Annotated in this window: 91 protein-coding genes and 3 pseudogenes; 46 read left to right on the top strand and 48 right to left on the bottom strand. The window is 42.3% G+C overall.

The window, feature by feature from the left end:
- Positions 1–90, top strand: a pseudogene (locus FTT76_RS14435) (IS5/IS1182 family transposase); the annotation flags it as partial.
- Between the two features lie 32 nt (positions 91–122).
- Here the strand turns inward: FTT76_RS14435 and FTT76_RS14430 are convergent.
- Positions 123–650: a hypothetical protein gene (locus FTT76_RS14430; protein ID WP_180051166.1), complete on the bottom strand. Its 528-nt coding sequence runs from the start codon at positions 648–650 to the stop codon at positions 123–125.
- 383 nt (positions 651–1,033) lie between these two features.
- On the opposite strand from FTT76_RS14430, the gene FTT76_RS14425 reads away from it, so the two are divergent.
- Both FTT76_RS14425 and FTT76_RS14420 read left to right on the top strand, forming a co-directional pair.
- The gene (locus FTT76_RS14425) at positions 1,034–1,429 is read left to right on the top strand and encodes a tautomerase family protein (protein WP_180051169.1); all 396 of its coding nucleotides are present in this window, start codon (positions 1,034–1,036) and stop codon (positions 1,427–1,429) included.
- Positions 1,430–1,919: 490 nt separating this feature from the next.
- A complete protein-coding gene (locus FTT76_RS14420) occupies positions 1,920–3,209 on the top strand; it encodes a glutamate carboxypeptidase (protein WP_180190601.1) in 1,290 nt (429 codons plus the stop codon).
- A 326-nt stretch (positions 3,210–3,535) separates the two neighbouring features.
- Here FTT76_RS14420 and FTT76_RS14415 read toward each other — a convergent pair whose 3' ends face one another.
- The 5 genes from FTT76_RS14415 to ribF all read right to left on the bottom strand — a co-directional run bounded on the left by FTT76_RS14415 (position 3,536) and on the right by ribF (position 9,142).
- Positions 3,536–4,078, bottom strand: a complete 543-nt coding sequence (locus FTT76_RS14415) for an NADPH-dependent FMN reductase (protein WP_180051195.1) — start codon at positions 4,076–4,078, stop codon at positions 3,536–3,538.
- Between the two features lie 145 nt (positions 4,079–4,223).
- Positions 4,224–4,706 (bottom strand): peptidylprolyl isomerase, encoded by a 483-nt coding sequence (locus FTT76_RS14410; protein WP_078190656.1) that lies wholly within the window; start codon positions 4,704–4,706, stop codon positions 4,224–4,226.
- The gene (gene lspA, locus FTT76_RS14405; RefSeq protein ID WP_078190655.1) at positions 4,699–5,238 is read right to left on the bottom strand and encodes a signal peptidase II; all 540 of its coding nucleotides are present in this window, start codon (positions 5,236–5,238) and stop codon (positions 4,699–4,701) included. Before lspA ends, FTT76_RS14410 begins: the two co-directional genes overlap by 8 nt.
- Positions 5,231–8,077, bottom strand: a complete 2,847-nt coding sequence (gene ileS / locus FTT76_RS14400; protein ID WP_180190600.1) for an isoleucine--tRNA ligase — start codon at positions 8,075–8,077, stop codon at positions 5,231–5,233. The genes lspA and ileS overlap by 8 nt, the downstream gene beginning before the upstream one ends.
- A gap of 63 nt (positions 8,078–8,140) precedes the next feature.
- On the bottom strand, positions 8,141–9,142 hold the full coding sequence (gene ribF, locus FTT76_RS14395) for a riboflavin biosynthesis protein RibF (protein ID WP_168379800.1): 1,002 nt from the start codon (positions 9,140–9,142) through the stop codon (positions 8,141–8,143).
- A 208-nt stretch (positions 9,143–9,350) separates the two neighbouring features.
- On the opposite strand from ribF, the pseudogene FTT76_RS14390 reads away from it, so the two are divergent.
- The 3 genes and pseudogenes from FTT76_RS14390 to FTT76_RS14380 all read left to right on the top strand — a co-directional run bounded on the left by FTT76_RS14390 (position 9,351) and on the right by FTT76_RS14380 (position 12,510).
- Positions 9,351–10,490, top strand: a pseudogene (locus FTT76_RS14390) (TDT family transporter).
- Between the two features lie 259 nt (positions 10,491–10,749).
- Positions 10,750–11,826: an aromatic ring-hydroxylating dioxygenase subunit alpha gene (locus FTT76_RS14385; protein WP_180088646.1), complete on the top strand. Its 1,077-nt coding sequence runs from the start codon at positions 10,750–10,752 to the stop codon at positions 11,824–11,826.
- Between the two features lie 117 nt (positions 11,827–11,943).
- Positions 11,944–12,510: a 5'-nucleosidase gene (locus FTT76_RS14380; protein ID WP_180088648.1), complete on the top strand. Its 567-nt coding sequence runs from the start codon at positions 11,944–11,946 to the stop codon at positions 12,508–12,510.
- Positions 12,511–12,579: 69 nt separating this feature from the next.
- On the opposite strand, the gene FTT76_RS14375 is transcribed toward FTT76_RS14380, so the two are convergent.
- The 14 genes from FTT76_RS14375 to ubiG all read right to left on the bottom strand — a co-directional run bounded on the left by FTT76_RS14375 (position 12,580) and on the right by ubiG (position 24,733).
- Positions 12,580–13,200 (bottom strand): TetR family transcriptional regulator C-terminal domain-containing protein, encoded by a 621-nt coding sequence (locus FTT76_RS14375; protein ID WP_180088650.1) that lies wholly within the window; start codon positions 13,198–13,200, stop codon positions 12,580–12,582.
- Between the two features lie 346 nt (positions 13,201–13,546).
- The gene (locus tag FTT76_RS14370) at positions 13,547–14,353 is read right to left on the bottom strand and encodes an ABC transporter ATP-binding protein (RefSeq protein ID WP_078190648.1); all 807 of its coding nucleotides are present in this window, start codon (positions 14,351–14,353) and stop codon (positions 13,547–13,549) included.
- Positions 14,354–14,363: 10 nt separating this feature from the next.
- Positions 14,364–15,179, bottom strand: coding sequence for an aliphatic sulfonate ABC transporter permease SsuC (ssuC, locus tag FTT76_RS14365; RefSeq protein WP_078190647.1), 816 nt, complete (start codon positions 15,177–15,179; stop codon positions 14,364–14,366).
- Complete coding sequence (ssuD, locus tag FTT76_RS14360) at positions 15,179–16,354, bottom strand: FMNH2-dependent alkanesulfonate monooxygenase (protein WP_180054143.1); 1,176 nt, start codon at positions 16,352–16,354, stop codon at positions 15,179–15,181. The genes ssuC and ssuD overlap by 1 nt, the downstream gene beginning before the upstream one ends.
- Positions 16,355–16,387: 33 nt before the next feature.
- A complete protein-coding gene (locus FTT76_RS14355; RefSeq protein ID WP_180190599.1) occupies positions 16,388–17,377 on the bottom strand; it encodes an aliphatic sulfonate ABC transporter substrate-binding protein in 990 nt (329 codons plus the stop codon).
- Between the two features lie 26 nt (positions 17,378–17,403).
- The gene (locus FTT76_RS14350) at positions 17,404–18,366 is read right to left on the bottom strand and encodes a sulfonate ABC transporter substrate-binding protein (RefSeq protein WP_168379805.1); all 963 of its coding nucleotides are present in this window, start codon (positions 18,364–18,366) and stop codon (positions 17,404–17,406) included.
- 338 nt (positions 18,367–18,704) lie between these two features.
- On the bottom strand, positions 18,705–20,057 hold the full coding sequence (gene argA, locus FTT76_RS14345) for an amino-acid N-acetyltransferase (protein WP_180190598.1): 1,353 nt from the start codon (positions 20,055–20,057) through the stop codon (positions 18,705–18,707).
- A gap of 131 nt (positions 20,058–20,188) precedes the next feature.
- Positions 20,189–20,599: an RcnB family protein gene (locus FTT76_RS14340; RefSeq protein ID WP_168379728.1), complete on the bottom strand. Its 411-nt coding sequence runs from the start codon at positions 20,597–20,599 to the stop codon at positions 20,189–20,191.
- Between the two features lie 241 nt (positions 20,600–20,840).
- Positions 20,841–21,251, bottom strand: coding sequence for an RcnB family protein (locus tag FTT76_RS14335; RefSeq protein ID WP_078193274.1), 411 nt, complete (start codon positions 21,249–21,251; stop codon positions 20,841–20,843).
- Between the two features lie 311 nt (positions 21,252–21,562).
- Positions 21,563–21,718 (bottom strand): hypothetical protein, encoded by a 156-nt coding sequence (locus tag FTT76_RS14330; RefSeq protein WP_180073336.1) that lies wholly within the window; start codon positions 21,716–21,718, stop codon positions 21,563–21,565.
- Between the two features lie 232 nt (positions 21,719–21,950).
- Positions 21,951–22,370 carry a hypothetical protein gene (locus FTT76_RS14325; RefSeq protein WP_111885093.1) on the bottom strand — a complete coding sequence of 140 codons (420 nt, stop codon included), beginning with the start codon at positions 22,368–22,370 and terminating at the stop codon, positions 21,951–21,953.
- A gap of 168 nt (positions 22,371–22,538) precedes the next feature.
- Complete coding sequence (locus FTT76_RS14320; protein ID WP_180022987.1) at positions 22,539–23,288, bottom strand: YciK family oxidoreductase; 750 nt, start codon at positions 23,286–23,288, stop codon at positions 22,539–22,541.
- Positions 23,289–23,324: 36 nt separating this feature from the next.
- Positions 23,325–24,023, bottom strand: a complete 699-nt coding sequence (locus FTT76_RS14315) for an HAD family hydrolase (protein ID WP_180190597.1) — start codon at positions 24,021–24,023, stop codon at positions 23,325–23,327.
- Positions 24,023–24,733 (bottom strand): bifunctional 2-polyprenyl-6-hydroxyphenol methylase/3-demethylubiquinol 3-O-methyltransferase UbiG, encoded by a 711-nt coding sequence (gene ubiG, locus FTT76_RS14310; RefSeq protein ID WP_180190596.1) that lies wholly within the window; start codon positions 24,731–24,733, stop codon positions 24,023–24,025. The genes FTT76_RS14315 and ubiG overlap by 1 nt, the downstream gene beginning before the upstream one ends.
- Before the next feature lie 182 nt (positions 24,734–24,915).
- Here ubiG and FTT76_RS14305 point away from each other — a divergent pair, with 182 nt between their 5' ends.
- Positions 24,916–25,533 carry a thiol:disulfide interchange protein DsbA/DsbL gene (locus FTT76_RS14305; protein ID WP_078190636.1) on the top strand — a complete coding sequence of 206 codons (618 nt, stop codon included), beginning with the start codon at positions 24,916–24,918 and terminating at the stop codon, positions 25,531–25,533.
- Positions 25,534–25,591: 58 nt separating this feature from the next.
- On the opposite strand, the gene FTT76_RS14300 is transcribed toward FTT76_RS14305, so the two are convergent.
- Positions 25,592–26,269 carry a TetR family transcriptional regulator gene (locus FTT76_RS14300; RefSeq protein WP_180190595.1) on the bottom strand — a complete coding sequence of 226 codons (678 nt, stop codon included), beginning with the start codon at positions 26,267–26,269 and terminating at the stop codon, positions 25,592–25,594.
- 176 nt (positions 26,270–26,445) lie between these two features.
- Here FTT76_RS14300 and rph point away from each other — a divergent pair, with 176 nt between their 5' ends.
- Entirely contained in the window at positions 26,446–27,162 is a 717-nt protein-coding gene (gene rph / locus FTT76_RS14295) for a ribonuclease PH (protein ID WP_078190634.1), read from the top strand.
- Between the two features lie 465 nt (positions 27,163–27,627).
- Here the strand turns inward: rph and nadC are convergent, their stop codons facing one another.
- Positions 27,628–28,473, bottom strand: coding sequence for a carboxylating nicotinate-nucleotide diphosphorylase (gene nadC / locus FTT76_RS14290; protein ID WP_180190594.1), 846 nt, complete (start codon positions 28,471–28,473; stop codon positions 27,628–27,630).
- 199 nt (positions 28,474–28,672) lie between these two features.
- On the opposite strand from nadC, the gene ampD reads away from it, so the two are divergent.
- Both ampD and murJ read left to right on the top strand, forming a co-directional pair.
- Positions 28,673–29,245, top strand: coding sequence for a 1,6-anhydro-N-acetylmuramyl-L-alanine amidase AmpD (ampD, locus tag FTT76_RS14285; protein ID WP_078190631.1), 573 nt, complete (start codon positions 28,673–28,675; stop codon positions 29,243–29,245).
- Positions 29,246–29,331: 86 nt separating this feature from the next.
- Positions 29,332–30,873, top strand: coding sequence for a murein biosynthesis integral membrane protein MurJ (gene murJ / locus FTT76_RS14280; RefSeq protein WP_111885102.1), 1,542 nt, complete (start codon positions 29,332–29,334; stop codon positions 30,871–30,873).
- A gap of 170 nt (positions 30,874–31,043) precedes the next feature.
- On the opposite strand, the gene FTT76_RS14275 is transcribed toward murJ, so the two are convergent.
- Positions 31,044–31,202 (bottom strand): DUF1328 domain-containing protein, encoded by a 159-nt coding sequence (locus FTT76_RS14275; RefSeq protein ID WP_005006601.1) that lies wholly within the window; start codon positions 31,200–31,202, stop codon positions 31,044–31,046.
- 167 nt (positions 31,203–31,369) lie between these two features.
- Here FTT76_RS14275 and FTT76_RS14270 point away from each other — a divergent pair, with 167 nt between their 5' ends.
- A complete protein-coding gene (locus FTT76_RS14270) occupies positions 31,370–31,822 on the top strand; it encodes a YcgN family cysteine cluster protein (RefSeq protein WP_180049789.1) in 453 nt (150 codons plus the stop codon).
- A gap of 27 nt (positions 31,823–31,849) precedes the next feature.
- On the opposite strand, the gene FTT76_RS14265 is transcribed toward FTT76_RS14270, so the two are convergent.
- Positions 31,850–32,326 (bottom strand): DUF523 domain-containing protein, encoded by a 477-nt coding sequence (locus FTT76_RS14265; RefSeq protein WP_078193265.1) that lies wholly within the window; start codon positions 32,324–32,326, stop codon positions 31,850–31,852.
- A 20-nt stretch (positions 32,327–32,346) separates the two neighbouring features.
- Complete coding sequence (locus FTT76_RS14260; protein ID WP_180190593.1) at positions 32,347–34,143, bottom strand: EAL domain-containing protein; 1,797 nt, start codon at positions 34,141–34,143, stop codon at positions 32,347–32,349.
- A 252-nt stretch (positions 34,144–34,395) separates the two neighbouring features.
- Between FTT76_RS14260 and FTT76_RS14255 the strand changes: the two genes are divergently transcribed.
- The gene (locus FTT76_RS14255) at positions 34,396–35,667 is read left to right on the top strand and encodes a replication-associated recombination protein A (RefSeq protein WP_180190592.1); all 1,272 of its coding nucleotides are present in this window, start codon (positions 34,396–34,398) and stop codon (positions 35,665–35,667) included.
- A 335-nt stretch (positions 35,668–36,002) separates the two neighbouring features.
- Here FTT76_RS14255 and purC read toward each other — a convergent pair whose 3' ends face one another.
- From purC to dapA, 3 genes are read right to left on the bottom strand one after another with little or no spacing between them, the layout of a single operon-like run.
- Positions 36,003–36,722: a phosphoribosylaminoimidazolesuccinocarboxamide synthase gene (gene purC / locus FTT76_RS14250; RefSeq protein WP_180041565.1), complete on the bottom strand. Its 720-nt coding sequence runs from the start codon at positions 36,720–36,722 to the stop codon at positions 36,003–36,005.
- Positions 36,723–36,758: 36 nt separating this feature from the next.
- On the bottom strand, positions 36,759–37,364 hold the full coding sequence (locus FTT76_RS14245) for a lipoprotein-34 precursor (NlpB) (protein ID WP_078193263.1): 606 nt from the start codon (positions 37,362–37,364) through the stop codon (positions 36,759–36,761).
- 15 nt (positions 37,365–37,379) lie between these two features.
- The gene (gene dapA / locus FTT76_RS14240; protein WP_078193262.1) at positions 37,380–38,279 is read right to left on the bottom strand and encodes a 4-hydroxy-tetrahydrodipicolinate synthase; all 900 of its coding nucleotides are present in this window, start codon (positions 38,277–38,279) and stop codon (positions 37,380–37,382) included.
- A 723-nt stretch (positions 38,280–39,002) separates the two neighbouring features.
- Here dapA and mhpT point away from each other — a divergent pair.
- The 5 genes from mhpT (at position 39,003) to ppk1 (ending at position 44,781) form a co-directional block, all read left to right on the top strand.
- Positions 39,003–40,214 carry a 3-(3-hydroxy-phenyl)propionate transporter MhpT gene (gene mhpT / locus FTT76_RS14235; RefSeq protein WP_180004342.1) on the top strand — a complete coding sequence of 404 codons (1,212 nt, stop codon included), beginning with the start codon at positions 39,003–39,005 and terminating at the stop codon, positions 40,212–40,214.
- A 151-nt stretch (positions 40,215–40,365) separates the two neighbouring features.
- Positions 40,366–40,755: a hypothetical protein gene (locus FTT76_RS14230; RefSeq protein ID WP_180049689.1), complete on the top strand. Its 390-nt coding sequence runs from the start codon at positions 40,366–40,368 to the stop codon at positions 40,753–40,755.
- Between the two features lie 70 nt (positions 40,756–40,825).
- Positions 40,826–41,476: a bifunctional nicotinamidase/pyrazinamidase gene (gene pncA / locus FTT76_RS14225; protein WP_168379715.1), complete on the top strand. Its 651-nt coding sequence runs from the start codon at positions 40,826–40,828 to the stop codon at positions 41,474–41,476.
- Between the two features lie 73 nt (positions 41,477–41,549).
- Positions 41,550–42,518, top strand: coding sequence for a bile acid:sodium symporter family protein (locus FTT76_RS14220; RefSeq protein WP_180049691.1), 969 nt, complete (start codon positions 41,550–41,552; stop codon positions 42,516–42,518).
- 199 nt (positions 42,519–42,717) lie between these two features.
- The gene (ppk1, locus tag FTT76_RS14215; protein ID WP_180049693.1) at positions 42,718–44,781 is read left to right on the top strand and encodes a polyphosphate kinase 1; all 2,064 of its coding nucleotides are present in this window, start codon (positions 42,718–42,720) and stop codon (positions 44,779–44,781) included.
- A gap of 50 nt (positions 44,782–44,831) precedes the next feature.
- On the opposite strand, the gene FTT76_RS14210 is transcribed toward ppk1, so the two are convergent.
- The gene (locus tag FTT76_RS14210) at positions 44,832–46,088 is read right to left on the bottom strand and encodes a hypothetical protein (protein WP_180190604.1); all 1,257 of its coding nucleotides are present in this window, start codon (positions 46,086–46,088) and stop codon (positions 44,832–44,834) included.
- A 77-nt stretch (positions 46,089–46,165) separates the two neighbouring features.
- Here FTT76_RS14210 and serB point away from each other — a divergent pair, with 77 nt between their 5' ends.
- The 3 genes from serB (at position 46,166) to FTT76_RS14195 (ending at position 48,769) form a co-directional block, all read left to right on the top strand.
- Entirely contained in the window at positions 46,166–47,386 is a 1,221-nt protein-coding gene (serB, locus tag FTT76_RS14205; RefSeq protein ID WP_078193257.1) for a phosphoserine phosphatase SerB, read from the top strand.
- Positions 47,387–47,800: 414 nt separating this feature from the next.
- Entirely contained in the window at positions 47,801–48,133 is a 333-nt protein-coding gene (aciT, locus tag FTT76_RS14200) for an AciT family ciprofloxacin tolerance protein (protein ID WP_078190616.1), read from the top strand.
- 156 nt (positions 48,134–48,289) lie between these two features.
- Positions 48,290–48,769 carry an SCP2 sterol-binding domain-containing protein gene (locus FTT76_RS14195; protein ID WP_180049695.1) on the top strand — a complete coding sequence of 160 codons (480 nt, stop codon included), beginning with the start codon at positions 48,290–48,292 and terminating at the stop codon, positions 48,767–48,769.
- Between the two features lie 81 nt (positions 48,770–48,850).
- On the opposite strand, the gene dtd is transcribed toward FTT76_RS14195, so the two are convergent.
- Complete coding sequence (dtd, locus tag FTT76_RS14190; RefSeq protein ID WP_180036027.1) at positions 48,851–49,291, bottom strand: D-aminoacyl-tRNA deacylase; 441 nt, start codon at positions 49,289–49,291, stop codon at positions 48,851–48,853.
- A 229-nt stretch (positions 49,292–49,520) separates the two neighbouring features.
- On the opposite strand from dtd, the gene FTT76_RS14185 reads away from it, so the two are divergent.
- From FTT76_RS14185 to asd, 5 genes are all read left to right on the top strand, one after another.
- Positions 49,521–51,038: a catalase gene (locus FTT76_RS14185; RefSeq protein ID WP_180190591.1), complete on the top strand. Its 1,518-nt coding sequence runs from the start codon at positions 49,521–49,523 to the stop codon at positions 51,036–51,038.
- Positions 51,039–51,219: 181 nt separating this feature from the next.
- On the top strand, positions 51,220–51,720 hold the full coding sequence (locus tag FTT76_RS14180) for an ankyrin repeat domain-containing protein (protein ID WP_180004350.1): 501 nt from the start codon (positions 51,220–51,222) through the stop codon (positions 51,718–51,720).
- Positions 51,721–51,866: 146 nt separating this feature from the next.
- Complete coding sequence (gene pncB, locus FTT76_RS14175) at positions 51,867–53,075, top strand: nicotinate phosphoribosyltransferase (protein ID WP_180004352.1); 1,209 nt, start codon at positions 51,867–51,869, stop codon at positions 53,073–53,075.
- Between the two features lie 153 nt (positions 53,076–53,228).
- Positions 53,229–54,077, top strand: a complete 849-nt coding sequence (locus FTT76_RS14170) for a sulfurtransferase (protein ID WP_180004391.1) — start codon at positions 53,229–53,231, stop codon at positions 54,075–54,077.
- On the top strand, positions 54,074–54,925 hold the full coding sequence (gene asd / locus FTT76_RS14165) for an archaetidylserine decarboxylase (protein ID WP_180004355.1): 852 nt from the start codon (positions 54,074–54,076) through the stop codon (positions 54,923–54,925). The genes FTT76_RS14170 and asd overlap by 4 nt, the downstream gene beginning before the upstream one ends.
- 134 nt (positions 54,926–55,059) lie before the next feature.
- Here the strand turns inward: asd and FTT76_RS14160 are convergent, their stop codons facing one another.
- On the bottom strand, positions 55,060–55,659 hold the full coding sequence (locus FTT76_RS14160; RefSeq protein WP_180190590.1) for an SPOR domain-containing protein: 600 nt from the start codon (positions 55,657–55,659) through the stop codon (positions 55,060–55,062).
- A 302-nt stretch (positions 55,660–55,961) separates the two neighbouring features.
- A complete protein-coding gene (argS, locus tag FTT76_RS14155) occupies positions 55,962–57,752 on the bottom strand; it encodes an arginine--tRNA ligase (RefSeq protein ID WP_180025874.1) in 1,791 nt (596 codons plus the stop codon).
- A 177-nt stretch (positions 57,753–57,929) separates the two neighbouring features.
- Here argS and FTT76_RS14150 point away from each other — a divergent pair, with 177 nt between their 5' ends.
- A complete protein-coding gene (locus FTT76_RS14150) occupies positions 57,930–58,217 on the top strand; it encodes a DUF2798 domain-containing protein (protein ID WP_372491143.1) in 288 nt (95 codons plus the stop codon).
- A 59-nt stretch (positions 58,218–58,276) separates the two neighbouring features.
- Here the strand turns inward: FTT76_RS14150 and FTT76_RS14145 are convergent, their stop codons facing one another.
- The 4 genes from FTT76_RS14145 to FTT76_RS14130 all read right to left on the bottom strand — a co-directional run bounded on the left by FTT76_RS14145 (position 58,277) and on the right by FTT76_RS14130 (position 61,470).
- The gene (locus FTT76_RS14145; RefSeq protein ID WP_180127460.1) at positions 58,277–58,870 is read right to left on the bottom strand and encodes a hypothetical protein; all 594 of its coding nucleotides are present in this window, start codon (positions 58,868–58,870) and stop codon (positions 58,277–58,279) included.
- A 106-nt stretch (positions 58,871–58,976) separates the two neighbouring features.
- Complete coding sequence (locus FTT76_RS14140) at positions 58,977–60,287, bottom strand: DUF445 domain-containing protein (RefSeq protein WP_180190589.1); 1,311 nt, start codon at positions 60,285–60,287, stop codon at positions 58,977–58,979.
- A gap of 26 nt (positions 60,288–60,313) precedes the next feature.
- Positions 60,314–60,871: a hypothetical protein gene (locus tag FTT76_RS14135; RefSeq protein WP_180041416.1), complete on the bottom strand. Its 558-nt coding sequence runs from the start codon at positions 60,869–60,871 to the stop codon at positions 60,314–60,316.
- 59 nt (positions 60,872–60,930) lie between these two features.
- Positions 60,931–61,470 carry a DUF924 family protein gene (locus tag FTT76_RS14130; RefSeq protein ID WP_180190588.1) on the bottom strand — a complete coding sequence of 180 codons (540 nt, stop codon included), beginning with the start codon at positions 61,468–61,470 and terminating at the stop codon, positions 60,931–60,933.
- 210 nt (positions 61,471–61,680) lie between these two features.
- On the opposite strand from FTT76_RS14130, the gene gshA reads away from it, so the two are divergent.
- On the top strand, positions 61,681–63,258 hold the full coding sequence (gene gshA, locus FTT76_RS14125; protein WP_168379700.1) for a glutamate--cysteine ligase: 1,578 nt from the start codon (positions 61,681–61,683) through the stop codon (positions 63,256–63,258).
- A gap of 21 nt (positions 63,259–63,279) precedes the next feature.
- Complete coding sequence (locus tag FTT76_RS14120; protein WP_078190602.1) at positions 63,280–63,807, top strand: disulfide bond formation protein B; 528 nt, start codon at positions 63,280–63,282, stop codon at positions 63,805–63,807.
- Positions 63,808–63,876: 69 nt separating this feature from the next.
- On the opposite strand, the gene FTT76_RS14115 is transcribed toward FTT76_RS14120, so the two are convergent.
- The gene (locus FTT76_RS14115; RefSeq protein ID WP_180025879.1) at positions 63,877–65,208 is read right to left on the bottom strand and encodes an alpha/beta hydrolase; all 1,332 of its coding nucleotides are present in this window, start codon (positions 65,206–65,208) and stop codon (positions 63,877–63,879) included.
- Between the two features lie 243 nt (positions 65,209–65,451).
- On the opposite strand from FTT76_RS14115, the gene FTT76_RS14110 reads away from it, so the two are divergent.
- The 7 genes from FTT76_RS14110 (at position 65,452) to urtE (ending at position 74,115) form a co-directional block, all read left to right on the top strand.
- Positions 65,452–66,051 carry a YqiA/YcfP family alpha/beta fold hydrolase gene (locus FTT76_RS14110; RefSeq protein WP_180190603.1) on the top strand — a complete coding sequence of 200 codons (600 nt, stop codon included), beginning with the start codon at positions 65,452–65,454 and terminating at the stop codon, positions 66,049–66,051.
- A 187-nt stretch (positions 66,052–66,238) separates the two neighbouring features.
- Positions 66,239–68,119 (top strand): DNA topoisomerase IV subunit B, encoded by a 1,881-nt coding sequence (parE, locus tag FTT76_RS14105; protein WP_180190587.1) that lies wholly within the window; start codon positions 66,239–66,241, stop codon positions 68,117–68,119.
- A gap of 374 nt (positions 68,120–68,493) precedes the next feature.
- Positions 68,494–69,780 carry an urea ABC transporter substrate-binding protein gene (urtA, locus tag FTT76_RS14100; protein ID WP_180004371.1) on the top strand — a complete coding sequence of 429 codons (1,287 nt, stop codon included), beginning with the start codon at positions 68,494–68,496 and terminating at the stop codon, positions 69,778–69,780.
- A 95-nt stretch (positions 69,781–69,875) separates the two neighbouring features.
- Complete coding sequence (gene urtB / locus FTT76_RS14095) at positions 69,876–71,510, top strand: urea ABC transporter permease subunit UrtB (protein ID WP_180066484.1); 1,635 nt, start codon at positions 69,876–69,878, stop codon at positions 71,508–71,510.
- A gap of 4 nt (positions 71,511–71,514) precedes the next feature.
- Positions 71,515–72,588, top strand: coding sequence for an urea ABC transporter permease subunit UrtC (gene urtC / locus FTT76_RS14090; RefSeq protein ID WP_180190586.1), 1,074 nt, complete (start codon positions 71,515–71,517; stop codon positions 72,586–72,588).
- Complete coding sequence (gene urtD / locus FTT76_RS14085) at positions 72,585–73,406, top strand: urea ABC transporter ATP-binding protein UrtD (RefSeq protein WP_068532837.1); 822 nt, start codon at positions 72,585–72,587, stop codon at positions 73,404–73,406. The genes urtC and urtD overlap by 4 nt, the downstream gene beginning before the upstream one ends.
- Positions 73,407–73,416: 10 nt before the next feature.
- The gene (urtE, locus tag FTT76_RS14080) at positions 73,417–74,115 is read left to right on the top strand and encodes an urea ABC transporter ATP-binding subunit UrtE (protein ID WP_068532840.1); all 699 of its coding nucleotides are present in this window, start codon (positions 73,417–73,419) and stop codon (positions 74,113–74,115) included.
- A gap of 101 nt (positions 74,116–74,216) precedes the next feature.
- On the opposite strand, the gene FTT76_RS14075 is transcribed toward urtE, so the two are convergent.
- Positions 74,217–74,918: a phospholipase D family protein gene (locus FTT76_RS14075; protein WP_180022327.1), complete on the bottom strand. Its 702-nt coding sequence runs from the start codon at positions 74,916–74,918 to the stop codon at positions 74,217–74,219.
- 279 nt (positions 74,919–75,197) lie between these two features.
- On the opposite strand from FTT76_RS14075, the gene FTT76_RS14070 reads away from it, so the two are divergent.
- Positions 75,198–75,680, top strand: coding sequence for a DUF1877 family protein (locus tag FTT76_RS14070; RefSeq protein WP_168379686.1), 483 nt, complete (start codon positions 75,198–75,200; stop codon positions 75,678–75,680).
- A 17-nt stretch (positions 75,681–75,697) separates the two neighbouring features.
- Here the strand turns inward: FTT76_RS14070 and FTT76_RS14065 are convergent, their stop codons facing one another.
- Positions 75,698–76,198 carry a GNAT family N-acetyltransferase gene (locus tag FTT76_RS14065; protein WP_180022328.1) on the bottom strand — a complete coding sequence of 167 codons (501 nt, stop codon included), beginning with the start codon at positions 76,196–76,198 and terminating at the stop codon, positions 75,698–75,700.
- A gap of 101 nt (positions 76,199–76,299) precedes the next feature.
- On the bottom strand, positions 76,300–77,061 hold the full coding sequence (locus tag FTT76_RS14060; protein WP_168379688.1) for an outer membrane protein OmpK: 762 nt from the start codon (positions 77,059–77,061) through the stop codon (positions 76,300–76,302).
- A 496-nt stretch (positions 77,062–77,557) separates the two neighbouring features.
- Between FTT76_RS14060 and FTT76_RS14055 the strand changes: the two genes are divergently transcribed.
- The 5 genes from FTT76_RS14055 to FTT76_RS14035 all read left to right on the top strand — a co-directional run bounded on the left by FTT76_RS14055 (position 77,558) and on the right by FTT76_RS14035 (position 81,902).
- The gene (locus FTT76_RS14055) at positions 77,558–77,923 is read left to right on the top strand and encodes an HPF/RaiA family ribosome-associated protein (protein WP_078190593.1); all 366 of its coding nucleotides are present in this window, start codon (positions 77,558–77,560) and stop codon (positions 77,921–77,923) included.
- A 129-nt stretch (positions 77,924–78,052) separates the two neighbouring features.
- Positions 78,053–78,595 (top strand): ankyrin repeat domain-containing protein, encoded by a 543-nt coding sequence (locus FTT76_RS14050; protein WP_078190592.1) that lies wholly within the window; start codon positions 78,053–78,055, stop codon positions 78,593–78,595.
- Positions 78,596–78,609: 14 nt separating this feature from the next.
- A complete protein-coding gene (locus FTT76_RS14045) occupies positions 78,610–79,380 on the top strand; it encodes a transporter (RefSeq protein WP_180059749.1) in 771 nt (256 codons plus the stop codon).
- 54 nt (positions 79,381–79,434) lie between these two features.
- On the top strand, positions 79,435–81,231 hold the full coding sequence (gene dsbD / locus FTT76_RS14040; RefSeq protein ID WP_180190585.1) for a protein-disulfide reductase DsbD: 1,797 nt from the start codon (positions 79,435–79,437) through the stop codon (positions 81,229–81,231).
- Positions 81,232–81,233: 2 nt separating this feature from the next.
- A complete protein-coding gene (locus FTT76_RS14035; RefSeq protein ID WP_180190584.1) occupies positions 81,234–81,902 on the top strand; it encodes a glutathione S-transferase family protein in 669 nt (222 codons plus the stop codon).
- Positions 81,903–81,936: 34 nt separating this feature from the next.
- Here the strand turns inward: FTT76_RS14035 and FTT76_RS14030 are convergent, their stop codons facing one another.
- Positions 81,937–83,103 carry a GGDEF domain-containing protein gene (locus FTT76_RS14030; RefSeq protein WP_257222616.1) on the bottom strand — a complete coding sequence of 389 codons (1,167 nt, stop codon included), beginning with the start codon at positions 83,101–83,103 and terminating at the stop codon, positions 81,937–81,939.
- 281 nt (positions 83,104–83,384) lie between these two features.
- On the opposite strand from FTT76_RS14030, the gene FTT76_RS14025 reads away from it, so the two are divergent.
- Positions 83,385–83,954, top strand: a complete 570-nt coding sequence (locus FTT76_RS14025; protein WP_078190588.1) for an FMN-dependent NADH-azoreductase — start codon at positions 83,385–83,387, stop codon at positions 83,952–83,954.
- A 100-nt stretch (positions 83,955–84,054) separates the two neighbouring features.
- Here the strand turns inward: FTT76_RS14025 and FTT76_RS14020 are convergent, their stop codons facing one another.
- Positions 84,055–84,966, bottom strand: coding sequence for an alpha/beta hydrolase (locus tag FTT76_RS14020; protein WP_078193228.1), 912 nt, complete (start codon positions 84,964–84,966; stop codon positions 84,055–84,057).
- Between the two features lie 155 nt (positions 84,967–85,121).
- Here FTT76_RS14020 and FTT76_RS14015 point away from each other — a divergent pair, with 155 nt between their 5' ends.
- Positions 85,122–85,559, top strand: a complete 438-nt coding sequence (locus FTT76_RS14015; RefSeq protein ID WP_078193227.1) for a DUF2147 domain-containing protein — start codon at positions 85,122–85,124, stop codon at positions 85,557–85,559.
- Positions 85,560–85,663: 104 nt separating this feature from the next.
- On the opposite strand, the gene FTT76_RS14010 is transcribed toward FTT76_RS14015, so the two are convergent.
- Entirely contained in the window at positions 85,664–86,011 is a 348-nt protein-coding gene (locus tag FTT76_RS14010; protein WP_180190583.1) for a Spx/MgsR family RNA polymerase-binding regulatory protein, read from the bottom strand.
- A 622-nt stretch (positions 86,012–86,633) separates the two neighbouring features.
- The gene (locus FTT76_RS14005; protein ID WP_180049727.1) at positions 86,634–87,452 is read right to left on the bottom strand and encodes an exodeoxyribonuclease III; all 819 of its coding nucleotides are present in this window, start codon (positions 87,450–87,452) and stop codon (positions 86,634–86,636) included.
- 40 nt (positions 87,453–87,492) lie between these two features.
- Here FTT76_RS14005 and pyrE point away from each other — a divergent pair, with 40 nt between their 5' ends.
- From pyrE to FTT76_RS13990, 3 genes are all read left to right on the top strand, one after another.
- Entirely contained in the window at positions 87,493–88,143 is a 651-nt protein-coding gene (gene pyrE, locus FTT76_RS14000; protein ID WP_078190583.1) for an orotate phosphoribosyltransferase, read from the top strand.
- Positions 88,144–88,218: 75 nt separating this feature from the next.
- Positions 88,219–88,710 carry a hypothetical protein gene (locus FTT76_RS13995; RefSeq protein ID WP_180190582.1) on the top strand — a complete coding sequence of 164 codons (492 nt, stop codon included), beginning with the start codon at positions 88,219–88,221 and terminating at the stop codon, positions 88,708–88,710.
- Positions 88,711–89,004: 294 nt separating this feature from the next.
- Positions 89,005–89,811, top strand: a complete 807-nt coding sequence (locus FTT76_RS13990) for a PAAR domain-containing protein (protein ID WP_180190581.1) — start codon at positions 89,005–89,007, stop codon at positions 89,809–89,811.
- 4 nt (positions 89,812–89,815) lie between these two features.
- Here FTT76_RS13990 and FTT76_RS13985 read toward each other — a convergent pair whose 3' ends face one another.
- From FTT76_RS13985 to FTT76_RS13970, 4 genes and pseudogenes are all read right to left on the bottom strand, one after another.
- The gene (locus FTT76_RS13985) at positions 89,816–90,247 is read right to left on the bottom strand and encodes a hypothetical protein (RefSeq protein WP_180190580.1); all 432 of its coding nucleotides are present in this window, start codon (positions 90,245–90,247) and stop codon (positions 89,816–89,818) included.
- Positions 90,248–90,379: 132 nt separating this feature from the next.
- The gene (locus FTT76_RS13980) at positions 90,380–90,613 is read right to left on the bottom strand and encodes a DUF3565 domain-containing protein (RefSeq protein WP_180190579.1); all 234 of its coding nucleotides are present in this window, start codon (positions 90,611–90,613) and stop codon (positions 90,380–90,382) included.
- A 76-nt stretch (positions 90,614–90,689) separates the two neighbouring features.
- Complete coding sequence (locus FTT76_RS13975) at positions 90,690–92,126, bottom strand: hypothetical protein (RefSeq protein WP_257235109.1); 1,437 nt, start codon at positions 92,124–92,126, stop codon at positions 90,690–90,692.
- Positions 92,127–92,206: 80 nt separating this feature from the next.
- Positions 92,207–92,322: pseudogene (locus tag FTT76_RS13970) on the bottom strand (IS982 family transposase); the annotation flags it as partial.

Below are 92,322 nucleotides of genomic sequence, written 5' to 3'. Positions count from 1 at the left end.
AGAGGAATTGCCACAAGATACGATAAGCTAAAACGTAACTATCAAAGCGCTGTTGCTTTAGCTTGTATATTTATATGGTTGCCTCTTTAGCTCAATTTATCGGCTGTAAATGTCAACACACCCTAATAAACGTATTCATTAATTTTGCAGTGTTCCTCAGTTGGTAATGTGAATACCATGCCACTCACCAACGAGCTAATACGATTACTTTCAGCCTTACGTTGCTTGGTATTCACCGACAGGGCATAAATGATCATTGTGTCCCGATACATTTTTTCAGGCTCAACTTTATAGTCAATTTCCGCAGCACAAACCATTTTTCTACTAACTTCGTGTGACGCTCTACGATAGACCTCACGATCATCACTAGCCAAAGTCAGCTTTCTTCGTAATTCTTGTGCATACTGCATATATACGCTAACAAATTCAGGGTTATTCCCATATTTGAGCTTTATGTATCCCTCAATATCATCACGCACACCATTACTATTTGCATCAATCCCACCAATGTTTTTTGTTTTATCTTCATTTTTTAGGAATTTTGATGTTCTCACTTCTTTTAGTGAATTCTGAATACTTAGATTAAGAAGCGAGGAACAGGCCATCAAAAGTATACTTAAGCAACTCAGTGCAATAACCGCTTTTTTCATAGGAATCATTTTACTTTTTTCGTTTAAATTTCGTTTTAGATGCAAAGAGTGTCTGAAAATAAGAGTGTCCAATTAAAAGAAGAATCTGTGTCCAGTACGATATACTATCAAGTGTCCAATTGGGCAAGAATATGCATCCTATCGAGGGCTTTTTAGATTCATTCTAAAGATATGACTCCTGTCATACCGATCAGCGTTCCTGCTGCATGTGCATTATTTATTTTTATTGCAAGACATCCTGTCTCTGTATGTTCTTACTATAGGCGCGTTGCTGTTGAGGCCATAGGCGTAAATACTGCAAGCGCTGTAGGTAAATGCCTACAGCAGAACGTCGCTAAATCCTGCTAGTGTAGTGATCTAAATAACAACAATGAGTTTCGCGCATGCCTGCAACACAAATCGATATACGGATGCAATACAGCATAGAACAAGAACAACAGTTGATAAATGCTGTCTTTGACGCCTTACAACAGAGTTTTCAACTGCCTCGATATGACCGCAATATACGTTTGCAAGTGCATGCGCTACATCGGTTTCAGGTGCTTGATCATTTGACGCAGCCTGAGCGCTTTACACATATCACCATCGATTGTTTTGCGGGACGAACCGTGGCAACCAAGCGTAAGTTATATCAAATGCTGGTGCAAAATTTGGTGGAATTTGGCATTCCGGCCGACCATATCATCATTACCTTACGTGAAAGCCCTCTAGAAAATTGGGGGATACGAGGTGGTCAAGCCGCTTGTGATGTCGATTTAGGTTTTCAGGTCGATGTTTAGTCTGTGCAAATACATGGAATGTTGCTTTCACATCGCCTAAACGAAAAAAGCCCCGACATCCTGTCGGGGCTTTTTCGGATTCATTCTAGCGGTATAACTCCTGTCCTACCGTTAAGCTTCCTGCTCATTGTCTTATCATTGTTGTTTTATGTTCAGTGACATCCTGTCGCTGTATGACCTTAATATAAAAGTAATCCAATAACGTGAATAGTGTCTATTATCCGCATCTAATGTAAGCCAAAACGTACAACACTTAAATTTTAATTCTGACCGTTCCTTCAAGGCATTGCATAGCAGCTAGGCTCTCGAATGCTAGATCTATGTTTCCAAATCGATCTAAACCGCTTTTAAAACAGCTGGAAGCTGGTTTTGAAGTGACTAAAAGCTTTATCAGCGGTGTTACATATTTTTGCGATTAATTGGTTGAATGGTGAACTAATTTATCAGACATTAAAAATTCATAATGAAAAATATACAGGGAATAAGATCGATGCTAAGAACACTTACACAACAACGGACGACGTCAAAACTTCAGCTCGCATTAGGTTGTGCCATTGCGCTTAGTGCTTCAGCAAATTGGGCAGCATCTCCACAAGAGATTAAGAAAATTGCGGAAAGTCAAAAACACAGTTATTTAGAGACCTTGAAAACCTTGGTCAATATTGAATCTGGCAGTAAAGATATTGAGGGTTTGAATCAAATTGCCAAGGTGGTCGCAGAGCAATTAAAAGCCACAGGGGCTGAGGTGAACGTGATTCAGCCCAAAGACATCATGAAACTCGATGGTGCGCCAGATCAGACAGGGCCGATTGTAAAAGCGGTACTGAAAGGCAAAGGTAAAACGAACATTATGTTGTTGGCACATAATGATACGGTGTATCAAAAGGGCCAATTGCAAGGTCAACCGTTTCGTATAGATGGTAATAAAGCCTATGGTTTAGGTATTTTGGACGACAAGCAAGGTGTTGCTGCAGTGATTCATGTCTTGGATATGCTGAAACAGCTGAAGTACCAAGATTACGGCACCATTACGGTGTTAATTAATTCAGATGAAGAAATCAGTTCACCCGGCTCGCGCCAATTGATTATGGATACAGCTCAAAATCAGGACGTTGTCCTCTCCTTTGAAACCGGTGGTTTAGAGGGAAGTTTGATGTTAGCCACTAGTGGGATTGGTGCGGCTTATTTAGATATTAAAGGGCGGGGTTCGCATGCGGGGGTAAAACCTGAAGCAGGGGTCAATGCCTTGACAGAACTGGCTTTTCAGATTCAACAATTAGAAAATCTATCCAATCCGAAAACGGGTTTAAAGCTGAATTGGACTGTTGCGACGGCTGGAAAAACCCGAAATGTGATTCCTGACCATGCGACAGCGCAGGCAGATGCTCGTTCCTTAAAACCACAAGATTTTGCTGAGTTGGAAAAAACCTTGAAGCAAAAAGTCAAAACCAAAAAATTGGCGGAAAGTCAGGTCGAGGTCAAATTTGAAGTCCGTCGACCACCTTTAGAAGCCAGTCCACAAGCCAAAAAATTGGCCGCGACAGCCCAGCAGATTTACACAAACGAATTAAAGCTGCCGATGAAAGTTGAAACGACCGCTTGGGGTGGTGGTACTGATGCCGCTTTTGCTGGGGTTAGTTCGAGAGCCGCGATCATTGAGGGACTAGGCATGTCAGGTGATGGATTACATTCAGATAAAGCTGAATATATTTTGACAGATTCTATCGTACCGCGTTTGTACCTGGTGACGCGTTTAATTGTGGAGAGTTCTAAAAAGTAATCGTATCCGATTGGGTGAGACCCATTGAGCCATGGCCCTGAGTTCGGTTGTGGCTCATGTTAGAGCTATTCTTGTGTAGCATTTGAAATGAAAAAAGCCTCGACATCCTGTCGAGGCTTTTTTCAGATTCATTCTAGCGGTATAACTCCTGTCCTACCGTAAGCTTCCTGCTTAGTCTTATCATTGTTGTTTTATGTTCAGTGACATCCTGTCTCTGTATGTTTTAACTTTATCGTGGATGATGCATGGGGTATAGCTGCCATCTGCCGAAAATAATGTAAGCCTGAACCTACAAAAGGCGGCATTTATCACGCGAACGGCAAGAATTAAGCACTCACATATTGCAGTAATTTTTTGAAAATCGCTTTAACCGCTTTGCTATCAAATTCATTCGGTTCGAATTTATCTGCTTGATTACGCGTGAAAATGTCACGAATTTCAACCACAGCATTACTGTCAATTAAGCCCAATTGGGTTGCCACTTGGCGAATTTGATCAATCGAACGTGAACCATTGGTGCCACCATAGCTAACGTATGCTGCAGGTTTTCCGCCCCATTCTTTACCGAGGTAATCCAACGCATTTTTGAGTGCAGGGCTATAACCGTGGTTATATTCAGGGCTAATGAAAATAAATGCGTCGCCTTGCGCGATTTTATCTGCCCATACTTGTTGTTTGGGTTGGTCATAAATTCCTGTTAATGGCGGATGTGCGCCTGCAAAAATTGGCAGATCCCATTCTTTTAAATCGACAATTTCAGTTTCTACGGTACTGTAGTCATAGCTTTCGATTTCTGAAAGTAGCCAGTTGGCAATTTTAATTGCCGTACGGCCTTCGCGGACACTGCCGACAATAATATGCAGTTTCATCATATTTCCCGTCTTGTTTTAAAGTTTTGCATTAAATTAATATGAATTCGGTCCGTTGCATATACAGAAAATGTATCGAGTCGATTGATAGTTATAAAAATAGTGATAAAAAAAGCTCCCGAAGGAGCTTTTCATTTGCTGAAACTTAGATCAGTTTTACGCCTTGTTGACCGGCAGGGGTCACTTTGAAAATTTCAACTTCAAAGGTGATATTTTTACCGGCTAGAGGGTGGTTGAAATCCACTTCGGTAATGTCTTCACCTACAGTTTTGATCACCCCATACAGACTTTGTTTGGCTTTATCTTCAAACTCAATCATATGGCCTTCAACAGGACGTTGCTCAAATTTGACAGTATCAAATTTTTGTACGTTTTCCGGGTTCCATGGACCAAAAGCATCTTCAGGAGGAAGGCTCACAGTACGGCGGTCACCTGCACGTAAACCGAATAAAGCTTTCTCAAAACCCGGTAATAAGCTGCCATCACCCATGACAAGGCTGACAGGTTCAGCACGGCTACGGGTATTGTCAATTTCTACGCCATTTTCAATAGCAACAGAAAAGTGAAGGTCTACTTTAGAACCTTCTTCAATACGAGTTTCCTCGTTAGGATTGATAAAATCAGTCATTTTGCGCTTCCGCACGTTGAATTCGGTGTTTTTCTAAGAAAAACGTATCGATAAGAAGCAGAATCGTGCCTAATGTAATGGCACTGTCTGCAATATTAAATGCAGGAAAGTGGCTGTTGTTGTAATACACGTGAATGAAATCCACCACATAACCTAAAGATACGCGGTCAATTAAGTTGCCTATTGCGCCGCCTAAAATCAGGGCAATGGCAATTGGAAGGACTTTCACGTTTTTTGGCATACGCATGAGCCAAAATACAAAAATGACAGACACAAGTCCTGCGAGTGAAGTAAAGAAATAACGTTGCCATCCACCGGCATCGGACAAGAAACTAAAGGCAGCGCCATAGTTATGTAGTAATGTCCAGTTTAAAAAGGGCATGACAGGTACAGGATCTGCGTAGTTCAGATGTGTACTTGCAATCCATTTGGTCCATTGATCCAAAATAATGGCAACAATGGATAAGCCCACCCACACTAAATTGTGTGGGTAGAATTGAAAGAAGCCCTTTTTTTCTTGTGGATTAGGCATATTTTCTCTCTTCGCCTTGACCTGTAGGAAGGTTAATAATACAACGAGAACAAAGACCTGGATGTTCGTGATGTGTATTCACATCTGGCAGTACATGCCAGCAGCGTGCACATTTTTCACCGTCAGCACCAGAGACTTTGACATTTAAACCGTCAAGGTCAGAGGCTTCGCCTTGTGCTGCGTCAAATTCATTAACAATCACTTGAGAGGTGATGAGGACAAAACGCAGTTCTTCACCGAATTTGTCTAAAACAGCTTTCAGTTCAGCATTGGCCCAAAGTTCAACTTTGGCAGACAAGTTTGAACCCACAGTTTTTGCAGTACGTGCAGCTTCAATAAACTTGTTTACTGCAGATTTGACGGTGATCAAGGTTTGCCATTCAGCTTCAGTCACCAGATTCGCTGTAGAGGCTACAGGAATGTCATACCACTCCGCAGTAAATACATATTTCTCAGATTGCTCTGGAATCAACGGCCAAGCTTCTTGTGCGGTAAAGCTCAAGATAGGAGACATCCAACGGACAAAGGCCTGAACCAAGTGATACAACGCCGTTTGTGCAGAATGACGCGCTGCTGAGTCTGCTTTGGTGGTGTACTGACGGTCTTTGATGATGTCGAGGTAAAAACCACCCAAGTCATTAATACAGAAGTTGGTCAATGCGCTAGTCACGATATGGAAGTTCATATCTTCATAAGCTTGTTGAATAGTTTTTTGTACTTCCGCAGCACGTTGCAAGATGTATTGATCCAGTGCGATCAATTGATCGACAGGCAAAGCATCAGTCGATGGTTTGAAGCCATTCAAGTTAGCCAACAAGAAACGCAACGTATTACGGATACGGCGGTAACCATCTGATGCACGGCTGAAGATTTCTTTACCTGCAGTCATTTCATAACGGTAGTCTGCAGACGCAATCCAGAAACGTAGGCCATCTGCACCCATGTCTTTAATGATGTCTTGCGGAGTGATCACGTTACCGATCGACTTCGACATTTTGCGGCCTTTTTCGTCCACAACGAAGCCGTGAGTCAATAAGCCTTTGTACGGTGCGCGGTTATTAATCGCCATAGATGTTAACAATGAAGATTGGAACCAGCCACGATGTTGGTCAGAACCTTCAAGGTACAAGTCAGCAGGGTCTTGCAATTCTTCACGTTCACGAAGTACTGCAAAGTGTGTTGTTCCAGAGTCAAACCAAACGTCTAGAGTGTCACGAACCGCATTGTACTGCTCTGCATCTGCACCGATAAACTCAGATGCATCACGGTTATACCAACCGTCAATACCTTCTTGTTCAATCAGCTTCGCTACTTCTTCGATCAGCTCAGGCGTACGTGGGTGAAGTTCGTTAGTATCTTTATGCACGAAGAATGGAATCGGCACGCCCCATGTACGTTGACGTGAGATACACCAGTCTGGACGACCTTCAATCATCGATTGGATACGGTTTTTACCCCAATCCGGTACGAAGCTGATGTCATTTTCAATCGCGTTCAATGCACCTTGGCGTAAACCTTTTGCATCCATGCTGATAAACCATTGCGGTGTTGCACGGAAGATAATCGGTGTTTTATGGCGCCAGCAATGTGGGTAGCTATGTTTGATCACCACATGTGCCCAAAGTTTGCCTGCTTCGGTTAAAGCAGCAATGATTTTTGGATTGGCTTTGTAGATGTGTTCGCCTGCAAAAATTGGCGCACTCGGTAAATATACACCGTTGCCGCCGACTGGATTGTCGACTTTCAGGTTGTATTGTAGGCCAACTTTATAGTCGTCCACACCATGGCCTGGCGCGGTATGTACAGCACCTGTACCACTGCCATCAGTTACATGCTCACCTAAGATTACTGGTACTTGGCGTTCAGCAATTAACGGATGTTGTAGTACTAGGTTTTCAAGTTTTGCACCAGCAAACTCAGCAATCACTTCAACTGCATTAAAGCCATAACGCTGCGTTGCAGATTCAACCAATGATTTTGCAAGGATGAAGTTTTGCGCTGCTTTGTCTTCGCCAGTTGCTTTCACCAATTGGTATTCAAGTTCAGCGTGTAGAGCAACCGCTTGGTTGGCAGGCATAGTCCAAGGCGTAGTTGTCCAGATCACGATATCTGTAGAATCGCTAACTGTAACACCTAGGCGTGCAGATAAATCAGCTAAATCAACAACGCTAAAACCAACGTCAATCGCATCTGATTTTTTGTCTTCGTATTCCACTTCAGCTTCAGCTAAGGCAGAACCACAGTCTAAACACCAGTTGACTGGTTTAAGACCCGGCTCAATATGGCCTGCTTTGGCAATTTCACCGAGCGAACGAACGATGTCGGCTTCTTGTTTGAAGTTCATGGTGAGGTATGGGTTGTCCCAATCACCAAATACGCCCATACGCACGAAGTCTTTCTTTTGTAATTCGACTTGGGTGTAAGCATATTCACGGCAGGCTTTACGGAAAGTTGAGGCATCTACTTTCACGCCGACTTTACCGACTTTTTCTTCAACTTTCAGTTCGATTGGAAGACCGTGACAGTCCCAGCCTGGTACATACGGTGCGTCAAAACCGTCCATTACACGGCTTTTAATGATGATGTCTTTGAGGACTTTGTTTACCGCATGGCCTAAGTGAATTTGGCCATTTGCGTATGGAGGGCCATCATGAAGCACATATTTTTTCTTGCCAATACGCGATGCACGAATCTGCTGATAAATGTTGTCGGCATACCACTCTTCTAACCATTTTGCTTCACGTACTGCGAGATTTGCTTTCATCGCAAATTCAGTACCTGGGAGGTTTAGCGTGGCTTTATAATCCACTGCATTTTCAGGATTTTGCTTATCGCTCATGCAAGTTGTCTTCCAAATTTATCAGCCCGTTGACTGACGCGTTTTACAATAAATAATCGGGGTTTAAAAGGGGAAATGAGGGTGCTGACCTCGAAACTCAAGGAGCTTTTCGACGTCGTCATCAATTCCGGCTTTCAGTGCTTCAAGCGAAGGGTAGTCCTTTTCGCCATGTAAAAAGTTCAAGAACGTCACCCGCATTAACAGGCCATACAGATTAGCAGAAACATCAGGAAAATGTACTTCTAATCGCCATTCAGGATGTTCCTGTTTAATCGCGGGACGCGTACCAACATGCCCTGCACCAAACAGGGCAGAGGGTGCATAACCTGCAACCCCTAATTTGTCAGCATTTTCGTTTTTTACTTTATCTGTTAAAGATTCGGTTTCACAAATGACATCGACTGCATAAATGCCATTTAAACAAGGTTTATGACGGTTTAAACGCACATTAATGGTAGGAAAATTAATGGTGCGACCGATTTGATCGCCGTACTGCACACGACCGGTGATGCTATAAGGACGACCTAAAAGTTTTGCGGCATGGGCAAGGTCACCTGCTTGTAATGTCTGACGAACCAGTGTTGAACTGACACGTTCACCATCGACTTCGACATTTTGCAGGGCTGTGACTTGGAAGCCGTATTGGCGTAAAAATTCGCTATTGCCTTGGCGGTTTTTGCCAAAGTGATGATCTTCGCCCAAAACTAAACTTTGTGTATTGAGTTTATTTTTTAAAATATCGGCAAATTCTTCGGCGCTGAGATTACGAAAGGCATTGTCAAATTTCGCCACCACAATATAGTCGACGCCCAGTTCAGTTAAATATTCGACTTTTTCACGTAGTGAACTGATTCGAGGCGGTGCATCATAAGCTTTAAAGAATTCAAGCGGTTGTGGCTCAAAAATCATCACAGCTGTTTTTAAGTTTTGTTGCTGTGCTATGTCTTTGAGCTGGCTGACCATCGCTTGATGACCCAAATGTACACCATCAAAATTGCCAATGGTCACGGCAGTTTTGGGGAGTTCTAAGTGGGGCGCTAAAGCATTCAGACGGAGCAGCTTCATGGGCGAATCAATTGTTGAAAATGTTTGAGGGCTATATATTGCCATAATCTTCTGCGTTCGTCTTGTTGTTGTGTTTTTACTCAAGTTTTTTTATGCAGAGATGAATTCAATATCAATAAAATAAATTATAAAAATAAATATTAATCAATTTTTCTTATTTAATGGTGTGCTTAAACTATAGACATTCCATTTTGATGAGCATCATGCGATGAAAATGCCATTTTATCAACTCCAGCATAAACAAGACTTGATTCGTCATTTCACCCCAAACTGGTTTACGGTGGTGATGGGCACAGGTGTGGTGGCCCTCATTTTACCATCTATAGCGGTGGCGCCGCAGTGGATGTGGTCCTTCGGAGCAGCGCTGTGGCAGATCAGCATCGTGTTGTTCATATTGTTTAGTGGGATGTATCTCAGCCGATGGATATTGTACCCACAAGCAGATTTTCCAGCATCCAGTGATGAGTTTATTTCTTGGGGCGATCCCCATGGCACTGGCAACCCTGATCAATGGCGCATTGAAATTTGGCACCACGCTATACACAGAGTTTTTGGGCATGAGCATCATCACATGGGCTGAATATTTATGGTATGTCGATGTGTTGATGTCAATAGCGATTGCATGGTGTGTTCCATTTCTGATGTTTAGTCGTCAGCAACATGCGCTGCAAGGCATGACCGCAGTATGGTTATTGCCGATAGTGGCTTGCGAGGTGGCTGCCAGTTCAGGCGGTTTATTGTTGGCGCATTTACCTGCACAGGCTCATGCTGTCCATATTTTGCTGGGGAGTTATCTGCTTTGGGGAATCTCAGTATTTCCAGCATTTGCCATCTTAAGCATCTTGTTGCTGCGTCTAGCTTTACATCAATTGCCAAGCAAGGATATGGCGATCAGCAGTTGGTTGGCCTTAGGACCGATTGGGACAGGGGCTTTAGCGCTGTTACTTTTGGGAGAGCAAGCCCCGCGTATTTTGACAGTAGTAAATTTGGTTGATTTAGGACAGGTGTTGCTTCAAGGCGGCGTATTCGCAGCCCTTGTTCTACTTGGATTTGGTGTATGGTGGTTTGGAATCGCTATACTCATCACGCTAAAACATTTGCGAGATTTACCCTTTAATCTCGGGTGGTGGGCGATGACGTTTCCATTCGGCGTTTTTAGTTTGGCGGTCATCCATTTGGCGGAACAGACGCAATTACACGCTATTCAACAGTTCGGTACTTTTTTTGCAGTATTGCTCTGTACGCTTTGGTTATTGGTGATGCTGAAAACCATACAAGGATTTTATCGCGGTAGCTTATTTTTTCTCCGTGTTTAAAAGCGTATTGTGATGCTCAGAGCGCATCTTAAATGATGTCGGGTGAATGTAAATCCGTTGAAGAAAACTATAGCGCGTTGGCTTTGACGGATTTCAGCAAACAAATATAGAGCTTGTGCAAGCGTGTGATGCAGTTACGTTATTTTGCTATCCAAGCAAAACATTCATGTATAAAATTTGCGCGTATTTTCAAGAGATCAATTGGCTTCGAGATATAAACTTGCTTGAAGTATAGGAACTAGAGCAAGGCATATGGATTAAAACAAAAAAGATAAAAATAAGGATTGAATTATGTGTAATCAAACCAGTTTTTGGGATGATGCCAAAGGATTATTAGAAGAGTGGTACGTCGCTTGTACCTCTAAAGAACTCAAAAAAGATCAACCTTTTTCAGCCACCCTGTATGGTAAAAAAATTGTTCTGTTCCGACAAAAAGATGGAACAGCCGCTGCATTGCTCGATCAATGTGTGCATCGTGGTGTGCCTTTGTCTCAGGGTAAAATGACTGATGGCTGCGTGAGATGTCCATATCATGGTTGGTCGTATCAGGGTGATGGCCATGTGGCGCATATTCCCAGTGTCAATGGGCAGTTTTTTCCAGAAAAACCGCATCCCTTTAAACAGCGTAGTTTTGATGTGTGTGAGCAAGATGGGGTGGTATGGATTTATCTCGGTGAAAAGCCCAAACAGGAACGCCCAGAAATATTTAAATTACCGTTTTATGATCAAGCCGGCTGGGTCAGCTATTACATGGTCGGCAGTTATGATGGTGAGATGGGCGCTGTTGCACAAAATATTATGGATGTGACCCATACCATATTTGTGCATGAAGGCTGGTTTCGTTCAGAGTCGGGAAAAGCCGTGGATGCCACCATAGATGTGGGGCCGCGCAAAGTAGTCGTTGACTATCATGACCATGATGCAGATGTCGGCAGGATGCCATGGCTGACCAATCCGCATGGTGCTGAACAGGTCCACCGCGACAGTTTTATCGCGCCGAATATTACCTTGGTGGAATACCATTGGGGAGAGCCATCGGGCATGGTGTTTAATAGTCTGATTAGCCCTGTGGGGCCGTATGAGTCACGGGTTTATACCTGTGTCAGTTATAAATTTCCGATTCCAAAATTGTTGTCTAAGGCATTGATGCCGGCTGTGAATGCCTATACTTGGGTGGTCAACAAACAAGACATTAAAATTTTGTCAGCGCGAAGAGCGGGCATCGAGCATATGCCAATGACCCATTCACATAGTGTGAGAGGGGATATGGCACATATTGCCTTAGAGAAGATTTTAGATGCCTTACGTCACGACCAACAATTGGCACCATCTTTTATTGGCAAACGTCCGATGCAATTTCAAATTTGATAGCATTCAAATCTGCGTGAGGAATTTATTTTCTGAGCAATGTGATTTTTGAAGATGATTTTTTCTGCGCACGTGCAAATGTATGCTATATGAAGGCATCAATTTGAGGAGACCGCTATGCGTCAGCAAATCGCTTTAATTATGGCCCTGCCGAGTGAATCTAAAGGCTTATTTGAAGCTGCAGGCATTGAAGTGCATTACAGTGGTATTGGTAAAGTCAATGCCGCATTTAAAGCCTTTGATGTGATTCAAAAAACCGGATGTCATACTTTGCTGAATTTGGGCACTGCGGGAAGTTCACATTTTGATGCACATGCTTTGGTTGAAGTAGCTCAATTTGTACAACGGGATATGGATGTATCGCCTTTGGGTTTTGATGTGGGGGTGACGCCGATGGATACCGATCATCCTGCTGAAATTCAGCCAGAGAGCATGTTTAGCCATTTGCCTAAAGGAATTTGTGGTACAGGCGACAGCTTTGAAACTGGGCTGCCGAAAGTACCGTGTAATCTTGTCGATATGGAAGGCTACGCAATCGCTAAAGTATGTAAAAAACTGGGTATTCGCTTTGTGTCGGTAAAATATATTACCGATGGTGCGAATGACACAGCACATCTGGATTGGGAAGAAAATTTATTATTCGGCGCAAAGAAATTATTGGAATTATATCAAACAGTAAAATAAGGCGTTTAGCTAATTTCGGTCGGCGACCATAGAAAGCTATGGTCGTATGCCAATTCGACCCAACTCAATTTACTTTTCTGGGCGTGGAATTACACCGTAAAGCATCATATGAACGGTATGTTGAATAATCCGTTGTTGCATACTGCGATTACGTAAGGTTTTTCCAGTGACCATTTCCATTTGGGTAGCAAAGTCAGCATAGTTTTGCGTAATTGCCCAAATGTTCAGAATTAAAAGTTCTGGATCAATATCTTTTGAAATTTTGCCTTGCTCTTGCCAGTTGCTAATGACTTTGGCTTTGCGTTTCACTAATTTTTTTAGTGGGCCTTTTAAAATTTCAAGAATGTGTGGTGCGCCCTGAATGACTTCAAGTGCGAACAAACGTGAGGCTTTCGGTTGCGTACGAGATACTTCAATTTTCTGCAATAGATAATTGGTGATCGCTTCTTCAGGCTCAAGGTCTGCTTCCAACATTTGTAGCGGTGCAAGCCACTTTTGTAGAACCGTTGTTAAAACTTCAACATAAAGCGCTTCTTTATTTTCATAATAATAGAAAATATTCGATTTATGCATTTCTGCAATCTGTGCGATCTCATCCAAGCTGGCGCCATTGAAGCCATACAGGGAAAAGACATCCAGTGCTGCACTGAGCAACTGGTGGCGTTTCTGGGTACTCTTTTTTTGTTCCATTAGCTCTTTTAAGAAAATGAAAAGGGAATATTGAATTGTACGGCAAATCAACAGATTTGTGCACAATCATCGTTTTTAATTTTATGAATTTTGGCAGTTTATTCTGTTCAACGGTCAAATAAATACAACGAATGCCATAATATTTCAAATAATCATTTTAGGGTGAAATCTAAATAAATCATTATTTTTAGTCATGGATTTATATGATTTGTCGTAATTTTTGTGATGTATTTGTCAACAGACGATAAATCGCCCTCAATGCTATACATGGTTTTATTGTGATATTGCTTTGGAACAGAACAGGAAGTCATACGGTTTAAGTGATGATTTCCTGCACATGTATAGCTTAAGTGGCCAAGACTGCTTGTAAGACTTGTTGTTCAAGTTCAGTAAATTCAATGCCTTTTTTTCGTGGGCGGGCCAAATCGACACGAAATTCTTTGGCAATATGGCCTTTATCGAGCAAGATTATACGGTCTGCCAACTGCACGGCTTCACTTACATCATGTGTGACCAAAATTGCGGTAAAACCTTGTTCAGTCCAGAGTTTTTCAATCAAATTCTGCATATCTAAACGTGTTAAGGCATCGAGCGCACCCAGTGGTTCATCTAGCAGCAAAATGCGTGGTTTATGTGACAAAGCACGTGCCAGTGCAGTACGTTGACGTTGCCCCCCTGATAGCTGTGTTGGCCAAAGCCCCGCTTTGTCTTTTAAACCGACTTTTTCGAGGAGTGCTGTAGCATTGGCGTGTTGGTCTTTGCTTAAACCAAGTTGTACATTTTTCTCAATGCTACGCCAAGGCAGGAGGCGAGGGTCTTGGAACATCACACGAATATCATCACTTGTGATGCCTTCACGAATATGACGTGCAGACTTAAATTTAATTTCGCCATAACTCGGTTTTTCTAAGTCGGCGATGAGGCGAAGCAGGGTACTTTTACCACAGCCACTACGACCGACAATCGCCAAGAATTCACCGGGTTGAATATGCAGGTCAAGGTCCTCAAGGACTTTAACATCGCCATAAAATTTGTGTAGTTGTTCAATCAGGATCTCTGCGCCCAACACCGCATGGGGGTTGATATCCTCGACAGAAGAACGCTGAGGTTGGGTTGAGTCGTCTGCATGACGGCTTATGCTTAAATCGGTCATCAAATGCTCCTTATTTTTGGTAACCCGAGTGCCAACGGAGTAAATATTTTTCTAAGGCAACAGCCAGTACATCGGCCAATTTACCGAGTAGGGCATACAATAAAATCCCGACCAAGACGATGTCGGTTTGCAGGAATTCGCGCGCATTCATGGTCATATAACCGATGCCGGCTTGTGCTGAAATGGTTTCTGCCACAATCAATAAAACCCAAACGAGACCGAGTGAAAAACGCAGACCAACCAAAATAGACGGCATCGCCCCTGGCAGAATAATTTCTTTATACAGTTGCCAGCCACTCAAACCATAGCTTTTGCCCATTTCAATCAGTTGAGGGTCTACAGAACGAATGCCATGATAGGTGTTGATATAAATGGGAAAGAATACGCCAATAGCGACTAAAAACAGCTTGGCCGATTCATCGATCCCAAACCATAAAATCACCAAGGGAATCAGGGCAAGAGCAGGAATATTGCGGATCATTTGCAGCGTGGTATCGAGTAGGGTTGATGCTGTTTTTGATGAACCATTTAGCAGCCCTAAAAAAAGACCTAATCCACCACCGACTAAAAGCCCGACCAAAGCCCGACCCGCACTGATTTGAACATGCTTCCACAGTTCACCACTGATCAGTAAGTTCCAAAAGGCCACCACCACCGCACTTGGCGCAGGCAAAATACGACTTTCTAACAGCCCTGTAACAGAGGCAATTTGCCACACAATAATTAATGCAATAGGAAACAACCAAGGCAGCAAACGCTGCCCGAGTTGTGTTCCACGTGAAACCTTCGGTGCTTTGAAGGTTTCAACAGAAACAGTTTTGGACATTAGGCCGGCTCCTGAATCTTTTCAGCTTTTTTATTTTCATCTGGGGTGTAGTTGTTCGCGACAATCTCACCAAATGGGCCTGTTAAGTTTGGTTGAACCAATTTTTGACGTGTTTCCAATGGCAGTAGTGGGAACACCAATTCTGCAAAACGGATAGACTCTTCTAGGTGTGGGTAACCAGAGAAAATAAAGGTGCTAATCCCGAGATCGGCATATTCTTGAATACGTGCGGCTACAGTTTCAGGATCACCAACGAGTGCCGTACCTGCACCACCACGAACCAATCCAACACCGGCCCATAAGTTTGGCGATACTTCTAATTTGCTACGGTCGCCATTGTGCAGTTCAGCCATACGGCGTTGCCCTACAGAGTCCATGGTTTTGAACTTGGCTTGCGCGGCTGCAATGGTGGCATCGTCGACATATTGGATTAGCTCTTCAGCTGCTTTCCATGCCTCTTCATTGGTTTCGCGTACAATGACATGCAAACGAATGCCATAATTCAGTTCACGCCCTTTGGCTTTGGCTTTTTCACGCACCACTGCAATTTTTTCTTTTACCGCAGCAGGTGGCTCACCCCAAGTCAAATAGGTGTCAACTTGATCCGTTGCGAGTTCAACAGCAGCTTCTGACGAACCGCCAAACCATAGTGGTGGATACGGTTTTTGTACCGGTGGATAGAGTAATTTGGCATCGTCCACACTCAGACGTTCGCCATGGAAGGTATAGCTTTCACCGGTATGTGAGCGGGTTAAAATTTCACGCCAAATGGTGGTGTATTCAGCAGCAGTTTGGTAACGCGTCGTATGATCTTCATAGACACCATCACCCTTGAGTTCCTGCTCATCACCGCCTGTGACTAAGTTCAGTAAGATACGGCCGCCAGATAAACGGTCAAATGTTGCAGCCATTCGTGCAGTCAGTGCAGGCGTTGTCACCCCCGGACGTAGCGCGACTAGAAATTTTAAATTTTTAGTGGCATCAATCAAGCTTGCAGCTGTAAGCCATGGATCTTCACATGAACGACCTGTCGGAATCAGAACGCCTTCATAGCCAAGATTATCCACCGCTACTGCAATTTGCTTCATGTAGGCATGATCGACTTGGCGCGCACCTTTACTTGTTCCTAAGTAGCGACTGTCACCGTGGGTAGGGATAAACCAGAAAATTTTCATGTTCAGTTCCTTGTATTTTTGATGGCTCGGGTATCAATGTGATGAAGGTGTCCAAACTTGCTTTTGGACTTGAATGTTGTTTGGAATCAGTTGGACTTGTTTAAATAAGTCCGCAATATTTTGCTGTGCTTGAATGACCTCAGGTGTCAGCGGTCGCACAGGAGATGGTTTAGATCGGCGAGAAAAGGCTTGCGCAGCAATATTCTTTTGCAGCCCAGTGCTGTTTTGATAAATCTCTAAAGCCACATTTTGGTTCTTCACAATCCACTGATCGGAAGCATCTAGGGCCTTCAAAAATTTAGCTGGGGCATCAGGGTGTGCTTGAACGACCTTTGGATTTGCCACATAAAATGAATAGGTCTTTGGAAAATCACCAGATTGAATCAGCACTTTAGCTTGAGCATCCAACTCCGCTGCAGATAAAAACGGGTCCCAAATGGCCCATGCATCAATTGATTTTTTATCAAATGCGGCCCGTGCATCTGCTGGTGGAATCCAAATTGGTTGGATATCGCTCCAAGTCAAACCGGCTTTTTCTAAAGTTTTGGCTAATAACTCATGAGCACTCGAGCCTTTTTGTACAGCAACGCGTTTGCCACGTAATTCTTGAATGGTTTTGATTGAGCTATCCGCTGGAATCACGACAGCAAGCGACTGTTCAGGCACCACTTCATAGCCAATATAATTCAGGTCTTTATTGGCAGCTTGGGCAAAAATAGGCGGGGTGTTGCCGACATAGCCATAATCCACCGCACCGACCGCAAGGGCTTCTAACATTTGTGGGCCAGCAGGGAACTCCTTCCACTCAATGTGAGCACCGGGAAATTGTTGTTCAAAGAGCTTTTGTTCACGGGCAACCAACAAATTTAAGGCTGATTTTTGAAAACCAATAACCAAGGTTTTTACGGCTGTTTCAGTTGGTTTTTCACGATCCTGCTGTGCTGTTTCTTGTTTTTGGCACGCACTGAGTCCAAGGCCCAAAGTGGCTAAAGTCAGTATGGAAAATGTTCTTAGAATACGCATGGCATCGCCCTTATGCTGTAGTCGGCTTATTTGATAATGGCCGACTCAATATTTAATTTATTGGGAATTAATTTTTCGTTATAAAACGCATCAGCGACTTGCTGCTGCTCTTGCGCCACTTGTGTAGTAATCGGCGTCACTTGATTGCCTAAACGGGAAATTGAGGTTTTAAGCACATCTAGACCTAAGCCGGTTTTGCCTTCGAGTAACTTGGCCGCTTCGTCTTGATTTTTTGAGACCCATTGCGTGGTCAAATTCAACTCATTCACCACAGCTTGCAGCACTTTTGGATTTTCCTGAGCAAATTTACGATCGGCCAAATAGAACTGGTAGTTCTTCACCAAGTTTTCGCCATTGGCAATGGTGCGAGCATTAAGTTGATGCTCAGCAGCAGAAAGGAACGGGTCCCAAATTACCCATGCATCAACGGCACCTTTTTCAAAAGCAGCACGTGCGTCGGCAGGTGGTAAATACACGACATTGATGTCGCTAAATTTAAGCTGATTGGCTTCCAACAGCTTGAGCAACAGGTAATGCACGTTTGAGCCTTTGTTTAAGGCCACACGTTTACCTTTTAAGTCCTGAATACTGTGAATAGCCGAATCTTTTTGCACAATTAACGCTTCAGCTTTTGGAACTGCAGGTTGGTTGGCAATGTAAACTAAATCGGTTTGAGCGGCTTGAGCAAAGATAGGCGGTGCTTCACCGACTTCACCAAATGACACGCTGCCCACATTGAGCCCTTCAAGCAGCTGTGGACCCGCAGGAAATTCCACCCATTTGATATTTACACCTTGGCTTTTTAAGGCTGTTTCTAAGGTTCCGCGTTCTTTTAAAATTGGCAATAAGCCATATTTTTGGAAGCCAATATTTAAGGTGACATTTTCATCAGCCTCTTTTTTGCCACAGCCCGACATCATCATGGCACCCACAACCGCTGTAGACAGTACAAGTGTTTTTGTCCAAAGTTTTACTTTGTGAGTACGCATGTGTTGCTCCTATAAAGGTCTAAATTTGCAGAACTGTTGATTTATGAACACATAAGCTAAAGAGTTTTCTTTTTCGAAAAAAATAAGAAAACTTAAATTTAAAATCAGGAAAAAAGATAAATAAAAATCAGCAAAACTTATGAAAAATTATGATTTTAGAAAAACATATAATGTGTCAAAGTATTATTTTAAGTTATTGAAATTATTTATTTATTTGGGTTGTTTAAATGGCAGATATGGTTATTCTGTGGCTTGCAAAGTGATTTGAGGGGGATAGCCAAGGGATTAGGCATAACCTTATGCAAAATAATGCTATTCAGCGCATAAAAAAAGCCACTTTAAAGTGACTTTTTACAAACCAATGAGTTTCTTTGGTAGTTGTATAAGGCCTGACGGGCATTCGGTAAGTCATCGACACTGACTTGTTCAAAACCTTGTTCAAGGAACCAATGCGCTGTTCGTGTGGTCAAAATAAACAATTGTTCAATACCTAAATCTCGCGCTTTTTCTTCTAAATAATGCAAAATTTGGCTACCGCGATTTGATTTTCGATACCCCGGATGCACAGCCACACACGCGATTTCAGCAGAGCGTTTTTCATCCCCTGTGACAGGAATCGGGTATAACGCAGCGCAGGCCAAAATCGTACCGTCACGTTCAATCACTGCAAATTGTCCAATTTCATTTTCCAGACGTTCGCGTGAGCGATAAACCAAGATGCCTTCTTGTTCGAGAGGGCGTAAGAGATTGATTAAGCCGCCAACATCTTGAATATCGGCAGTACGCACTTCTTCATAATGCGCATCAGTGATCATGGTGCCAGAGCCGTCACGCGTGAACAATTCTTCGATCAATGCGCCATCATAGGCATAGGAAATGAGATGAACACGGTGTACGCCTTGAAGGGAAGCATCTTTGGCAACGCTTAAATGCAGGGCTATGTCGGGGTTAGAATCTTGATATTGCAAAATATGCTGATCAAGTTGATGAGGCGTAATTTCGCGTTGTAGCTGCCGATGTTCATTGTGCAAACCATGTTGTTTGCCCAAGAAAATCAACTTATCCGCTTTTAAGCTGATGGCGGTTTTGGTCGCAACTTCTTCAGCCAATAAATTAAACACTTCACCTGTCGTGGAATAACCTGTTGGCCCAAGCACCACAATATTTTGGCTCTCTAAATGACGTTGAATTGCATCGATATCGACGGAACGAACTTCACCAGACAGTTGAAAATCGATACCGTCACGAATGCCATACGGTTTTGCCGTGACCAAATTGCCTGAGACCACATCAATACGCGCGCCGTACATCGGTGAGTTGGCTAAACCCATAGACAGGAGGGCTTCAATTTGCAGACGAATGGAACCGACGGCATTCATCACCGCAGGTAAGGATTCGCGAGTGGTGATGCGACGGTGATGATGAAATGGTGTCTTGATGCCGCTGCTTTGTAAATTATGATTGATTTGCGGACGAGCACCATGCACCAAAATTAGACGAATACCAAGTGAGTGTAATAAGGCAATATCATGAATAATGTGTTGAAAATTTTCATGTTGCAGCGCTTCACCATCAAACATGATGACAAAGGTTTTGTTGCGATGCGCATTAATATAGGGTGCAGAATGACGGAACCAATGCACATACTGTAAGGTTGTGCTGGAAGATGGTTCAGTGATATTCGTTTGCATGCCTATGCCTGTTTATTCGCTTTGGTATGGATGATTCTAAACAAAAACATATGACAGCGGAAAGCAAATATAAAAAAACACCTGAACAGTGTTCAGGTGTTGGGAAAGGGACTTAAGAGATCGTCGAATGATTAGCCATTCTTAATGCGAATGATGCGATCGGTACGATCATTGACTAGCACGTAGTCACCATTGATTTTGTACCATTGTTGATAACGACCGGTGTTCGGTAAGCGGCGCGCTTCACGATCACTCACTTTGTAGCGGCTTGAATCGAAATAACGAGGAAAGCTTTGACCAACACGCCAATCGCGGCTTGGATTTACACGACGAAAGTCATTACGGTCGTAGCGATTATTGTCATAACGGTTGTTGTTATTCCAATTGCTCGGACGGTGATCTTTGTCCCAACGGTTGTCTTGATGTTGGTATGACGGATGGTAACGGCGGTCATCTTGACGATGGTCTGGTGCAGCGATTGCTGCTGTCGTTGCCATTAAAGCCGATACTGAAAGAACTAAACTCGATACGATTTTGTTCATGGGACACCTCTATACATTTCTAATCTGTTTTTCGATGATTCAAAATTAGCGAGAAAGTTCAGAGAAAGCGTGGGGGTAATATAGTTGAATTGTGAAATGTATGGAGGAAATTTGAAGGTGTGCAAATGACCTGAAAGCTAGGCAGCATCAGGCTTTTCGGTTAAATGTTGAAAAACCTCATAAAAAAACCCAGAGTTAATCTGGGCTTTAAAAAATATGGCGAAATTTAATTCAAAATGGCTTACATACCTAAAATTTTCAGAATACTGTTACTATCTGAGTTGACCAATATGTAGTCATTATTGATTTTATACCATTGCTGATTACGCGATGGTTTAGGTAAGTTATGGTCTTTATAATCGACTTTATAACCATTACCACGATAATGCTGTGGCATCACATAGCCCGTTTGCCATTTATGTTGTTGCAAACGTTTGACTCCACGTTGTTCACGCATACGGCGTCGATCTTCAAGATCGTCATCGTCCTGATAACCACGGAAATCACGATCTTTTTTCATTTGACCATATGCATTGCCGCGTGGGCCATCAAAGCCACGTTCATCGTTCTTGAAGTGAGGCGCTGCAGACGTGATGCTGCTTGCTATTAAAGCACTGAAAGAAATAGCCAAAATTGGCAAAATCTTTTTCATGTTCAACCCTCATGAGTAATTTATCTTCAATATCACTACTGTACGCATTAAATGCAGAGAAACTGTGAAGAAAGATGAATATTTCTTTAAATAAAACGAAGAGATTGCGGATATTATGCGATAAATTTGGCGCCGAGAACAATCTTTCTATTTTGAAAACGAAGGTCCGATAATGCGTTCTTTTTATCCTTGCAATTCAGCTTTGATTAAATTTGAGGTCTATTGTAAGCACGATCAAAACAGCCCATCAAGTCTTGACAGGCAAATGAGGGGAGAGATGAAAGACTGAAAATGTTGAGTAACTTCGGGTTTTAGTACCACTGCTCGTTTAGGCATTGGAGTGAATAAATTGCTTGAGCCACATATTCAGCTTGCTCGGCATCGTCCATTGCAGAGATCAAATTTTCAGTCAGTTGTAAGGTTTTAATTGAACGAATGGTTTCAATTTTGCGTTTTTGATCAGCCATTTGGGTCTCCTTGCCGTCGGTCTATGTCATGGCCAGCAGTCTATGCTTTTATACTTAATTTGAAAAACCGAATATTATTATAAAAATAATTTAAAAATACGATCAATGGCAAGTTGGGTAATGAAGCTGTCTATTGATCAAAGCTTGTTGAATTTCAAATGCTAATCTAAGGGTTTAAAAAAAGGGCATCAAATGGCCCTTTTTAGTTCTAAATGTGTCACTTGGAACTTAATTAGTATGCGTATTTCAGGTCGGTATAATCCGTTAATGATTTTTGAATATGAGCTTGAATAAATTCATTAATATCTTCAGGTGTCATTGCTGCACCTTGTTTGGTAATCACATGCTCAAACGGTGCTTGATCTTGCGCAATGATGCGATAAACAAAGTTAGTGATCACTTGAAAGCCTGCTTCTTGCTTTTGAATGCAAGTGACATAGAAATAGGCATGCTCAAAGTTTAAGTCAGTATGCGAAAAAATAAATTGTTCAAATAATTTTGCATTTTGACCGACATCTAAGCCCTTTAAATCGTCCACGATACTCGGGTCGAATTTCATGCCATATTTTGCTGAAATCGGTTGACCATCGACCAGTAGGTTAACCATGCCATCCTCAGTTGGAGTCACTGTAATATTGCTAAAGTCAGACATGTATCAATCCAATGTTTTTAAAGAATGCCCCAAGTATCGGCAAATTTGCTAAAAACTCAAGTCGACTTTCGCGTGGACACCGCGAAATCAGTCGGTTAATGATGTCTTGTAGGCATTCAATACATAAAAAAGGAAGCTCGCGCTTCCTTTTTAAATTGGGTTTTCACCCTATTCATCTTGGGCATCTATGCTGGCACCGGTTAAATGCAAGCTGTCGTCACCCATTAAATATAAATATGCAGGCATGATGCTTTCAGGCGTAGGCAAAGTTTTTGGATCTTCGTCTGGATACGCCTTTGCACGCATGGCAGTACGTGTTGCCCCTGGGTTAATGCAGTTGAAGCGAATATTCGGATGTACATTTTCTTTTGCGAATAAAGTGCTCACGGCTTCAATGGCAATTTTTGAAACCGAGTACGCGCCCCAACGTTCACGGGCTTCACGCCCCACACCTGAACTGGCAAAGACCACTGAGGCATGCTCAGATTTTTGCAGTAGGGGCATCAGCTCTTGAGTCAGTACAAAGGGCGCACGAAGGTTCACCGCCATGACATCATCCCAAACATCCACAGGATAATGTTCTAGTTCAGTTCGCTCACCCAAGATCCCTGCATTATGCAAAATGCCGTCTAGGCGACCAAATTGCTTTTCTAAGGTGTCGACCAATAGCTCATAGTCACGAGGAGAGGCACTAGACAGTTGTAGCGGTAAAATCGCCGGTTGGGGGGCACCCAATCCTTCAATTTCATCGTAAATCACTTCTAGTTTATTCAGTGTGCGTCCATGTAAAACCACGGTTGCGCCATGTAAGGCATAGCTGAGGGCAGCCGCACGCCCAATACCATCGCCCGCACCTGTAATCAGGATAATGCGATCTTTGAGCAGATCGGGGCGAGGTTGATATTCTGAATATTTCATCCGTACCTCCTCGTTTTATTGTGTTGTGTTCTATCGTTATAAAGTCGCTGTGTTTAGCGTTTTCGGTTTGATGACCAAATCATGAATGACTTCATGCAATTCAGCAACAGTCTTCACTATACAATCTGCATGCCAAGCTGTTAAGTCATCTTTGTGCTGTAAAGGTAAATAGCCATAAGCCGCAAGAATTGTGTACATCTGCGCATTACGACCGGCATCGATATCACGTGGATGATCACCGACATAGATACAGTCTTGAGCATCTAGATGAATGTGCTTGGCTGCTAAATACATCGGCTCTGGGTCTGGCTTGGTTTTACTGACATCGTCTGGGCAAACCAATACCGAGCAGCGTTCAGTTAAATTCAACGCTTTGAGCAACGCTTCACTGAGTGAACGCGGCTTATTGGTGACAATGCCCCACGGAATTTGATGTTGTTCTAACTCTGCGAGTAGTGGATACATGCCTTCAAACAGATCGGTATCAACTGCAATATCAGCACCATACAGATCTAAAAAGCGTTGACGATGTGCCAGAAAGACAGGATCTTCAACGTCTAACTCTGGATAGACCAGTTTGACCATGGCACGCGCGCCTTCAGATACCTGTACACGAATGTCGTCAGCACTGACCACCGCAATGCCTTTGTCACGGCACATGTCTTGAATAATACGAATAAAATCAGCCGCGGTATCAATCAGTGTACCGTCAAGATCAAAGAGTACAGCTTTCATTAGGCTTCTTTCACCGTATGAACCATGTAGTTCACATCCACATTCGGTGCGAGCCAATAGTGTTTGGTAATCGGGTTATAATGTAAACCTGTCATATCTTTGAGTTTTAACTCGGCTTGACGAATATCATGAGCTAATTCTGAAGGTTTAATAAACTTTGAATAATCATGAGTGCCTTTCGCCAACATGCGTAAAACATATTCCGCACCAATAATCGCAAACAAATAGGCTTTAGGATTACGGTTAATGGTCGATAAGAATACATGACCACCCGGTTTTACCAGTTTTTGACACGCTAAAATAATTGATGCTGGATCAGGTACGTGTTCGAGCATTTCCATACAGGTAACGACGTCATATTGACCTGCTTGTTCTTCTGCCAATTGCTCTACAGGCACTTGGCGATATTCAATATTTTGCACATTTTCTTGTTCGGCATGTAGGCGTGCAACATTTAATGGCGCTTCGCCCATGTCGATACCCAATACTTGCGCACCGCGACGTGCCATACTTTCAGCTAAAATACCGCCGCCACAGCCCACATCTAATACTTTCTTGCCAGTGATGCCATTTGAATGCTCATCTATCCAGTTCAAACGCAAAGGATTAATCATGTGCAAAGGGCGGAACTCAGAATGCTGATCCCACCATATGGCTGCGAAAGCTTCAAATTTGGCAATTTCTTGTGGATCAACATTCAATTGCGACATCGGTTGCACCTCAATCAAGTCTTTATATTTTAGAAAAAAGTTTATGGGAGTTAGTGTAGCGCGTCCTGAAAAAAAAGCGATAAAAGCCTTAAAAAAGTTCACAGAATGAAAACGAAATCGACAGATTTGATTTATAGTGTTGCCATAAACTAATCATAATGATTTTGAGGACGATAAGTTCAATGAAAAAATTCCTTTTAGGCACGATTACAACAGCTATTTTGGCTTTTTCCGGCAGTGCGATGGCAGCACAATTTGTCGCGGGGACTGATTACACGGTTATTCCAAAACCGATTAAAGTCGAACGTCCGGGTAAAATTGAAGTTCGTGAGTTCTTTTGGTACGGTTGCCCACATTGCTTTAAATTAGAACCACATATGCAAACGTGGTTAAAGCAATTGCCTAAAGATGTACGTTTTGTCCGTACACCTGCAGCAATGAACCCACTTTGGGAACAAGGCGCACGTGCTTACTATGCATCAGAAGCACTGGGCGTTCGTCAAAAAGCACATTTACAATTGTTCCATGACATTCATGTGGGTCAGAAAAATATCTTAGAACAAGGCGCATTTGCGAAGTTCTACACCCGTTATGGTGTTCCTGAAGCGAAATTTAACAGCACATTTAAATCATTTGCTGTGTCATCAAAAATTGCTCAAGCGAAAAACTTAGCGGCTCAATATCAATTGAGCGGCGTGCCTGCGATTACCGTCAATGGTAAATACATCGTACAAGGTGAAGATGCACGTACCGTTGAAATCGTGAAATTCCTTGTTGATAAAGAACGCAAAGCGAAATAACAGATGTCATAAAAAAGCCGCACAAGATGCGGCTTTTTTATGACAGCACATTTTGAGTTTAGGGCGATAAATTTTGTGGATCAGCGATTTGAGCCAAAGATCGATCCCAATGTAAGATGCCACGAAATAAGAGCTGAACTTGGGTCTGAGCTTGGCGGCGAAATTGTTGTAGCGCTTCATTACGCTGTGGAAGTTCAACATGTCGATGTAAGTCAATCCACTGCATTGCCCAACTCAAGGCCAATTCAAACAAAATTTGTCCCAATACTTTGAGGTCTTGTTCGGATTGAATATGTTGAGTCGCTTCAACTTGAGCCAGTGCATGGGCCAAATCGGTACTGAGAAAATTAAACTCACGAGTAATGGCTTGTCTTAAGAATGCTGAACCACCCCAACGTTCAGCAATAAGAAACATCCATGCCTCAGGAAATTGCTCAACGGCATGAAATAAATAATCCAGACTTTGTCGTGTGCGTGCATCTGGTGCTTGAAAGCATTGCTGACTCAGTTGATTGAGGACATTCCGAAGGTGCAGGGCCATTTGGTCGACTAGTTCCAAACCGAGCTCATCCATGTCCTGAAAATGGCGATAAAACGCAGCAGTAACCAAGCCGACATGACGGGAAATTTCGCGTAAGCTCAGACTGCTAAAAGAACGGCCTGTGGTACTCAATGCAAGCGCTGCATCAAGGATAGCTTTACGACTTTGTTGCTTACGTTCTTCCCGTATCGACATGCAATTCGTCCTGAATTTTGCGTGGCTTCAGTCTAACAAATTTCCTGATGTCGTACGATGGGCCTATCAAAACTTGGATGAATGGATTTTGTAAATGCACACGAATGCATCCCGAATCTGGCTGTACCTTCTGTTATAATGTGCCGCAATCAATTTTGTCAGATTAAGGACTCATTATGCGTATCGACCAACGAGCATTAGATCAATTACGTGAAGTAAAAATTACCCGTAACTACACACGTTATGCGGAAGGTTCTGTATTGGTTGAATTTGGTCATACAAAAGTTCTTTGTACTGCAAGTGTTGACAACTCAGTACCGCGTTTCCTTAAAGGAAAAGGTCAGGGTTGGGTGACTGCTGAATATGGCATGTTACCTCGTTCAACACATACACGTACTGACCGTGAAGCGGCGCGTGGTAAACAAAGCGGTCGTACTCAAGAAATTCAACGTCTGATTGGTCGTAGCTTACGTGCGATGGTCGATTTGAAAAAATTGGGTGAAAATACCATCAGCATCGACTGTGATGTGATTCAGGCAGATGGCGGTACACGTACAGCATCAATCACAGGTGCAGCAGTTGCTTTGGTCGATGCGATGAATGTCTTGCTTGAAAATAAAAAAATTAAACAAGATCCATTAAAAGGTTTAGTTGCTGCGATTTCTGTAGGGATGTATCAAGACGAAGCATTACTTGATCTTTGCTATGAAGAAGATTCAAGCTGCCAAACAGACATGAACGTAGTGATGACACAAGCTGGTGAGTTCATTGAACTTCAAGGCACAGCAGAAGACAAACCGTTTACACGTACCCAATGTAATGAAATGCTTGAATTGGCTGAAAAAGGCATTCAAGAATTGATCAAAAAACAACAAGAAGCTTTAGGCTGGTAAGTTGTTTGATTCAGTTCAAACTGAATAAAGAACGCATCATCGGATGCGTTTTTTTATGCGTTGAATATAGAAAATCCAACACGAATCGGCTATTCAGTAGCGTGTCTTTGGCTCAAATTAATAGGATCAGGATGCTTTGAAGGGCTAAAAATGAAAAATTGGATGATGTATTTTTCTTTGTTCAGCATATTGTTGATCAGTGGTTGTGATTTTTTGGGAATCAGGATCAAGAGCGTGAAGGTGGTCGTTTTTCTGAACAAAGTGAAAACTCAAAAGATCAGGACGATGATCAAGATGAGCGCGAGCCGCATGAAGACGATGCGGAGCATGAAAAGGACTCTGAACATGAAGATGAAACTGAACGAGCTAAACAACAGCAAGATGATGATTAAGTCATGCTAGAGGTTAAGCATCAAAAAGGGTGCAATAGCACCCTTTATTTATGTTTAGAGTAAGTCTAGAGCGTTAGGCATTAAAGCGCATCGATAAATCAATCGCTGTGACATCTTTGGTGAGCACACCCATCGAAATATAATCGACCCCTGTCGTTGCCACTTCACGTAAGTTTGCAATAGTGATATTGCCTGAGGCTTCAAGTTTGCAGCGACCATTCACGTGTTTAACGGCATCAATCATTTGTTGCTGACTAAAGTTATCCAACATCACAATATCCGCACCTGCTTCTAACGCTTGGTTGAGTTCATCCCAAGTTTCGACTTCAACTTCCACAGGTTTGCCCGGTGCAATCTGGTGTGCTTTGGCAATCGCTTGTTGGATGCCACCTGCTGCCATGATGTGATTTTCTTTAATTAAAAACGCATCAAATAAACCTAAGCGATGGTTTTGACCACCTCCGACAGCAACCGCATATTTTTGTGCAATACGTAGGCCTGGTAAGGTTTTACGGGTATCGAGTAGACGAGTATGCAAACCTTCAAGCTGCTGGACATAGGCAGCGGTTTTGGTCGCAACTGCAGATAAGGTTTGCACAAAATTTAAGGCTGGACGCTCAACCGTAAGTAAGCTACGCGCAGAACCTGCGAGTTTTAAAAAGGCTTCGCCTGCGGCCACACGGTCACCATCATTTTTCAACCAAGTGACTTGGACAGCGGCATCATAAGCCTGAATGAGTGCATTGACCCAAGGCTGACCCGCCAAGATCATATCTTCACGGCTGATAATCGTTGCAGTGGCTTGTTCATCTTCTGGAGTTAATAGGGCTGTAATATCGCCTTCACCAATATCTTCTTGTAGTGCGTGTTGAATATTGATTTGGATTGATTGTTCAAGCAAAGATTGCGATATGCTCATAAGAAGTTCCGTATCTTTTTTAACCCAGGAAAATGTGCGCGTTATATTAGCATTGTTCCTGAAAAATGAGCGATTTTTAACTACTTTCACAGACTTGAATTGAGATTTCAATGTGAAAGTTTTAGCATTAAAACTTTCAAGTAGGGCTCGGCGTTTTGATCTGCAGCATTGCAGGCCGGCTTAGACACAGGATTCTTTTATGTCACAAGCAACAACATTTCAGGTGCAGGATGGGCAATTGCTAGGTGCGCGTCAAATTCCATCACCGAATTTTAACCAGCGTCCTGAAGATACCGAAATTCAGCTTGTCGTCATTCATAATATTAGTTTGCCACCTTCTCAGTTTGGAGGTGGTTATATCGAACAATTTTTCCAAAATCAGTTGGATTGGTCGAAACATCCTTATTTTCAAACCATTGAAGGGATGCAAGTATCGACACATTTATTGATCCTGCGTACAGGCGAAGTCCTACAGTTCGTCAATTTTAATGATCGGGCTTGGCATGCAGGTCGCTCAACCTATTTAGCACAAAAAGAATGTAATGATTATTCGATTGGCATTGAACTCGAAGGAAGTGATGATTTACCTTTTGAGGCTGCACAATATGCCGTGCTGACCGAGGTCGTGGCGTGTTTACAACAGGCTTATCCTAAAATTCAACAACATATTGCAGGGCATTCAGATATTGCACCGGGACGTAAAACTGATCCAGGTCCATTTTTTGAGTGGAACGCTTTTCGTCAGCAGCTGCATCATTTTAAAAACAAATAAACAATACACACTGCGTTTAATAAACCAATGAAATTCCTTGACGAGTTTCATTACAATAGGCGCACTTTCAAAAGTGAGAAATACCGATGGCGCTTTGGCGTTCGACAGTCATTGTCAGTGCAATGACTATGTTGTCCCGTGTATTGGGACTGGTACGGGATATTGTCCTGTTAAATGTATTTGGTGCAGGTAAAGACTTCGATACCTTCGTGGTTGCCTTTCGTATTCCTAACTTTTTTAGGCGCTTATTCGCAGAAGGGGCATTTTCACAAGCCTTTATTCCTGTATTGACTGAATATAAAACCAGTCGAACCCATGCCGAAGTCCAGATTCTGATTAGCCGTGTTTTTGGCTGTTTAGGTCTGGTGATGACTAGTTTGACGTTCATCGCAATGGTGGCGGCACCCGCGATTATTTATATCTATGCACCGGGTTTCCATGGTGATGCAGACAAGTTTGCGTTAGCTACCGATATGTTCCGCCTAACGATTCCTTACTTACTGTTTATGTCCTTAACGGCATTTGCCAGCAGTATTTTGAATAGTTATGGCTCATTCAGTACACCTGCGTTCGCTCCAGTGTTACTTAATGTCGCGATGATTGCCGGTGCGCTATGGTTAACCCCTTATATGGCCGAGCCAATTATGGCTTTAGGTTGGTCTGTTGTCGCTGCAGGCTTCTTACAATTGGCGATTCAGATTCCAGAGCTATGGCGTAAAAAATTACTGATTCCACCGAAAGTTGACTTCAAACATGAAGGTGTTGATCGCATCATGAAGTTGATGCTGCCAGCGCTGTTTGGTGTCTCAGTGACGCAGATCAACCTACTGTTGAACACCATTTGGGCGTCTTTCATGCAAGATGGTTCAGTATCATGGCTGTATAGTGCTGAACGTATGACCGAGCTGCCTTTAGGTTTGATTGGGGTGGCCATTGGTACCGTGATTTTACCGTCATTGTCTGCACGCCATGCTGAACAGGATCAGGACAAATTCCGCCGTATGATTGATTGGGCGGCTAAAGTCATTATCTTGGTGGGTGTGCCTGCCAGTATTGCGCTGTTCATGCTTTCGACACCTATTATTCAGGCCTTATTTGAACGTGGTCAATTTAGCTTTGAAGATACACAAATGACTGCATTAGCATTGCAATGTATGAGTGCTGGCGTGATTTCATTCATGCTCATCAAAGTGTTTGCACCAGGGTTTTATGCGCAGCAAGATACAAAAACTCCAGTACGTGTAGGTTTAATGGCGGTCGCAGCCAATGCCATTCTTAACGTGGTGTTTATTGGGTTCTTTAAACTGATTGATTGGCATGCTGAGCATATGGCTTTGGCATTGGCATCATCGGGTTCCGCTTTAGTGAATGCAGGGATGCTGTATTTTTATTTACATAAGCGCAATATTTTCCGTTTTGGTGCGCATTGGAAAAAATTGGTGATTCAGTTTGCGATTGCCAATGCTGTGATGATTGCTGCACTGTGGTATGGCTTAACATGGTACAACGGTGATGTATCTGCGTGGATGCGTGTCGCGGAAGTGATCATCTTATGTGTGATTGGCATTGCTGCTTATGGGATTGCTTTAATTGCAACCGGCTTTAGACCTCGTCACTTAAAACCTTAAAGCTAAAACCTACAGCGTAATGCGTTTGACGTTGATGTAAAAAATAAGAGCCCATAGGCTCTTATTTTTTTGATTGAGACTCAAGATGATAAAAACATAGGTTTCTGATTCATGAGTCTGAGGGGAGTAATTTGTAGTTTAAAACGACATTGAATCAGTCACTCAGTCGCCTAAACTTTTCCTCGAGAGAGGAAACCAACAATTGCGAGAATGACTGCAATAACCAAAAGAATAACAGCAAAGTCTTTGGATAAGCCTGCAACACCACCAAAACCTAGCAGACTCGCAATCAATGCAATTACAGCGAAAATAATAGCCCAGCGGAACATAGTTTTATCTCCATGTGATTTTTTATTCTGTCTCATCAGTATAGGAGTCACAGAAAGCATGCTATGTATTCTTTTGTTTATTTAATGTTCAATATTCGGTAACTTAAACGAGGAATTTATGTGCGGGTTCAGTTAATATGCCTGCCACCTTCGTTGCGAGCGAGAAGATGACCGATACTCTACGCCCACATTTTTGGAAAAAGCATGCTTTGACTGAACTCACCCATTTGGAGTGGGAGTCCCTCTGTGACGGTTGCGGGCTGTGTTGTTTAATCAAGCTTGAAGATGAAGATACGCAAGAGGTGGCTTACACCAAAGTGGCATGCAAACTTTTAAATTGTGAAACCGCCAGTTGTTCCGATTATCCAAATCGCAAATCACACGTTGCAGACTGCATACAGCTGACACCAGAACAAATTCACCAATTTCATTGGCTACCGCCGAGCTGTGCTTATCGTAGAATTGCTGAAGGTAAAGATTTACCGCGTTGGCATCATCTAGTGACGGGAAGTCGTGACAGTATTTTGAAGGCACGAAAGTCTGCCGCAGGGCGTTGCATCAGTGAAGAAGACGTCAACCCTGACGATATTGAAGATTATATTGTGCGTTGGGTACGCTAAAGGACACAGATACGCTCAATTTTGGATCTAGAGTTGATCTTGTATCATAGCCAGAAAGTCTTGTTCTGACAGAACCTGAAAACCGTGCTGTTTGAGGAGTGCTGTGGTTACTCCATAGCCCTCAATTTTTGTACGCGTAAAGCTGCCGTCATAAATATAATGGCTGCCGCAAGACGGGCTGCGATCTTTCAAGACAACAACATCAACTTTGTGTAATTGGGCCAATTCTAACATTCGTTGAGCACCTGCAATAAATTCAGCACTAACGTCTGTCCCCAAAACATCTTTAACTTGAGCTGTACCATTGAGCACATCAGTGGCTTGACCATTTTGAATTTCTGCAGGAAAACGTGGACAGCTAAGGCCGCCCATCATTTCTGGGCAGGCCGTAATGACTTGGTGAGTCTGCATCAGTTGGCAAATCGCTTGTTGTGTATTCGATTTGGCATCATAACGAACGGGTTGGCCTGCCAGACAGGCACTGACTAAATACTTCAGTGTCATCGTGTCTTGCTCCACAAGTTTTAGTGACTCAAAAGTTCCATCGCATGGTCATAACTGAGCGGACGATAAAAGTAAAAACCTTGTCCAGTATGACAATTACATTCTTTTAAGGTATCGACCTGTTCCGGTTTCTCTATACCTTCGACTAATATATTCAGGGAAACACTCGCACCAATTTGTGTAATCGCTTTGACAATGGCAAGTGCTGAACAGTCGGTATGCATGCGTTCCACAAAATTACGGTCGATTTTAATACAGTCGACAGGGTAGTTACTTAGACGTGTTAATGATGAATGACCTGTACCAAAATCATCTAGAGAAATGTGTATGCCATGCTCTTTTAATAAATGGAGAGCGCGAATCACATAATTTGAGCCACGTTCTGACAGGCTTTGCTCGGTAATTTCGACCTCAATAATATCTGGTGATATACCAAACTGCTTTAAGCGATTTAGTAGTTTTTCCGCATAATCATCACGTAAAAATTCGACAGGTGCAGCATTTATTGAAATCGGTAGCGGTTGCAGTCCAAGTTCAATCCATTTTTGAATATCTTGAAAGATTTTAATTTGCATTGTTTCACTAATGCGTGAAGCCAATTCATAATCTTGAAATGCAGCAAAAATTTGAGAAGGTAATTGTAATTGTTGGTCTTTATCATACCAACGTAACAAGGCTTCAAAGCCGATAACTTGACTGTCAGAAAGACGAACTTTGGGCTGATAAAACGGAATAATTTGATTGGACTTAATCAAGCTGCGTGCAAGCGTTAATTGGCGAGTAGTATTTTCAAGGGTTTTTAACATAGTATGGTTGAACATTCGTACACCACCACGACCACTGCTTTTTAAATCATTTAGCGCAATATCAGCACATTTAAGTAAATTGGAGGTATTTTGTGCATCGCGTGGGTAGATCGCACAGCCAATACTCATACCAATATTGATACTTTGCCCATTATAGAAAATGGGCATGTCCATTTGCTGACAGGCGATGCTGGCAAAATTCTGTAATTGTTGTTGCGATTTTAAATTTGGAATAGTAATGGCAAATTCATCGCCACCTAAACGTGAAACTACAATATTTATATCAAAACATTGCTGAAAATGCTGCCCAAGGGTATGCAGTAAATGGTCTCCTGCACTATGACCTAAGGTGTCGTTAATATGCTTAAAATAATCTAGATCGATTAATAACAAACCCAGTTGTTGCTGATGTTCTCGCGCCACTTTTAATTGGCTTTTAAATACTCGACTAAACGCACGGCGGTTTAATAAACCTGTTAAATCATCTTGTTCAATGATGCGTTGAAGTTTATTTTCTGCAAGTCGCTGTATCGTAATATCACGTGATACACAGAGGATTTCTTTGACTTGGCCATATTCGTTGAATACTGGGCTGAGCATATTATCCCAATAAGCCATGGGTTCATCGGCCACTTGGCTCATGCCGACAAAGCGAGAAGTTTTTCCTTGTTTGGCTTCTGCAAAAGCATTCAGACACGCGTCGCGGACTTCTTCAGGCAATAATTTGTGCCATGACATACCAAACTCAGTTTCAGTCGGCGACACACCGAGAGCTAAGCAACCAGCGCGGTTCATATGCAGAATATGACCGTCTAGGCTTAATAATTTAATACAGTCGACACTGGCATCTAACATTTGATTACGGCTGTCGAGTTTTTCGCGTAATTCTGCACATTGGGTATGTTGTAATTGTATATTCTTGGCTTGAGGCATTTGTTGAAATGAATATATAGATAGATCAATGCCTTGTTGAACTTGAGGTATTTGCTTTTGCTTTAATGATTGCTTCATACAATCTGTCCAATTGGGTCAGGCAAGCTAAAAATGGGATATCTAGCCGATCATACTTTAATTTGATCGATAAGGGATAAGATCTCTTGTTACATTATAGTTAACATTCGCCTAAGGATTTTTACATGCAAGATACTTAAATAATGACATCAAACCAGCCTCTTAAATTGAATATCGAATAAAGCAAAGATTCTGCCAAGGCAGTGTTAGAATAGAAAAAACGTCCCCAATTGCCGGAAACGAAATAATAAGATGTCAGACAGCCAAATTCCTCTTCCTGAACGCATGCGTCCTCATGATTTATCGCAAATTATTGGACAAGATCACCTTTTGGGTGAAGATGCACCGTTACGCCAGATGATTGACCAAGGGCATTTGCCATCGATTATTTTTTGGGGACCACCGGGTGTAGGTAAAACCACGATTGCGTTGTTGTTGGCGCAGGCTGTTGACCGACCATTTATTAGTTTATCTGCGCTTAATACTGGGGTGAAAGAATTACGTGAAATCATCGCCGATGGTGGAGATTTACTGACACCTGTGGTGTTTATTGATGAAATTCATCGTTTTAATAAGTCACAACAAGATGCCTTACTGAATGCTGTCGAAAAGGGCAAAATTACCCTGATCGGTGCAACCACAGAAAATCCCTCATTTGAAGTCAACAATGCCTTATTATCGCGTTGTCAGGTCTATACCTTAAATGCTCTGGATAATGACGCAATTCAGCGCTTATTGGATCAAGCCATTCAGCAAGATTCGTTTTTAAAAGAGCGTTATATTCAAATCGAAGAATATGAAGCTTTATTTCAATTTGCCGCAGGCGACGCTCGTAAAGCATTAAATCTTTTAGATTTAATCGCCAGTACGTTTGAACCAGATTTGGAAAATATCATTAGCAATGCGGTGGTGGTCAAAGTTGCGCAGCAAAATATTGCACGCTATGACAAGTCGGGTGAACAGCATTACGATCTAGTTTCGGCTTTTATTAAGTCGATTCGAGGCAGTGATCCAGATGCCGCTTTGTATTGGATGGCTCGAATGCTCAAAGGTGGTGAAGATCCGGTCTTTATTGCCCGTCGTATGTTGATTGCGGCATCTGAAGATATTGGCAACTCAAATCCAAATGCTTTGCTGTTGGCAGGAGAATGCTTCCGATCTGTGCAGGCAATTGGTATGCCTGAGTGTCGAATCATTTTGGGGCAATGTGCAGTGTACTTGGCAACCAGTGCAAAAAGTAACAGCACCTATTTGGCCATCAACAAAGCCTTAGATTTGGCAGAAAAAACCTCGAATTTACCCGTGCCATTGCATTTGAGAAATGCGCCAACCAAATTGATGAAAGAGCAAGGCTATGGCGTGGACTATTTATATCCACATAATTATCCTGAACATTTTGTCATGCAGGACTATATGCCGCCTGAACTAAAAGGCACTAAGCTGTATGAGTCTGCACGCAATAAACGTGAAGTCGAAGGTGAGCGTTTGCAGCAACGACGTTGGATGCAACAACAGCAACAATGATTTGAATGATCATAATGGCAAGGCGCTTCGGCGCCCTTTTTTATGTCTATTTCATGCAAAAAAAAGCCCAACTCAAGGCGAGCTGGGCTGAAAAAATAGGATGTCTTTGGGGAGATACATCCTAGAGGGTAGATGGAAAATCTGGTCGGCATACACATTGGAAACTTATAGATCCTCGTGCTGCCTGGTATGTAGCTATCTTAGTGTGAACGTGGGTAAATGTGAAACAGAGGATTTTTATGGTTAACATTTGTTTTTTCGATCATGGATTAATCGAGTAATATTTCATTAAAAAACCGAGCTAAAGAGCTCGGTTTTTATAATCGATGGACGATTTAGATATCAGAAAGGTCGATACCTAAACGTGCAGCAACTTCTTCATAAGCTTCAACCACACCGCCTAAACCTTGACGGAAACGGTCTTTATCGAGTTTTTTCTTAGTGTCTTTGTCCCAGAGACGGCAGCCGTCTGGAGAGAATTCGTCACCCAGTACGATACGGTCGTGGAACAGACCAAATTCAAGTTTAAAGTCAACAAGCAGCATGTTGCCTGCATCGAATAGACCTTTAAGTACTTCGTTTACTTTATAAGTCAATTCTTTCATTTGAGCGAGTTGTTCTGCAGTCGCCCAACCTAATGCAATCGCTTGTGATTCATTCACCATTGGGTCGCCTAACGCATCGTCTTTGAAGAACAATTCGAAAGTTGGCGGAGTAAGTTCTTTACCTTCTTCAACGCCTAAACGACGGCAAAGTGAACCTGCTGCATAGTTACGAATTACGCACTCTACAGGAACCATAGTCAATTTTTTCACTAAAACTTCAGTTGGAGAAAGAAGTTTTTCGAAATGAGTTTCGATACCAGCCGCAGCCAATTTTTCCATGATAAAGGCGTTAAAACGGTTGTTCACCTTACCTTTGCGATCCAGTTGTTCAATTTTTTCACCGTTGAATGCAGAAGCATCGTCACGGAAAACTAGGATGAGGTGGTCAGAACTATCTGTTTCATAAACAGATTTCGCTTTACCAGTATAGAGCAAGGTTTGTTTTAACATGAGGGAACCTTTTTCGAGAAAAAATGCCTAGTACGACTAGGCTGGCCAATTTTGGTAAATCTGAGCTAACAGATCTGCAGCTTTTTCTTTGTCTGCAAAACTGTTATCGGCATTGAACACAGCGATGTTATTGCTTGAACCTACAGAAGAAAGTCTTAAGACATAGGTCTGCTGATCGACCTTGACGGTTACTTCGTAACGGTTTTTGCTCTGACCAACAATGGTATGGTTAAGGCTGCTGAGGGTAGCAAGTGTGTATTGCCAAATTGTAGCAGAATTTCCTTCAACTTTGATCAGTGGATTTTGATTTCCATCCACCAATAGTTGAGGGCGGCTAATATTTGTACTGTCTGTTGAGGAATCTGCGACGACATTATTTTTTTCCGCGGCTGGACGCGGAAGGGCATAGCGATTGCCACGCTTATTTTCAAGCTTTGGTGCATGCTCAATTGCTAGCGGGTCAACTGATGGAGCAGGATACAAAGGCGTTGCAGGACGAACCATTGACCCTTCAGGGTATTTCAGCGGTTCAACATCTGTGGTTTGTTTATAGTCCAGTGTGCCATTATTAAAGGCAAGTGAACTACAACCGGCTAATGTAAATACTGAAAGTGCCAGGCTAAGTCCTAAACGTAATTGCATGATGTTTGCTCTTCTTTATTTGATAACGCCCGCAGTGATGAGTGCTTCACGAAGCGGAGTACGATATTGTTCTGCAAGGGGTGTTAATGGTAAGCGAATGCCTGTTTCAATCAGGTTCATCTCATGAAGTGCCCATTTCACAGGAATTGGGTTCGATTCGCAAAATAAAATTTGATGTAAATTTGCAACAGTATTGTTTTGTTGCTCGGCTTGGACTGCGTCACCCGCCAAAGCGCTTGCACACACTTCGCTCATTTCTTTTGGCGCCACGTTCGCAGTAACCGAAATGTTGCCTTTAGCACCTAAACCCATTAACTGATAAGCCGTTGCATCATCACCTGAGTACACCACCATATCTTTGCCTTTAAGGCCTTCAATGAGTTCTTGACCACGAGGAACATCGCCAGTGGCGTCTTTAATGCCCACGATTTGTGGAATATCAGCAAGACGGATCACGGTGTCGTTGTGCATGTCTACACCGGTTCGGCCAGGTACATTGTACAAAATTTGAGGTAAATCAACAGCTTCAGCAATCGCTTTGTAGTGTTGATACAGGCCTTCTTGGGTAGGTTTGTTATAGTATGGTGTAACTAATAATGCCGCATCTGCACCTAATTCTTTGGCTTCTTTGGTGAGTTCAATTGCTTCGTGGGTTGAGTTTGCACCTGTGCCGGCAATAATTGGAATGCGTTTGTTCGCCACACGGATGATTTCTTTGATCACCTGAGTGTGTTCGGCCATGCTCAAGGTAGAAGCTTCACCTGTAGTCCCTACAGCAACAATACTATTGGTGCCTTGCTTTATATGCCACTCAACCAGCTTCTCGAGGCTCTTCCAATCTACGCTGCCATCTTCAAACATTGGGGTGACGATTGCGACAATTGAACCTTGAATGGTCTGAGCTTGCTGAGTCATTTTGAAAAGCTATCCTATTTGTCCATCCGACAAGATGAAATATTGATTTCTGGATGGTTTCGAATTTTGATTTGTAGCATGTTCATTGGGCTATACCCAAGTTGAATAATGCTTACGCAAATTATGACTGATCAAACGCATAAGAACAATATGCTTTGGTCAAAGCCATAAAATTCTTTATACAAATCAAACTTAAAACAATCAAGTGTAAAATAGCGGTTTTTTTGCAGCCTGAAAATTGTTCAGCAAGGGCTGAATCTTGAAAATGTTTTATTCAATCGAGAGGGTTGGCATGGTTGATGGGATTGATTAAATCATCAGCAAAAGGTTGATCTATGTGTATTCCGTGCTTTTTAATCAGAATTTAAGATTAAATAACAATGACTAAAGATTTAAAAACTATATCAATTCGCTCGGGTTTTATTACAAATGATTGTTAAAAACTTGGGTAATAATCTTTTTTATATCTAATAGAAATAGACATGTTTTTATGAGTGTTTAAAAAGATCGCTTGATTTGACTGTTCATTGCACGATTCATATTTTTTTATTTTAAATTTTTAATTGTTTTTACGACTTTGTGACTTAAAGCACAAAAACTATTACACCATGCACGTAATCCAATTTTGGACGAAAGGCTTCAACTTATTGGTAGTTATATCCTTTATAAGGCTCAGCGATGATGCGACTTAATTTGAACGCTGATGACAACAAGGATTCTCCAATGGAAAAGTCAGATAATAAGCATGCTATTGTCACGGTAGCAATCTGCTTCCTTATTGCCGTAATCGAAGGTCTGGATATTCAGGCTGCAGGTATTGCAGCAGCAGGGATTCGTGAATATTTCGGGCTGGATAGCTCGCAGCTAGGGGTGTTTTTTAGTGCCGGTATTTTAGGATTATTACCTGGTGCTTTGGTGGGTGGTCGGATTGCAGACCGAATGGGCCGTAAAAAAGTATTAATTTGGTCTACGGGGATGTTCGCCATCTTTACCTTATGTACGGTATGGGTAAATAGCTTCCATAGCTTACTCGCTGTACGTTTTCTTGCAGGTGCAGGTTTAGGTGCAGCAATGCCAATTTTAATTACCTTGGCATCTGAAGCGGTAACGCCACAAAATCGTGGTCGTGCAGTCGGTTTGATGTACTGTGGTATGCCTGTGGGTGCGGCAATCTTATCATTGGTCGCAATGACGGACTTCGGTGCAAACTGGAAAAATATTTTCTATTTAGGCGGTTTATTACCGATTGTTGTGATTCCATTGATGATTTGGTTCCTGCCCGAATCGCGTGAATTCTTGAAAGCCAAAGATCAAGCGGTTCAAGCGACCGCCAATGGCGAAGTGCAACAAGGTGCTTTCAAAAACCTCTTTAACACAGAAAACCGTTTACGTACTTTCTCAATTTGGGTGAGCTACTTCTTCACCTTGATGGTGGTGTACATCATGTTGAGCTGGTTACCGTCGTTGTTCACCGAACTCGGTTTCACTCGTAAAGATGGTGCAACTGCGCAGTTCTACTTCATGGTGAGTGCAACCATTGGTACGATCATTTTAGGTATGTTGACTGATCGTTGGAAGAAAGCTTATGTGATCATTTTGATGTACGGCGGTATTTTGGCAGGTCTATTTGCGCTGAATGGTGCAGGTTCATTGACTCAAATGTACATGGCGTCAGCTTTAGTCGGTGCATTCGTGATTGGTTGCCAAGGTGTATTGTATGCCTTCGGTGGTATCGTGTATCCGACACAGTTACGTGGTACGGGTGTTGGTGTAGCTTCAGCCGTTGGTCGTGTCGGTGCAATGTTAGGCCCTGCAATTGCGGGTCAGTTATTGGCAGCAGGTTTTGGTGCGGCAGGGGTGATTACCGCGGCAATTCCATGTATCGCAATCTCTGCAATATTTATGTTGTTATTGGTACGTCGTATTCCATCATAAGGAACATGCCATATCAAAAAAAGCCCGCATATTGCGGGCTTTTTTATGGCGACAATAGAAGTCGCACTAATGCTCTAAACCAATATAAATAAATGTATTTTATGTAAAAATACAGCAGAAAGAGAAAACAAAAAATCAACGTAGAGGGGCTATGTCAGCAAGAAAACTGGTCGCAATTTTTAAAGTTGATCAACGTGAATTCAGTTTGTATCTACATCAATACGAACTTATCTTGGAACTCAAACCTGTATTTCAAAGACATCGCCAACAGCCGAGACAAAATGCGTGGTTGGCCTTTGCCGATGAACCTACCCTAGAAGATGTTGCTGAAAAGATTAATGCGTTTGAGGTCATGCAGCAGACACGCAGCCATTTATTAAAATATATCTTTCAACATCAACCGCGATATTTTTATTTTCATGCTTCGACTCGGCGAAAAGCCCGTATTTACCCACGCTTTGCACAACGTTTGGTTGAGCATTTGCCCAAGTATCGGTATTGTCAGGAAGGACAGTCATTTTATTTTTATGCACAGGACTGAATACTCAGGCTTTTAAAATATGAGCGAATCAGTAGAGTCGCCGAAAATGCATGACAACGGATGGAGAGATATGCAAAAAAATACAGCGCTGATTGTGGTCGATGTACAAAATGGTTTTACCCCGGGTGGTCAGTTGGCTGTTGCCAATGCCGATCAAATTATTCCAGGGATTAATCAAGTTGGACAATACTTTGCGAATATTGTGCTGACTCAAGATTGGCATCCAGCCGACCATATTTCTTTTGCTGAAAATCATCCTGAGCATGCACCTTATGACAGCATAGAGCTGAATTATGGAACGCAAGTATTGTGGCCAACACATTGTGTACAAGGTACACAGGATGCCGAATTACATCCTGATTTAAATTTACCGACGGCGCAGCTGATTATCCGTAAAGGTTTTCATCAGCATATCGACAGCTACTCTGCTTTTATGGAAGCAGATCAGAAAACCTCAACAGGTTTGGCGGGCTATTTGCGCGAACGCGGTATTGATACAGTCTTTGTCGTTGGGATCGCCACGGATTTTTGTGTTGCATGGACGGCAATGGATGCGCGTAAGCTTGGTTTTGAAACTTTTGTGATTGCTGATTTGACCAAAGGGATCGATTTACAGGGTTCGCTTCAGCATGCATGGCAAGACATGTTGGCGAATGGGGTGAAGCGTATTTACCTGAAAGATATTGTGCAGCAGCATGCACAGGCATTATCTTTGGCATGACCCAGTGGGCTCAGTTGAGAAAAGGCACAAGGGTGTGCCTTTTTTTGTCCCTGTATTTAAATGGAAGATGCCTATGTCGGCTTTCTTAAAATTCACTCAATTTGTGCAGAAAACATTTGCGATTTGGGTGGTGCTGTTTGCAGCGCTCGCCATGTTTTTTCCCGATGTATTTATTTGGTTAAAAGCATATATCCCATGGATGCTAGGCATCATTATGTTGGGTATGGGCATGACCATGACACTGCAAGATTTTAAAAGTGTATTGCAAAGCCCTAAAGCTGTGATGATCGGGGTTTTGGCACAGTTTATTGTGATGCCGGGATTGGCTTTTTTCTTGTGTAAATTATTACAACTGCCGACAGAGATCGCGATCGGGGTCATTCTTGTCGGTTGCTGTCCGGGTGGAACGGCTTCTAATGTCATCACCTATATGGCAAAAGGCAATACCGCATTATCTGTTGCTTGTACCTCTGTTTCGACATTACTCGCACCGGTTTTAACCCCTGCGATTTTCTATTTGCTGGCAAGCCAATGGATCGAAATTAATGCGGCATCGATGTTGGTTTCAATTTTACAAGTGGTTTTATTTCCGATCATTGTGGGGTTAATGATTCGAACTGTCTTTAAGCACCGAGTGGATGCCTATATACAGGTCATGCCATTGGTTTCTGTTGTGGCAATTGTAGCGATTGTGGCAGCAATCATTGCGGGTAGTCGAACACAGATTTTGCAATCAGGTTTACTGATTCTTGGGGTAGTGGCCTTACATAATGGCTTGGGCTATCTATTGGGTTTTTGGGCCAGCCGACTGTTTAAATTGCCCTATGCAGACTGTAAAGCAGTGTCGATTGAAGTTGGGATGCAAAACTCAGGTTTGGGTGTGGCATTGGCGGCGACCCATTTTGCCGCTTCACCTCTGACCGCTGTGCCGAGTGCGATTTTTAGTTTGTGGCACAATATTTCGGGTCCCGCACTGGCAACCTATTGGGCAGCACGGACGAGTGAGCCCAAAGCATTGGAACAAGACAAGCCTGTGCAATAAACAATTCAGTAAAATAGAGGGCAATGTCCCTCTTTTTTGATGTCGAAAATAAATTTTACGATTTGATGAACAGGGCTTTAGGGAATTGCATGCTTTTTTTAATTGATTAATGCTATTTGTAACATAAGTGTCATATCCGCTGCCTAACATGCCGGCAAACACTTTAGATATAGACTGTTTCAAACAGCATTGAGAGGGTATGCCACATTTTCAGCATTCATCAGAGACCTATTATAATCGTGAATTGTCACTTTTAGATTTTAATCGGCGGGTCTTGGCTCAGGCACTCGATTCAAGTTTACCTTTACTTGAACGCTTGAATTTTCTCATCATTTTTTCACGCAATTTAGATGAATTCTTTGAAATTCGCATTGCGGGGCTAATGAAACAACGAGATTTGAATGCGATTGCACGGACGCCAGATGCCATTCCCACCGAAGTGGTCTTAGATGAACTTTCCCAAGTGATTCATGACACGGTCGCACAGCAATACCAAACCCTCAATCATGCTGTATTGCCTGCATTACAAAGTGAAGGCATTCGCTTTATTCAATTTAAAGATATTTTAGAAAAACATCGGGCGTGGATTAGCCATTATTTTAGTAAAGAAGTTCAACCTGTCTTAACGCCGATTAGCTTAGATCCATCTCATCCGTTTCCACGCTTGGTTAATAAAAGCCTCAACTTTATTGTGAGCCTAGAAGGCAAAGATGCCTTTGGTCGTGCCATTGAAATGGCGATCGTGCCTGCGCCACGTTCTTTGCCGCGTTTAATCAAAATGCCCGCTGAGGTTGAAGGCAGTTCAGAGACACAAATTTTCCTGACCGCCATTATTCAGCAACATATCAATGATTTATTTCCGGGGATGAAAGCGACAGGCTGTTATGCCTTTCGAGTGACACGCAATGCAGATTTGGTTCTGGCTGAAGATGTAGATGACTTGGCGGTGGCATTAAAAGATGAATTGTCTTCACGCCGTTTTGGTCGGGCAGTTCGCTTAGAAATTGAAGATGATTGTCCACAAAGCATTATTGATTATTTGTTAGATGAATTTGATTTGAGTGAGCAGGAGCTCTATCGCATTGAAGGCCCGATCAATTTATCACGTCTCAGTACTAGTTTTAATCGACCTGAACTGAAATATCCGGTCTATACACCGATTATTCCTAAAGTTTTTCGTAAACAAACCGCGATTTTTGATGTATTAAAAACACAAGATGTGTTGTTACATCATCCGTTTGACTCCTTTCAACCGGTCATCAACTTATTACGTGAAGCTGCAAAAGACCCTCAGGTATTAGCCATTAAGCAAACGCTCTATCGTAGTGGGCCAGATTCGGACATCGTACAAGTTTTGGCGGAGGCGGCACGCAACGGCAAGGAAGTAACCGCCGTCATCGAACTTCGGGCGCGGTTTGATGAAGAATCCAATATTACCGTGGCCAATATATTGCAAGAAGCGGGCGCTGTCGTGGTGTATGGCATTGTGGGCTATAAAACCCATGCCAAGATGATTTTGATTGTACGCCGTGAAAATAATCAGTTGTTACGCTACGCCCATTTGGGAACAGGTAATTATCACGCAGGCAATGCGCGGATGTATACCGATTATGGCCTGATGACGACGCATCCCGATATTTGCGAGGATGTGCATCGTATGTTTCAGGAACTGACCGGTATGGGCAAGATGGCGAAGCTGAAAGCTTTATTGCATGCACCATTTACCCTGCATACTGAATTATTGAAACTAATTGAACAGGAAATTGTTGCTGCACAAGCGGGAAAATACGCACGAATTATTGTGAAGGTCAATGCACTTACGGAACCGCAACTGATTGCTGCTTTGTATCGTGCATCGCAAGCAGGGGTACGTGTAGATTTAATTATCCGTTCGATTTGTTGTTTGATTCCTCAGGTCAAAGGTATGTCTGAGAATATTCATGTGAGATCTATCGTTGGGCGCTTCTTAGAGCACACTCGAGTGTATTATTTTGAGCATGCAGGCGAAAAACGATTGTACTGTGCCAGTGCCGATTGGATGGGACGTAACTTATTTTCACGGGTCGAAACCTGTTTTCCAATTTTAGAAAGCCGTTTGAAAAAACGCATTATGAAAGATGGTTTACTTAACTATTTGGACGATAATCAAAATGCATGGGAAATGCAGTCGAATGGGCAATGGGAGAAAGTCGCGGTGGAAGCAGGTGCCGAACCACATAACGCGCAAAAATATTTGATTGCACAGAAAATTTCGACTGTTTAAGACAAAAAAAATCCCGACTCAAGTCGGGATTTTTGATTGCGCTAAAACCTTTACGAGGCTTTTGACTGTTTGGATTTTAAAATTTCAGTTCTGAAGTTTTGAGCCAATTCAGCGGCATCACTGTCCATTCCATTGAGCATAAACGCATGACGCGTCAACACATTGGTCGGATTTGGCAAGCTGACCAATTGGAAATGATCTGAAATCTCTTTGAGCAAAGTTGTCGGCACATGAATGGCACTTTCTTTGGCAACCAATTGTTGGACTAAACGCTCAGCCGCTTGTACAGAAGACAATTGCATGGCTTCGACAGAGCTTGAAATCGCGCTACGGGTTTGTAAAACGAAACGTTTTTCTTCACGGTAGCGTTTATATAAAACATCTGAAAGCAATTGGAATACTGAGCTGATCATGGTGAGGCAACGCAGCGCATCTGGAGTGTCAGCGGTCATGCTGATGGTTGCACCATGTTCATCAAACTTATGTACCGTACTGATGTCAGAACTGTTCAATTTATAATGTTGAACACAGAGTTCTGTGGTTTTATTCAAGAAAATTTGGCAGAGATTAAAATACGGCACAGACACGGTTTTGTTGACGCTATCGAGAAGCTGTTTCGGATCATAAAATTGAATATTTAATGCCAAGCTGTTGCTGTCGAGAACCACTGGTTTCATGTCTTTATGCTGTTTTGCTTTGGCTTGCGCATTTTGCTGCGCTTGAGCAATCGCCACAGCGGCATTATGTTTTTCTTGTTCTAAGGCCTGCGCTAGCATTTGAATTTCATGTTTTAGACGTGATTCATTGTTGATTCGCGCTAAATATTCAGTACGACTTGGACGCGCAATAGCGCGATACGCCAACCATAACAAGCCATGTAATAATAATGAAAATAGAATCGCAGCCCATTGGGTACGTAAGATTTCACCAATACTTGGTTTAATTAAGGTGATTTCAACCGTTCCAACTTTCTTTTCGTTTTGCAGCGCATCTCGAACAAAGATTTCACCGTCACGGGTTTTGGTCAAACCGCCTGTGGCCAAAACTTGATTATTGGCATTTAAAATGCGGATGGAAGCCACGCTCGGGTTGGTTGCATAGCGGTCAGCAAGTAAGGCTAATGATACGGTATTGGCCGGCTCAAGCTCAGATAGGCTGTCTGTAACCAATTGACTGGTCATCAGTTGTCCCTGACTGGTACGGTTTTCGTTCAGTTGGTGGGTTGTTGCCAATACCAATAAAAAGGTATGCAAAGCAAAACAAACTACTAATAGGCTAGCAAATAGCCCTTGTCTAGGCGCATTCAACGTAAACTTCCAAGGCAATTCTATTCAATTTAGATTATGATTCTTACATTAGTTGTAGCTCAGACCCGAGTCAATTCATGCGAGAAATCATTCTTATATCACTTTTAGGACCTGACCAACCTAATCAATTTACACGATTAATGCAGGTTTTGTCCGCACATTCCTTACAGATTTTAGATGTCGGACAAGCAGTCATCCACAATCAGCTGACTTTAGGTATTGTTGTTTCGTCGGAAGACCAGACTGCGACAGCATTAGCCATGAAGGAGATGTTGATTTTAGCACATGATATTGGCTTAACTGTGCGCTTTAAACCAATCTCTACAACAGAATATCAACAATGGGTAAATGAGGGAGGCCGCACACGCTATATCGTTACGGCACTTGCGCCAGAATTACAGGCGTCTCATTTACAGGCAGTTACAAATATTGTGTCGAGCCAAGGCTTCAATATTGAAACTGTGACTCGTTTATCTGGCCGTCCAGAGTTAGATGGATCAAGTGAAGGTCCGCGCCGTGCCTGCGTTCAATTTGGTCTAAAAGGCCAGATGTTGGATGCCACTGCGATGCGTGCAGCATGTTTACGTCTATCTACTGAACTAGGGGTAGATGTTGCCGTTCAAGAAGACAATGCTTACCGTCGTAATCGTCGTTTGGTCTGCTTTGATATGGACTCAACGCTGATTGAGCAAGAAGTAATTGACGAATTGGCGATTGAAGCGGGTGTCGGGGCTCAAGTGGCTGAAATCACTGAACGTGCTATGCAAGGCGAGCTCGATTTCCAACAAAGTTTCCGTGCACGTGTGGCACTGCTCAAAGGTATGGATGCTTCGGTATTGCCTAAAATTGCAGAACGTCTGACTGTCACAGAAGGTGCGGAACGTCTGATTTCAACGCTTAAATCACTGGGTTATCGCACGGCTATTTTGTCAGGTGGTTTTCAGTATTTTGCCGAATATCTACAAGCAAAACTGGGTATCGATGAAGTGCATGCCAATGTACTGGACGTCCAAGATGGCGCGGTAACAGGTGAAGTGAAAGGTCATATTGTCGATGGTGCTCGCAAAGCCTTCTTGTTGACTCAAATCGCTGAAGAAATGGGGATTTCATTAGAACAAGCCATTGCTGTCGGTGATGGTGCGAATGACTTACCTATGTTGTCTTTAGCCGGCTTAGGCGTTGCTTTCCGTGCGAAACCTTTGGTTCGTCAAAATGCCAATCAAGCCATTTCAAGCGTGGGTCTAGATGGTGTTCTTTACCTGCTTGGTGTGCATGATAAAGATTTAAATCGTGCTTAAAACCATTTAAGGCACAGTCAAAAACGTAGCCAAAAGGCTGCGTTTTTTTATGCCAAGAATTCAGCTCATCCGATGAACGGTAGAAGAAAATTGTCGATAAAAACAACGATTAACAGCATTCGAAAAATTAATTTTTTTAGCCTAAAACCAGCTGTTTTTTTTGTAATGACACTCGAAACGAGATGCCATCATTGTTCTAGAATTTCTTTAAAAAGAAAAAATGTAATGACAAAATAATGTTGCGACAAGGTGTGTCGCATTAACAAAAAACGAGACTTTTTTTATGCAAAAAACTCAGCATAATGCTTGCAAGAGATTGAGATCGACCAAATCTATTTACTGAAGATACAGTAGTGAGACGGCTCAGCATCCTGTAAGACAAGAGATGTCAGCTGTCAAATGACGGAGGTTTTTATGTTAACAGCGAATTTAGCAACAATCGTTGGCCTGAGCTTGGTATCGGCGGCTGTGATTGCTGTTTTCTTCTCGCCTTATCGTCGCTGGTTAAGTTTTATGCTGGCGGGGATGCTGGTGTGGGGACTCATTGAAGTGATTCGATTTGGCACACAAACCATGTTTGAATTATCAGTGACTTATAGTTATTTAACGGCATTAATGGCCGCAATGGTGGTATTCACTTTAGTATTGTTACGTGAAGACCGCCGTGCAGAGCGTGCGATGGCAAAGCGCCAATGTATAGAGCACACGCCTGTATATGATGAAGAACAGCAATGTTCGAGCCGATAAGTGCCAGAACAAAATTTCAATGAAAATGCGCCTAAGGGCGCATTTTTTTATGAACGCATTAGTCCTATTTGAGATACAAAGCCTTACTTCTCAAAAGCCAAGTTATGGTAGGATGAAGCCAGTCAATTTTCCAACAATTACAATAGGCTTTAAGTCATGAAACTATCATCAATTCCTGTCGTAAAACTACCTTTAGTTGATGTCAGTACGGATCCACTTGATTTACTCGTGGCAGGTTTAGCGCTTCGTATGAAACAGCTTTCACGTACTAGCCCTAAATTCATTGAATTAGTTCATGAACGTCAATTTCGCATTCAAATCGGTACGGATTTGGGTGTTGCACGTCAAATTATTGTAAATAATGGACAGATTGATACTGTTTCAGGCGATGCTGAAAAAGCAGACTTTATTTTGCAATTTGCGGACAGTGAACAGGGCGTAAAAACCCTGATGAAAGGTGACCCAACTGCATTTATGACGGGTATGCAAAATGGCAGTATTAAAATGGAAGGTGATTTTGGGCTTTTGGTTTGGTTTAACCAAGTGGCGAAGTTAATTCCACCTAAACTTCCAAAACCGGTTAAAGAAAAAATCAAAATCGCACGTGCGTTTATTAAAGAAAAAACAGGTAAGTAAGATTTACGCCTTGTTCTCCTCCTTTAGCGGGAGGATTAAAAAAAAGCCCTCTTTTGAGGGCTTTTTTTAATGCTTCAGTTGTTATTCAACTTCTAAATTAAAGGTCACTGGACCGTCATTGACCAAATGCACTTTCATGTCGGCAGCAAAGATACCTGTTTGTACATGGTCATATTGGCGCTTGGTGTAATCGACCAGCTGTTCATACAGTGCTTTGGCATCGCTTGGCGGCATGGCAGGGCCAAAATCAGGGCGCAGGCCTTTTTGCGTTTGTGCCATCAGAGTAAATTGAGACACCAAGAGGATACCGCCGCCAGCTTGACTGACATTCCAGCCCATCTTGCCTTGTTCATCATCAAAAAAACGGTATTTCAAGATCTTATCGATCAGTTTTTTGCCCTTTTCTAAATCGTCAGCTTTACCAAGTCCTAAAAACACTAAAATACCGTGATTGATTTCACCCGTGATCTCACCATCGACCACCACTTTGGCTTCCAAAACACGTTGTAACAAGGCCCGCATAAATTCTTCCGAGTAGAAAATTGAACATAGGGCAGGGATTGTAGCAAAGACAGTATTTTTTCGAAGCGATGTTTAGAAAATTTTGGGCTCAAACATTTGAAAATGAAATGTATATTTTTTACAAATCTAATAATACGATTGAATTTATGAAAATAATCTGTTTTATCTATTTATTAAGTGTCAGTATCTTTGCGGGGCAGGAAAGGTATTTAACAGAGAGATTAAGACGATGTTTAAGCGTTCTTTATTGGTTGCGATGTTAGCAACAGCAACAGCGGCGACTCAAGCAGCGCCATTAACTAAAGACAATGGTGCACCAGTAGGCGATAACCAAAACTCGATTACTGCGGGTCCAAATGGTTCAGTTCTACTTCAAGACGTACAATTGGTTCAAAAATTACAACGTTTTGGTCGTGAGCGTATTCCTGAGCGTGTGGTACATGCCCGTGGTACAGGTGCGTATGGTGAATTCGTTGCAACTAAAGATTTATCTGATCTCACCATTGCTTCATTGTTCAAAGCAGGTACTAAGACTCCAGTTTTCTTACGTTTCTCGACTGTAATTCACGGTAAACATTCTCCAGAAACTCTACGTGACCCGCACGGTTTCGCGATCAAGTTCTATACGCAAGAAGGCAACTGGGATTTAGTGGGTAACCAAACTCCAGTCTTCTTCATTCGTGATGCAATTAAATTCCCTGACTTCATTCACGCAATGAAGCCAAGCCCAATCAACAACGTTCAAGACGCAAACCGCGTATTTGATTTCTTGTCTAGCCAGCCATGGGCAACCAACATGTTGACTTATGTGTATGGTAACCAAGGTGTGCCTACCAGCTACCGCGAACAAGACGGCTTTGGTGTACATGCGTACAAGCTTTATAACGACAAAGGCGAATACAAATACGTTAAATTCAACTTCCGCTCTAAACAAGGCGTGAAAGGTCTGAACGTTAAAGAAGCGATGGAGCTGCAAGGTAAAGACTTCAACCACTTGACTAACGATCTTTATAACAACATCAACGCGGGCAACTTCCCGAAATGGGATCTTTACATCCAAGTGTTAGATCCTAAAGATTTAAACAGCTTTGATTTTGACCCGCTTGACCCAACAAAAATCTGGCCTACAGATCTAGTGAAAGAAACCAAAGTGGGGACTTTAACGCTGAACCGTATGCCTAAAAACTTCTTCAATGAAACTGAACAAGTGGCATTGGCTCCAGGTAACTTAGTCCCAGGTATCGAGCCATCAGAAGACCGTCTGCTACAAGGCCGTATCTTTTCTTACTCAGATACACAAATGTACCGTTTAGGTGCGAACCACCAACAAATTCCAGTCAACCGTCCATTAGTTGCTGTAAACAAAAACAATCAAGATGGTTACATGAATGTTGGCGGTACTTCATCAAATGTGAACTACGAGCCAAGCCGTATTGAGCCAAAACCAGCGACTGCGAAAGCGCGTGCGGTTGAAACACCGCTTTCTGGCACAGTTCAGCAAAAAGGCGTGAAAGAGCAAAACTTCAAGCAGGCGGGTGAGCTTTATCGTTCATACTCTGCGAAAGAGAAAGAAAACTTAATCATAAACTTGGCTGCTGACCTTGGCAACGTGAAAGATTCAGAAACGAAACACATTATGTTGTCTTACTTCTATAAAGCAGATGCAGACTACGGTACACGTATGACTAAAGCAGTAAACGGTAATCTTGCAACTGTAAAAGCTAAAGCAGCACAACTGAAAGACTAATTTCGATCAGTCTGAAGGATTGGTAACTAGGGTCTAGAACGTTACCTCAAAAAAGTCCTATGAAGCTCCATACCTTTCCTGCACCCTAGGGGGAGTTTCATAGGCACTCCTTAAATATTCATTTTTATGAAATGAATCATTTCTAATTCAATTCTACATTCGTTTTCTGTTGGAGTTCATCATGAAAGTTATGCAGCATTTGACTTTAGCCAGTCTTCTTGCGTTTGGTTCCGCATTCGCAAACGTGGCAATCGCGGAAGATATCTCCCCCGCTAAAGCAACTGCAAGCGATCAGATGACCTCACAACAGGAATGGATCGCAATTTTCTTTGCTGCAGCCAAAACTGGCAATGAAGAAGTCATCAATGAATTTCTTAAGCACGGTTTTCCGGTCGATGTGCGCAATGCTTCGGGTTTTACACCACTGATGATGGCAACCTATTATGGTCATCAAAATATTGTGACTCGTTTGCTAGAACAAGGTGCAGACCGCTGCGCACGTGACAATAAAGGCAACACCGCATTGATGGGTGCCATGTTTAAATTAGAATGGGCGATTGCAAAGCAATTACGCCAAGTGGATTGCGATGCAAATGCCAAAAAAATGGGGCAAAAGACTGCAGAACAGTTTGCGCGTGAATTTGGTCAAGAAGAAAAATATCGACAGTTACTCAAAAAATAGTGAGCTTGATCGCGCTCAGCTTCAGCAAAAAAATTGAAAAAAGTCGATAAATCGCGGTGATTTATAAGTTATTCCACTAAATCAATCGGCTTTTTATCAATAAAGTATGCTTTAATGCAAAGAGTTGATAAAAACTGAAAGTCTTTATGTCTCCAATCATCCAATCCTTATTAGACACAGATCTGTATAAATTCACCATGCTTCAAGTGGTGTTACACAAATTTCCGCAAACCCATAGTGTGTATCACTTTCGCTGCCGTAACTTGGATGATACAGCCTATCCACTGGTCGAAATTTTGGATGATTTAAACACGCAGCTCGACATGCTATGTCAGTTGAAGTTTAAAGAAGATGAATTGCAGTATTTACGCAGTTTGCGTTTTATTAAAAGTGATTTTGTTGATTATCTTGAATTATTTCAGCTCAAACGTCGTTTTATTAAAGCCGGAATTGATGAAGAAGGTCGTTTAGATATTTGGGTAGAAGGCCCAATGGTTCAAGCGATGATGTTTGAAATCTTTGTCTTGGCGATCGTCAATGAACTGTATTTCCAACGTATTCGTACCCCAGAAACATTGGTTGAAGGTGAACGTCGTCTTCAACATAAAATTGCGCTGTTAAAACAATACGAAGCGGCACAAAATCCAAATGATCCGCCATTCTTAGTCTCTGATTTTGGGACGCGCCGTCGTTATAGCTACGAATGGCAAAAACACGTGATTGCTGAATTTTATCAAGCCGTTCCGAATATTTTCCGTGGCACCAGTAATGTCCTGATTGCCAAAGATTTGAATATTATTCCAATCGGCACCATGGCACATGAATTCTTGCAGGCGTTCCAAGCTCTTGATGTTCGATTACGTGACTTTCAAAAAGCGGCACTAGAAACTTGGGTCCAAGAATATCGCGGTGACCTAGGGATAGCTTTGACGGACGTTGTCGGTATGGATGCGTTCTTACGTGACTTCGATTTGTACTTTGCCAAACTATTTGACGGTTTACGTCATGACAGTGGCGACCCGTATGAATGGGGCGATAAAGCCTATGCACATTACAAAAAGCTTAAAGTCGATAGCAAAAGTAAAATGTTGACCTTTAGTGATGGTCTAAATATCGAAAAAGCGTGGGATTTGCATAATTACTTCAAAGACCGTTTCCAAGTTAGCTTTGGTATTGGCACCAACTTGACCAATGATATGGGACAAACTGCGCTGAATATCGTACTGAAACTGGTTGAATGTAATGGTCAATCTGTGGCAAAAATTTCAGATAGTCCGGGTAAAACCATGACGGATAATGATACTTTCTTAGCGTATCTACGTCAGGTGTTTGACATCTCTGAAGTTAGCGCTTAAACACAGCATTAGATAAAACTAAAAAAGCCGAATCAATGATTCGGCTTTTTTATATCTAAAATATTGCTAAAGGAATGCAAAAATTCAGAATAATAGTGAAAATGACTTATGCTAAGATCGAATTTAATCGCACAAAATACAACACGAACAACGATGACAGCATCTACACTGAATTTTGGTCTACTGATTGAAGCGGAAGAATTGGTTCCACATCTTGGTAATGAAAAACTACGGATCGTCGATTTGAGTCGTCGTTCGGTTTATGACCAATTGCATATTCCACATGCACTGCATGTGCAGCCGAAACTGTTAGTGCGCCAAGAAGAACAAGCGATGGGGCTTTTACCTGACCAAGCCGGTTTAGAACAGCTCATCAGCTATCTGAATATCAGTCCAGAACATCATGTAGTAGTGTATGACGATGAAGGTGGGGCATGGGCTGGTCGACTGATTTGGAACTTACATTGCCTCGGTTTTGAAAATACCAGTCTCCTCAATGGTGGCATCCATGCTTGGCTTGGGGCAGGCTTACCGACCTCGTCTGAAATTGAGCAATTTGAACCCGTGAGCCCATTGGTTGAAGTAAGTGCAGAGGCGCGTGCTCAGTATCAAACAAACTATGATGAGCTATTGGCTCGTGTGCAGCAGGAGCAAATCCAAGTATGGGACTGCCGTACCGAAGATGAATATACAGGCCTACGTTTGGCTGCGCGACGCGGCGGTCACATTCCGGGGGCACGACATTTCGAATGGAGTACTGCCCTTAACCGAGAAAATCATTTAAAATTGCATCCTTTAGAACGCACACAACAACGCTTAGAACAATTGGGATTCAATTTAAACGAACCTGTGGTGGTATATTGTCAGTCCCATCATCGGTCGGGCCTAGCTTATATACTGGGACGTTTACTCGGTTGGAATATTCAAGCTTATGATGGTGCGTGGAGCGAGTGGGGCAACCGACTCGATAGTCCTGTGATCACCGGAGAGTTGCCGTCTTGAGCCTTACATCTCAGTTAAAAAAACAAATTTTTATTCAAGCTCAGCGTGTTGTTCCACAGCACAAATTATCGCGTATCGTCGGTAAATTGGCTGCAAGTGAAAACCCTGTGGTGAAAAATGCCGTGATTACCGCATTTAAAGCGCAGTATGGCATCGACATGTCGATTGCTGAGCAAAGCAATGCCTTAAAATTTAAATCATTCAATGAATTTTTCACTCGCTCTTTAAAAGAGGGTGTGCGTGAAATTGATAGCAATGCCAATAGTGTTGTTTCACCCGCAGATGGTGCAATTTCTCAACTGGGTAAAATTGAAAATGGTGACGTATTTCAGGCCAAAGGGCAGAAGTTCACCGTTGAAAACCTGATTGCCGATCCACAATTGGCAGAGCCGTTTAAAAATGGGCAGTTTGCTACGGTTTATTTGTCACCAAAAGACTACCACCGTGTACATATGCCATTTGCAGGAACATTGACAGAAACCCTGTATGTACCGGGTGAATTGTTCTCAGTAAACCAGACCACTGCTGAAAATATTCCGGGTTTATTCGCTCGTAATGAACGCATGGTCTGCTTATTTGATACAGAAGTTGGTCGTATGGCGGTCGTACTGGTAGGCGCAATGATCGTGGCAGGTATTGAAACCGTGGCTACAGGTAAAGTTAAACCGACAGGGCGTTTGGAACTGAATCAACACGATTTATTCTTAGAAAAAGGTGCAGAATTGGGCCGTTTCTATTTAGGTTCAACAGCGGTTGTGTTGTTTGAAGAAAACAAAATGCAATGGGATGCGACCTTTAAAGCCAACTCGACTGTGGTGATGGGCGAAGCTTTAGGGCATACCATTTAATGAATTCCCTGTCCCTTTAGGAGAGGTTTTTGAGCTAAGCTGATGTATTCAAAAAAGAATCCCTTCTAACCTCCCTTTATTAAAGGAATGAATAAAAAAAAGCGCCATCAGGCGCTTTTTTTTAATTTCAAAATTTAGCGTTTTACGACAATCGAGTCGATACTGCTATGACGTAAAGTTTGCTGTGCAATCACAGCAGCTTCTTGTGAATCATAGGGGCCAGACACAACGCGATACCAAACTTTGCCGTTTTCATTACTTTGAATCACATCGGCAGATAAACCGTTCAAAATAATTTCAGCACGTCGTGCATCGGCTTGATCAGGATCATCATAACTGCGCACTTGCAGAATATAACTTGCAGCAACAGGCGCAGTTTCTGTGGTTTCTAGTCCAAGCTCTGTGGTTTCAACTGGCTTTTGTTCTGGTGCATCAACAATCACCACCGTTTCTTTATTTTCGGTTTCTGGAACAGCTTGTTCAGGAATTGGCGTCACTTGTTGCTGAGGCAATAGGTCGTAGAAACGATAGTCTGTATTGGTTTCTTCTTGGTAGTGTTCAGAGGTAATTTGACCTTTTGGCTTCACAGGTTCCCAAGGTTTCCAAAGCATGAGCGCAACTAAGAAACTCAACACGATTAAAATGATGACAAGTGTACCTAGCCATGCTGGAATCAATGGTTTTTTAGGCTTATTTGGCCGATCAGATACACCGCGCTGCGTTTTTCCAAACACGTGGAAACCTCATTTAATTTTAATTGTCACGAACCACTTTGGGGCAGCCCAAAGTAGCAAGTCTTGATTGTTATATATTACATGAGTGTCATCAGGAATTTGTTTAATTTTCACAATTTCAGCACAGCCAAGATGACACGGACATATTGCTGAATATAAACGAAATACAGGCTCATTTCGAGCCTGTATTGAAAAGGATTCTTTTTAGCACAATGCAATTGATGACGCTTAAACCCATGCGCTGTGTTTGTGCATGGGCGATGCCGATGAATTTCTATTGTGCTCGCAACATAAAGGGTTGCTTACATGCTTTCAGGCGCACTCACACCCAATAATTCAAGACCATTGCGTAAAACTTGCTGTACGTTTACAGACAGTAATAAGCGCGCTTGAGTCAGTTCTGCATCATCACCCAAGACTTTATTTTCGTTGTACCAACCATGGAACAACGCCGCTAATTCTTTCAAGTAGTTACCCACTTGGTGTGGTTCATAGCTGTTTGCTGCACGAACCACAATTTCAGGGTAAGCCGCAAGTTTAGCAAGAACTTCAGTTTCAGCTTCTAACTCAAGTTTAGCTGCAAATTGACGTGCAGCTTCAGCAGAGAATTGAACGTCTGTCGCAGCCGCTTTTTCGAGCATACGGCAGATACGTGCGTGTGCGTATTGGATGTAGTACACCGCATTGTCTTTACTTTGAGACACAGCAAGGTCTAAGTCGAAGTCAATGTGTTGTTCTGATTTACGCATGACATAGTAGAAACGAGCAGCATCGTTGCCTACTTCTTTACGTAAGTCGCGTAAAGTCACGAATTGACCTGAACGAGATGACATTTGAACCATCTCGCCGCCACGCCATAGGCTCACAAATTGAACCAAAAGCACCGTCAATTTTTTAGAATCATAGCCAAGCGCATCAATCGCTGCTTTCACACGTGCAATATAACCGTGGTGGTCTGAACCCCAAATATCAATGATATCGGTATAGCCGCGTTGTAGTTTATTTAAGTGATAAGCAATGTCGGATGCGAAGTATGTAGTTTGACCATTACGACGTTTCACAACACGGTCTTTTTCATCACCAAAATCAGTTGATTTGAACCAGATGTTGCCATCTTTTTCGTATAAGAAACCACGTTGATCGAGCATTTGTAATGCTTCATCAATTTTTTCAGTCAAGGTTGCTTCGCTGAACCATTGATTGAAAGTCACGCCAAATTCACCGAGGTCATCTTTAATGTCATCAAGAATGGCTTTCAGCGCAGCTTGATGGAACACACGGTAACCCGCAGCCAAATGGTTTTGTGAATTATGAATTAGGCCATCAATGTGTTTTTCTTTATCGCCTGAAACAACGACTTTATTGCCTTCGCTATCGAGTTCGGCAGCATATTGCACATCTTCTGGAACATCTTTGTAGATGTCGGCAACAGGGCGTACATAAGCATCGCCATCTTTGTCGATAATGCTTTGTGCGATTTCTTTAACGTAGTCGCCTTGGTATGCATTTTTAGGGAAGACCAGTTGTTGACCGGTCAATTCTAAATAACGCAAGTAAGTCGATGTCGCCAAGATATCCATTTGACGGCCAGCATCGTTGACATAGTATTCACGGTCAACTTTGGCACCTGTTGCCTCAAGGAGATTGGCAACGGTCATACCGTAAGCTGCGCCACGACCATGACCCACGTGTAGGCTAGACGTTGGGTTGGCTGAAACGAATTCCACTTGAACACGTTTTTCAGCATTGGCCTGTGTACGACCGAACTGATCTTTCTGAGCTTGAATTTGGTCTAAGACAGCAAAACGTTGGTCAGCATTTAAAAAGAAGTTAATAAAGCCAGGACCTGCAATTTCTGCTTTGCTGATATCTGCGACTTCTGGAAGATTTGCCAGAATTTTTTCGGCTAAATCACGCGGCTTCATACCTGCAGCTTTAGAGGCAATCATGGCAATGTTTGACGCAAAGTCACCGTGGCTTCGGTCTTTGGTTCGGGTCAAATTGCTAGTATTGTTCCAGTCATTTGGGAGTACACCTTCAGCTTGAAGGGATTGCACTGCATGATCGAGCGCTGCTTGTATTGCCGTATTCATAATCAGTCGAAAAATAAATGTCGCAGAAAAACGGTAAATATAGCAAATTTCAGGCTCTTTAGGTGAACCCATTTGTTGCGAATAAAAAATATTCGATAAAAGTGAAGCATTGCTTATATCGAAGTAAAACGATATAAGTGGTTTAGCGATTCAGGATCACTGCTTGAGTATATGGACATGTCACAACCCACCCCTAAAATTTTTGGCAATGTGCCGAAGTTAGCTGCACGTTGGGCGCTGATTATCGTGCCGTTTATTTTGTCCTGTCTCATGAGCGGCATTATTTCGTTTATTAATATGCTCAGAAATTTAGGTTGGTTTGAGGGGTTTCTTACCCTATGGCTGCATAATTGGATGATTTCTTGGGCAATTGCTTTTCCCATTGTGCTGATTTTATTGCCTTTTGTTCGAAAGTTTACAGGCCTGCTGGTTGATATGTCAGGGCCACAGCCACCTGCAAAATAAGCCTGCATGTAAGTCACAGTTGAGTAAAACGGTGACTTACTGCATTTCGCTTTAAATATTTATAGGCTATCGCGACAACTTACTGCTTTAGAGAGTAATTCGGCTTTGTTGTTTTGGAAGGTATAGAGTTTTGAGGAATTAAACACTTTAATGACTTTGGCCTGAGCGACAGCGGTTTTAAAGCTTTGGAACTTTTGCTGATGGGCTGTCTCAAACGGATTTCCAAAGTTTTTATTGTCGAGCAGAATTTGAATTTGCCCCACATTTGTATCATGTGCTTTTAGGATCTCTTGGCCATCCGCGTTGCTTATACTGAACGTTGGGCGCTGAGTGCTGATTTTGCAATTTAACTTGAAGCTCAAAGTGAAATTATCTGCCGATTTATTTTTGAGGGTAGATATGCCTTGTTGATCATTTTCAATATAGACCCACTGATTTTTCGGCATATTGGTCAGTAGGGTTTCTAACTGTTGTTGGGTACTTTTGCTGATATCGACTGTGCCTTTTTTATCGATTTCAGGGGCTTTTTCTTTACCGAGCATGCCCATCACTTTGTCGCTGACTGTGCTACTGGTTTTGGAAATGGTCTGGCAAGCGCTTAAGCTACTGATGATTAGAATGAATGGTAGTGTATAGATGGCAGGTAAGTGCATAGATTTTATTGTTCTATTAAATTTTCGGATCGGCAAAGTTTAACGGTTCTACGCATAAAGCTCAAACCTACGACCTATCTCCTGTGAGAAGGACTTTAGCGGGCGGCTAAAGCAGCCATTCTACACAGGCACGAATAATCCCCAGTGAAAGGCCAATAAAACCACCGACCACGACACCATTGACTCGAATCATATGCAAGTCGCCACCGACTTCGTTTTCGATCTTATCGATCATTTCACGTGAGTCCCATTCGTGTATACGTTCACTGATAAACCGAATGACTTTTTCGCTATATTGATCGGAGAGATTGATGGCAATATCACTCATTTTTTCATTCAGCAATTGGCGTACAGCGGCGTTAGAGACAATATTTTCGCCCACTTGTTGAATGGCGACACGTAGATTTTGTGCAATCCCTGAATCGGGCTTTTCTAAATCAGAACGAATGGCATCGCATAAAATCACCACTGCACCACTGATAAAATTCAACATTTGTGGACTATCGAGCATGGCATCTTTGGTACTGTTCAGGCGTTGGCTGGCAACACTCTGATTGTCCGCCAGTTGCTGCATAAGCTGCTGTGCCATGTCTTCGATTTTACGGCGCCACGGATGTTCATGGTCGGCAAGCATCGACTCGACACGACTGACCAGTGAATCAATGGTGCGCTGTTGTACATCAATACCGATCCAGCTCGCACCTTTGGCGAGCTTCCAAACCCCGAGTTCTTTAAACAACTGACGTGATAAATCACGAGTTTGTTCAGGGTGCTGTAACATCCAATCATGGGCTAAATCTAGTCCACGTTGCAGAACATCTTGATGGAAGTCATTTTCTAAAACTGCCCGTAGCATTTCACTGGCCAAATGATTGACCTGAGTATTTCGTACCCATTGCACGCTGTTATTTTGGATAAAGCGTCCAATTTGTTCCTGACCGACAAATTCGAAAATTTTCGGTACCGTTTGCTGAATGACTTGGGTCACTTGCGCATTATTGTGCGGATTGGCCAACCATTTCCCGACAGCAAGAGAGAGATCCGTCTCCGCTAAACTTTTTTCAACCACTTGTGGTGAAAGAAAATTTTCCTGAACAAAGCGGCCCATCGACTCGGCAATGCGCGCTTTATTGCGTGGAATAATTTCTGTGTGGTCACGTAAAAATTTAGGAATCGGAATACGACCAAAGGGATTGCGAAATAAAACGGTTATCGCATACCAGTCTGCCAAACCACCAACCACGCCAGCTTCTGCTGAAAGCATCAAAATATGAATGAGCCAAACATATTCGGGCAGCAATTTAGCTGCGATCATCAATGCAATCCACGCCAGCACCGCCACCACCAAAGCAATGGTGGCGAAGCGTTTACTGCGTTGCAGACTAGGTGAAACAGCAGGCTGTTCAGTTGGGTTCATCAATGATCGGGTCTCTATGGGTTGACTTATTTGGTGGTAGGCTCAGCGGCTACAGGCAAAGGATTTCCTTGGCTGTCTAAACCATATTTAGCCCCGAGTGATTGCAAAATCAAGCGAGCATCAAAGGCATCCTGAGGGGCTTTGGCACGATCTTTATAGCAAGTAATACTGTAGGAAACTTGAGTTGGATCGAGTGTGACCACCTGTGGAACGTCATAAAACGGGCCTGGCCAAAAACCAGGATGGCGACGGTAATAGCCATATGGATAAGGCATTGGGTCTGGGTAAATCACCGCTTGGCGCGGCGGTTTTTGACTCCGATTACTCGGATCATCCATGACTTTAAAATATTGAAAGCCATTGTGTAGGGTGGTTTGAGCGGCTTTAACCAAGGTGATTTCTTCGGCAGTACCATAGCTCATATTGGGTCTAGCTTGAAAGCTAATACGATAGCTTTGCGCATTTAATGGTGTCGCAGAATATTGACCGAGTTGTTCAAAGGTCAAAGGTTTTGATGGGGTTGTGGCACAGCCAGTCAAACCGAGTGCTGCGGTTATGGCTGCTGCGATAATGAGTTTGTTCATGCGCATACTCCTGTTCAGTCGGTTCATGGCAAGGGGAGATACTGGCCAAAAGCCGTCAATTAAAAGCTAGAATTGGGCTGGGTTAAAAATTCCAATTCCTCTGCTGTGGATGTTCTGCCCAATACCGCATTGCGATGAGGGTAACGTCCAAATCGATCGATAATCACTTTATGCTTTTTTTCAAATTCTAAGTTGATCGGATTGCCCAGTTGCTCAAATAATTTTAACGCGCTTTGATGGATTTTTTTCGATTCGCTATGCATAAAGGGCATATATAAAAATGAGCGCTGTTCAGGGCTTAATTGTAGATCTAAACCCTGCGCGATAGCTTCTTGTGCAAGCGCCAAAGCCAGTGCATCTTGGGCAAAAGCCAAGCCAGAGTCACGGAATAAATTTCGAGAAAATTGATCTAAAACAATAATTTCAGCCAATCGACCTTCGGCAGTCGTACGCCATTGCCACAGTTCTACTTTACTCGCCGCTTGATGGATGTCTTTAAACTTTTTTTCGATTAAAACATCAAAATTATTGCTTTTAGCGAACCAATTAGGCTGATTTTCTGGGTTAAACCAAAATTCGAGAATATCTTGATAATTCATAAGTTTTAAGCATTATTAGCATATATTTGTTTATAAAATCACAAATTTCAAATGTCATATAGAGTAAGTTTGTGATAAAAAATTGCCAAAATAAAATCACGGTTTGTCTCAAAACTATACAGTGGGTCATATGCCCACTTCAAATCGCGTTATACTGATATAAACTGATGATTTTATTTTAGTAGTTTCTTCCATTTAAGCGAGATAGCAATGAGTCAACCCGAATCGACCTCTCAAGACATTTTACCGACTTGGGTAGATTCTTCGCTGATTAAAGGAATGTTGCGCGGTATTGAGCGTGAAAGCTTACGTATGCAAAGCAACGGTTTCTTGTCTCAGGCCGACCATCCCCAAGCCTTGGGTGCGGCTTTGACTCATCCGCATATTACGACAGACTATTCTGAAGCTTTAATGGAATTTATCACGCCGCCAAAAGAAACCATTACAGAGGCGTTGAACTATCTGCAAGATATTCACGCTGTTGCACATACGCATTTAGAACATGGTGAAAAACTTTGGCCATTGTCGATGCCATGCATGTTGGATAAAGACGAAGACAGTATTCGTTTAGCGCAATATGGCAGCTCGAATATAGGACGTTTTAAAACCTTGTACCGTCGTGGTTTAGGGGTGCGCTATGGTCGCCGGATGCAGACCATTTCAGGGGTGCATTATAATTTATCCTTCCCAGATCATTTCTTTGAAGCACTGCAACAGCACGAAACTGACGATGCCCTTAAAGCATTGAGCTTACAGGATTATCGCAGTCATCGTTATTTTGGCCTGATCCGTAATTTTATTCGTTTAACGCCATTGGTGATGTTTTTGGTTGGGGCGAGCCCGTCGGTGTGTAAATGTTTTATGACTGGACGTGAACATCAGCTGTTACCGCTCTTAAAAGGCACGCTATTTTTACCCTATGCAACGGCGCTGCGTATGGGAAATTTTGGTTATCAAAATTCGGCACAAAAACAGTTAGGGATTCACTACAACGACATTCAGGCATATTTGGAAGGTTTGCAAAAAGCGGTGCATACCCCGTATGCCGCATTTAGTCATTTAGGTTTAAATGATGAACAGGGTGAACCGATTCAAATTAATGACCACGTGTTGCAAATTGAAAATGAATACTACAGTTTGGTTCGTCCGAAACAAGTGCCACAGGATGGTGAAACACCATCTGAAGCCCTGCAAAATCGTGGTGTGGGTTATGTAGAATTACGCGCAGTAGACGTCAATCCTTATAGCCCGATTGGGATCAATGAAGACACGGCAGGCTTGCTTGAAGTGGTGGCTTTATACTGTTTATTGCAAGACAGCCCAGCATTGTTAGATGCCGAACAAAATGAAATTGAGAAAAATCAGGCTGAAGTAGTAAACCGTGGCCGTGCGCCAAACGCAGTGATTTTACAGCAAGGCCAAGCGATTCCAATTGAAACATGGTGTCGTACACATGTTGCAGCGATGCAACCGTTGGCTGAATTGCTGGATGATTCTTACAATACAGATATTTACACTCAGGCAATGGCTGTGATGCAATCACGCATCGATGAAGTCGATGAAACATTGTCGGCACGTATGATTAGCGATACTTTAGAACAAGGTGGAACTTGGGGCTTTGGTAGCTTTATGGCCTTACAACATGCTGAAGTGTATGAGCAGCATGTTTTGAGCCCTGAAACTGCAGCATATTTTGCACAAGCTGCTGAGCAGTCTTTAGAAAAACAGGCTCAACTTGAGCAAGACTGCACCTTGAGTTTTGAAGAATATTTGAAAAACTTTAGATAAAAAATTTTAAGAGGATTTACCATGAAATGGAGTTTCCGCTTCGTGAGTGGTTTGTTGTTTTTAGCCAGCGTGATCGGTATGTCTTTTGCGCTGTTTTTAGAACATGTACAAGGCTTAGAACCTTGTCCATTATGCGTATTCCAACGTATTGGTTTGATTGGACTCGGCATCATTTCATTGATTGCGTTGATTCACAATCCAGCATCGAATTGGGGTAAACGCATTTACGCATTGTTGGGGACACTATCAATTCTTTGGTCTGCTGGGGTGGCTGCGCGTCATATTTGGCTGCAAAACTTACCGCCAGACAAAGTACCTAGCTGTGGCCCAGGACTGGATTATTGGGTAGAAACGCTGCCGTTAAAATCAGTCTTTGAACAAGTACTAACCGGCTCTGGTGAATGTGCCAAAGTGGATTGGACGTTCTTGGGACAATCATTACCGGTTTGGTCATTGGTGTTTTTTGCGGTCTTAACTTTGCTCAGTCTTTGGCAGTTATTGCGTAAATACCCAAGCAAACCAGTGCCACGTTTACGTGATAAATTCTAATTCAGTGATATATAAAAAAGCCCTCAGTTGAGGGCTTTTTTATACGAGTCTGCATGGGGGAAGTTTACCTTAGGTCAGGGCAATGCCTTCCATACTTTCCAAGTCCATCATAAATTCATAGATATGATCACAAGCTTTATCGTCATTGTTTGGATAGAACCAATGCACGATTTGCTCGGCCACTTGTGGATGATGCTGAATTTCGAAATGGTTCAGGCCATAAAAAATTGCTTTATGTGAATCTGGAACTTTCAGTTGATACCGTGCATTTGGATGTTCCCCCAACGCACTTTTCACACTGACCAAGTAATCTCCAATCACATGTCGCGTTTTATTGCGACGATGTTCATATTCAATGGTCCCTGCCACGAGGTAGGTATTGATATGTGATGGAATCGGGGCAGGTTTACGGTTGTCATCCATGAGCCCAATGCGGACATCATTATGTTCCCAATCGTCATCACGCACGCTGCCATAGCGCAAATCTAAAATGCCGTTACTACGAATATTCACCACGTGCCCCACGATTTTGACCAAGGGGAAACGCCCCAATTGATCTTGCAGATGAAATCCGACACGTTCAAGCACAGCACCATGATGTGGTGAGCCCAAGCAGACTAGATTTTCGACTTGATGAATCCATTGATACATATTTTGTTTGCCATAAAAAATGGCACTACGGGAGACTAAGCCCCCCATACTATGACCAATTAAGTCGATACTGGTAATACCGGGGTTGCGACGGACCAAATCCTCTAATGTATTGGCAAGGCTGCGGCCATTGGTCGAAATACGACGACCCGTGTTGTAATTTAAATACAGCATGGTGTTGTGGTCACGTTGTGACAGTAATTTTTCACCAATGCCGCCATATTTGGCTGTCGACCATGACAGATGATTCATGCAGAGCCCATGAATCAACAGGGTAATACGACCGGTTAATTCGCCTTTTTGTACCGCACCATAATGGTCGTAAACCACCATGGGTAAGGCCATCGGGTTGTGATATTTCAGTAAATAGTCGCCCAAGACCCCATTCAGCGCGCCCACTAAAAAATGTAAAGACGGCGTGAGGGGTTTGTCGTGTAAGCGTGGGAATTTTTCAATAATGCTACGCAGCGTTGGTGCAAGTAAATAATTGCCATAGTTGAAAAAGGTGTTGTAAGAAAATTCATAAATCCGTGCAATCGTCGGCTGCTTATGAAAGGCTTTCGAGCCTTGTTCGCTCATTCCAAAAATACTGATTAAAATTTCACGTTGAATGTTTTTGATCAAGTCATGCACGACATCACTAAAACGCATTGTCACGAGCTGTGCCAAACCTTCCAGTACATCTGCTTGACTGGGTGGTGTGCGATCCCATTTACAATAGGTTTCATGCAATGGTGTTAAGCTAGGCATAATGTTCCTATCCTTACATTCAATGCTATTCCTCGATTGTATTTATTACTGGAATAGTCTGAAGTTTCATTGTTTATTTTATAAAATTCTCACGAACAGCTTTTACAATACCGATAACAGACCTGTCGGTGAATGCCTTTTGTCTGACAATTTTGCTAAAAATTCAAATTTATAAAATGTGATGTAGTTAGCACTTATATGCCACTTTTAAGGCAATTTAAAGATCAATTTGGAATCAAAATGATGAATATTGTGTATTTGCATGGTTTTCAAAGTAACTCAAATTCAGTGAAAGGGCAGATATTACGGTGCTATTGCGCAGACTTAAATGGTGTGCATATGCATTTGCCAGATTTGAATATGCCACCGCTACAGGTGATGCAGCAGATGTCAGAGCTGATTGACGGTCTAGATGATGTGGTTTTAGTGGGCAGCAGCTTAGGTGGCTTTTATGCGACGCAGTTGATGGCACGCCATCACATTCCTGCGGTGCTCATCAATCCTGCGGTCTATCCATGGCAATTATTTCGTGATTTATTTGGCGAGACGGCATTGCCCTATCAGGTGACTGAAACATGGTGCTTAGATGATGCACAGCTCAATCAAATGCAGGCTTTGGCGGTATCTAAGGTTAAGAATGCAGATCAACTGTTGGTCTTGCTCCAACAAGGTGATGAAACCTTGGATTATCGAGATGCCGCTGATTTTTATAGTGCGGCTCAAGCCGGCATGGCCATGTTGATCACTGAGGTGGGTGGAACACATGGCATGGATGATTTTGCAGAAAAAATACCGATGCTCTTGCAGTTTTTGTCCGATGCTGTCAAAAATATGCCTAAATAAAATGATCCAATACAAATGCTGACATGCCAGATCTAACATACAAAAAATGGGCAGTTACGACATCATTTGACGTTTAAATTGTTTAAGAAAATGGCGGCTGATCGCAAGAGATATGCATTTTAATAAAAAAGCATATACTGTAGCGCTTGAAGAAATGTTTTAACCAAAAAGCAGGGAATTTTGCAACGTGACGCAATATACGGCTCAATCACTTGAAGTTTTATCTGGCCTAGATCCGGTACGTCGTCGTCCGGGGATGTATACAGACACTACACGACCAAACCATTTGGCGCAGGAAGTGATAGATAACGCCGTCGATGAAGCGCTTGCAGGACATGCCAATAAAATTACCGTGACAGTGTATAAAGATGGCTCATTGTCAGTTGAAGATAATGGTCGTGGGATGCCGGTTGACATCCATCCTGAGTATGGTCAAAGCGGGATTGAAATCATTCTGACCAAACTGCATGCCGGCGGTAAATTCAGCACAGACAATTATCAATTTTCAGGTGGTCTGCATGGTGTAGGGATTTCTGTCGTCAACGCATTGTCCAACCGTGTTGAGGTGGAAGTTCAACGTCATGGCAACCTGTATAAAATGGCTTTTGAACATGGCGTTCCTGTGGCACCGCTTGAGGTGTTGGAAGGTAAATGCGCTAAACGTGCAACGGGTACTACCGTGCATTTTTGGCCTGAAGCGAAATATTTTGACTCACCTAAATTTGCCTTAAAAGCGCTTAAACATAATTTAAAAGCCAAAGCAGTATTGGCAGCCGGTCTACAAATCATTTATGTCGATCAAATCAATAACGAAAAAATTGAATGGCAGTTTGAAAATGGTCTGGTTGACTATTTGATGGATGAACTGCAAGACCGTGACATCGTTCCTGCCCCTGCATTTGTGGCGACTGGTGAAGCAGAGCGTGCCAGCGCCGAGTTTGCGATTTGTTGGAATGTGGAAGGCGGTGAGTCCATTCAAGAGTCGTATGTGAACCTCATCCCGACCGCGCAGGGCGGTACCCATGTCAACGGTTTACGTTCGGGTGTGACAGATGCGATTCGTGAATTCTGTGAATTACGGAATTTATTGCCACGGAATATGAAACTGTCTGCCGAAGATGTGTGGGATGGCGTCAACTTTATTCTGTCTTTGAAATTTCAAGAGCCACAATTTTCGGGTCAGACCAAAGAACGACTTTCAAGCCGTGAAGCCTCTGGTGTGGTGTTAAATATTGCCAAAGATGCCTTTGCACTGTGGCTGAATCAAAACTCCGATATTGCCATGCAACTGGCTGAAATGGTGATTGCCAAGGCCGGTCGCCGTTTAAAAGCTGCGAAAAAAGTTGAACGTAAAAAGATCGTTTCAGGTCCAGCTTTACCAGGTAAATTGGCTGACTGTGTAGGTCATACCCTCGAAGAATCAGAACTGTTTATTGTGGAAGGGGATTCTGCAGGTGGTTCTGCCAAGCAAGCACGTGATAAGAACTTCCAAGCGATCATGCCGATCCGTGGTAAGATTTTAAATACTTGGGAAGTGTCTTCAGACGAAGTTTTGGCATCGCAAGAAGTACATGATATTGCGATTGCCATTGGCGTTGATCCGGGCAGTGACGACTTGTCAGAACTCCGTTATGGCAAGATTTGTATCTTGGCCGATGCCGACTCGGATGGTTTGCACATTGCAACTTTACTTTGCGCACTGTTCGTCAAACATTTCCATACTTTGGTTGAGGAAGGGCATCTGTTTGTGGCGATGCCACCGCTTTTCCGTATAGATGACAATAAAGATGTGCACTATGCCTTGGATGAAGATGAACTAGAAAGCATCTTAAAGAAATGTAAAACCAAAAATCCTCAAATCACTCGATTTAAAGGATTGGGCGAGATGAACGCGAGTCAGCTGCGTGAAACGACTATGGATCCCGATACACGTCGTTTAGTGCAACTGGACTTGGATGACGTACAGTTTACTTCAGGTTTACTCGACAAATTATTGGCGAAGAAGCGCTCTTCAGACCGTAAATATTGGTTGGAACAGAAGGGTAATTTGGCCGATTTAGCGGTTTAAAATTGCAACAAGGAAAAAACCACGCAAGTGGTTTTTTTTTGCTTCAAATTTAGGAAAAGCTGCATGATTTGTGTGCCAAAACACCGTGTTTTTTGAAAAACGTCGCAAAATTGTTCAATTATAGGTCAAATGTTGGATACAAGTTTGTATGCATCTTTGCGGTGATTTTACGATTTTTGAATCGACCCATAAAAAATTAAAAGCAAATTTTATGATTGTAACTATGTGAAAAATAACATTTAAAAATAAATAAAAGCACTCAATCAAAATAAAAAATAAGGCTTGGCACAGTTATTGAATTGCTCTGTTGTGATGAAAGACAACAAATGCATTTTAAAAATGTGAATTACAAGCTTAGGTTGGGAGTGTGAATAATGTTTCAACGCAATGTATTTGCTAAAAGTATTTTAGCGGCAACGATGACTGGGGCGATTGCTTTAACGGGCTGTTCAAAACCTGCAGAAGAAAAAACAGAAAGCGCTACATCAGAACCAAAAGCCGCTGCAGCAAGTGGCGATACTATTAAAGTCGGGATCTTACATTCGCTGTCAGGCACGATGGCGATCTCAGAAACTTCTCTAAAAGATACGGCCTTGATGGCGATTAATGAAATTAATGCCAATGGCGGGGTATTGGGCAAAAAACTAGAACCTGTGGTGGTGGATCCGGCATCGGACTGGCCACTATTTGCGGAAAAAACTCGTCAGTTGATTACCCAAGACAAAGTAGCCGTGATTTTTGGTTGCTGGACGTCGGTATCTCGTAAGTCGGTTTTACCCGTGGTTGAAGAATTAAATGGCTTATTGTTCTACCCTGTTCAGTATGAAGGTCAGGAACAGTCTAAAAATATTTTCTACACAGGTGCAGCACCGAATCAGCAAGCGATTCCTGCTGTTGAATATCTGATGAGTGAAGAGGGTGGTAAGGCAGAACGCTTTGTACTATTGGGCACAGACTATGTTTACCCACGCACTACCAACAAAATCTTACGTGCATTCTTGAAGTCAAAAGGCATTGCCGATGCAGACATCATGGAAGAATACACGCCATTTGGTCATAGCAACTATCAAACCATTGTGGGCAATGTGAAGAAGTTTGCGGCAGGGAAAAAGACTGCTGTGATCTCGACCATTAACGGCGATTCAAATGTGCCATTCTATCGTGAATTGGGCAACCAAGGCATCAAAGCTGCGGATATTCCAGTGATGGCGTTCTCTGTAGGTGAAGAGGAATTACGCGGTATCGACACCAAGCCGCTGGTCGGACACTTGGCATCATGGAACTACTTCATGTCAGTGAAAAATCCAGTGAATACTGAATTCACCAATAAAATGAAGCAGTATGCCGTGGAATACAAACTGCCAAATGCCGATAAATTTGTGACCAATGACCCGATGGAGGCTACCTATGTCGGCATCAATATGTGGAAACAAGCGGTAGAAAAAGCAGGAAGCACAGATGTCGATAAAGTGCGTGAAGCTATGGCCGGCCAAGAATTTAAAGCGCCATCGGGCTATACCTTGCAAATGGATGCGTCGAACCATCATTTGCATAAACCAGTCATGATTGGTCAGATCCGTGCCGATGGTCAGTTTGATGTGGTGCACAAAACCGCAAAAACCATTGCTGCAGAGCCATGGAGCCCGTACATCCCGAAATAATTCAATCCAAATGCCTACTGCCATTGTGTAGTGGGCATGTTTTGATGTGATCCCTAGATGGGGTTGTTCTATTACTCAATAGGGATGCTTATAAGATGAAAAAATTACGCAATTTCCCGATCCTTTTTCTATTCCTGAGCCAATTATTCTGTCTGCAAATCGTGCATGCAGAAACTGCAGCGAATGTCGTGCCTACGGTGCAATCTGTGCAGCAAGGTGACGCCATTCAGCAATTTGTTCGCGGTAGTTTTACCGAGCGCCGCAGTTTACTGAATCAATGGCCGGGCGATATTGAATCCTTAGATCAGTTGGCCGCATTGGTCGAAAAAGACCAGTTATATAGTGGTCAAAGCGGTCAAACCTATATTTTAGAAACTGACGAAAAATTATTGAGCTATCCTGATTTGCAAACCGTGACGGATTGGCCTGCCGATTTATCTCAAGTCACCTTGGTGAATACCCTTCGTAAAGCCTTAACGTTTGCGCAAGCGAAAGAAAAGCTGCAATCGGATGATTTAAACCAACGTTTGGATGCAATTGATATTTTAGAAAATAACTTGGCTGAGTTGGATGTTAAAAATATTAATCAATTGTATTTAAATGAAAAAAATAACAAAGTTAAAGCCCGTTTAGCGCAGCTCAAAGCACGCTTGGATTATCAAAACCCTGATGTTTTACAAAAAATACAGGCGGCCAAAGTGCTGCAAGATTCTAACCGTCCCGATGTGTTGGCGATGGTGGAACAGGAATTACAACAAGCCAACCTGCATCCTGAGTTAAAAGCCGCACTGACAGAAGCCAAGAGCAATATTAAAACTCGTATTCAGGCCAGTGAATGGACTGGACATGTCTTTTCAGGTCTCAGCACGGCCAGTATTTTACTACTGGCGGCGTTGGGCTTAGCCATTACGTATGGTCTGCTAGGCGTGATTAACATGGCGCATGGTGAACTGATCATGATCGGGGCCTATACCACTTATGTGGTGCAAAGCCTGTTTAAGAGTTATCTCAGTAGCTATGTCGATTGGTACTTGATTGCCGCGATTCCTGCTGCATTTATTGTAAGTGCTTTGATCGGCATGTTGATTGAACGTACTGTTATTCGTCCCTTGTATGGCCGTCAATTGGAAACACTATTAGCCACCTTTGGTGTGAGCTTAATTTTAATGCAAGTGGTGCGCATGGTTTTTGGTGCGCAGAACGTTGAGGTGTCGAATATTTCATGGCTGTCAGGGGGCATTGCTGTGACACCGAGTCTGATGCTGCCTTATAACCGTATTGCCATTATTGGCTTTACCGTTGCGGTACTCCTATTACTGGTTTACTTGCTGAATAAAACCCGCTTTGGTTTATTTGTTCGTGCCGTGACGCAAAACCGTCAAATGGCACAGGCCGTAGGTATCCGTTCTAGCCGCATTGACATGATGGCTTTTGGTTTAGGTTCGGGGCTTGCAGGTCTGGCAGGCTGTGCCTTAGCACAAGTCGGCAATGTCGGTCCTGACCTAGGACAAAACTATATTATCGATGCGTTCTTGGTGGTTGTGGTGGGTGGTGTTGGCCAAGTATGGGGCGCAGTACTGGCTGCATTAGGTCTAGGTGTTAGTGGCACAGTGCTGGAAATCGGCATGGGTGCAGTCTTAGCGAAAATTATTCTACTAGTTCTTGTGATTTTGTTTATTCAAAAACGTCCACAAGGTTTGTTTGCCATCAAAGGCCGTTTTGTGGAGTAAGCGCATGAAAATCACTTCGTTATTATCGGATAAACCCTATAGCGGTATGGCGATTGCCGTGTGCTTTGCCATTTTGCTGATTTTACCTTGGTTACATGTATTACCCGCCGATTCAGCACTGCATTTATCAGCGTATTGGGTCACGCTCATTGGCAAAATTATGTGTCTCGCCTTGGTGGCATTGGCCTTAGATTTGGTTTGGGGCTATGCCGGCATTTTAAGCTTAGGGCATGGTCTGTACTTTGCCTTGGGCGGCTATGCCTTCGGTATGTATCTCATGCGCGAAGCGGCAGGCGATGGCTTACCCGATTTTATGCGCTTTTTGAGTTGGACCGAGCTACCGTGGTACTGGATGGGTACTGAACATATCGTGTGGGCATTGGCTTTGGTGGTTTTAGTCCCAGGACTGATTGCCTTCATTTTTGGCTTCTTTGCCTTCCGCTCCAAAATTAAAGGCGTGTATTTTTCAATTATTACCCAAGCCATGACCTTTGCCGCTGCGCTACTATTTTTTCGCAATGAAACCGGCTTTGGCGGTAACAACGGCTTTACCGGTTTTAAAACCATCTTAGGTCTAGATATTACCTCTGCACCAATGCGCGCAACCTTGTGTTTCCTCACTGCACTGACTTTGCTGGTCTGTTTTGTCGGTTTACGCCACCTGATGAATAAACCCTATGGTCGTGTACTTGGTGCAATTCGTGACAGTGAAAACCGTTTGCAATATTTAGGTTACCGCACCTTATGGTACAAGCTCTATGCATGGGTGTTGTCAGCAGTGATCGCAGGGATTGCTGGTGCTTTGTATGTACCCCAAGTTGGCATTATTAACCCGAGTGAGATGAACCCTGTCAATTCGATTGAAATGGCGGTGTGGGTGGCTGCAGGTGGTCGCGGTACGCTGATTGGCCCGATACTGGGTGCAGGTTTAATCAATGGGGTGAAGACCTATTTCACGGTGGCTTATCCAGAGGCATGGCTATTGATTTTAGGTGCGCTGTTTATTGTGGTAACGATATTCCTGCCAAAAGGTGTGATTGGGTTATTAGAGCGGTTTAAAAAGGAGCGCAGCGAATGAATGATCAATGGGTTCAACCGCATGGCGGTCATGCTGCTGAAGGTTATGGACGACCAAAGGAGCAGGGTGCGGATTTCAGTCACGGCATTGCCTTGTATTTAGAAAAAGTCAGTGTCTGGTTTGATTCTTTCCGTGCATTAAATGATTTGTCGTTATATATCAAAGAAGGTGAGCTGCGCTGCATCATTGGTCCCAATGGTGCAGGCAAAACCACGCTGATGGATGTGATTACAGGGAAAACTCGTCCGACAGAAGGTTCGGCTTTTTTTGGGCAAACCTATGATTTGGCAAAAATGAGTACAGAGCAAATTGCAGAAGCTGGGATCGGTCGTAAGTTTCAAAAGCCTACTGTATTTGAAAATTTTACTGTGATGGAAAACCTGTTATTGGCAGCACCGAAAGATAAACGGGTGAAAAAGAGTTTCTTCAGCAAACTCGATCCAGATGCGCAAAATGCCTTGGACGAATCTTTAGCACAAATCCGCTTAGAAGAATTAATCCATAAACCGGCAGGGCTGTTGTCACATGGTCAAAAGCAGTGGTTAGAAATAGGCATGCTACTGATGCAGCGTCCAAAGTTGATTCTGCTAGATGAACCCGTAGCAGGGATGACCGATGCTGAAACAGAGCGTACCGCAGAGCTGTGTTTAGAATTGAAAAAGAACCATACCCTTATCGTGGTTGAACATGACATGAGCTTTATTGACACCATCAGTGAAAAAGTCACCGTGTTGGCGCAAGGTGCGATTTTGGCCGAGGGTACATTGGCCGAAGTCCAAGCCAATGAAGATGTCATTGAAAAATATCTTGGACGTTAAGGAGCAGACCATGTTAGAAGTCAAAGACGTCAATCAGTTTTATGGTGGCAGTCATATTTTAAGAGATGTGACATTTGCCGCTCCCGTGGGGGCGTGTTCAGTGGTGCTCGGGCGAAATGGTGTGGGTAAAACCACCTTATTAAAATGTTTAATGGGCATTTTACCGATCAAGTCAGGGCAGATCCTACTGGATGGCAAAGATATTTCTAAGCTAAGTCCAGAACAGCGTGTACGTGAAGGCTTAGCTTATGTACCGCAAGGGCGGGATATTTTCTCGACCTTGACCGTTGAAGAAAATATTTTGATTGGGATGGCAAAATTTAAAGGCGCTAAAACCCGAAAAGTGCCAGAACATCTCTATGAGATTTTCCCCGTATTGGATGAAATGAAACATCGACGAGGTGGAGATTTATCTGGAGGTCAGCAGCAGCAATTGGCGATTGCCCGTGCGCTCGCTTCCGAACCGCGGGTATTGATTTTAGATGAACCGACTGAAGGCATTCAGCCCTCGATTATTAAAGACATTGGTCGTGTGATTCGTCAGTTAGCTGATGGCGGAGAAATGGCGATTGTTTTGGTTGAACAGTTTTATGATTTTGCAGAAGAACTGGCAGATGAATATACCGTGATGGCGCGGGGGCAAGTGATTGCACAAGGTGTCGGTAGTGAAATGCCCGAAAAAGGTATTCGGGAACTGGTGGCGATTTAGGTTGTTTAATACCCTCTTTTGCTCCATATTTTGGGGCAAGAGAGGGGGTAGGTATTTTACTCACGGCTGTAATGCTTAAAGGGAGGAAATTTTTATGTGGATTAAAGTTCAATGTTTTCAGGCCAAAGAAAATAGCCACCATATTGATTGGGCTTGAATTCTCCTCCAATGAATTTACCTGAATCTGTAAGCGTATGCTTACCTTCTGCTTTTTCTTCAAGTAACCCTTTACTCACCAATAGTTCTAATAATTCAGGGGGTTTTAATTTGTGCTTTGCGGCGAGTTTTGAACTGGTTAATTTAGATTGTAAAAGTGATTCTTCTTCATTTTTTTCAATAGTAGGTTTTTCTGCTTTCACCTCATCTAAAGTAATGCGTACTTCATCACTGATGCGAATAATACGTTGGGCTTCTTCATAGGCATCTTTAAAGACTTCATCATCTTCGTATTTACGAACTAAAATCCCCATTTCATTGTTATTTACTTGGCTAAATTCATAAAGATTTAAACTTGAAATAATGCATTCACCTTCATTTAAATAGCACTTTGCATGCAAATTTTTACAAAAGCTCACGCGGACATAATCCAGTTTTTGCATCCATTTTATTTCATCTGGATGTAAGTCACTCTTACCGTAGACAATACGAATATCAATTTTCATACGGTCTTTATCTTCAAGAAGCTCCTTAATACGGTCATTTAAACGTAAATAGGGGCTGATTAAAATCAAACGCTCTTTGGCATTTTTGATTAACTCTTCAAGAAAGAAGTTAGTGCCACTGGTATTTAAGAATTTTGCCATTTATCCCCCTGATTAATTTTGATAATTTTAAATTTTAGCGCATAAAATTCATACTTTGAAATAATTCGCTTTTAAACTTTAGACATGCATTTGTTTTTTGATAGCAGGTGGTCTAATTGAATTGGCGGTAAGCATAGTAATAGTGAGTTACTTATGATTTCAGTCGGAATAGATTGGGCTATACATGAATTGAATAAGTCAGCTGATATACAAAAAATTGTATAATTATTGCTCAATAAAAGTTAATCTTAACTAAATACATAACAAGAAGATAAGAATATGGACGCGATATTATATTTGATCCCACCGAATGATTTGGAAACACTGATTTTAGAAGCAGAAACCCCTCAAGATGTCTTGGATTCACCTTTTGTACAACACTCCTTTTTTTTAGGGGAAGCGTGGCAAGAGTTGAATCCATTATTAAGCGTGAACAGTGATTCAGTTGCGGCACTGAGTTATGCCATTCAGGCAGAACATCCTTTGTCAGAGCGACGACCGGGACTGAGCCTTGCAGTGCATTACAATACTGTAGTTCGCGTTGCAGAAATCCATCAGGCATTACAACAGTTAAGCGTGGATGAAATCAAAAAACGTTATTTGGTCACGATTGCAGAAACCGCACCTGAGCAAGAGCTTAAATTGGCCGAATTAAAACTACTTTTTTTACAGTTACAAGATCTTTATCGTGATGCGGTGCGTCATAATTTATCGGTGCTGAGTGTAATTCAAGATGGTATTCGTTTGGATAAATTACCATAAACACAGCTCAACACGGGTTATAACTGAAGTTGCATCAGGACCAGATCACGCCATTCACCAAACTTTTGTCCCACTTCAGGCATATAACCTGTTTGCTTAAAGCCTAATTTTTTGTGCAGGGCAATCGAGGCGCTATTGCCGTGATCAATGCCTGCAATCATGACATGCATATTTTGGCTTTTGGCATGCTGAATTAGGTGCTCTAATAATTGCTGACCAAGACCCTGTCGAGCATAGTTTGGGTCAATATAGACAGAATGCTCAACAGTATGTCGATAGCCAGCAAAATGGCGGAAAGAACCATAGTCAGCATAACCGGCGATTTGCTGTTGATCCTGATCTTCAATCACCACAAAAGGAAAATTTTGCTTTTGGAAATCCAGCAATTTCTGTTGAAAAGAGTCAAGAGTATAAGCTTGATCATTCCATGTCGCAAAGCCGTTGAGAACTTCATGATTATAGATTGCGAGAATGGCCGCTAAGTCTTGTGGAGTTGCAGGTCGAATGAGAAAAGACATGCGCAAATTTCTGATAAAAATAAAGTCAATTTAAAAACTTAGGCATAAAAAAAGCAAGGTGATGAACCTTGCTTTTTTCTTCATCGCGTTCTGAGTCGAACTTAGAAGTGGTATTTCACCAAAGCGCTGACATCGTTTTGGTCCTGACCTTTCAGGCCATATTTGTTGTTCCAAACCGAGTGTTCAACACCTACGTAGAGCTTAGTCTTAGGAGAGATATGCTTACCTATATTCCATTTATATTGGCTTGTCCAGTTTAATTCACTAGCTTGCGCCCCTTTTTCAGCTGTTGACCAGTCAAGGAAAGCATCTACTAGAAAATCTTCAGAGCCAATTTTAAATGGCACAGCATAAGTGATCGTCATTTGATAATCATCTTTAGTACCGGCTGATTTAGAATCATTATCGGCTTTATAGAAGTTGATGTTTGCATACTGTGTATATGGAATGTCTAAAGCAAAGCCAATACCATACAAGAAGTTATTAAACTCAGAATTTTTGTCGTAGCCGGCATTATGTTCCCAAGTCGTTGCAATCAGAACGTCTTTGATCGGCCCCATAGAAAGGTCTTTACCAGAAACTTCGCCTAAGCTAAGGCGCGGTGCAAGCTCAAGGTAAGTCGATGCTTCATCATCTTTGTCCCAAGCTTGGTCAACGAAGAAGAATACATCTGAATATTTCAGTTTAGCGGCATATTCAGCTGTGATCGTTTTCTGTTCATTGTTGTCACCATCAAAAGGCACAACATAATTTTCACCATATAGGCCAGTTAAGCTGAAATCTTGCCATACGATAGGTGAAGCTTGAGTGAAAGCAGCAGCAGATGCTAATGCACATGATGCAACGATTTGTGTAAGTTTCATTAAAAAATATCTCCCCCCGAGAAGCACTGAAAGCATACAGATTATTAAGCAAAAATAAAGCCAAATTTTACTCAACGGCAAAATTGTTTTGTAATTTGAAGGGGAAATATGCCGTGAATGATCAATGACGGTAAAAGCGAGATTTTGAGTTGGAGTGGAATTGTACAAATAGAAGGTGGGCGTTGAGGAAATGCACAAAAATATGACCCAAATCAATTAAAACAATGCAAATCTACAATAAAGTCTTACTTTTTGTATGGATATTAAAAAAATATCAAAATAGCACTTGCAAAATTCTAACTTAAGACCGATATTCGAAGTATAAGGACACGGATCTGCAGACTCTAAAGTGTTCATCATTCAATGTGGAGGACGACGTTCCATACAAAGTTGAAGATGGTCATTGCTGTAACATTTACAGCAAATGTAACGTGCCAAGATAATAAGTTTTGCACAAATTTTTATAGCTAATACAGATAGATATGAGGATGATATTATGAACATTGAAATCCGTACAGATAAAAACATTATAAACAGTGATCGACTAATTACATACGTTCGTGCAGAACTTAATGAAGAATTTCAGCGCCATAGTGAACGCATTACCCACTTTTCGGTGCATTTAAGTGATGAAAATGGGGACAAGGGCGGCAGCGACGACATCAAATGTATGATTGAAGCACGTCCAGCAGGTTTGAAACCTGTCGTGGTCAACCATCGTGGTCATAATGTAGATACAGCTATTCACGGTGCAATTGATCGACTTAAACGTAGTCTTGAACATGTGTTCGAAAAGAAAGAGAACCCACGCAGTACGCAACCTGCTTTTGCTGAAGCGGATGACAGCGTAGACGACGAATAAGTCTCAAAATTTAAAAAAAGCCCTGCGGGGCTTTTTTTGTGTGTTTTGTATTTTGTTTTACATGAAATTCAAACAAACGCAGCTTTATTCGGCATAATAGATCAAAATAAATTGAAGTGAGCTTTCCAGATGTTAACAGCGCAACAACAGCTTTTTGTGCAAGCGTTAGAAGAACAAGATCTTGCACAGGTGCAACGCCTGTTGGCAGATGGTCTTAATCCAAATTTTATCGACTTTGAAAAAGGACCTGCGGTTTCTGTATGGTCTGATGGTTTGTTTAAATGGTGGGAAATGGTTTGCGAAGCGTATGAAGCAGGCCAACCCTTAACAGCAGAACAGAAAACACAACATTTAGACGTACATATGCAAATCTTGGAAGCGCTGATTCAAGCCAAAGCCAATGTGCATTTATGGGATGCTGAAGAAATTTATGGTCCATTATGGGATGCCGCGAGTGCAGCATGTGTCCCTGCGGTACAGCGTTTATTGGATGAAAAAGTGAATCCAAATATGATTGATAGCGATGGTTTAACCATTTTGTCGTCGATTAGTGAATTATTTTTTGACTGTGATTTTGACGCGGTAAATTGGTCGGAAGCATTGGAAGAAGAAAAACAAACCTTGGAGCTTTTGCGTAGCCATGGCGCAAAAATGACCAAAGAATTAGCATAATTGTGAGTAAAAACATGACTGTATTTAAAGTTTTAAGCATTGCAACATTATCCAGTTTGAGCCTGTCTGCATTTGCGGCGGATTTTTCATTTGACCGTCCGGGCGCGGGTATGGGCACAGGCATTACCCCTGTAGGTCGTTTGGCATGGGAACAAAGTTTGCCAGCAGCGAGCTATAGTGAAAGTCGTGATGAAAATGGTGAAAAAGTAAAAAGCACCACTTTAAATGCAGACATGTTATTCCGTACTGGTTTGGCAAAAGATTTGGAATTGCAATTGGGTTGGCAAGGTCCTACATGGTCTAAAACCAAAGTTGCGGGTCGCTCAGTTGAAGACGATGGTTTGGGTGATGTCAGCATTGGCCTGAAAAAAGCCATTGATTTGAATGGTGAGAAATTGTCGATGGCTATTCTTGCTGAAGCCATTATTGCAACAGGCAATGAAGGCTTTAGTGCTGAAGATGACATTTATAGTCTGACTTCCGCTGTGGCTTATGATTATAGCGATACAATTGGGACTTCAATGACCATGCGTTATGAGGTTCAAGATGGTGATTGGGCTGTGAGTGCCATTCCGGGAATGGAATATCAAATAGCAGGTAATTTATCGGGTTTCTCTGAGCTGGTTTATCGCAAAGCAGAGAGTACCGATCAGGAAGTGTCTTTGGCTTCAGGTCTGACATATGCCGTTTCGGATCGTATGCAGTTGGATGCGAGCGTCGGTCTAGAACTCACTGGCGGTCATAAAAATTATCAGTCAGGTTTGGGCGTATCTTACCTGTTCTAAAAGAACCCTAAATTTTAAAACGTATAAATACAGACTGAGGATGAATTCAGCTGAATGAAACAATGGACTTATGTTGCGGCAGCGGCTGTGCTGTCGTTCAGTATGGGCGTTTCTGCTCAGGATGCATTACTTTCAGCTGAAGATGCTTTTCCTTTCTCGGTCGTCTCCGATCGTGCAGATCAGGCGGAGCTGAGTTGGGATATTCCAGCGCATTATTATCTGTATCAGCACAAAATAGAGGTGAAGCAGGGCAATCAAGTTTTGGCTTTGGATTTGCCTGCTGCTGAGGATTTAAAAGACGATAACTATGGTCATACGCAGGTGTATTACCAACAGTTGAGTTTTAAAATTCCAACTCAAAAGCTGCAGACCTATCAAGTCAGTTGGCAAGGCTGTGCCAAGGATCGGGTGTGTTATCCACCACAGAGCATCAGCTTTGAAACGGATGCTTCTGGCTTGGTCACACAGCAAAATCTTGCCAGTCCAAATAAACGCTTACTCGACTTCGCAGCAGAAAATAATGCCGAACAGCCCACGGCGAATCGTTTAGATCAGCAAAGGGCAGAGAATGCTGCATTGGCTTCTGAACGCTATACCGCAAGTGACCAAATGTGGTCTGAAAAATTAGCACAAAGCTCTATATTTTATGGACTTTTGCTGTTTTTTGGCCTGGGTTTTTTGCTGGCTTTTACCCCTTGTTCATTGCCAATGCTGCCGATTTTAACCTCACTGATTGTCCGCGACAGCCGAGGTTTAAAAGCATGGATGATTGCACTGACTTTTGTCACCAGTATGGCGATGGTGTATGCCATTCTCGGCTTGGTGGCGTCGTCTGCAGGTTTGAATTTCCAGCGTTGGTTGCAACAACCCTCGACCTTAATTGCCTTTAGCGTACTCTTTGTGGTTTTTGCCCTGAATTTATTTGGTTTATTTGAACTGAAATTGCCACGCAGTTGGGTCAATCGCTTAGACCAAGCTCAGTCGATGCAAAAGGGCGGTAGTCTCGTTGGCGCTGGGGTCATGGGGATGATTTCAGCATTACTGGTCGGTCCTTGTATGACAGCACCGTTGGCAGGCGCATTATTATTTATTTCCCAAACCCAAAGTCAGTGGCAAGGTGCGTTATTGTTATTCACCCTCGGCTTTGGCATGGGGACCCCGCTATTGTTGGCCAGTGTCCTTGGCTCACGGGTATTGCCTAAAGCGGGTTTGTGGATGAATCAAATCAAGGTGCTCTTTGCTTTCATCATGTTGGCATTGGCTTTGTATTTTATTCGACCATTGATCAGTGAAGCTTGGTTACAGTGGTTATCCCTTGCTCTGGGTCTGGTGTTTAGCGCTTATGTGCTTTGGCGCATTTTATGGCGCAGTACTCAGCTCAAATGGCTGTATATCTTGGTGTTCTGTGCCGCCGTACCTTATATTGTGTACAGTCAATATCAACATAGCCAACGTTTTTTAGTCGAAGAAAATCAACAACAAAGTGCTTGGCATGTGGCACATACAGCGGAAGAGTTTCAACGTTTATTAAGTGAAATTCCTCAAGGTCAATCCGCAATTATTGATGTCTATGCCGATTGGTGTGTGGCCTGCCAGCCGATTGAACATAAAGTTTTAAAATCGACAGTAGTGCAACAGGCTTTGGCACCGTATTACTTAATTAAGTTGGATTTGAGTCAGTATGATGCAACCCATCAAGTACTGCTCAATCAATGGGATATTTTAGGGCCACCGACCTATTTATTTTTAGATACAGCGCATCAAGAGATACGTGGACTGCGCTTGACGGGCGCATTTAGCGAGAAAGAATTGTTAGCGCAATTGGAAAAATTTAAATCGCGTGGAGAATAAAAATGATGCAATTATATATTGCCAATAAAAACTATTCGACGTGGTCTATGCGACCGTGGTTGGTGTTACACGCGTTTAATTTACCCTTTCAAGAGATCTTGATTCCTTTTTCTGAAGAAGCAGATGGCGCAGCGTTCAAGCAGCAAATGTTAGCCCTACATGCCAATGGCAAGGTGCCCCTACTGCAACATGACGGTGTGATGATTTGGGACTCATTGGCGATTTGTGAATATTTGGCAGAGCAGTTTCAAGAGCTTACACTGTGGCCCAAAGATCCCACACAACGTGCATGGGCACGGAGTATTTGCGCGGAAATGCACAGTAGTTTTATGCAATTGCGTAGCTTATGCAGTATGAATTTGCAGGCGGATTATGGTCGCCATGGTCAGAGATTATGGTCTGAACATGCTGAATTACGTGCTGAAGTAGCGCGAATCGAGCAGATTTGGTCGAGTCGTGCTGCGGTGGATGGCTTTTTATTCGGTGAATTTAGTATTGCCGATGCGTTTTTTGCACCCGTGGTAACACGTTTACAGACCTTTCAGTTACCTGTGAGTGACAACACACAGCGTTATATGCAAAAGATTTTGCAGCATCCTTCTGTGGAGGCATGGATCGCGGCTGCTCAACTGGAACAGCCAGTCCGTCGTATGGAACAGTATCCACGTTAAAAGCTTAATGTCGCGTCTTACCTATATAAAAGTTTTAAACCAAATGGCTAAAGCTTTGTTGTTCGGTGTAGGCCATCACCATGTTGCGGCCGCCAGCTTTAGCTGCGTATAGCGCTTGATCTGCATGGGTCAGCAATTGTTGCGGTACCAATTCTGGCGTAGAAATCGCAATGCCAAAACTGGCTGTCACATGAATTGACTGACCATCATGTCCCCAAATTTCAAGCTGCTCAATGGCTTTTCGACAGCGCTCTGCAATGAATATCGCTTGTTCTAAGTTAGAATTTTTTAACACCAAAATAAACTCTTCCCCGCCAAAACGCCCAACCACATCACTACCGCGTAAATGTTGGTTTAATACTTGGCTGACGAGAATCAAGGTTTCATCGCCTTTATCGTGTCCATATTCATCATTGATGCGTTTGAAATGGTCTAAGTCCAATAAGACCAGTGCATATGTATCTGTTTTAGCACTATCGAGCTGTTCCAAACATTGATTGATACTGCGTCGATTAAATAAATTGGTCAGTGGGTCGACTTGACTAAGTTTTTGAATCAGATGCTCTCGGTGACGCCATTGGCTGAGTAAGATTTCAAATAAAGCCAAACAGGTTAATAAAATAGGAACAATGAAAAAGATCATTGAGAAGAGCCAAAAACTATTTTGATAGCCATAGGCATGAGGTTGAAAAATCGGGGCATAGGGGATAATGCCGCGGATGCTTAAATACATACAAATGGATAAAAAAATCGTGGCTGGAATCAGCATGCTATAGACGATTTTTCGTGTAAATAGTACCAATCCAACGGTCACAAGGCTCACGTAGGAGATCATAGTGGCTGGACTCATGACGCCAATTAAATAACCATCACGACATAAAGAAATGACGAATAAGCCGACCGAAAGATAAGGTAAAATTAGCTGAATCTTGGGATTATCTTTTCCAGCATAGCAAGGCCAAATCAGCAGGACCATTAAGCAAAAAAAGACGATGTTGGTCCACAATTGAGAGTGGATGAGCTCAAGGTTAACCCACTGCCAAAGTTCTGGCGTGACATAAACATAAAATTTCCAAATGATCCAAAGCAGATGAATGGCTGAGCCAAGCATCAGCATGAGCATACACTTTTTCAGGATACTCCAATTCATCACCACTTCATCTTCCAGTAAATACTGGGCGATTCTATTGCGGAGGATCATGTCACGTATGCTTGATTTCACCGTCATCCTGTGTCATTGCCCTGTTCGAGTTATCAGTTTTTTTCTTAAAGTTTATATAGATATCATTTTATAGGCTTACATTAGCATGAAAATTTACACTTGATAACGGTCAAGAACCGCTCAGTAATTTTAAATTTTTTGCGAGTTCAAAATGATTGTTCTAAAAATAAAACATAGTGTCATAAGGATCGGGATTATTCTATTTATGAAAAGTGATTACACTAGGCTCAAGTTAATAACAACAGCTTTAGGTTTTAGTCATGAAAATTCTGCATATTGATTCAAGCATCATGGGCGACGCTTCAGTTTCACGTCAACTCAGCGCTGAAATTGTACAACAGCTACAGCAAAAACATGGTGATGCGGCACAGGTTCAACATCTCGATTTAGCTGTACAGCAGATTCCACATCTCAGCAGTGAAATTTTGATGGGTCAAAATGCAGAACAATCGGCTTTAGGCGAGCAGTTGTTGCAACAGTATTTAGATGCCGATGTGGTTGTGGTTGGTGCTGCTATGTATAACTTCGGTTTGCCATCAACTTTGAAAGCATGGATCGACCGTATCAGTGTTGCAGGTCGTACCTTTAAATATACAGAACAAGGTCCAGTGGGTTTGGCAGGTGACAAAAAAGTCTATATTGCCAGCAGTCGTGGCGGTGTGTATGGCGATAACAGCCCTGTAGATTATCAAGAAGGTTTATTAAAAGCCGTGTTTAATTTTACAGGTGTCAGCGATATTGATGTGATTCGTGCCGAAGGTGTCAATATGGGACCTGACATGAAAGCACAGGCAATGGCGACAGCTCAGGCTCAAATTCAAGCCATTTAACAGATTGACATTTCCCTCTTAGGTCAGCATCTGCTGACCTTTTTTTATGGTGACTTTGATTAGTTTCAGGGATCAGTTTTCAGGAATTGGTTTTCACGGATTAGTCCTGATCCAGTCGGTGTGCAAAATCGGCTAAATCACTTAGCGCACGCTGTCCTTCTTCAAACCATGGGCTAAACATTTGGAAGTTATGCCACATGCCAGTGTATAACTTGAATTCGACATCTAGGCCGGCTTCTTCTGCTTTGACTTTAAAACGCTGCGCATCATCCAATAAAATTTCTTTAGAACCCACTTGAATATGAATCGGAGGTAGTCCTTTGAGCTCTGCAAAAAAAGGCGAGACCAATGGATCAGCTCGATCGACCGAGCGTGGTACATAATAATCAATGCCTGTTTCAAGGGCTTCTATGCTTAACAGCGCATCATGCTTACGGTTATAACGCAAAGACTCACTGCTCAGCGTCAGGTCTAAAAACGGTGACATCAACACCAAACCACTGACTTGTGGAAGTTGGTCCTGTTGAATTTTAAGGGCTAAGGCAAGCGCCAAGTTTGCACCACAAGAGTCGCCTGACAAAATAATATCTTTGGCTTGAACCCCTTGATCTAATAACACCGCATACACATCAAAAAGGGCATCGAGTGCTTCAGGGAACTGTGCTTCAGGGGATAAAGGATAATCCAAATGTAACACTTGCATTTGCGTGCGTGCCGCAACTTGAGTCAGAAACGCCCGATGTGTGTTCATCGAACCCAAGAAAAATGCGCCCCCATGAATATGAAAAATGAGTTGGGTCGATGCCTGTTGAGGTTTGATTTCTTCGGCTTTTAAGCCGGCTAAGCGAATAGGACGAATTTGTACATCCGGGTTTTGAGGAAATGCACGACACATTTGTTCCAAAGCAAAACGTAAAGTATTGGGCGGTAAATTGAACTGGCTCGGTCCACGAATTGTGGTTTTTAAAATGCTTTCTGTAATCAGTTGTTTCGTCAGTGGTGATATCTTCATTGTCTTTCCATCTTTTTCTATTTTTGGAATCGTGTGAGCATATTTACCAACACAAATTACAAGGTTACACTAAACGGTCACATACAAAAATTGATAAATTGTTGTGACTTTTGGATACTAATGTCGTCTATATCAGACCAGGGAAATAAACAAAAATGAAAAAAATTGCACTAGCATTAGGATTGATGAGTTTAGCCGCATTTGCAAATGCTGCAGATCCGCTAAATGGTACAACTTGGAAAACCATTGATGATAAAACCAAGCAGCCAAAAGCGATTGTAAAATTCACTGAACAAAAAAATGGTACGCTTTCTGCGAGCATTCAGTCAGTTTTGACACCAGGTGAAGAAAACGCTTGTAAAAAATGTGAAGGCCCATATCACAACAAATCATTAAAAGGCTTACGTATTGTGACAGGTCTTAAAAATGTAGGTGGTACAAGCTATGAAGACGGTTCAATTTTGGATCCTCAATCAGGTAAAACTTACAAGTTAAAAGGTCAATTGGCTGATGGTGGCAAAAAACTAGAGCTTCGCGGCTTTATTGGCGTTGCTGCTTTAGGTCGTAATCAAACATGGATTCGTGCCAACTAATTTGACATGATTCAAACAAAAAAAGCCTGACAATGTCAGGCTTTTTTATAGCCTATTTTCAGCCACAATTGAACTAGAGCCGTGCATGAGTGTGATAAAAAAATTTATTTCAATGCACGGTAAGCGCTTTCATCAAAGCCAACCAATAAATCGCTACCTGTATCGAGTACAGGACGTTTAATCATGCTGCTATGCGCTGTTAAACACTGAATCAAATTTTCTTCACTGGCTAAGGCTGTCTGTTGCTCTTCTTCACTGAGTTTTTTCCATGTGGTGCCTTTTTTGTTGAGAATCACATCAGCGCCTTTGGCATCGAGCCATTTTTTTACGGTTTTAGCATCAATCGCTTGTTTTTTATAGTCATGAAATTCGTAGGTCAGGCCTAATTCGTTGAGCAAGTCGAAAGCTTTTTTCATGGTATTACAGTTTTTGATGCCATAAATTTTAAGCATGAACAGGTGTCCTCAATTATTCAAAACAATAAGATAAAAAATACAATTCAGCATTATCCTACAGGCTAATTCATCAATGCTCAAAGCACGATCGTGATGTGGATTAAGAAATAAATGTTTTGCTGTACAAGTCGCATGCTGTAAATATTAGGCATTGTCATCAAAACGACATTTTGGTGTTTTAGAATAGCCTACAGAACAAAACGAATCAGAAAAGAAAGCGCTGCGATAACAAGAAAATTCAGCCTAAGGTTGCACGGTCAGAAGTAGAAATAAAGCGAGAATAAGAATTTGCTGTGCAGATCGAATTTTTAGCTGTTTTATTTGGGGGAGTCTAGAGATGCGAGGGCTAGAAAAGAGAAAACCCGCATTTAATCATCCTGATCATGCGGGTCTCAGTCCAACGTCCATTGTCACATCCTTGAAAACAAGCTAAATCATTTAGTTTGTTTTTATACTTCCTTCGGCGTCCAATCCTTTTGTGTCATCCTGACATGTCCCTTTGCCGTGCGACCATAATGCTACGTTCGAGTTGTGAGATAAATCCACAAATTCGTCATGTAATGTGAGAAATAACCTCTAATTGAGTAAACAATCGTTCACTCAATTAATTGCTGAAAGCTTAAATTTTATAGTCAATAATCACTGGGGCATGGTCGCTAAACCACTCATCTTTGAATACCCAAGCATTCACGGTACGTTCTTTCCAGTCAGGTGAACATGCATGGTAGTCGATACGCCAACCCACATTTTTGGCACGGGCTTGTCCGCGGTTAGACCACCAAGAGTAAAGCTCGGCTTCTTTACGTACCTCACGGAAGGTGTCGACATAGCCAAGCTCATCATAAATATGATCGAGCCATGCACGTTCATGTGGTAAGCAGCCTGAAGCCTTTTGGTTCCCAGACCAATTTTTAATATCAATACGTTTATGCACGATGTTGTAGTCACCGCAAACAATCACTGACTTATTTTCAGCACGCCATTGCTTCAAAATTTGTTTGTATTCGTTTAAAAATAAATCTTTACGTGCCTGAGCTTCTTCACCCGATGAACCAGAAGGCAGGTAGAGCGAGCAAATATGTGCAGTTTGTCCAAGTCCTAAATCGAACTCAGCAGAAATAAAGCGGCCTTGAGTGTCTGCCAATTCAAAACCTAAACCATCTGTCACTGAAACAAAAGGTAGACGGCTATAAATCGCAGTACCGGCATAGCCTGGGCGTTCTGCAGGGAAAAGGTGTGTAAACCAACCTTCGGGTTTAAATTTATCGGTCCATTGTTCATGGGTAATGCGGCTTTCTTGCATGCAGATGACATCGGCATCTGAAGTTGCCATCCAGTCAAAAATACCTTTTTTTTCAGCGGAACGCAGGCCATTCACATTAATTGAAACGACACGTAAAATTTTTTGATCACTTGGATAGCTACTCTTTGGTATCATGCTCAGGTTTAACCTCAAACTTAAAAAAATGGAGCACCTCATGACAGCGCAAGCGGCATTTAATCCACAAGCTTTTATCGAACTCGCATTATCACGTGGTGTGCTTAAATTTGGTGAGTTTACTTTAAAATCGGGTCGTGTGAGTCCTTATTTTTTTAATGCAGGTCTACTGAACGATGGTGAAGCCTTATCATTATTGGCTTCTGGCTATGCAGCTAAATTAACAGAATGCGATAATGTGGAAGTGGTCTTTGGCCCAGCTTATAAAGGTATTCCATTTGTAGCAGCAACGGCTGTCGCACTGTCACAGAACCATGGTGTGAGCGTACCTTGGGGCTTTAACCGTAAAGAAGCGAAAGACCATGGTGAAGGCGGTGTATTGGTTGGTGCGTCTGTTGAAGGTAAAAAAGTCTGGATCATTGATGATGTGATCACTGCGGGTACAGCGATTCGTGAAGTGGTGACTATTTTGAAAAATGCTGGCGCGCAAATTGCGGGGGTATTGGTGGCGCTAGACCGTCAAGAAAAAGGACAAGGTGATTTGTCTGCGATTCAAGAAGTACAAAAAGAACTCGAAATCCCAGTTCATGCCTTAATTACCATGAAAGATTTGATGACTTTCTTAGAGGCTAAAGGTGAAACTGAAGCTTTAGCGAAAATGGAAGCGTACCGTGTGAAGTATGGGATCTAATAGTTAATACATCATATTGATTTTTAATAAGGCTCTATCCATGATAGGGCTTTATTTTTATCCATAAGAAAAACAATGAAACACTGGTTATATAGCATCGCACCAACAATAATAATTATTGTTCTAATTGTACATTTGGATTCATTCTTAGGGCTCTTGCATTTATGGGCTTTAGTACTCTTTGTGATTGTTGCTTTAGCGAGTTATTACATCCCATATAAACTGATTGAAGGGGCAGATCGCTCAAGTTTTTACGCATTACTTTGCTGCTTTTTTGTGCTGTTCTGTGCTTTTAAGTTAGATCAATATCATCGGTTGGGATTAAAAAAATATACGCAAGAGATTTGCGGTGTTGTCGCTAATCGAATGGATGATGATTTACCTCGCATACTATGGCGAAAAAGTCCTCATCTTTATCAATTTGATATTTTGGCAGCTGAACAAGGGATAGTGCACTTTAGAAAGAGAAGTCATGCGCCTCGAAATGGGGAAACTGTATGTGTGCAATATATAGATGGCAGGCGCTCTTGGTTGTATGCGGAGCACATGATTTCTCTTATTCATTGATGAGTTATAAAAGTTGAATGAAAAAATAAAAGCCTACCGTGTGAAATACGGAATTTAATTTTTACGCAATTAAAAAAGTTCAAGCAAGGGAGTTTTGATCTTTTGATTGAATTTAAGATTTTGATTTAATTGAATAAAGTGTAGGGAATTCGTGTGGAGTGTGTTATATTAATTTTAGATAAGCTTCATCAATAGCTAAATAAAATTTCTTATGAGAAGTTACATCATTGGTAACCTTTTTCGAATGGTTATATAAGAGCTTATAATTCTAATTCGAAAACTTAAGAAAAATACATGAAAGCATTAATAACAATAGGCTGTAAGACTAGTCATGGTGGTATTGTTTCTGAGGCCGACCATACATTTTTAGTAGAAGGTAAAGCCGTACATCTAGAAGGAATGAAACACTTTTGTCCTAAATGTAAAACTACTGTGTCCGCTATATCATCAGGCAAAATATCATCAGGCAAAGGATTTTTAACTGTTGGTTCTAAAACCATAATTATGGCAGGAGATTTCACTTCTTGCGGAGCAACTTTCCTACCACAACAAAATTTAGCGGTTCGTAGTAATGGGATAGGAAATGCAAGTGGAGGAAGTTCTAGTAATTCAACATCATCTAGCCCTAGCTATATTCCAATATCACAACCAAAGTTAAGTAATAACTTTAGTAAATTACCATCGAAGCCCCCTCAACTTACAGAGAATGATATTCTTTTGACAGAACATGAAGCTAATTTATTGTTCTACAGGTGCTTTAAACAAAAAGTTAATCCTGTAACTCTAGAACATCGAAAGCTAGCCACGGAGATGTATTGGAAACTCATAGATGCAGATGAAGGTGGGCTCTCAGTACTGCAATATATTTTTGAAGCCGTTTTTGGGGGAGATTGGAGAAATCCTGATGCTAGAGGGACGATTGAAGATATAGGAATGGATCAAGCAGGAAAGGCTTACGATCATGCTAAAAATGATGCACGTATGAAATATTTCAAAGTTCGTGACTCTGGAGATATTGATGGCCGAATTGGAGACGCAGGGCAAGCTGGCATAGCAGGTCTTCAAATGACCTATAAAAACCGATTTGCAATGTTTCAATGATTTTCTAGGGTGATTTAGTAATTCTCTGAATAATGGTCTGAGTCGCCCTATCAGTCATAGAATGTAAGTTTTTACCTAATTGCACATATTGCCCTTGCAAACAAAAAGCTGTTTCTTCATAAATTTTGTTTTTATCTTGGGGAATATCTACAAATGAGAAGCTTGTATTCATAGCACAGTATTCTTCAGATGCTTGAACATAGTTCTTAGCGTATTCCCGTACGTCATTTTCAAACTTACTTTTTCCAACTTGTTGAAAATAGTAGTTTAACTCTTCAGTTAAATATTTGTTTTTATATTCTTTTAATTCACAACGCTTAGTATGTTGTGAACTTTCTACTACACATTCATATACTTTAGAATCAATATTTTTTGCCTGAGTACAACCAGTTAAAGTAAATAAGAATAATATTGAAAAGGGTAAAGTTTTAAACATGATATAAAATTCTTTGGTTCTTATAGATACTATTATCTAATAATTTCAAACAAAATCTATATTCATTTGTTTAAATATAGAGCCCGTTAATTTAGTGTATGACTTGTCACATAAACTGGCGAAGAGTTATCCTTAGACTTGCCCGTAAAATTTGTATACATTTCTACTTGGGAATAACATATCCTCATCACACTTCTTACACTCCAGCATCACCCCTAATTTGGCTTTTCGCCCTTGCTCCGTCAAAACCCAAGGCCGGTTCTGCCAAGGCGGGTCATGCCGCACATGCTGCGTGTGGCCGCAGGCTAAAATGGCGTACCAGTGATTTTCATCATCCAAAGCAAAATCGATAATGGCTTGCTGCATAGCCAATCCCTTTAAAAAAGATCATATGAGATGAAAGGGCATCAAGCCCATATCATCAGCATAATGGTTTTCAAAATTATAATCTTGAACAATCTGGGCTAGATCCATAGCAATTGCCGGACTTCATTTCATAAATGGTGGAGTGCCCCGGATTTCCCTTCGGCCGCGGTACACCTTGCGGCACAAAGAAGGTCACCGAATGTGCGCCGTATAAACCCGCAGGAATGGTCATTTCTCTTAAAACGACATAGGCGCTGTCAAAATGCACATAGTCCATGCCTGTACCCGAGGAAGGTGATCCGCCGACCACAGGCGGGGTATGAATGTTGCGCGCTTTATTATAGGACGCTTTCCACGCATCTATATCTGCACGCGTGGCAGGGCGAAGCAAACCTTTCGATACTGCATCCTGTATGCCAGCTGGGCCAGCCAAAGGTGCATTTGGATCAATCACGTCTTTGATGGAACGTTCCTGTGATGAACTCAGCTGCGTATCTGCACTGATATTGCCGATATTGGCGCGCCCATTTTGAGCAATCACAACCGCTTGAATATCACGTTGCAAAATGCGCTGCGAAAGCTGATTCATTTCTGCGGCATTGTCATCCGATACATAGCTGTAGCCGCACTGCGAATTTTTATAAGAGCTTTCTAAAACAGGGATGGATTTTGGTAGGCTAATCACACGCTGTGCGTGATAGCCCGTTGCAATGACACCAACGATTTTAGTGTTGCTTTCCCATTTAATTTTCCAAATGGTCGGCTCATAAGCACCTAAAATCAACACTACAGGACGGTTATGCTGAACTTGGATGTCCATTTCGGTCGCTTGATGGCCGCTATCATCAATTTGATAATTGGTTTCCTTGCCTGAGTAAGCGCCTGTAGCAAATACATCAAATTGAGCGGGGAGTTGAGTCTTAAATTTGGTGCAATCATTTTGGATTGGTGGCGTATACCTCGAATTTTGTCGTTGTTGACGATGAGCCGTCACAGAAGACAGCAGGGCTGTTCTTAACAGGTCGGAGTGATCAGGCGCTTCTTGTCGATATAAACAGTCTTTTGGACGAACTTTGTCGGCTAAGTCTGAGAAACATTGCCATGTTGTGATGGGCTGTCCCGCATAGATTTGCGGCTGAAAGTACAGATGATGACCCGCCAGTGAAGCAGGGATGCTGTCATGGTTCTGCAGCTCGGCAGACAGCTGCACTTGGTCAAAACGAAACACAATACCGTCTTTTGCTTCCAAGTTTGCAACGACTTCGCTTTGAATCTGTGAAGACTGGCGCAGCAACTGCATCACTTGCTGTGAACTCTCCTGAGTGCGTGACAAATATAGTTGATTCACTTGCGAAACGAAGTGTTGCTTTTGCTGTTCAATATGCTTTAACACTTGATGATTTTGATATTTCTCAAAGCCGATTGTTCCAGCGAAGCCTAAGCCGATAAAGGCACAGCTTCCCAGTACACCGGCCATGACCCCAGATTTAAATGTTCGATGATGATTTGGCATTTTTATACATTTTATTCATTTATTCGTGCTTAAAATACAGCAAAGTTCTGAAAATAAATACAATATAACCCGAATCCTTTTTAAGCCAATGACTGCATAATTTGAATTGTGGGCTTATGCTGCTGAGTTAATTGGTATGCACATAGTGATGCGTAAATACCACTTAAAAAGCCTGAGATACTTCTAGCTCTACTCG

It is taken from the genome of Acinetobacter sp. YH01009, assembly GCF_013420765.1.
In the GTDB taxonomy this organism is placed as follows: Bacteria; Pseudomonadota; Gammaproteobacteria; order Pseudomonadales; family Moraxellaceae; genus Acinetobacter; species Acinetobacter amyesii.
This window is presented reverse-complemented; position numbering and strand designations above follow the sequence as displayed.

Excerpts from the sequence above, each read along its gene's own strand:
- FTT76_RS14430 (WP_180051166.1), bottom strand. The coding sequence starts at position 650 with ATGAAAAAAGCGGTTATTGCACTGAGTTGCTTAAGTATACTTTTGATG.
- FTT76_RS14425 (WP_180051169.1), top strand. The coding sequence starts at position 1,034 with ATGCCTGCAACACAAATCGATATACGGATGCAATACAGCATAGAACAA.
- FTT76_RS14420 (WP_180190601.1), top strand. The coding sequence starts at position 1,920 with ATGCTAAGAACACTTACACAACAACGGACGACGTCAAAACTTCAGCTC.
- FTT76_RS14415 (WP_180051195.1), bottom strand. The coding sequence starts at position 4,078 with ATGAAACTGCATATTATTGTCGGCAGTGTCCGCGAAGGCCGTACGGCA.
- FTT76_RS14410 (WP_078190656.1), bottom strand. The coding sequence starts at position 4,706 with ATGACTGATTTTATCAATCCTAACGAGGAAACTCGTATTGAAGAAGGT.
- lspA (WP_078190655.1), bottom strand. The coding sequence starts at position 5,238 with ATGCCTAATCCACAAGAAAAAAAGGGCTTCTTTCAATTCTACCCACAC.
- ileS (WP_180190600.1), bottom strand. The coding sequence starts at position 8,077 with ATGAGCGATAAGCAAAATCCTGAAAATGCAGTGGATTATAAAGCCACG.
- ribF (WP_168379800.1), bottom strand. The coding sequence starts at position 9,142 with ATGAAGCTGCTCCGTCTGAATGCTTTAGCGCCCCACTTAGAACTCCCC.
- FTT76_RS14385 (WP_180088646.1), top strand. The coding sequence starts at position 10,750 with ATGTGTAATCAAACCAGTTTTTGGGATGATGCCAAAGGATTATTAGAA.
- FTT76_RS14380 (WP_180088648.1), top strand. The coding sequence starts at position 11,944 with ATGCGTCAGCAAATCGCTTTAATTATGGCCCTGCCGAGTGAATCTAAA.
- FTT76_RS14375 (WP_180088650.1), bottom strand. The coding sequence starts at position 13,200 with ATGGAACAAAAAAAGAGTACCCAGAAACGCCACCAGTTGCTCAGTGCA.
- FTT76_RS14370 (WP_078190648.1), bottom strand. The coding sequence starts at position 14,353 with ATGACCGATTTAAGCATAAGCCGTCATGCAGACGACTCAACCCAACCT.
- ssuC (WP_078190647.1), bottom strand. The coding sequence starts at position 15,179 with ATGTCCAAAACTGTTTCTGTTGAAACCTTCAAAGCACCGAAGGTTTCA.
- ssuD (WP_180054143.1), bottom strand. The coding sequence starts at position 16,354 with ATGAAAATTTTCTGGTTTATCCCTACCCACGGTGACAGTCGCTACTTA.
- FTT76_RS14355 (WP_180190599.1), bottom strand. The coding sequence starts at position 17,377 with ATGCGTATTCTAAGAACATTTTCCATACTGACTTTAGCCACTTTGGGC.
- FTT76_RS14350 (WP_168379805.1), bottom strand. The coding sequence starts at position 18,366 with ATGCGTACTCACAAAGTAAAACTTTGGACAAAAACACTTGTACTGTCT.
- argA (WP_180190598.1), bottom strand. The coding sequence starts at position 20,057 with ATGCAAACGAATATCACTGAACCATCTTCCAGCACAACCTTACAGTAT.
- FTT76_RS14340 (WP_168379728.1), bottom strand. The coding sequence starts at position 20,599 with ATGAACAAAATCGTATCGAGTTTAGTTCTTTCAGTATCGGCTTTAATG.
- FTT76_RS14335 (WP_078193274.1), bottom strand. The coding sequence starts at position 21,251 with ATGAAAAAGATTTTGCCAATTTTGGCTATTTCTTTCAGTGCTTTAATA.
- FTT76_RS14330 (WP_180073336.1), bottom strand. The coding sequence starts at position 21,718 with ATGGCTGATCAAAAACGCAAAATTGAAACCATTCGTTCAATTAAAACC.
- FTT76_RS14325 (WP_111885093.1), bottom strand. The coding sequence starts at position 22,370 with ATGTCTGACTTTAGCAATATTACAGTGACTCCAACTGAGGATGGCATG.
- FTT76_RS14320 (WP_180022987.1), bottom strand. The coding sequence starts at position 23,288 with ATGAAATATTCAGAATATCAACCTCGCCCCGATCTGCTCAAAGATCGC.
- FTT76_RS14315 (WP_180190597.1), bottom strand. The coding sequence starts at position 24,023 with ATGAAAGCTGTACTCTTTGATCTTGACGGTACACTGATTGATACCGCG.
- ubiG (WP_180190596.1), bottom strand. The coding sequence starts at position 24,733 with ATGTCGCAATTGAATGTTGATCCACAAGAAATTGCCAAATTTGAAGCT.
- FTT76_RS14305 (WP_078190636.1), top strand. The coding sequence starts at position 24,916 with ATGAAAAAATTCCTTTTAGGCACGATTACAACAGCTATTTTGGCTTTT.
- FTT76_RS14300 (WP_180190595.1), bottom strand. The coding sequence starts at position 26,269 with ATGTCGATACGGGAAGAACGTAAGCAACAAAGTCGTAAAGCTATCCTT.
- rph (WP_078190634.1), top strand. The coding sequence starts at position 26,446 with ATGCGTATCGACCAACGAGCATTAGATCAATTACGTGAAGTAAAAATT.
- nadC (WP_180190594.1), bottom strand. The coding sequence starts at position 28,473 with ATGAGCATATCGCAATCTTTGCTTGAACAATCAATCCAAATCAATATT.
- ampD (WP_078190631.1), top strand. The coding sequence starts at position 28,673 with ATGTCACAAGCAACAACATTTCAGGTGCAGGATGGGCAATTGCTAGGT.
- murJ (WP_111885102.1), top strand. The coding sequence starts at position 29,332 with ATGGCGCTTTGGCGTTCGACAGTCATTGTCAGTGCAATGACTATGTTG.
- FTT76_RS14275 (WP_005006601.1), bottom strand. The coding sequence starts at position 31,202 with ATGTTCCGCTGGGCTATTATTTTCGCTGTAATTGCATTGATTGCGAGT.
- FTT76_RS14270 (WP_180049789.1), top strand. The coding sequence starts at position 31,370 with ATGACCGATACTCTACGCCCACATTTTTGGAAAAAGCATGCTTTGACT.
- FTT76_RS14265 (WP_078193265.1), bottom strand. The coding sequence starts at position 32,326 with ATGACACTGAAGTATTTAGTCAGTGCCTGTCTGGCAGGCCAACCCGTT.
- FTT76_RS14260 (WP_180190593.1), bottom strand. The coding sequence starts at position 34,143 with ATGAAGCAATCATTAAAGCAAAAGCAAATACCTCAAGTTCAACAAGGC.
- FTT76_RS14255 (WP_180190592.1), top strand. The coding sequence starts at position 34,396 with ATGTCAGACAGCCAAATTCCTCTTCCTGAACGCATGCGTCCTCATGAT.
- purC (WP_180041565.1), bottom strand. The coding sequence starts at position 36,722 with ATGTTAAAACAAACCTTGCTCTATACTGGTAAAGCGAAATCTGTTTAT.
- FTT76_RS14245 (WP_078193263.1), bottom strand. The coding sequence starts at position 37,364 with ATGCAATTACGTTTAGGACTTAGCCTGGCACTTTCAGTATTTACATTA.
- dapA (WP_078193262.1), bottom strand. The coding sequence starts at position 38,279 with ATGACTCAGCAAGCTCAGACCATTCAAGGTTCAATTGTCGCAATCGTC.
- mhpT (WP_180004342.1), top strand. The coding sequence starts at position 39,003 with ATGGAAAAGTCAGATAATAAGCATGCTATTGTCACGGTAGCAATCTGC.
- FTT76_RS14230 (WP_180049689.1), top strand. The coding sequence starts at position 40,366 with ATGTCAGCAAGAAAACTGGTCGCAATTTTTAAAGTTGATCAACGTGAA.
- pncA (WP_168379715.1), top strand. The coding sequence starts at position 40,826 with ATGCAAAAAAATACAGCGCTGATTGTGGTCGATGTACAAAATGGTTTT.
- FTT76_RS14220 (WP_180049691.1), top strand. The coding sequence starts at position 41,550 with ATGTCGGCTTTCTTAAAATTCACTCAATTTGTGCAGAAAACATTTGCG.
- ppk1 (WP_180049693.1), top strand. The coding sequence starts at position 42,718 with ATGCCACATTTTCAGCATTCATCAGAGACCTATTATAATCGTGAATTG.
- serB (WP_078193257.1), top strand. The coding sequence starts at position 46,166 with ATGCGAGAAATCATTCTTATATCACTTTTAGGACCTGACCAACCTAAT.
- aciT (WP_078190616.1), top strand. The coding sequence starts at position 47,801 with ATGTTAACAGCGAATTTAGCAACAATCGTTGGCCTGAGCTTGGTATCG.
- FTT76_RS14195 (WP_180049695.1), top strand. The coding sequence starts at position 48,290 with ATGAAACTATCATCAATTCCTGTCGTAAAACTACCTTTAGTTGATGTC.
- dtd (WP_180036027.1), bottom strand. The coding sequence starts at position 49,291 with ATGCGGGCCTTGTTACAACGTGTTTTGGAAGCCAAAGTGGTGGTCGAT.
- FTT76_RS14185 (WP_180190591.1), top strand. The coding sequence starts at position 49,521 with ATGTTTAAGCGTTCTTTATTGGTTGCGATGTTAGCAACAGCAACAGCG.
- FTT76_RS14180 (WP_180004350.1), top strand. The coding sequence starts at position 51,220 with ATGAAAGTTATGCAGCATTTGACTTTAGCCAGTCTTCTTGCGTTTGGT.
- pncB (WP_180004352.1), top strand. The coding sequence starts at position 51,867 with ATGTCTCCAATCATCCAATCCTTATTAGACACAGATCTGTATAAATTC.
- FTT76_RS14170 (WP_180004391.1), top strand. The coding sequence starts at position 53,229 with ATGACAGCATCTACACTGAATTTTGGTCTACTGATTGAAGCGGAAGAA.
- argS (WP_180025874.1), bottom strand. The coding sequence starts at position 57,752 with ATGAATACGGCAATACAAGCAGCGCTCGATCATGCAGTGCAATCCCTT.
- FTT76_RS14150 (WP_372491143.1), top strand. The coding sequence starts at position 57,930 with ATGTCACAACCCACCCCTAAAATTTTTGGCAATGTGCCGAAGTTAGCT.
- FTT76_RS14145 (WP_180127460.1), bottom strand. The coding sequence starts at position 58,870 with ATGCACTTACCTGCCATCTATACACTACCATTCATTCTAATCATCAGT.
- FTT76_RS14140 (WP_180190589.1), bottom strand. The coding sequence starts at position 60,287 with ATGAACCCAACTGAACAGCCTGCTGTTTCACCTAGTCTGCAACGCAGT.
- FTT76_RS14135 (WP_180041416.1), bottom strand. The coding sequence starts at position 60,871 with ATGAACAAACTCATTATCGCAGCAGCCATAACCGCAGCACTCGGTTTG.
- FTT76_RS14130 (WP_180190588.1), bottom strand. The coding sequence starts at position 61,470 with ATGAATTATCAAGATATTCTCGAATTTTGGTTTAACCCAGAAAATCAG.
- gshA (WP_168379700.1), top strand. The coding sequence starts at position 61,681 with ATGAGTCAACCCGAATCGACCTCTCAAGACATTTTACCGACTTGGGTA.
- FTT76_RS14120 (WP_078190602.1), top strand. The coding sequence starts at position 63,280 with ATGAAATGGAGTTTCCGCTTCGTGAGTGGTTTGTTGTTTTTAGCCAGC.
- FTT76_RS14115 (WP_180025879.1), bottom strand. The coding sequence starts at position 65,208 with ATGCCTAGCTTAACACCATTGCATGAAACCTATTGTAAATGGGATCGC.
- FTT76_RS14110 (WP_180190603.1), top strand. The coding sequence starts at position 65,452 with ATGAATATTGTGTATTTGCATGGTTTTCAAAGTAACTCAAATTCAGTG.
- urtA (WP_180004371.1), top strand. The coding sequence starts at position 68,494 with ATGTTTCAACGCAATGTATTTGCTAAAAGTATTTTAGCGGCAACGATG.
- urtB (WP_180066484.1), top strand. The coding sequence starts at position 69,876 with ATGAAAAAATTACGCAATTTCCCGATCCTTTTTCTATTCCTGAGCCAA.
- urtC (WP_180190586.1), top strand. The coding sequence starts at position 71,515 with ATGAAAATCACTTCGTTATTATCGGATAAACCCTATAGCGGTATGGCG.
- urtD (WP_068532837.1), top strand. The coding sequence starts at position 72,585 with ATGAATGATCAATGGGTTCAACCGCATGGCGGTCATGCTGCTGAAGGT.
- urtE (WP_068532840.1), top strand. The coding sequence starts at position 73,417 with ATGTTAGAAGTCAAAGACGTCAATCAGTTTTATGGTGGCAGTCATATT.
- FTT76_RS14075 (WP_180022327.1), bottom strand. The coding sequence starts at position 74,918 with ATGGCAAAATTCTTAAATACCAGTGGCACTAACTTCTTTCTTGAAGAG.
- FTT76_RS14070 (WP_168379686.1), top strand. The coding sequence starts at position 75,198 with ATGGACGCGATATTATATTTGATCCCACCGAATGATTTGGAAACACTG.
- FTT76_RS14065 (WP_180022328.1), bottom strand. The coding sequence starts at position 76,198 with ATGTCTTTTCTCATTCGACCTGCAACTCCACAAGACTTAGCGGCCATT.
- FTT76_RS14060 (WP_168379688.1), bottom strand. The coding sequence starts at position 77,061 with ATGAAACTTACACAAATCGTTGCATCATGTGCATTAGCATCTGCTGCT.
- FTT76_RS14055 (WP_078190593.1), top strand. The coding sequence starts at position 77,558 with ATGAACATTGAAATCCGTACAGATAAAAACATTATAAACAGTGATCGA.
- FTT76_RS14050 (WP_078190592.1), top strand. The coding sequence starts at position 78,053 with ATGTTAACAGCGCAACAACAGCTTTTTGTGCAAGCGTTAGAAGAACAA.
- FTT76_RS14045 (WP_180059749.1), top strand. The coding sequence starts at position 78,610 with ATGACTGTATTTAAAGTTTTAAGCATTGCAACATTATCCAGTTTGAGC.
- dsbD (WP_180190585.1), top strand. The coding sequence starts at position 79,435 with ATGAAACAATGGACTTATGTTGCGGCAGCGGCTGTGCTGTCGTTCAGT.
- FTT76_RS14035 (WP_180190584.1), top strand. The coding sequence starts at position 81,234 with ATGATGCAATTATATATTGCCAATAAAAACTATTCGACGTGGTCTATG.
- FTT76_RS14030 (WP_257222616.1), bottom strand. The coding sequence starts at position 83,103 with ATGATCCTCCGCAATAGAATCGCCCAGTATTTACTGGAAGATGAAGTG.
- FTT76_RS14025 (WP_078190588.1), top strand. The coding sequence starts at position 83,385 with ATGAAAATTCTGCATATTGATTCAAGCATCATGGGCGACGCTTCAGTT.
- FTT76_RS14020 (WP_078193228.1), bottom strand. The coding sequence starts at position 84,966 with ATGAAGATATCACCACTGACGAAACAACTGATTACAGAAAGCATTTTA.
- FTT76_RS14015 (WP_078193227.1), top strand. The coding sequence starts at position 85,122 with ATGAAAAAAATTGCACTAGCATTAGGATTGATGAGTTTAGCCGCATTT.
- FTT76_RS14010 (WP_180190583.1), bottom strand. The coding sequence starts at position 86,011 with ATGCTTAAAATTTATGGCATCAAAAACTGTAATACCATGAAAAAAGCT.
- FTT76_RS14005 (WP_180049727.1), bottom strand. The coding sequence starts at position 87,452 with ATGATACCAAAGAGTAGCTATCCAAGTGATCAAAAAATTTTACGTGTC.
- pyrE (WP_078190583.1), top strand. The coding sequence starts at position 87,493 with ATGACAGCGCAAGCGGCATTTAATCCACAAGCTTTTATCGAACTCGCA.
- FTT76_RS13995 (WP_180190582.1), top strand. The coding sequence starts at position 88,219 with ATGAAACACTGGTTATATAGCATCGCACCAACAATAATAATTATTGTT.
- FTT76_RS13990 (WP_180190581.1), top strand. The coding sequence starts at position 89,005 with ATGAAAGCATTAATAACAATAGGCTGTAAGACTAGTCATGGTGGTATT.
- FTT76_RS13985 (WP_180190580.1), bottom strand. The coding sequence starts at position 90,247 with ATGTTTAAAACTTTACCCTTTTCAATATTATTCTTATTTACTTTAACT.
- FTT76_RS13980 (WP_180190579.1), bottom strand. The coding sequence starts at position 90,613 with ATGCAGCAAGCCATTATCGATTTTGCTTTGGATGATGAAAATCACTGG.
- FTT76_RS13975 (WP_257235109.1), bottom strand. The coding sequence starts at position 92,126 with ATGCCAAATCATCATCGAACATTTAAATCTGGGGTCATGGCCGGTGTA.